General features: G+C 58.7%; 111 protein-coding genes and 3 pseudogenes. 66 read left to right on the forward strand and 48 right to left on the reverse strand.

The genetic code is table 11. From position 1 onward, the window contains the following. Positions 1-115: 115 nt before the first annotated feature. The 10 genes and pseudogenes from CKW18_RS12390 to CKW18_RS12430 form a co-directional block, all read left to right on the forward strand. Positions 116-262 (forward strand): annotated as a pseudogene (locus CKW18_RS12390) (head completion/stabilization protein); the annotation flags it as partial. Beyond that, on the forward strand, positions 262-474 hold the full coding sequence (locus CKW18_RS12395) for a tail protein X (RefSeq protein ID WP_095189065.1): 213 nt from the start codon (positions 262-264) through the stop codon (positions 472-474). The pseudogene CKW18_RS12390 and the gene CKW18_RS12395, both read left to right, overlap by 1 nt. 45 nt (positions 475-519) lie before the next feature. Then, on the forward strand, positions 520-843 hold the full coding sequence (locus CKW18_RS12400; protein ID WP_170947244.1) for a phage holin, lambda family: 324 nt from the start codon (positions 520-522) through the stop codon (positions 841-843). Positions 844-868: 25 nt separating this feature from the next. Next, entirely contained in the window at positions 869-1,228 is a 360-nt protein-coding gene (locus CKW18_RS12405) for a hypothetical protein (RefSeq protein ID WP_095189066.1), read from the forward strand. A 10-nt stretch (positions 1,229-1,238) separates the two neighbouring features. After that, complete coding sequence (locus tag CKW18_RS12410) at positions 1,239-2,084, forward strand: N-acetylmuramidase family protein (RefSeq protein WP_095189067.1); 846 nt, start codon at positions 1,239-1,241, stop codon at positions 2,082-2,084. Further along, positions 2,081-2,287 (forward strand): hypothetical protein, encoded by a 207-nt coding sequence (locus CKW18_RS12415; protein WP_095189068.1) that lies wholly within the window; start codon positions 2,081-2,083, stop codon positions 2,285-2,287. Before CKW18_RS12410 ends, CKW18_RS12415 begins: the two co-directional genes overlap by 4 nt. Next, the gene (gene lysB, locus CKW18_RS12420) at positions 2,284-2,727 is read left to right on the forward strand and encodes an Rz-like lysis system protein LysB (RefSeq protein WP_095189069.1); all 444 of its coding nucleotides are present in this window, start codon (positions 2,284-2,286) and stop codon (positions 2,725-2,727) included. The genes CKW18_RS12415 and lysB overlap by 4 nt, the downstream gene beginning before the upstream one ends. Next, positions 2,642-2,827 (forward strand): annotated as a pseudogene (lysC, locus tag CKW18_RS31035) (Rz1-like lysis system protein LysC); the annotation flags it as partial. The gene lysB and the pseudogene lysC, both read left to right, overlap by 86 nt. Continuing rightward, positions 2,824-3,300 (forward strand): phage tail protein, encoded by a 477-nt coding sequence (locus CKW18_RS12425; RefSeq protein ID WP_095189070.1) that lies wholly within the window; start codon positions 2,824-2,826, stop codon positions 3,298-3,300. The pseudogene lysC and the gene CKW18_RS12425, both read left to right, overlap by 4 nt. Further along, positions 3,297-3,767 (forward strand): phage virion morphogenesis protein, encoded by a 471-nt coding sequence (locus CKW18_RS12430; RefSeq protein WP_095189071.1) that lies wholly within the window; start codon positions 3,297-3,299, stop codon positions 3,765-3,767. Before CKW18_RS12425 ends, CKW18_RS12430 begins: the two co-directional genes overlap by 4 nt. Here CKW18_RS12430 and CKW18_RS12435 read toward each other — a convergent pair. Next, a complete protein-coding gene (locus tag CKW18_RS12435) occupies positions 3,755-4,048 on the reverse strand; it encodes a hypothetical protein (RefSeq protein WP_095189072.1) in 294 nt (97 codons plus the stop codon). The two genes, CKW18_RS12430 and CKW18_RS12435, sit on opposite strands and share 13 nt — an antisense overlap. A gap of 231 nt (positions 4,049-4,279) precedes the next feature. On the opposite strand from CKW18_RS12435, the gene CKW18_RS12440 reads away from it, so the two are divergent. The 15 genes from CKW18_RS12440 (at position 4,280) to CKW18_RS12510 (ending at position 17,402) form a co-directional block, all read left to right on the forward strand. Beyond that, on the forward strand, positions 4,280-4,852 hold the full coding sequence (locus CKW18_RS12440; RefSeq protein WP_095189169.1) for a phage baseplate assembly protein V: 573 nt from the start codon (positions 4,280-4,282) through the stop codon (positions 4,850-4,852). Further along, positions 4,849-5,193 carry a GPW/gp25 family protein gene (locus CKW18_RS12445; RefSeq protein WP_071171550.1) on the forward strand — a complete coding sequence of 115 codons (345 nt, stop codon included), beginning with the start codon at positions 4,849-4,851 and terminating at the stop codon, positions 5,191-5,193. Before CKW18_RS12440 ends, CKW18_RS12445 begins: the two co-directional genes overlap by 4 nt. Continuing rightward, entirely contained in the window at positions 5,190-6,104 is a 915-nt protein-coding gene (locus CKW18_RS12450; RefSeq protein WP_095189073.1) for a baseplate J/gp47 family protein, read from the forward strand. The genes CKW18_RS12445 and CKW18_RS12450 overlap by 4 nt, the downstream gene beginning before the upstream one ends. Further along, positions 6,101-6,724, forward strand: a complete 624-nt coding sequence (locus CKW18_RS12455) for a phage tail protein I (RefSeq protein WP_095189074.1) — start codon at positions 6,101-6,103, stop codon at positions 6,722-6,724. The genes CKW18_RS12450 and CKW18_RS12455 overlap by 4 nt, the downstream gene beginning before the upstream one ends. Then, a complete protein-coding gene (locus CKW18_RS12460) occupies positions 6,717-8,258 on the forward strand; it encodes a phage tail protein (RefSeq protein WP_095189075.1) in 1,542 nt (513 codons plus the stop codon). The genes CKW18_RS12455 and CKW18_RS12460 overlap by 8 nt, the downstream gene beginning before the upstream one ends. Positions 8,259-8,270: 12 nt before the next feature. Then, positions 8,271-8,696, forward strand: a complete 426-nt coding sequence (locus CKW18_RS12465; RefSeq protein WP_095189076.1) for a phage tail assembly chaperone — start codon at positions 8,271-8,273, stop codon at positions 8,694-8,696. 117 nt (positions 8,697-8,813) lie between these two features. Next, entirely contained in the window at positions 8,814-9,983 is a 1,170-nt protein-coding gene (locus CKW18_RS12470) for a phage tail sheath protein (protein WP_095189077.1), read from the forward strand. Positions 9,984-10,029: 46 nt separating this feature from the next. Further along, complete coding sequence (locus CKW18_RS12475) at positions 10,030-10,545, forward strand: phage major tail tube protein (RefSeq protein ID WP_095189078.1); 516 nt, start codon at positions 10,030-10,032, stop codon at positions 10,543-10,545. Between the two features lie 29 nt (positions 10,546-10,574). Then, positions 10,575-10,907, forward strand: a complete 333-nt coding sequence (locus CKW18_RS12480; protein ID WP_095189079.1) for a phage tail assembly protein — start codon at positions 10,575-10,577, stop codon at positions 10,905-10,907. An 8-nt stretch (positions 10,908-10,915) separates the two neighbouring features. Then, the gene (locus CKW18_RS12485) at positions 10,916-11,035 is read left to right on the forward strand and encodes a GpE family phage tail protein (RefSeq protein ID WP_041752072.1); all 120 of its coding nucleotides are present in this window, start codon (positions 10,916-10,918) and stop codon (positions 11,033-11,035) included. Further along, the gene (locus CKW18_RS12490; RefSeq protein WP_095189080.1) at positions 11,025-13,748 is read left to right on the forward strand and encodes a phage tail tape measure protein; all 2,724 of its coding nucleotides are present in this window, start codon (positions 11,025-11,027) and stop codon (positions 13,746-13,748) included. The genes CKW18_RS12485 and CKW18_RS12490 overlap by 11 nt, the downstream gene beginning before the upstream one ends. Before the next feature lie 6 nt (positions 13,749-13,754). Next, positions 13,755-14,195 (forward strand): phage tail protein, encoded by a 441-nt coding sequence (locus tag CKW18_RS12495; RefSeq protein ID WP_095189081.1) that lies wholly within the window; start codon positions 13,755-13,757, stop codon positions 14,193-14,195. Beyond that, positions 14,192-15,454, forward strand: a complete 1,263-nt coding sequence (locus tag CKW18_RS12500; protein WP_095189082.1) for a phage late control D family protein — start codon at positions 14,192-14,194, stop codon at positions 15,452-15,454. Before CKW18_RS12495 ends, CKW18_RS12500 begins: the two co-directional genes overlap by 4 nt. A gap of 44 nt (positions 15,455-15,498) precedes the next feature. Beyond that, complete coding sequence (locus CKW18_RS12505) at positions 15,499-16,308, forward strand: FRG domain-containing protein (protein ID WP_095189083.1); 810 nt, start codon at positions 15,499-15,501, stop codon at positions 16,306-16,308. Between the two features lie 305 nt (positions 16,309-16,613). Then, positions 16,614-17,402, forward strand: coding sequence for an FRG domain-containing protein (locus tag CKW18_RS12510; protein ID WP_095189084.1), 789 nt, complete (start codon positions 16,614-16,616; stop codon positions 17,400-17,402). 439 nt (positions 17,403-17,841) lie between these two features. On the opposite strand, the gene CKW18_RS12515 is transcribed toward CKW18_RS12510, so the two are convergent. Further along, complete coding sequence (locus tag CKW18_RS12515) at positions 17,842-18,354, reverse strand: zinc ribbon domain-containing protein (protein ID WP_095189085.1); 513 nt, start codon at positions 18,352-18,354, stop codon at positions 17,842-17,844. Between the two features lie 102 nt (positions 18,355-18,456). Beyond that, a complete protein-coding gene (locus CKW18_RS12520) occupies positions 18,457-18,789 on the reverse strand; it encodes a helix-turn-helix domain-containing protein (RefSeq protein WP_095189086.1) in 333 nt (110 codons plus the stop codon). A gap of 85 nt (positions 18,790-18,874) precedes the next feature. Here CKW18_RS12520 and CKW18_RS12525 point away from each other — a divergent pair, with 85 nt between their 5' ends. From CKW18_RS12525 to CKW18_RS12580, 12 genes and pseudogenes are all read left to right on the forward strand, one after another. Continuing rightward, entirely contained in the window at positions 18,875-19,087 is a 213-nt protein-coding gene (locus CKW18_RS12525) for a DNA-binding protein (RefSeq protein ID WP_095189087.1), read from the forward strand. Positions 19,088-19,116: 29 nt separating this feature from the next. After that, positions 19,117-19,590: a YmfL family putative regulatory protein gene (locus CKW18_RS12530; protein WP_095189088.1), complete on the forward strand. Its 474-nt coding sequence runs from the start codon at positions 19,117-19,119 to the stop codon at positions 19,588-19,590. Beyond that, positions 19,587-19,877, forward strand: a complete 291-nt coding sequence (locus CKW18_RS12535) for an ogr/Delta-like zinc finger family protein (protein WP_038979812.1) — start codon at positions 19,587-19,589, stop codon at positions 19,875-19,877. Before CKW18_RS12530 ends, CKW18_RS12535 begins: the two co-directional genes overlap by 4 nt. Then, positions 19,874-20,245: a hypothetical protein gene (locus tag CKW18_RS12540; protein ID WP_095189089.1), complete on the forward strand. Its 372-nt coding sequence runs from the start codon at positions 19,874-19,876 to the stop codon at positions 20,243-20,245. Before CKW18_RS12535 ends, CKW18_RS12540 begins: the two co-directional genes overlap by 4 nt. A gap of 75 nt (positions 20,246-20,320) precedes the next feature. After that, positions 20,321-20,554: a hypothetical protein gene (locus CKW18_RS12545; protein WP_086793340.1), complete on the forward strand. Its 234-nt coding sequence runs from the start codon at positions 20,321-20,323 to the stop codon at positions 20,552-20,554. 7 nt (positions 20,555-20,561) lie between these two features. After that, positions 20,562-23,277 (forward strand): annotated as a pseudogene (locus CKW18_RS12550) (bifunctional DNA primase/helicase). A 48-nt stretch (positions 23,278-23,325) separates the two neighbouring features. After that, positions 23,326-23,622 (forward strand): hypothetical protein, encoded by a 297-nt coding sequence (locus CKW18_RS12555; protein ID WP_095189090.1) that lies wholly within the window; start codon positions 23,326-23,328, stop codon positions 23,620-23,622. A gap of 77 nt (positions 23,623-23,699) precedes the next feature. Continuing rightward, positions 23,700-23,963: a hypothetical protein gene (locus CKW18_RS12560; protein WP_095189091.1), complete on the forward strand. Its 264-nt coding sequence runs from the start codon at positions 23,700-23,702 to the stop codon at positions 23,961-23,963. 38 nt (positions 23,964-24,001) lie between these two features. Next, positions 24,002-24,181, forward strand: coding sequence for a hypothetical protein (locus tag CKW18_RS31040; RefSeq protein ID WP_095189170.1), 180 nt, complete (start codon positions 24,002-24,004; stop codon positions 24,179-24,181). A 70-nt stretch (positions 24,182-24,251) separates the two neighbouring features. Next, entirely contained in the window at positions 24,252-25,928 is a 1,677-nt protein-coding gene (locus CKW18_RS12570) for a DNA cytosine methyltransferase (protein ID WP_095189171.1), read from the forward strand. Then, complete coding sequence (locus CKW18_RS12575; RefSeq protein ID WP_095189092.1) at positions 25,925-26,176, forward strand: hypothetical protein; 252 nt, start codon at positions 25,925-25,927, stop codon at positions 26,174-26,176. The genes CKW18_RS12570 and CKW18_RS12575 overlap by 4 nt, the downstream gene beginning before the upstream one ends. A 10-nt stretch (positions 26,177-26,186) precedes the next feature. Then, positions 26,187-26,462: a pyocin activator PrtN family protein gene (locus CKW18_RS12580; RefSeq protein ID WP_095189093.1), complete on the forward strand. Its 276-nt coding sequence runs from the start codon at positions 26,187-26,189 to the stop codon at positions 26,460-26,462. Here CKW18_RS12580 and CKW18_RS12585 read toward each other — a convergent pair. After that, the gene (locus CKW18_RS12585) at positions 26,437-27,588 is read right to left on the reverse strand and encodes a site-specific integrase (RefSeq protein WP_095189172.1); all 1,152 of its coding nucleotides are present in this window, start codon (positions 27,586-27,588) and stop codon (positions 26,437-26,439) included. The two genes, CKW18_RS12580 and CKW18_RS12585, sit on opposite strands and share 26 nt — an antisense overlap. Before the next feature lie 139 nt (positions 27,589-27,727). Between CKW18_RS12585 and dusA the strand changes: the two genes are divergently transcribed. Both dusA and CKW18_RS12595 read left to right on the forward strand, forming a co-directional pair. After that, entirely contained in the window at positions 27,728-28,702 is a 975-nt protein-coding gene (gene dusA / locus CKW18_RS12590) for a tRNA dihydrouridine(20/20a) synthase DusA (RefSeq protein ID WP_170947245.1), read from the forward strand. Positions 28,703-28,777: 75 nt separating this feature from the next. Further along, complete coding sequence (locus CKW18_RS12595; RefSeq protein ID WP_095189095.1) at positions 28,778-29,158, forward strand: DUF2388 domain-containing protein; 381 nt, start codon at positions 28,778-28,780, stop codon at positions 29,156-29,158. Here the strand turns inward: CKW18_RS12595 and CKW18_RS12600 are convergent, their stop codons facing one another. Beyond that, complete coding sequence (locus CKW18_RS12600) at positions 29,159-29,992, reverse strand: undecaprenyl-diphosphate phosphatase (protein WP_095189096.1); 834 nt, start codon at positions 29,990-29,992, stop codon at positions 29,159-29,161. Between the two features lie 506 nt (positions 29,993-30,498). On the opposite strand from CKW18_RS12600, the gene CKW18_RS12605 reads away from it, so the two are divergent. The 3 genes from CKW18_RS12605 (at position 30,499) to CKW18_RS12615 (ending at position 33,953) form a co-directional block, all read left to right on the forward strand. Further along, positions 30,499-31,239 (forward strand): winged helix-turn-helix domain-containing protein, encoded by a 741-nt coding sequence (locus tag CKW18_RS12605; RefSeq protein WP_095189097.1) that lies wholly within the window; start codon positions 30,499-30,501, stop codon positions 31,237-31,239. Between the two features lie 271 nt (positions 31,240-31,510). Continuing rightward, positions 31,511-32,170 carry a helix-turn-helix domain-containing protein gene (locus tag CKW18_RS12610; RefSeq protein ID WP_095189098.1) on the forward strand — a complete coding sequence of 220 codons (660 nt, stop codon included), beginning with the start codon at positions 31,511-31,513 and terminating at the stop codon, positions 32,168-32,170. A 388-nt stretch (positions 32,171-32,558) separates the two neighbouring features. Then, positions 32,559-33,953 (forward strand): undecaprenyl-phosphate glucose phosphotransferase, encoded by a 1,395-nt coding sequence (locus tag CKW18_RS12615; RefSeq protein WP_095189099.1) that lies wholly within the window; start codon positions 32,559-32,561, stop codon positions 33,951-33,953. Between the two features lie 479 nt (positions 33,954-34,432). Here the strand turns inward: CKW18_RS12615 and CKW18_RS12625 are convergent, their stop codons facing one another. From CKW18_RS12625 to galE, 6 genes are all read right to left on the reverse strand, one after another. Then, the gene (locus CKW18_RS12625; protein ID WP_095189101.1) at positions 34,433-36,511 is read right to left on the reverse strand and encodes a YjbH domain-containing protein; all 2,079 of its coding nucleotides are present in this window, start codon (positions 36,509-36,511) and stop codon (positions 34,433-34,435) included. Continuing rightward, positions 36,508-37,269 carry a capsule biosynthesis GfcC family protein gene (locus tag CKW18_RS12630; protein ID WP_095189102.1) on the reverse strand — a complete coding sequence of 254 codons (762 nt, stop codon included), beginning with the start codon at positions 37,267-37,269 and terminating at the stop codon, positions 36,508-36,510. The genes CKW18_RS12625 and CKW18_RS12630 overlap by 4 nt, the downstream gene beginning before the upstream one ends. After that, on the reverse strand, positions 37,266-37,931 hold the full coding sequence (locus tag CKW18_RS12635; protein WP_095189103.1) for a YjbF family lipoprotein: 666 nt from the start codon (positions 37,929-37,931) through the stop codon (positions 37,266-37,268). Before CKW18_RS12635 ends, CKW18_RS12630 begins: the two co-directional genes overlap by 4 nt. A gap of 11 nt (positions 37,932-37,942) precedes the next feature. After that, positions 37,943-39,004, reverse strand: a complete 1,062-nt coding sequence (locus tag CKW18_RS12640; RefSeq protein WP_095189104.1) for a polysaccharide biosynthesis/export family protein — start codon at positions 39,002-39,004, stop codon at positions 37,943-37,945. 142 nt (positions 39,005-39,146) lie between these two features. After that, positions 39,147-39,383 (reverse strand): hypothetical protein, encoded by a 237-nt coding sequence (locus CKW18_RS12645; protein ID WP_007910552.1) that lies wholly within the window; start codon positions 39,381-39,383, stop codon positions 39,147-39,149. A 231-nt stretch (positions 39,384-39,614) separates the two neighbouring features. Continuing rightward, positions 39,615-40,631 carry a UDP-glucose 4-epimerase GalE gene (gene galE / locus CKW18_RS12650; RefSeq protein ID WP_095189105.1) on the reverse strand — a complete coding sequence of 339 codons (1,017 nt, stop codon included), beginning with the start codon at positions 40,629-40,631 and terminating at the stop codon, positions 39,615-39,617. Positions 40,632-41,021: 390 nt separating this feature from the next. Here galE and galU point away from each other — a divergent pair, with 390 nt between their 5' ends. Both galU and CKW18_RS12660 read left to right on the forward strand, forming a co-directional pair. Beyond that, the gene (gene galU / locus CKW18_RS12655) at positions 41,022-41,855 is read left to right on the forward strand and encodes a UTP--glucose-1-phosphate uridylyltransferase GalU (RefSeq protein WP_042560129.1); all 834 of its coding nucleotides are present in this window, start codon (positions 41,022-41,024) and stop codon (positions 41,853-41,855) included. Positions 41,856-41,902: 47 nt separating this feature from the next. Next, the gene (locus CKW18_RS12660) at positions 41,903-42,316 is read left to right on the forward strand and encodes a mannose-1-phosphate guanylyltransferase (RefSeq protein WP_095189106.1); all 414 of its coding nucleotides are present in this window, start codon (positions 41,903-41,905) and stop codon (positions 42,314-42,316) included. 124 nt (positions 42,317-42,440) lie between these two features. Here the strand turns inward: CKW18_RS12660 and CKW18_RS12665 are convergent, their stop codons facing one another. From CKW18_RS12665 to CKW18_RS12700, 8 genes are all read right to left on the reverse strand, one after another. Next, positions 42,441-43,571, reverse strand: coding sequence for a GDSL-type esterase/lipase family protein (locus CKW18_RS12665; protein WP_095189107.1), 1,131 nt, complete (start codon positions 43,569-43,571; stop codon positions 42,441-42,443). Positions 43,572-43,688: 117 nt separating this feature from the next. Then, the gene (locus CKW18_RS12670) at positions 43,689-44,726 is read right to left on the reverse strand and encodes an acyltransferase family protein (protein WP_095189108.1); all 1,038 of its coding nucleotides are present in this window, start codon (positions 44,724-44,726) and stop codon (positions 43,689-43,691) included. 12 nt (positions 44,727-44,738) lie between these two features. After that, the gene (locus tag CKW18_RS12675; protein WP_095189109.1) at positions 44,739-45,842 is read right to left on the reverse strand and encodes a hypothetical protein; all 1,104 of its coding nucleotides are present in this window, start codon (positions 45,840-45,842) and stop codon (positions 44,739-44,741) included. After that, on the reverse strand, positions 45,833-47,065 hold the full coding sequence (locus tag CKW18_RS12680; protein ID WP_095189110.1) for an oligosaccharide flippase family protein: 1,233 nt from the start codon (positions 47,063-47,065) through the stop codon (positions 45,833-45,835). The genes CKW18_RS12675 and CKW18_RS12680 overlap by 10 nt, the downstream gene beginning before the upstream one ends. Then, positions 47,062-48,174 carry a polysaccharide pyruvyl transferase family protein gene (locus tag CKW18_RS12685; RefSeq protein WP_095189111.1) on the reverse strand — a complete coding sequence of 371 codons (1,113 nt, stop codon included), beginning with the start codon at positions 48,172-48,174 and terminating at the stop codon, positions 47,062-47,064. Before CKW18_RS12685 ends, CKW18_RS12680 begins: the two co-directional genes overlap by 4 nt. 14 nt (positions 48,175-48,188) lie before the next feature. Further along, positions 48,189-49,271 carry a glycosyltransferase gene (locus CKW18_RS12690; protein ID WP_095189112.1) on the reverse strand — a complete coding sequence of 361 codons (1,083 nt, stop codon included), beginning with the start codon at positions 49,269-49,271 and terminating at the stop codon, positions 48,189-48,191. Positions 49,272-49,309: 38 nt separating this feature from the next. After that, positions 49,310-51,538 (reverse strand): polysaccharide biosynthesis tyrosine autokinase, encoded by a 2,229-nt coding sequence (locus CKW18_RS12695; RefSeq protein ID WP_095189113.1) that lies wholly within the window; start codon positions 51,536-51,538, stop codon positions 49,310-49,312. 39 nt (positions 51,539-51,577) lie between these two features. Then, the gene (locus CKW18_RS12700; protein ID WP_095189114.1) at positions 51,578-52,018 is read right to left on the reverse strand and encodes a low molecular weight protein-tyrosine-phosphatase; all 441 of its coding nucleotides are present in this window, start codon (positions 52,016-52,018) and stop codon (positions 51,578-51,580) included. A 289-nt stretch (positions 52,019-52,307) separates the two neighbouring features. Between CKW18_RS12700 and CKW18_RS12705 the strand changes: the two genes are divergently transcribed. Continuing rightward, entirely contained in the window at positions 52,308-53,252 is a 945-nt protein-coding gene (locus CKW18_RS12705) for a glycosyl hydrolase family 5 (RefSeq protein WP_095189115.1), read from the forward strand. A 202-nt stretch (positions 53,253-53,454) separates the two neighbouring features. Beyond that, positions 53,455-54,381 (forward strand): transaldolase, encoded by a 927-nt coding sequence (tal, locus tag CKW18_RS12710; RefSeq protein ID WP_095189116.1) that lies wholly within the window; start codon positions 53,455-53,457, stop codon positions 54,379-54,381. 199 nt (positions 54,382-54,580) lie between these two features. On the opposite strand, the gene rssC is transcribed toward tal, so the two are convergent. Further along, positions 54,581-55,063, reverse strand: a complete 483-nt coding sequence (gene rssC / locus CKW18_RS12715; RefSeq protein ID WP_095189117.1) for an anti-sigma factor antagonist RssC — start codon at positions 55,061-55,063, stop codon at positions 54,581-54,583. Then, complete coding sequence (rssB, locus tag CKW18_RS12720; protein ID WP_095189118.1) at positions 55,063-56,244, reverse strand: two-component system response regulator RssB; 1,182 nt, start codon at positions 56,242-56,244, stop codon at positions 55,063-55,065. Before rssB ends, rssC begins: the two co-directional genes overlap by 1 nt. A 274-nt stretch (positions 56,245-56,518) precedes the next feature. Between rssB and CKW18_RS12725 the strand changes: the two genes are divergently transcribed. Further along, a complete protein-coding gene (locus tag CKW18_RS12725; protein WP_095189119.1) occupies positions 56,519-56,818 on the forward strand; it encodes a PilZ domain-containing protein in 300 nt (99 codons plus the stop codon). A 54-nt stretch (positions 56,819-56,872) separates the two neighbouring features. Here CKW18_RS12725 and CKW18_RS12730 read toward each other — a convergent pair whose 3' ends face one another. Further along, positions 56,873-57,562 (reverse strand): VacJ family lipoprotein, encoded by a 690-nt coding sequence (locus tag CKW18_RS12730; RefSeq protein WP_095189120.1) that lies wholly within the window; start codon positions 57,560-57,562, stop codon positions 56,873-56,875. A 197-nt stretch (positions 57,563-57,759) separates the two neighbouring features. On the opposite strand from CKW18_RS12730, the gene CKW18_RS12735 reads away from it, so the two are divergent. Beyond that, the gene (locus CKW18_RS12735) at positions 57,760-58,380 is read left to right on the forward strand and encodes a phosphatase (protein ID WP_095189121.1); all 621 of its coding nucleotides are present in this window, start codon (positions 57,760-57,762) and stop codon (positions 58,378-58,380) included. Between the two features lie 109 nt (positions 58,381-58,489). After that, a complete protein-coding gene (locus CKW18_RS12740) occupies positions 58,490-58,753 on the forward strand; it encodes a DUF4404 family protein (RefSeq protein WP_095189122.1) in 264 nt (87 codons plus the stop codon). Positions 58,754-58,938: 185 nt separating this feature from the next. Here CKW18_RS12740 and queF read toward each other — a convergent pair whose 3' ends face one another. Both queF and CKW18_RS12755 read right to left on the reverse strand, forming a co-directional pair. Further along, positions 58,939-59,769, reverse strand: coding sequence for an NADPH-dependent 7-cyano-7-deazaguanine reductase QueF (gene queF / locus CKW18_RS12750; RefSeq protein WP_095189124.1), 831 nt, complete (start codon positions 59,767-59,769; stop codon positions 58,939-58,941). Positions 59,770-59,830: 61 nt separating this feature from the next. After that, positions 59,831-60,364, reverse strand: a complete 534-nt coding sequence (locus tag CKW18_RS12755) for a plastocyanin/azurin family copper-binding protein (protein WP_095189125.1) — start codon at positions 60,362-60,364, stop codon at positions 59,831-59,833. Positions 60,365-60,534: 170 nt separating this feature from the next. Here CKW18_RS12755 and CKW18_RS12760 point away from each other — a divergent pair, with 170 nt between their 5' ends. Then, complete coding sequence (locus tag CKW18_RS12760) at positions 60,535-61,215, forward strand: heavy metal response regulator transcription factor (RefSeq protein WP_095189126.1); 681 nt, start codon at positions 60,535-60,537, stop codon at positions 61,213-61,215. Then, complete coding sequence (locus CKW18_RS12765) at positions 61,215-62,564, forward strand: heavy metal sensor histidine kinase (RefSeq protein ID WP_095189127.1); 1,350 nt, start codon at positions 61,215-61,217, stop codon at positions 62,562-62,564. Before CKW18_RS12760 ends, CKW18_RS12765 begins: the two co-directional genes overlap by 1 nt. A gap of 108 nt (positions 62,565-62,672) precedes the next feature. Here CKW18_RS12765 and CKW18_RS12770 read toward each other — a convergent pair whose 3' ends face one another. The 3 genes from CKW18_RS12770 to CKW18_RS12780 form a co-directional block, all read right to left on the reverse strand. Further along, positions 62,673-63,917 (reverse strand): lipoprotein-releasing ABC transporter permease subunit, encoded by a 1,245-nt coding sequence (locus CKW18_RS12770; RefSeq protein WP_095189128.1) that lies wholly within the window; start codon positions 63,915-63,917, stop codon positions 62,673-62,675. 64 nt (positions 63,918-63,981) lie between these two features. After that, a complete protein-coding gene (gene lolD, locus CKW18_RS12775) occupies positions 63,982-64,665 on the reverse strand; it encodes a lipoprotein-releasing ABC transporter ATP-binding protein LolD (protein WP_167394896.1) in 684 nt (227 codons plus the stop codon). A 7-nt stretch (positions 64,666-64,672) separates the two neighbouring features. Then, positions 64,673-65,923 carry a lipoprotein-releasing ABC transporter permease subunit gene (locus CKW18_RS12780; protein ID WP_095189130.1) on the reverse strand — a complete coding sequence of 417 codons (1,251 nt, stop codon included), beginning with the start codon at positions 65,921-65,923 and terminating at the stop codon, positions 64,673-64,675. 94 nt (positions 65,924-66,017) lie between these two features. On the opposite strand from CKW18_RS12780, the gene CKW18_RS12785 reads away from it, so the two are divergent. Both CKW18_RS12785 and CKW18_RS12790 read left to right on the forward strand, forming a co-directional pair. Then, a complete protein-coding gene (locus CKW18_RS12785) occupies positions 66,018-66,599 on the forward strand; it encodes a PilZ domain-containing protein (RefSeq protein WP_095189131.1) in 582 nt (193 codons plus the stop codon). Positions 66,600-66,613: 14 nt separating this feature from the next. Continuing rightward, entirely contained in the window at positions 66,614-67,336 is a 723-nt protein-coding gene (locus CKW18_RS12790) for a glycerophosphodiester phosphodiesterase family protein (protein WP_095189132.1), read from the forward strand. A gap of 42 nt (positions 67,337-67,378) precedes the next feature. On the opposite strand, the gene sthA is transcribed toward CKW18_RS12790, so the two are convergent. Both sthA and CKW18_RS12800 read right to left on the reverse strand, forming a co-directional pair. Further along, complete coding sequence (gene sthA, locus CKW18_RS12795) at positions 67,379-68,773, reverse strand: Si-specific NAD(P)(+) transhydrogenase (RefSeq protein WP_095189133.1); 1,395 nt, start codon at positions 68,771-68,773, stop codon at positions 67,379-67,381. A gap of 197 nt (positions 68,774-68,970) precedes the next feature. After that, entirely contained in the window at positions 68,971-70,020 is a 1,050-nt protein-coding gene (locus CKW18_RS12800; RefSeq protein WP_095189134.1) for an FAD:protein FMN transferase, read from the reverse strand. Positions 70,021-70,073: 53 nt separating this feature from the next. Here CKW18_RS12800 and CKW18_RS12805 point away from each other — a divergent pair, with 53 nt between their 5' ends. Next, positions 70,074-71,372, forward strand: coding sequence for an MFS transporter (locus CKW18_RS12805; protein ID WP_095189135.1), 1,299 nt, complete (start codon positions 70,074-70,076; stop codon positions 71,370-71,372). A gap of 162 nt (positions 71,373-71,534) precedes the next feature. Here the strand turns inward: CKW18_RS12805 and CKW18_RS12810 are convergent, their stop codons facing one another. Continuing rightward, positions 71,535-72,998, reverse strand: a complete 1,464-nt coding sequence (locus CKW18_RS12810; RefSeq protein WP_095189136.1) for a glyceraldehyde-3-phosphate dehydrogenase — start codon at positions 72,996-72,998, stop codon at positions 71,535-71,537. Positions 72,999-73,352: 354 nt separating this feature from the next. Between CKW18_RS12810 and mfd the strand changes: the two genes are divergently transcribed. The 3 genes from mfd to CKW18_RS12825 are packed head-to-tail and all read left to right on the forward strand — an operon-like array spanning position 73,353 to position 80,081. Further along, positions 73,353-76,802 carry a transcription-repair coupling factor gene (gene mfd, locus CKW18_RS12815; RefSeq protein WP_095189137.1) on the forward strand — a complete coding sequence of 1,150 codons (3,450 nt, stop codon included), beginning with the start codon at positions 73,353-73,355 and terminating at the stop codon, positions 76,800-76,802. 10 nt (positions 76,803-76,812) lie between these two features. After that, complete coding sequence (locus tag CKW18_RS12820) at positions 76,813-77,379, forward strand: CsiV family protein (protein ID WP_095189138.1); 567 nt, start codon at positions 76,813-76,815, stop codon at positions 77,377-77,379. A gap of 11 nt (positions 77,380-77,390) precedes the next feature. Further along, positions 77,391-80,081, forward strand: coding sequence for a DEAD/DEAH box helicase (locus tag CKW18_RS12825; RefSeq protein WP_095189139.1), 2,691 nt, complete (start codon positions 77,391-77,393; stop codon positions 80,079-80,081). Between the two features lie 169 nt (positions 80,082-80,250). On the opposite strand, the gene CKW18_RS12830 is transcribed toward CKW18_RS12825, so the two are convergent. From CKW18_RS12830 to CKW18_RS12845, 4 genes are all read right to left on the reverse strand, one after another. Further along, complete coding sequence (locus tag CKW18_RS12830; protein ID WP_095189140.1) at positions 80,251-83,544, reverse strand: DEAD/DEAH box helicase; 3,294 nt, start codon at positions 83,542-83,544, stop codon at positions 80,251-80,253. Between the two features lie 10 nt (positions 83,545-83,554). Continuing rightward, entirely contained in the window at positions 83,555-84,292 is a 738-nt protein-coding gene (locus CKW18_RS12835; protein ID WP_095189141.1) for an S-methyl-5'-thioinosine phosphorylase, read from the reverse strand. A gap of 12 nt (positions 84,293-84,304) precedes the next feature. Next, positions 84,305-85,303, reverse strand: coding sequence for a beta-N-acetylhexosaminidase (gene nagZ / locus CKW18_RS12840; protein ID WP_169844079.1), 999 nt, complete (start codon positions 85,301-85,303; stop codon positions 84,305-84,307). 169 nt (positions 85,304-85,472) lie between these two features. Continuing rightward, positions 85,473-86,180: a TetR/AcrR family transcriptional regulator gene (locus CKW18_RS12845; protein ID WP_095189143.1), complete on the reverse strand. Its 708-nt coding sequence runs from the start codon at positions 86,178-86,180 to the stop codon at positions 85,473-85,475. 229 nt (positions 86,181-86,409) lie between these two features. Between CKW18_RS12845 and lexA the strand changes: the two genes are divergently transcribed. Together lexA and sulA are read left to right on the forward strand one after the other, a co-directional pair. Beyond that, positions 86,410-87,018 (forward strand): transcriptional repressor LexA, encoded by a 609-nt coding sequence (gene lexA, locus CKW18_RS12850; protein WP_095189144.1) that lies wholly within the window; start codon positions 86,410-86,412, stop codon positions 87,016-87,018. 10 nt (positions 87,019-87,028) lie between these two features. Continuing rightward, positions 87,029-87,502 carry an SOS-induced cell division inhibitor SulA gene (gene sulA, locus CKW18_RS12855; protein ID WP_095189145.1) on the forward strand — a complete coding sequence of 158 codons (474 nt, stop codon included), beginning with the start codon at positions 87,029-87,031 and terminating at the stop codon, positions 87,500-87,502. Between the two features lie 94 nt (positions 87,503-87,596). On the opposite strand, the gene CKW18_RS12860 is transcribed toward sulA, so the two are convergent. From CKW18_RS12860 to CKW18_RS12895, 7 genes are all read right to left on the reverse strand, one after another. Beyond that, on the reverse strand, positions 87,597-87,830 hold the full coding sequence (locus tag CKW18_RS12860) for a hypothetical protein (RefSeq protein ID WP_095189173.1): 234 nt from the start codon (positions 87,828-87,830) through the stop codon (positions 87,597-87,599). Positions 87,831-87,936: 106 nt separating this feature from the next. Continuing rightward, positions 87,937-88,461, reverse strand: coding sequence for a DUF6586 family protein (locus tag CKW18_RS12865; RefSeq protein WP_095189146.1), 525 nt, complete (start codon positions 88,459-88,461; stop codon positions 87,937-87,939). 144 nt (positions 88,462-88,605) lie between these two features. Next, entirely contained in the window at positions 88,606-91,239 is a 2,634-nt protein-coding gene (gene topA / locus CKW18_RS12870) for a type I DNA topoisomerase (RefSeq protein WP_095189147.1), read from the reverse strand. Positions 91,240-91,353: 114 nt separating this feature from the next. Next, positions 91,354-91,590, reverse strand: coding sequence for a DUF1653 domain-containing protein (locus tag CKW18_RS12875; RefSeq protein WP_007910467.1), 237 nt, complete (start codon positions 91,588-91,590; stop codon positions 91,354-91,356). 98 nt (positions 91,591-91,688) lie between these two features. Beyond that, positions 91,689-92,864 carry an acetyl-CoA C-acyltransferase FadA gene (fadA, locus tag CKW18_RS12880; protein WP_007910465.1) on the reverse strand — a complete coding sequence of 392 codons (1,176 nt, stop codon included), beginning with the start codon at positions 92,862-92,864 and terminating at the stop codon, positions 91,689-91,691. Between the two features lie 29 nt (positions 92,865-92,893). Then, positions 92,894-95,041: a fatty acid oxidation complex subunit alpha FadB gene (gene fadB, locus CKW18_RS12885; RefSeq protein ID WP_095189148.1), complete on the reverse strand. Its 2,148-nt coding sequence runs from the start codon at positions 95,039-95,041 to the stop codon at positions 92,894-92,896. Positions 95,042-95,570: 529 nt separating this feature from the next. Beyond that, a complete protein-coding gene (locus tag CKW18_RS12895; protein WP_095189149.1) occupies positions 95,571-96,008 on the reverse strand; it encodes a hypothetical protein in 438 nt (145 codons plus the stop codon). A 103-nt stretch (positions 96,009-96,111) separates the two neighbouring features. On the opposite strand from CKW18_RS12895, the gene CKW18_RS12900 reads away from it, so the two are divergent. Further along, positions 96,112-96,549, forward strand: coding sequence for a universal stress protein (locus tag CKW18_RS12900; RefSeq protein ID WP_093433662.1), 438 nt, complete (start codon positions 96,112-96,114; stop codon positions 96,547-96,549). Positions 96,550-96,620: 71 nt separating this feature from the next. On the opposite strand, the gene CKW18_RS12905 is transcribed toward CKW18_RS12900, so the two are convergent. Continuing rightward, a complete protein-coding gene (locus tag CKW18_RS12905; protein WP_095189150.1) occupies positions 96,621-98,543 on the reverse strand; it encodes an ATP-binding cassette domain-containing protein in 1,923 nt (640 codons plus the stop codon). Between the two features lie 214 nt (positions 98,544-98,757). On the opposite strand from CKW18_RS12905, the gene CKW18_RS12910 reads away from it, so the two are divergent. Next, complete coding sequence (locus CKW18_RS12910) at positions 98,758-100,686, forward strand: transglycosylase SLT domain-containing protein (RefSeq protein WP_095189151.1); 1,929 nt, start codon at positions 98,758-98,760, stop codon at positions 100,684-100,686. 82 nt (positions 100,687-100,768) lie between these two features. Here CKW18_RS12910 and CKW18_RS12915 read toward each other — a convergent pair whose 3' ends face one another. Then, the gene (locus CKW18_RS12915; protein ID WP_095189152.1) at positions 100,769-102,574 is read right to left on the reverse strand and encodes an ABC transporter transmembrane domain-containing protein; all 1,806 of its coding nucleotides are present in this window, start codon (positions 102,572-102,574) and stop codon (positions 100,769-100,771) included. Between the two features lie 256 nt (positions 102,575-102,830). On the opposite strand from CKW18_RS12915, the gene CKW18_RS12920 reads away from it, so the two are divergent. Continuing rightward, the gene (locus CKW18_RS12920) at positions 102,831-103,010 is read left to right on the forward strand and encodes a PA1571 family protein (RefSeq protein WP_095189153.1); all 180 of its coding nucleotides are present in this window, start codon (positions 102,831-102,833) and stop codon (positions 103,008-103,010) included. A gap of 180 nt (positions 103,011-103,190) precedes the next feature. Here the strand turns inward: CKW18_RS12920 and pdxB are convergent, their stop codons facing one another. Then, entirely contained in the window at positions 103,191-104,333 is a 1,143-nt protein-coding gene (pdxB, locus tag CKW18_RS12925; protein ID WP_095189154.1) for a 4-phosphoerythronate dehydrogenase PdxB, read from the reverse strand. A 159-nt stretch (positions 104,334-104,492) separates the two neighbouring features. On the opposite strand from pdxB, the gene CKW18_RS12930 reads away from it, so the two are divergent. Beyond that, on the forward strand, positions 104,493-105,902 hold the full coding sequence (locus CKW18_RS12930; protein ID WP_095189155.1) for an MATE family efflux transporter: 1,410 nt from the start codon (positions 104,493-104,495) through the stop codon (positions 105,900-105,902). A gap of 136 nt (positions 105,903-106,038) precedes the next feature. On the opposite strand, the gene tusA is transcribed toward CKW18_RS12930, so the two are convergent. Together tusA and rlmM are read right to left on the reverse strand one after the other, a co-directional pair. Next, positions 106,039-106,290 carry a sulfurtransferase TusA gene (tusA, locus tag CKW18_RS12935; RefSeq protein WP_095189156.1) on the reverse strand — a complete coding sequence of 84 codons (252 nt, stop codon included), beginning with the start codon at positions 106,288-106,290 and terminating at the stop codon, positions 106,039-106,041. Between the two features lie 50 nt (positions 106,291-106,340). Then, positions 106,341-107,411, reverse strand: coding sequence for a 23S rRNA (cytidine(2498)-2'-O)-methyltransferase RlmM (gene rlmM, locus CKW18_RS12940; RefSeq protein WP_095189157.1), 1,071 nt, complete (start codon positions 107,409-107,411; stop codon positions 106,341-106,343). 222 nt (positions 107,412-107,633) lie between these two features. On the opposite strand from rlmM, the gene acnA reads away from it, so the two are divergent. Next, positions 107,634-110,375 (forward strand): aconitate hydratase AcnA, encoded by a 2,742-nt coding sequence (gene acnA, locus CKW18_RS12945; RefSeq protein WP_095189158.1) that lies wholly within the window; start codon positions 107,634-107,636, stop codon positions 110,373-110,375. 354 nt (positions 110,376-110,729) lie between these two features. Here the strand turns inward: acnA and CKW18_RS12955 are convergent, their stop codons facing one another. Continuing rightward, the gene (locus tag CKW18_RS12955; protein WP_256586944.1) at positions 110,730-111,539 is read right to left on the reverse strand and encodes an aminoglycoside phosphotransferase family protein; all 810 of its coding nucleotides are present in this window, start codon (positions 111,537-111,539) and stop codon (positions 110,730-110,732) included. Then, positions 111,532-112,020 carry an SRPBCC family protein gene (locus tag CKW18_RS12960; protein ID WP_095189161.1) on the reverse strand — a complete coding sequence of 163 codons (489 nt, stop codon included), beginning with the start codon at positions 112,018-112,020 and terminating at the stop codon, positions 111,532-111,534. The genes CKW18_RS12955 and CKW18_RS12960 overlap by 8 nt, the downstream gene beginning before the upstream one ends. 196 nt (positions 112,021-112,216) lie before the next feature. On the opposite strand from CKW18_RS12960, the gene CKW18_RS12965 reads away from it, so the two are divergent. Both CKW18_RS12965 and CKW18_RS12970 read left to right on the forward strand, forming a co-directional pair. Then, on the forward strand, positions 112,217-113,137 hold the full coding sequence (locus tag CKW18_RS12965; RefSeq protein ID WP_095189162.1) for an ADP-ribosylglycohydrolase family protein: 921 nt from the start codon (positions 112,217-112,219) through the stop codon (positions 113,135-113,137). A gap of 57 nt (positions 113,138-113,194) precedes the next feature. Further along, positions 113,195-113,599 carry a lysozyme inhibitor LprI family protein gene (locus tag CKW18_RS12970; protein ID WP_095189163.1) on the forward strand — a complete coding sequence of 135 codons (405 nt, stop codon included), beginning with the start codon at positions 113,195-113,197 and terminating at the stop codon, positions 113,597-113,599. Positions 113,600-113,843 lie beyond the last annotated feature (244 nt).

Below are 113,843 nucleotides of genomic sequence, written 5' to 3' on the forward strand. Positions count from 1 at the left end.
CGCCAATTTGGCCATGACACTGGCAGGTGCTTTTTTCTCGAAACGCGCTAGAACATCGGCCCACATCGTTCGGGTCCTCCTGGCTGAAGTATCAGGGGATTTTACCTAAGACCTTGAAAGGGATGGCTCTTACGACAGCACCAACAGCGGCAACCAGAATGCCGAAGAACTGACTCCGAGCATCGACGAATTGCGCCGCGACCAGCGCTGGGCCGTGCGCGACTTTCTCGGCCTCGGCCGCACCACCGTGGAGTTGATCTGATGGCCGTCCCCATTCGCGCCCAGCAGAGTGACACCGTCGATGCACTGTGTTGGCGTCATTACGGCCGCACCGCCGGTGTCACCGAAGCAGTACTCGAAGCCAACCCCGGCCTTGCCGATCACGGCCCGACCTTGCCGCAAGGCCTCCTGGTGCAAATGCCAGAAGCCCAAGCCGCCGCCCCACAACGGCAGATGGTGAACCTATGGGATTGAACCGCCCGCACCGCGCCCTTGAACCCAACCACTCTGGATCATGGAATGAAACGCATGCCTGACCGTCCCGACACCTGGGCCTGGCTCGCCGCCTGGCTCGAACAGAACTGGCCCACCCTATACGCCGGCCTGCTGGCCCTAGTCATCGCGGGCCTGCGCGTGATCTACGGTGGCGGCACTCTACGCCGCATGCTGATCGAGGCCCCGCTTTGCGGCGCGCTCGCCCTGTCCGCCAGTCACGGCCTGTCTTTGCTGGGCATTCCAGCCACTACCGCCCCGTTCTTCGGCGGCGTGATCGGACTGCTCGGTGTCGAAGGCACCCGCGCTGCAGCGAGGAAGTTTTTTACCCGCAAGGTAGAACAACTATGACCACTCTGTTTCCCAAGGAGGCAGCATGAAAAGCACCCACGAAACGCTTGTAAAGCGAGTTGAGCAACTTGAGAAATTCCGAGTAGAGATCCAGGCAATTTGTGAGAGCGGCAAACACCGAACGAAGCACACACAGTTACAGATGTGCAGCTTTCTCGACCGCCTCAGGAGCAAGTCGCTTGAAGCGGATATCTCCAAATGCCCAGACAATTCAGAAGTGCTCCAGATCGAGGCCAAAGCCCGCAGCATCTACGAAAGCTGGGCAGACAGACCGGGCTTTGTACCTTGGGAGGCCGGCGGAAACTCGACCATGCAAGAAGTTGCAAGAGCCGAGGCTCGGCGACTTTTTTCCATGGGACCCAGCAATAACCTACCCACCTGCTGAGGGCCAACGCATGACCACCATTTTACGTCATGGCGACCGCTCGCAAGCGGTGCGTATCCTGCAAAGGAACCTCAACCAACACGGCGCAAAACTGAGTGTTGATGGCGATTACGGCGACGCCACCGAAAGCGCAGTGCGCGCCTACCAGCTCAAAGCTGGTCTGGTGGCTGATGGTGTCGCCGGCAGCAAGACGCAGGCCGCTCTCGCCGGCACTGACTGCCAGCAACTGCTGAAAAACGCCGACCTGGTCAATGCCGCCGAACGCCTCGGAGTGCCGCTCGCCAGCGTCTACGCCGTCAATGAAGTCGAGTCCCAAGGCAACGGCTTCCTCGAAAACGGCAAACCGGTGATCCTGTTCGAACGGCACATCATGTATCGCCAACTGGCGAAGGTTCGCCACGAAGGCGACGATCCGGCCGTGCTAAAAAGCCACGCTGATCAGTTGGCCGCAACCAACCCGGCCATCGTCAATCCGAAATCCGGTGGCTATGCCGGCGGCAGCGCCGAACACCAGCGCCTGGCTACTGCTCGCCTGATCGACGACACCGCCGCGTTGGAATCTGCGTCCTGGGGCGCCTTCCAGATCATGGGCTTTCACTGGCAGCGCCTGGGTTACAGCAGCGTGCAGGACTTTGTCGCCACCGTGAGCGCAGGCGAATCGCAGCAGTTCGATGCATTCGTCCGTTTCATCGAGACCGACCCGGTGTTGCACAAGGCACTGAAGGGCCGCAAATGGGCCGAGTTCGCCAAGCTCTACAATGGGCCGGATTACCAGCGAAACCTGTACGACATCAAACTCCAGCGCGCCTACGAACGGCACGACGACTGCGGTTGCGGTCAGGCGGTAGCAGCATGATCGACTTCGACGCGGTGCAACGGCTGAATGTCCAGGACGGTGATCTGCTGGTAGTGCCAGAGAACAGCGATCAGCAGGACATGGTGCAGCTGCGCGACGCGCTCCGCATCCAGAACCCTCAGCGCAAAGTCATCATCATCCGCGGACCGATCCAGCACATGGACATCGGCGACATGAATCAGCTCGGCTGGTACCGGGCGTGAGCATCTTCCGGCAGGCCTTGCTCGGCATTGCGTTGCTTGCAGCGCAGGGGCTGCTGATCTGGAGCCAGGAGCTGCGCATCAGCGGCGCGAATAAGGACACCCGACTGGCCGAGCAGGACGCCAGCCGCGCCCGAGAACAAGCCGAGCGCAACCTCGCTAACGCCAACGCGTTGCGCGACTCCCTGCAACAGGAACGCAAGGCCCAGACCACTTTGCGCGCGCAACATGATCAACTGCGCCAAGGCCTGGCAAAGCGCGAACTCACCATCGAGGCTCTGAAACGTGAAAACGTCGATCTACGCAATTGGGCTGCCCAGCTTTTGCCTGATGCTGCTCGCCGGCTGCGCGAGCGCCCCGCCCTCACCGGCGCCGACGCTTATCGTCAGTGGCTGTCCGGCCGTGGTGCCGTGTACGCTGCCGGCGACCAGCCCGCGCAGTAACGGTGACCAGCTCACCGATCAGGACCGTGTCGAGGCCGCCTGGGCGGATTGTGCGAGTCAGGTCGATATGGTCTACCAACACCAACAGGCCCAGCCATGAACAAACCCGACAGCCTGAAAGCTCACCTGCTCGCCACCGTGGCCGAACTCAAACACAACCCTGACCGGCTGCTGATATTCATCGACAACGGCAAGATCCGCTGCACCGCCGCGCACACACTCTCGTTTGAGTACAGCTTCGACTTACAGGTCATCCTCACCGACTTCGCCGGCCACCCCGACAGCGTCATGTTGCCGCTGCTCGGCTGGTTGAGCGTCCATCAGTCCGAGTTGCTGGAGAACCTGAGCAAGGCCGCTGACGGCATCCAATTCGAGGCTGACATTCTCGACAACAGCAAAGTGGATATGAGCCTGACGTTACCGCTGACGGAGCGTGTGGTGGTGGGCAAGGATGACCAGGGCAAGACCACCATTCGACATCCTGGCGAGCCGCAACGGGCTGCTGACTTTCTTGATCCGAACTGGATACCTGGTGCGCAGGGTACTGGTAGTGAGTGGGTGCTGCCGAAATGACCGATCGACTGGAAGCGCTGGAAGATTGGGCGGCGGGATTGCTTGGGCAGCTTGAACCTGCGTCGCGCAATAGGTTGGCTCGAAGCGTTGGTCGAGCATTGCGGCGCAGCCAGCAACAACGAATCATTGCCCAGCAGAATCCGGACGGCAGCAAGTACGCGCCGCGAAAGCAGCGCAACGTACGTGGCAAGCAAGGGAGAGTAAAACGGAAGGTGAAGATGTTTCAGAAACTGCGCACATCCAGTCTTCTGAAGATGCAAGGTGATGGGAACGCCATTTGGATAGGCTACACCGGGCGAATCGCCCGGATTGCCAAGGTGCACCAGTACGGCTTGAAGGATCGAGCCGAACAGGGCGCACCGAATGTGAAGTACGAGCAGCGGATAGTGCTTGGTTTTACCAACGCCGAACACGATATGCTGCGCGACACCCTTCTTGAGCACCTCACTCGGGACTACCCTACGTAAGAGCTGGCCATCGCCGCAGAATATGCCGACGCCTGAGAAAGGTTGAGACGGCACCGATTCAGATCGATGTGGATGTGAAAGGCACCCTCACGTTCGTTATAGCTGCACTCGATATCACGCCCTTCGCACAGCGCGGTACAGTCGTCGATCAACTGATCAGTCTTGCGCTGACGGCCCAGATCAGACTTGTTCACGGTGTAATCGTGACGCGTAATCCCGGAGAAGGCTTTTTGGATGCTGACGTTAATCAGTTCATCCAGAATTGCTGAAAAATTAGCCATTTGCTATTCCTCTGTAAGCCTGATCACCGAATTGGGATCAGATAAGTAGACTATAAGACAATGATAAGGAATAGACAAGGAGCGATTAACTTTATCATAAAGATCCATTAACTGAATTACCAAACCTCTTCCTAACGTTGACCTACATTGAAAAAAAAGGGGACTTGTACCACTAAGAGTTACAGCTTCTGACAACGGCATCGATTGCAAAAAGGCGCCACCATCGGCGCCATGAATGACTTAGCCACCCTCGCCCGCCTGATCGAAAACCTCATCCGTCTCGGCACCATCGCTGCCGTCCAGATGAAGCCTCCGCGTGTGCAGGTCAAAACCGGAACCCTCACAACCGGCTGGCTCCCATGGATCGCCCCCCGGGCCGGTGCCGACCGCGAGTGGAATCCTCCAACCATCGACGAGCAAGTCATTTTGTTCAGTCCATCCGGCCAACTCGGCAACGGCATCGTCCTGACCGGCCTGTTCAGCGACAACACCCCGGCCAATGGCGACCGCGAAGGACTGCACCGCTGCACCTACCGCGACGGCACCGTCATCGAGTACGACAGCCTCGCGCACCACCTCAACGCCACCTTGGCCGAAGGCGGCACCACCAAACTGATCAGCACGGGCGGCATCCACATCGTCGGCCCGATCACCCACGAAGGCGACTACACCCAGACCGGCAACCAGAACGTCAGCGGCACAGTCACCGTGTCCAAAGACGTCATCGCGGCGGACATCAGTCTGGTGAAGCACCTGCACGGCGGCGTCATGCCTGGCGGCGCGAAGACGGGCAAACCAGAATGAACCGAGAAACCGGCGCAGCCCTCGGCCTGGTCGAACACATCGCCCAGTCCATCACCGACATCCTGACCACTCGCATCGGCACCCGCGTCATGCGCCGCGAATACGGTAGCCTGCTACCCGAGCTGGTGGATCAGCCGTTTAACGACTTCACCCGCTTGCAGGTCTACGCCGCCACGGTCATGGCGCTGATGCGCTGGGAAACGCGCATCAGCCTCAGCCGTATCCAGTTCATCGGCGCGAACCTTCAGGGCCAAGCGGCGCTGGAGTTCGAAGGCACCATCGTCGACAACAATCAACCGCTGAGCCTGAGCGTGCCTCTACAACTGGGGGGCAGCGTATGAACACTTTTGTGGCCATCGACCTTGGCCAACTGCCGGCGCCGCAGATCGTCGAACAGATCGATTACGAACAGATCCTCGCCGAGCGAAAGGCTTACGCCGTCAGCCTCTGGCCGATCGAGGAACAACCCGAGATCGCCGCCCGGCTCAACATGGAGTCGGAGCCGCTGACCAAATTACTCGAGGAAAACGCCTACCGCGAAACCGTTTGGCGCCAGCGGGTCAACGAGGCATCGGTTGCCAACATGCTGGCGTTGGCCAAGGGCACCGACCTCGAACAGCTCGCCGCCAACTTCAACGTAAAGCGGCTGGTCATTCAAGCCGCAAACCCGACAGCCGTGCCACCCCTCCCAAAGCTGATGGAAAGCGACGACAGCCTGCGCGAACGTGCGCAAATGGCATGGGAAGGTCTCAGCACCGCCGGCCCGCGCAACAGCTATATCTTTCACGCCCGGTCCTCTGACGGACAGGTCGCCGACGCTACAGCCGAAAGCCCGGCGCCGGCCGAAGCCGTGGTCACCGTGCAATCCGTGCTGGGCGATGGCACCGCGTCGCCGGCACTGCTCGACAAGGTCAAAATCTACCTCAGCGACGACGACCGCAGGCCCGTCGCCGATCGCCTTACCGTTCAGGGTGCGGAGATCATCTACTACCAGATCAAGGCCAGGATCTTTCCGCTGAGCAACGGACCTGAAACCGAATTGGTCCTCGCAGCAGCCGAAGCCCAGTTGCTCCAGTTCGTGCATCAACGCCGGCGCCTCGCATTGGAGGTTTCCGAGTCCATCGTGCACGCCGCGCTACACGTCGAGGGCGTGCGCAAAGTAGTGCTGGAAGACTGGGAGGACATTGTCGCCACCAAGTACCAGGCGCCGTATTGCACGAGCGTGGAACTGAAATTGGGGGTCGAGTCATGACCTACCAGCCACTGCTACCCGGCAACTCGACGCCACTGGAACGCCAAGCCGCGCAGGCCTTGGCAGAAATCCAGCGCGTGCCGATTCCGCTGCGCACGCTCTATAACCCTGACCAGTGCCCCCTGCCCTTACTGCCGTATCTGGCCTGGGCATTTTCGGTTGATCGCTGGGACAGCAAATGGACAGAAGCCGCCAAGCGTGCCGCCTGCCGTGCCGCGTACTACGTGCACTCGCACAAGGGCACCATCGGTGCTTTACGCCGGGTCGTTGAACCGCTCGGCTACCTGATTGAGGTCGCCGAATGGTGGCAGACCGTTCCGCCAGGTACACCGGGCACCTTTGCCTTGCGCATCGGCGTCCTCGACTCCGGCATCACCGAAGCGATGTATCAGGAACTGGTCTGGCTGATCGACGACGCCAAGCCGCTCACCCGCCATCTCACCGGCCTCGACATCATCCTTGAAACCCGACTCGACGCCTTCGTTGGCTTCGCCGTTTACGACGGCGACGAAATCGACGTGTATCCCTGGAACAACCCGGACATCGACGTATCCGTCCGGGGTTACAGCGGCGTGAGCCTCTACACCCTCGACGAACTGGACGTGTATCCCCATGGTTGATCAGAACTCTATTTTCGGTGGCATGCTGACGACGCTGGGCGTTGCCAAGAAAACCAACTGCGACGCCCTCGGCATTCCTTGGGAGCCGCGTTACATGCTGATCGGCGATGCCAACGGCACCGATCCGGTACCCAGCCCCGCGCAGACCAAGCTGATCAATCAGCGGTACCGCGCCCAACTCAACCAACTGCGCGTATCGCCGACCGACGACAACGTCCTTATCGCCGAGCTGGTTTTGCCACCTGATGTTGGCGGGTGGTGGATTCGCGAACTGGCGCTCGAAGACAAGGACGGCGTGTTCTCAGCCGTGGCCAACGTGGCGCCAAGCTATAAGCCCTTGCTAGCACAGGGGTCGGGCCGCAACCAGGTTGTGCGCATGCACGTCATCACCAGCGGCACGTCGAATATTCAGCTGAAAATTGATCCATCGGTGGTGCTTGCCACTCGCGAATACGTCGACACCAAGATTCTGGAAGAACTGTACAAGCTCGACAGCAAGCAGTCGGTCCGCGCTGCGACGACTGCGAATATTGCGTTGTCGGGGCTTCAGTCGATCGACGGCGTGGCAGTGGATGTCGGCGATCGCGTGCTGGTGAAAAACCAGAACGCCGCCAAGGACAACGGGATTTGGGTAGCGGCAGCGGCCGGTTGGTCGCGTGCGGCAGATGCTGACTCGAATACAGAGGTGACCTCGGCGTTGCTGGTGTCTGTTGAACAGGGCGCTACGCTGGCTGACACCCGTTGGCAGTTGATCACCGACGGGGCGATTGTCCTGGGCACCACACCGCTGACCTTCCAGAACATCACGCAAGGCTTTGCACCAATCAACGCGCCGGCGCTCATCAATCCGACGGCCAACACTGCGCCGCAGTTTGATGCCAGCCAGAAGCTCGCTACGACTGAGTTTGTACAGCGGGCACTGGGTAATTTGGCTGGTGTGGCGGACATTGGGAATGGCACCTTTGCCAATGCTGGCCACGCTGGGAAAAATTTAAACATCGGGGCAGGCAACTCCTTCCTGCCGTCAACGGTAGGCATTGCTGACGGCGCAACCCTGCATTACAAAAACACGGGGATTGGAAGCCACACGCTGTCTCGCGTAGCGGCAGACGTAATTTCCTGTGACGGAGCACCTTTGACGTCGATCGTAGTCGGCACGGGTGAAGAGCTGGAATTGGTCAAGGTCGGCTCCAACTGGATCGGATCGGGAACGGCGGCGCTTAAATTCAGCGCTGCCTTCATGGCCTCTTTAGCTAGCGGCTATCAGAAGCTTCCAAGCGGGCTAATTCTCCAATGGGGTTCGACCGGCATCACGACGACGTCAGTAGCCGCGACCTTTCCAGTGGCCTTTCCAAACCGCTGTGCGTGGATTTGCAGCCAAGACAATGGCGGCGCTCCAAGTGTTTCCATTTGGACTTTCACTGTCGCAGCAAACGGTTTCACAGCGCATAACATCGGATCTTTGAACAAGGGCTCATCTGCCGTCATCGCTGCGGTCGCGTCAGCATGCGCATGGTTTGCCGTGGGCTATTAGGGAGAAATATCTATGTTCGCTTCACCGTCTATGCGCGGCTTTTTTGATCCTTCGATTCATTCGTCCATGCCGGACGACGTGATTGAGATTACTGCTGAACGCCACGAGCACCTGTTAATGGGCGAATCGCAGGGCAAGATGATTGATTTCACTCCTGCCAGCGGTCCGGAGTTGATCGATCCGCCACCGCCGACTTACGAGACGCAGATCGCCGAAGAGCGTGGTTGGCGCGATCGGCAATTGCTCTTAACTGACCCTCTGGTGTCCCGTCATCGTGACGAAGTCGAGGAAGGCGGATTGACCTCGATCACCGCAGAGCAATATGCCGAGCTGCAACGCTACCGCCGGCTGTTGCGCGACTGGCCGCAGGGCGAGAGCTTCCCGTTGGCCGATCATCGTCCGGCCGTGCCCCTCTGGCTGAGCGAAGTGATTGGGTAATGCCCCATCGGTTATCGCCACCTGTAACACCTCTCCCTACAATCCCGCGCGCTCGCCCATCCGGCGCGCGCGCGGCAGCCTGTGCACTGTCATCCCATTTACTGCGCAGGCAAAACCATGGCCGATTATCTTCACGGCGTGCGGGTGCTCGAACTCAACGACGGCACCCGCCCCATTCGCACCATCCCCACCGCCGTCATCGGCATGGTCTGCACGGCCGACGATGCCGACGCTACCGTTTTCCCGCTCGACACGCCGGTACTGCTCACCAACGTGCAGACCGCCGTCGGCAAGGCCGGCACCACCGGCACCCTCGCTGCCAGCCTGCAAGCCATCGCTGACCAGACCAAGCCCTACACCATCGTCGTGCGCGTCAAAGCAGGCGCTACCGAGGAGGAAACGGCCAGCGCGTTGATCGGCACCACCACCGCCGACGGCAAATACACCGGCATGAAAGCCCTGCTCGCCGCCAAGGCAAAAGTCGGCATGGTGCCGCGCATCCTCGGCGTACCAGGTCTAGACAGCCAACCCGTGGCCACCGCATTGGCAAGCATCGCCCAGCAGCTGCGCGCCTTCTCCTACGTCAGTGCCTGGGACTGCAAAACCAAGGAAGAAGCCGTCGCCTATCGCGAGAACTTCGGCGCCCGCGAAGTGATGGTGATCTGGCCGGACTTCCAGAACTGGGACACCGTCACCAGCGCCACGGTGAAAGCCTCGGCCGTCGCTCGTGCACTCGGTCTGCGCGCCAAGATCGATCAGGAAGTGGGCTGGCACAAAACCCTGTCCAACGTCGCAGTGAACGGCGTCACCGGCATCAGCGCCGACGTGTTCTGGGATCTACAAAACCCGGCCACCGATGCCAACTACCTCAACGGCAACGAAGTCACCACCCTGATCAACGAAGGCGGTTTTCGCTTCTGGGGTAGCCGCACGTGCAGTGACGATCAGCTGTTCGCTTTCGAGAACTACACCCGCACCGCGCAGATCCTCGCTGACACCATGGCCGAAGCGCAGATGTGGGCCGTAGACAGGCCCATGCACCCGTCCCTGGTGCGCGACATGATCGAGAGCATCAAGGCCAAGTTCCGCGAAATGGTTGGCAGCGGCTACCTGATCGGCGGCGACTGCTGGTACCCGGAAGAGATCAACGACAAGGACACGCTCAAGGCCGGCAAGCTCTACCTCGATTACGACTACACGCCCGTGCCGCCGCTGGAAGACCTGACCCTTCGCCAGCGCATCACCGACCGCTACCTGATCCAGTTCGCCAGCAAAGTGAACGCCTGAATCGGCGCTCCCCTGCGGGGGAGTCCGTACCCCGGAGACCAACGCCATGGCCATGCCTCGCAAACTCAAAAACATGAACCTGTTTAACGACGGCAACACCTACCAGGGCGTTGCCAAAAGCGTCACCCCGCCGCCGCTCGGTCGCAAGATGGAAAGCTATCGCGGCGGCGGCATGAACGGCCCGGTCAAGGCTGACCTCGGCTTCTCCGATGATGGCATCCAGTTCGAATGGAAAACCGGCGGGCTGGATCTGATCGCGCTTCGGCAGTTCGGCAGTGTCAACGCGTCCGGCGTGCAGCTGCGCTTTGCCGGCTCTTTCCAGCAGGACGATACCGGCGAAATCAGCGCCGTGGAAATCATCGTGCGTGGACGTCACGAAACCATCGAGATGGGCGACGCGGCGCCTGGTGAAGACACCGAACACAGCATCACCACCACATGCAGCTACTACAAGCTGATCGTCGACAACGAAGACATCATCGAGATCGACTTGCTCAACTTCATCGAGAAGGTCAACGGCGTGGACATGCTGGAGAAACAGCGCTCTGCCATCGGCCTTTAACCGCCCCCTAAAATTACCCGGAGCACACTATGAACACCGAAGACACCAACACCGAAGCTCTGCCGGCAGTCGATGACAACACCGTCAACCTCGACACGCCCATCGTTCGCGGCAAGTCCTACATGACCAGCCTCACACTGCGCAAACCATCATCCGGCGAACTGCGTGGCGTTCACCTGGTGGACCTGCTGAACCTCGACGTCGCCGCCCTGCTCAAGGTGTTACCGCGCATCACTTCGCCAAGCATCACAGCCACCGAAGCCGCCGGCATGGACCCGGCCGACCTGCTCGCCTGCGGCAACAAGGTTGCGCATTTTTTGTTGCAGAGGTCGGTGAAGACGGACGCCTCCCTCGTTGCGTAGAAGACGCCATGGCCGATCTGGCCGTGGTCTTTCACTGGGCGCCAGCTGATATGGATCAGCTCGGCCTGCAAGAACTGATGGACTGGCGCGAGCGCGCCAGGGTGCGGAGTTCCACCGATGGCGAATGACTTAAAGCTTCAGGTACTGCTCAACGCGATTGACCGGGCGAGCGGCCCCCTGAAGGCCATCGACAAGGGCAGCATCGGCGCGGCGCGCGCACTCAAGGACGCGCGCGACCGCCTCAAGGAACTCAACGCGCAGCAGAAAGACGTCAGCGCCTGGCGCACCCAGCGCGCCGCCGCTGAACAGACCGAAACCGCCCTCACCTCGGCCCGCGACAGAGTGCGCGCGCTCAGTCAGCAGTTCGCCGCCACGGGCGTTCCGACCAAAGCGCTGGCCAAGGACTTCCGCACCGCCGTGCGTGAAGCCCAGCGGCTCAAGGAACAACACCAGCAACAGTCCGAACAGTTACAGACCCTGCGTTCGAAGCTGTACAGCGCAGGTATCAGCACAAAAGACCTCGGTACTCACGAACGCCAGCTGCGCGAGCAGATCGGCGCCACCAACACCACAATCAGCGAACAGGGCAAACGGCTGGTCGCGCTGAATGCCCAGCAGAAACGCATGGCCGCCGAACGCGCCAAACTGGCGAAGACCCAAGGCCTTGCCAGTGACATGGCGGTCAACGGTGCGGCCGGGTTGGGCGTTGGTTACGCGGCCAGCCGCCCGATAGCTAAAGCCGTGGGCGCATTTGCACCGAACGAAGACTCAGCCACACAGCTGAAAGTGTCGATGATGGACAACACCGGCAAGGTGGCCGAGGACTTCCAAAAGATCACCGACCTCGCCACCAAACTCGGCGACCGCTTGCCCGGCACCACGGCCGACTTTCAAGAAATGATGACCATGCTGCGGCGCCAAGGCCTCAGCGCGCAAAGCATCCTCGGCGGTACCGGCGAAGCTGCTGCGTATCTGGGCGTGCAATTGAAAATGCCGGTGGCCGAAGCCGCCGAGTTCGCGGCCAAGATGCAAGACGCCACGCGCACGTCCGAGAAGGACATGATGGCGTTGATGGACACCATTCAGCGCGGGTTCTACTCCGGTGTCGATTCAACCAACATGCTGCAGGGCTTCAGCAAGATCGCTCCGGTGATGGACACCATCAAGAAATCCGGTATTGAGGCTGCCAACGAACTGGCCCCGTTGCTGATCATGATGGATCAGGCCGGCATGGAGGGTGGTGCGGCCGGTAATGCCTTCCGCAAAATCTTTCAGGCGGGCTTGAACAAGGACAAGGTCGACGACGTCAACAAAATCCGCCAACTCAAGGGCCAGAAGATTCAATTCAGCTTCACCAACAAGGAAGGCAATTTCGCCGGGCTGGAGAACCTGTTCGCCCAGGTAGAAAAGCTCAAGGGGCTGAACGACGAAGACCGTACCGAGACCATCAAGGACTTGTTCGGTGATGACTCGGAAACCATGACCACCCTGAACACGATGATGAACAAGGGGCTGGCGGGTTACAAAGAGGTGCAGCAGAAGCTCCAGAATCAAGCCGACCTGCGCACGCGGGTCAATGAGCAACTCAGCACCTTGACCAATGTCATGGAAGCCGCCGAAGGCAGCTTCACCAACGCCATGGCCGAGTTCGGTGCCGCCGTCGCGCCGGAGCTGAAAGAGCTGATCAACACTCTCGGTGAAGTCGCCAACAACGTCGGCGCCTGGGCGCGGGAAAACCCCAAACTCGCCGGCGGCCTGGTCAAAGTCGTTGCGCTGGTTGCCGGTCTGTCGTTCGTGTTCGGTGGTTTGGCCATCGGAATGGCCAGCCTGCTCGGCCCGTTTGCCGTGATTCGTTACGGCATGGCGATGTTTGGCATGCAGGGTGGTGGCACGCTGAGAATCATGCAAAAGCTCGCCCCCACCATCACCGGTCTGGCCCGCAATGCACTCCCCATGCTGGGCCAAGGCCTTCGCACGCTGGCCAGCACACTCAGCGGCGCGCTGGTAACCGCCCTGCGAACCGTCAGCATTGCACTTTGGGGCCTCGCCACCAACCCGGTGGCGCTGGCCATCGGTGCCGTCGTTGCCGTGCTCGCCGGTGCGGCTTACCTGATCTACAGCAACTGGGACGCGGTGAAACTGTACTTCAGCAACGCGTGGACCGAGATCAACGCCGGTTTCAGTGGGGGTATCGGCGGCATCCTCAACACGCTCGCCAACTTCAGCCCCATCGGCCTGATCTACCAGGCCTTCGCTGGCGTACTGAGCTACCTCGGCGTAGATCTGCCGAGCCGCTTTACCGAGTTCGGCAACATGCTGGTCAACGGCCTGGTAAACGGACTGCTCGCGGGGTTGGGGCAGATCACGAATGCCGTCAGCTCTATCGCTGATTCGGCCATCAACATGTTCAAGGAAAAGCTCGGCATCCACAGCCCGTCCCGCGTGTTCACCGCGCTCGGCGGCTTCACCATGGCCGGGCTGACCCAAGGTCTGCAAGGTGGCCAGGATGGCCCGCTGGGCGCCATCACTGACATGGGCAAACAAGTCGTGTCGGCCGGGCAACGGACGCTCGGCGCCGTGGCTGGCCCGCTCGGCGCCATCGGGCTGCCGCAGTTGCCGACCGGCGCCGCCGCATCCTCTTCAGTGTCGATCGATAATCGCGCGCCCATCAGCCCGGCGACGGCCGCTGCCTACGACAGCCACGACACCTACGAAATCAACATCCACACCACGCCCGGCATGGATGAGCGCGCCATCGCCCGCGCCGTGCGCGCCGAGTTGGCCCGCGTCTCCAGCGAAAAGAGCGCCCGCCAGCGCAGCAAACTGTCCGACCTGGAGTAACCCGCCATGATGCTTGCCCTGGGCATGTTCGTTTTCAGCCTCTCCACCGCCGCCTACCAGGAACTGCAACGCCAAACCGAATGGCGCCACGCCAGCAGCAACCGCGTCGGCGCCGCGCCGGCCCGCCAGTTCGTCGGCCGTGGTGATGACTCCATCACCCTGCCCGGCATCATCCTGCCGGAACTCGCCGGAAGCGCCCTGAGCCTCGACGCCTTGCGCTTGATGGCCAACACCGGCAAGGCATGGCCTATGGTTGAAGGCAGCGGCCGCATCTACGGTCTATGGATCATCGAAAGCCTCAGTGAAACCAAGACGATTTTCTTCCGCGACGGCACGCCGCGCCGCATCGAATTCACCCTAACCCTCAAGCGCATCGATGACGACCGTATCGACCTGATCGGCGCCGGTACCCGCGCTGGCGTCAGCATCATGAGGGCGCTGCTGTGATCGATGCCGCTCTCTCCCGCGTCACCGGTTTTCTGGACAAGGCCATCGAGCGCTACAAGCGCGAAGCCGCCTATCCGGTGCCGGCGTTCCGTATCACCGTGGACGGCAACGACATCGCCCAACTGATCAGCCCGCGCCTGATGAGCCTCGACCTGACCGACAATCGCGGCATCGAGGCCGATCAACTGAGCATCACCCTCAGCGACCACGACGGGCTGCTCGCCATCCCGCCCAAGGGCGCGGTGGTTCGTTTGTGGCTCGGATGGAGTGATACCGGACTGGTCGACAAGGGCACCTACACCGTCGATGAAACCGAACACTCCGGCTCCCCTGACGTGCTGAGCATCCGCGCCCGCTCGGCAGATCTGCGCAAAGGCCTGAAAACCAAACGCGAGCGCAGCTGGAGCAACACCACGCTCGGTGACGTGTTGGGCGATATCGCCCTAGGCAACGGTCTGACGGCCACCATCGCCGGCGCGCTCGACGGTTTGCCTATCCTGCAACTGGACCAGGCCAACGAGTCCGACGCCAACCTGATCAGCCGCGTTGGCGAAGAGTTTGATGCCGTGGTGACCGTCAAAGCCGGTTGCCTACTGTGCCTGCCCGCCGGCGGAGGCAAGACCGCCAGCGGTGCAGAACTGCCCCACATCACCCTCACGCGCGCCGACGGCGACCAGCACCGCTACCTGCAAGCCGACCGCGACAGCTACGACGGCGTGCGCGCTTACTTCTACGATGTGAACAGCGCCAAGAAACAGGAGGCCATTGCCGGTGGCGGGGAAAACCTCAAGGATCTGCGCCACACCTACAGCGACCGGCAATCCGCCTTGCGTGCCGCACGGGCAGAGTTCAACCGGTTGCAACGTGGTAGCGCGACGCTCAGCTATACCCTGGCCATGGGCCGGCCGGATCTGATCCCGGAGCTGACCTACACGCTCGAAGGAGTTAAGCCAGAGATTGACGAGATCGTCTGGTATGGGGGGAACGTGCAGCACACGCTTAGTGCGGACAACGGGTACACCGTCAGCCTGGAGCTGGAGAGCAAGCTGCCGGAGGATACCGTTGAGGATCTGGCGGAAGAGAACAAGGGGGATTTCACAGGGATCATCGCGTACTACCGCGACAAGAAGACCGGGAAGGAGAAGACGGTGATGGCTGGGGATCAGAGCAAGCCACGGCGGTTGCGTTGGTTGTATGCCACGGAGAAAACGGCCAAAAGAGCGGTTGACCGGGAATGGAAGCGACTGGAAAAAAGTTGATTTTTGAACATAATGGCCACTTGCCAATCTTGTGAAACCATAAAATGAAGAATCTCGACTTTCAGAATTTCAGCGAATTTGAAGCGTGGGTAGAGGGAATCAAACTAGAACAATCAGAACGAAAAAAAAACCAACCTTGGAGGTTCTCCGATTTATTATTCAGAGGTCACGCCAATGAAAAATGGCCACTCTTGACGACTTTGGAAAGAGAACATCCAGACGTCAATACAATCGATGAATATCTCCGAATAGTGGCGAGAATCAAACTTCAAGTTGAGCTTCATACTGGAAGAAAGTGGGGGGAAATTCTTGACGACAGAGGGCAGATTATAGACGTAGGCGACATAAGTTACGGAGGAACAATTCCTGCACTAGAGTATTTAGTCTACCTACGCCACCATGGCTTCCCTTCCCCACTGCTCGATTGGACTCGATCCCCGTACATTGCGGCGCTGTTCGCATATTCCAGCTGCAAATCAGAAGATGGTAGAATTGCGATATTTGTCTACCAACAATATTCTGGAAAAATAAAATCACGATACTTACACGGCGGATTTCTTCACAACATAGGCCCTTACATCGACACCCATAAACGTCACTCTATTCAGCAGGCTCAGTATTCACTCTGCCTGATCAAATCCAAAAACCTGATCAACAATGATTACACTCTATACTCCCACGAAGACTATAGAACCAACAACCCAGATGACCTATATAAAATAACTTTACCAACAAGCGAAAAATATAAAATCCTTGCAAAATTAGATCAATTTAATTTAAACCTTCACTCCCTGTACGGAAGCGAAGAAGCACTGATGTCAACTCTAGCACTAAGAGAATTTCATCTTAGATAAAGAACCCGGGGAAATGTCACATTCTATTTGCGCTTTGCGCCGCGCGTGCAGAGTTTAACCGTCTGCAACGTAGTAGCCCGGCGCTCAGTTCGACCCCGGCCATGGGGCGGCCAAATTTTAACCCGGAGCTGGACCTACACGCTTAAAGGGGTGCAGCCAGTGAACCTAGAATCATTTGGTATTGCGGTGTAGCCAATAGCCATCATTCTGGTTATCTTGGGAACAAACCAAAAACAGTGGGTTTGATATACGAGATTGATCAAACCAACCGCTTAGATGACCAAAAACAGGATAGAGGTCGTAGAATGGCTAGATCGCCAAGGTGGCAACCCATAGATCACATGAATGGGGTTTATGAGTACAAATTAAGCTCCTGGAAATATTTTTCAGACTTTATCACCGGAGTACTTATAAATCACACCACCTACGTTTTCAGGGGCCATGGAAATAGCGACTGGAAACTAGAACCCACACTTGACCGGATTTTGAAAGACCCTGAATCGCCTATTAGAGAAAGTCATCTCGAAAAATTTAAATTTGAGACACGCGGCCGAAGAGGCTCAAATCCTATACGTATAGATGAAGATAATGACTGGTGGGCTCTCGGACAACACCACGGATTAGCAACCCCACTGCTCGACTGGACTGAATCTCCTTTTGTAGCGTTATTCTTCGCCGCGAATATGGCTCGATCTGAAAAAGCCGAAAGGTTCAGCGTTCACGCAATATCTCAAGAGTCAATTAGGATTATTAATGAGCGAATAAATTCTACCGTTGACGCCCCTTTAACTAACGGCCATCGCCAGACTGTTAAAATAGTTAGACCGCTCAGCGATGAAAATAAGCGACTGGTAAGTCAGCGAGGCTTATTTACAAGGGGCCCTAACAACATTGACTTAGAAACATGGGTTAAAAACAACACTCACGAGGGTTACAGATCAGTACGTCTGCTGAAAATCACCATGCCATCAAAGGGTGCTGATGATTGCATCAAATATTTAAATCGCATGAACATTAACCACTCAACACTCTTTCCTGATCTTCCAGGAGCATCTGAATTTTGCAACCTTCATCTAAAATTACAAAAGTACTGATCAAAAAACCGAGACTAGTTGGCATTGATCACTCTGCTTGACGACGGTTCGCATCATGACCTCCAAGAAGCTCCAGCGCATAGCTGGAACTTCTTTACACAAAGCCTTACTTCGATGACTGCGCGAGCGCCTCCATGATCCTCAGCATATCCTGACGCTGCTGATCATCCAACTTTGCCAATAGCTGCAAAAAGAGATGCTCCAAGGGGGTAAGGTTTTCCATCGTGCGTACTCCATTTCCTTGTGAAGGGCGCGGTGGTTTCACACCACCTTCATCGCCCGGGAGTCACCCATCCTCAGCACATTTTTCTGTGCCACCAGCCTCTTCATGAAAATTCTCGAGGCCGGTTTGAATGAGATCGCCGCACAGACGAACACCCCTGCTGAATCACACCACTTCGAAAATGTAAGTACTGTTTACCCCTCAAGGACGGCTCTTTCAGAGCTGTCCGGGCTCGGCACGAACGGCGAGCACTTGATTACCCGTAGGGTTGAAGTCGCATTCGTAGATGTGTTTTTGATAGGCGCCGAAGCCATTCTGAAATTCGATCTTGTCGCCGATGAACGTCAGAGTCCCCGTCTCCTTGTTCAGCCAGCGGAAGTGACTCATTTTTGGCTCGAAGGTGCCATCGGTCCAACGCGCGGAGTACTTCCCCAGTCGCACGATGGGGTCCTTGCAATAGACACCGGCGGCGACGGTGTATTTGTCCCCCATGCACTGAAGATCCTTACGGCACGCGGCCTCGTCGACCTTTGCAGTTTTCTCCTCGGTTTTATCTTTGCTGCCACCCGAGCACATCGAAAAGCCCACCGCGACGATGACGCCGAGAAAGACCAGGCCGCCAAGGGTTTGTGCTGTAGTGACGCCAGGGTTTGCTACACCGCAGTTTGGGCAGGTTTTCGCAGAGGTATCTACTTGATGCTTGCAAGACTTGCAGGGCTTCAACGCCATTTGTACTGCTCCTTTCAATATCCATGAAAAAGCCGGCCTTCGTGACCGGCGTGCTGCTTCCACTCAAATGAACTGTGCTTGATCGGGTGAGTTGCGCGCACTTCACACTTCGATGTTTGCGGCCTTTGCAAAGGCTGCTGCCATACGGAACAACACGTCGCGATCCGTTTCGTTGACCTGTTGATAAACCTCCAGAAACTTTGCGACGTCACCACTGATGCTGTCAGCCGGACGGGGCTTTCGCTCGCCAGTTACCACGTAAAGCAGGTCCACTCCCAAGGGCGCAGCATGGGCCAAATAGGCGGTATCTGGGTTTCGTTCGCCTTTTTCATAAGCAAGCTGGGTGTTTTTTGTCACCCCACATTTTTCTGCCATCAACGTTTGGTTAAGACCGATCCGCTGCCGTTCTTCTTTAAGGCGCTCGCCTATAGTCATAAAAATTGTACCTTTGGCGTTGACATTCCCAATTTACAGGGACAATATCATCGCATCATTACGCGAAATCACACGAATTTGAACTATGCACGCCACCTACGCACCCGAGCAAGCCTGCCAGGCCGCTAGAACGCGGCTGGAACGCAAGGGCATGTCCGTAAAGGACTTTGCTCTTCAGAACGATCTGCACCCCTCAACCGTTTATGCGGTGTTGAACGGCCAGAAGAAGTGCCTGCGGGGCGAAGCCCACCGCGCCGCAGTACTTCTCGGTATCAAAGACTGCGTGATTGAAAACTAAGCCTGTTGGCTCAGGGAGGAAACCAGAAGATGAAACGTCCAGTTCTAGCCAACAGGAAAGACGTAGTCAGTGCAGTGATCGGCGCCTATCAGGGAGGCCGCATCTACGCCGCTGCTGACTTGGGAATGCCACTCAAAAAGTTCGACAACCAGGCCTATGAAAACGCCGGCAGCCGACCGCTGAGTGATGACCACATTCATCGTCTCGAACAGGTCGCAGGAACGACGTTCCTGCCCGACTACATCGCAGCCAAATACGGCGGAATGTTCGTCCCGCTGACAGCATCGGCGGACCTAGACAACGTCGAGTTGTACAACCGCTCAGTCAAAGCCGCCGCCAAACGCGGGATGGTTGATCAGATCATTGCCAAAGCACTCGACGACGGTGTCATCGAGTCCTGCGAAGCCCAAGCAATCATCAACGCTCTGATGCACTACATGTCCGCCCGCTACGCCGAAGTGCTGGCCACCATTCAACTGCACGGTCGGGGGATCGCTGGGTGAGTACATACAAACTGGTTTGCCCGCACTGCCTCGGCCGCATGCGCATCCGCACGAGCGAAGGCACACACATTTTCCTGCGGGTGGCCTATCTGCAATGCACCAACGAGGCCTGCGGCTGGTCAGTACGTGCCGAGTTCGAAATGACTCACGAAATGAGTCCTAGCGGCATGGCCAACCCATCGGTGCGCCTACCCATTGCCGATATCGCCTTGCGCCGCGCCGCGATGAAAACCGCCAACGATCAACCCGATCTGCTCGACCAAATGGAAATGGAGTGTGCGCAATGAACCACGATCAGTTGACCCACGATTACCGCAGCAGCATGCAGCGTGCCGCGTTCGCTTACCTGCAAAGGCACGAAGCGCAGTACCTGGTGGACTCGGACCTGCTCTATGAAAACTGCGTTCGTCATTTGGCCACGTCGCTGGAAGTGCCTGTCTTCATGGCCGAGCGACTGGTGCACAACGCCTGGACAGAATTGCAGGTGATCAATCAGCGCAAGTGGATCGGTGTGGACTGGGGCAACAGCGCCGGCTGCACGGTCGTGCACTTGATCGACACCCGTGCCGATCTGCGCTACCCGGTACCGGCGAGGCTGCTGCCGCAGACCCTGCTCGCCCAGCGCGATTCCGCGCACAAGCACCACCCTCAGTAACCCCTTTTTAAATAACCCGCCCTGCCCCGCTTCCCGTGGGTTTGGGTGAGCTTTGCCTGAAATCCGAGGTGGATTATGGAAATCGACATCGCCATCACCGCAAAACTGCCCCGCGCACAGGCCGAAGCCTTGCTCCAGGCACTGCGCGCCCAGTACTCGATGCAGTTCAACGAGTACTGGTATGACGATCGCTTTCGCATGATCCCCGAGGGTTTACGGCACGGCTCGCTGCTGTCGGCCTTCCCGGTGATGGCCGCGCAAAAACGCCTGATTGGCGCCCTTAAACACAGTCTCGGCGAAGTGAAGTAAGCCCCCGATGAACATGAAACACGATTTGCGCGCCGATATTCTGCAACGCCTTGAATCCGACTACGGACTCAAACACAAAGCCGGCAAATACATGCGCCAGGGCGAATGCCCGGCGTGCAAGAAAAAGGAGCTGTACGCCTTCCACGATGACCCATGGATGATCCGTTGCGGCCGGGGCAAGTGTGGCCAGACCTGGCACGTCAAAGAAATCTACGAAGACCTGTTCGAAGACTGGAGCAAGCGCGCCCCGGCCAGCGAGCAACACCCCAGCGCCACCGCCCGAGCCTATCTGGAATTTGCCCGAGGCTTTCGGCTTGATCTGATTCAAGGCTGGTTTACGCAGGAAACGTATTTCTCTGGCGAGCTGAATGCCGGCAGCGCGACGGTGCGCTTTGCGTTGGAAAAAGGTGGTTATTGGGAACGCCTGATCGACCGGCCGCACCGATTCGGCAAGATGAAGGCGCGGTTCAAGCCCGGTGACAGCCCGCGTGGATTCTGGTGGTGCCCGCCGTGCGTCGAGCTGCTGGACGTCAAAGAGCTGTGGATCGTCGAGGGCATCTTCGATGCTATCGCTCTGGTGCATAACGGCATTGCAGCCGTGTCGGCGATGTCGTCGGCCTTCTTCCCCGAAGATTCGCTGAAAGAGCTGGCCCGGCAGCGCGGCGGTAAATTGCCCAAGCTCATTTGGGCATTGGACAACGAACCCGGCGCGCACAAATACACCAAGCGTTGGGTGCGTCAGGCTCGCGCTTTGGGCTACGAGTGTGAAGCGGCGCAGATCCCGCAGTCGGACAGCCGCAAGGTCGATTGGAACGATCTGCATCAGCGCTGGGCATTCATCGATGGCGAGAGCGAACGTACCGAGCAGATCGACAAGGACCTGGCCACCGCTCTCTATCACGGCTCCTTGCTGATCGCCGAAAGCGCGTCAGAGAAAGGCGTGCTGATGTACGAATGGCGCGAGCGCCATGAATTTCACTTCGGGTTCGAGAGCCGGCTCTACTGGTTCAAGATGGACTTGGAGAAATTCAACAAGGCCATGCAGGCGCTGGAGTCTTCCGAACGTCATGAAGACCAATTGCTGAACGACAAGCAGCGCCGCGACAAGGCCCTGCGCCAATGCGGCGGTGTCGTTGAAATCGCCAACTGCTACCCGCAGGCGCTGTACTTCCAGCGCAACGAAGTCACCGACGAATCCTGGTACTACTTCCGCGTTGATTTCCCGCACGACAGCGGCAGTGTCAAAAACACCTTCACCGGTGGCCAGGTCGCTGCCGCCAGCGAGTTCAAGAAACGCCTGCTCAGCATGGCAGCCGGCGCGGTGTTCACGGGGAGCGGTCAGCAGCTCGACAAGATCATGAAGGATCAGCTGTTCGGCCTGAAAACCGTTGAGACCATCGACTTCATCGGCTACAGCAAACTCCACAGCTGCTATGTATTCGGCGACCTTGCCGTGCGCGGCGGCATCGTCAGCGTGGTGAACAAAGAAGACTTTTTCGAGTTCGGCAAGCTGCGGCTCAAGACGCTGCAAAAGTCGATCGCCATGCACATCCAGCGCGACAGCAAGCAGTACCGCACCGACTGGTTGCCGATGCTGTGGCTGTGCTTTGGCGCCAAGGGAATTGTCGCCCTGGCGTTCTGGTTTGGCTCGCTGTTCGCCGAGCAGATCCGCGCGCAGTACAAGTCCTTTCCGTTCCTTGAGGTCACCGGTGAAGCCGGCGCCGGCAAGACCACGCTGCTGACTTTCCTGTGGAAACTGCTCGGCCGCGAGCATGAAGGTTTTGACCCGTCGAAATCGACCCGTGCCGGTCGACAGCGCGCCATGGGCCAAGTCTCCAACATGCCGGTCGTGCTGATCGAAAGGCGACCGCAACGAGCCGGATAAAGCGCACGCCAAGGGCTTCGACTGGGACGAACTGAAAGACTTCTACGGCGGCGGCACGCTCGGCACCAAGGGCATGAAAACCAGCGGCAACGAGACCTACGAACCACCGTTTCGGGGCGCGATTGCGATCAGTCAGAACGCCGATGTCAGCGCGTCCGAAGCGATCCTGACCCGGATTATCAAATCGCACTTTGCACGCCCGGAGGTCACCACCGAGAGCCGTGCAGCGGCAGACAACCTGAACCTGATCCCGGTCGAGCAACTGAGCCATTTTTTGTTGCTGGCTGTGCGCGCCGAAGCCCAGGTGATGGCCAAGTTCGCCGAACGCGTGCTGGTTCATGAACAGCAACTGCGCCGGCTCAAAGAAATCCGCGTGGAACGGATCATCAAGAACCACAGCCAGTTGATGGCCCTGGTCGATTGCCTGCGCCTGGTTTGCCCGCTCGATGACAACCACGTCGCCACGACGCACCAGGCACTGATGGTCATGGCGTTGGAGCGGCAAGCCGCGATCAGTGCTGACCACCCGCTGGTTGCCGAGTTTTGGGAAGTCTACGAATACCTCGAAAGCCTGGGCGAAGGCCCGCAGGTCAACCACAGCACCGACCCGAAACTTATCGCGATCAACCTCAACGAGTTCGCTGAAAAGGCCAGCGAGCATCGGCAGAACCTCGCTGACCTCAAGACCCTGCGCGGGCTGCTAGTCAACAGCCGCAGCCACAAATGGCTGGAATCCAACAAGGCTGTGTACAGCGCCGTGCGCGCTTCACAAGCGGCCGGCAACGCGATGTTCAACAAACCCACCACTGTGCGCTGCTGGATTTTTCAGAGCGCGTAAACCGCGACCAGCGCTGCAACGCTGGGCACATTCCAAAGGAGAAGCACCATGCAAGTAGAAGTCATCACCGGCGATGCCGGCACGGGCAAGACGACAAAACTGAGGTCGATCGAGGCGCAGCAACTGGCCGAAGGTAAACCGGCCGGGATCATGTACGCGGAAGCGTATTCGCATCGAGGCCTGCTCATAGCCTTGGAGGTCAGGTTGGAACGCGGCGAGCGGACGCTGCTTGTCGACGATTGCTCGAGCAAACAGATTGAGGAGATTTTGCAGTGGCAGCGGGAGGCCGCTGGCAGCGAGCGCTTGAAAGACTTGGCGATTCACCTGGTTCGCCGCGCGGGCTGAACGACGCTCATGCCAGAAAGAAGTGGTGCCGAGGGGCTGCAACCCCTCGGCACCGACCACCCCAAAGGAGAAGCACCATGCAAGCACAAAACCCAAGTGGCAGCGGCACAGAGGCTATCACGAACACCTTCAAGGTCGGTGACGACGTGAGTTATGTAGCCGGGCGCAGCACTGGCCACAGCGTCAGTTTCAGCGTGCGCGAAGGAACCATCGCGGAAATTTCGGCCGGTGTCGCCATCGTCAAATCCCGCAACGGGCGCCACTCAACTCAGCCTCTGAACAAGCTCACGCACCAAGGCCAGCGGAACGCCCTCACCCGTGCATTACTCGGGGAGGCTTGAGCGTGGACGCCTCAGCAACGAAACGCGCGCGCCCTCCCATGGCAAGCCACCGGCTGGACCTGCCGAGCCAATGTGACATTTGCGGGAAAGCTCGATCGACTCGTAAGCACCAGGTTTGTAGCCGGATCCGGCAGCAGCGCAAGGCTGACGAATGGGCCGAGCTGATGGCGGCGCGAGCTGAAGCGAAGAACAACAAACCTCGGCGCTACGCGCGCTGAACTGATTCACAGGACGAGCAACGGGGAGCTGCAACTCCCCATCGTCCGCACAGGAAAAAGCACCATGCAAATGCTCAAACGGACATTGAAACACTTTCATTTCTGCTGCGGCCTCGGCGGCGGCGCCAAAGGTTTCAACAAATCCAAGCCCATCGTGGGCAACATCCAAGCGCAATGGCAGTGCATTGGCGGCATCGACATTGATGCGGCTGGACTGGCCGACTTCGAGCGCTTGAGCGGGGTCAAAGGTACGCTGCTGGATCTATTTACACGCGATCAGTACATCCGCTTCCACGGAAAAGAGCCGCCACCAGGTTGGCGCGAGGCCACGGTAGAAGACGTTCGCCGTGCAGCCAATTTTCAACGCCCCGACGCGGTGTTCATTTCCAGCCCCTGCAAAGGCGCTTCAGGGCTGTTGTCCGAAAAGATGAGCCTGACCCCAAAATATCAGGCGCTGAACGAACTCACGTTGCGCTGCATCTGGCTGTTCGGTGAAGCCTGGAAAGACGATGCCGTACCGCTACTGGTCTTCGAAAACGTTCCTCGACTCGCAACCCGTGGTCGGCACTTGCTCGACCAAATTAACAAATTGCTGTCGCACTTCGGCTATGCCGTGGCAGAAACCACTCACGATTGCGGTGTGATCGGCGGGCTGGCGCAAAGCCGCAAACGCTTCTTGCTGGTGGCCCGCCACATTGAGAAGGTCCCGCCGTTTCTGTACGAACCGGAAAAGAAGACGCTCAAGTCTGTCGGATCGATTCTAGGGCGCATGCCGCTTGCCGGCGATATCGAAGCGGCCGGTCCTATGCACCGGGTGCCAGCGCTGCAATGGAAAACATGGGTGCGTCTCGCTCTGGTCACCGCCGGCAAGGACTGGCGCAGCCTGAATGACTTGGCAATCGAGGACGGCTACTTACGTGACCTGGTGATCGTTCCGGAATATCGCGCTGGCTACCTTGGCGTGCATGACTGGCACGACACTGCTGGCACAGTTGCTGGCCGTACTAGCCCAACCAACGGCGCCTTCTCGGTCGCAGATCCTCGTGGCAAAGTCAGCGCCCTCCAGTACCAGCAGTACGGCGTTCGTCACTGGGACGAAACGAGCGGCGCGGTGATTGGCGTCAAGTCACCCGGGCAAGGAACGTTCAGCGTTGCTGACCCACGAAAGCCCGAAGGCACGTTTGGCAAGTACTTGGTAACGCCATGGGATAACCCAAGCGGTACCGTCATAGCTGGAAGCACAACCGGACAAAGCGCGTTCGCAGTTCAAGACCCACGCCCCGGCATGAAACGCACAAAGGGTGACGCCTACCTCAGTGGCGGTCACTACGGCGTGGTTGGCTGGAATGACCAGTGCGGCGCCGTCTCGGCGAGCGCCAAGCAGGACAACGGGCGCTGGTCGGTGGCCGACCCACGCATGCCGGAAGCCAATGAACGATTGACTTGCGTGATTGAAAGTCTTGATGGGACTTGGCACCGCCCATTCACCACGCTGGAGCTGGCGGCACTGCAAAGCCTGGTAGATCCGGAGGAACAGTTTGAACTGGACGGTCTGAGCGATCAGGCATGGCGTGAGCGGATCGGCAACGCCGTGCCGCCTTTGGCAGCCGAAGCTATCGCTGATGTGATGGGGACCACCTTGTTGCTGGCTGCTGCCGGCGAAACCTTCATGCTCAACAGCATGCCAATCTGGGTCCGGCCGATAGCGGTGGGTCTGAGCGTTTCGCAGCAGGAGGCCGCGCTATGAAGGTTTTCCTGTTGCTGTACCTATGCGCGGATGCGTCTCGGACGGATTGCCAAGTCTTTCCAGCGCAACACTGGATTGGCGATACGGCATATGAACAGTGCCTCGACGCTGTTCCCGGACTCACCAAAGCCCTGACCGCAACAAACCGTCAACGGCACAAATTCGTCTGCGAGATCCAGACGGACGCCGCAAAGCCGGTGGAAGAAGTAGCCCGGCCGAGGTTCATTCATCAATCGTTTCGGATGTGAGGGGAGCATCATGAACACGGCTTTCATTTTGATGGCCCAGTACAACGGCCAGGCAATTATCCCGCTTGATCGCGTGTGCCGGGACTACTTCACACACCTGACGCCCGACATGTTCCAGCGCAAGGTGTTAAGCGGTCAGATCAAGATCCCGATCACCCGGTTGGAGCCGAGCCAGAAGTCCGCCAAGGGCGTTCACATCAGTGACTTGGCGGCTTACCTCGATCTCCAGCGCGCCGCCGCGGTGAAAGAAAATAACCAGCTCAACGGCTTAAAACCCGCCTATTGAGCCACTTCATTGATGCGGCGCCCAGTTGGACGGGCGCCCTCAATATCTTCTCGTGCCATTCCCACCCCACATACCGATCACCCTTACCGCGCAGGTGGGTGTAGCGTCGCAGCGAATTCCAGTCCCTGTGCCCCGACACACTCGCTACGCGTGGGATGTCCCAGTCCATTTCAAACAGGCGGCTGACACCCTCGTGGCGAAGGTCGTGAAAGTGCAGGTCAGCGATACCCAAAAACTTGCAAGCCTTCGCCCAGGAAGTGGAAATAGACTCGGGGCTGTACGGGAAAATATCGTCGCCGGCCTTTGGCATTGTCTGGAGTATCTGCCACGCCTCATCTGGCAAGTAACACCAGACGTCGTTGCCGATCTTCTGCCCGGGGTTCTTCATGTCCCTAACCAGGACACGCTGGCCAGCCTCGTCTACATCGGCCCAGCGGATGCGGGTGATTTCATCAAGGCGGCGGGTTGAGAACAGGGCGAAGCCTACGACCTTCAACATATTGGTGACGCTTCGACGCCGCGCCTGCATGTCCTCATAGTGCGTCATGAGCTTGCCCAGTTCATCCAGTGTCGGGCGCCGGTCCCGCTCGCGACTCTTGAGGTTGTAGCCGAGTTTACGTAGCACTCGCCGGGCGCCTGCCATGGCCAGCGGATCCACCTGAAAGCCCCATGCGTCCCTGGCGATGGAAAGCACGGCTCCGAGGTGCGCGAGATCGTTGCCGGCGGTTTGCGCCTGGACGCCTCCCCCTTCGCTACTCATCCGCCACAGCGCGAAGTCCACCAGGCATTGCGTATTGATGTCGGTATCGTTGAGCTTGCCGAAGTAGCTGGCACCAATGGCCGTAAGTGTGGCCTTTTTGGTTTTGCCCAGCGGCCGCGCTTTTTCGACCTCGCGAAGGTATTGATCAATCATCTCTTTGGCGGTAGCGCCCTTGCGGCTCGCCCGCTCGATCGCACCAGGCTCATCAAGTTCCGATTCACGCTTACGCGCCCACGCCTGCGCAGCCTGTTTTCGGGCGAAGGTCTGGCTCTCTTGGTAGACTTGCACCCCATCACGCTTGATGCGGATCTGAGCGGTGTAGCTCACAGACCCATCCGCCAGTTTTCTTGCCCTGATAGCTGCCATATCGAAAGTGGTACGCATCGGTTTTAAAGTGGTACATCGTACCACCGAGACCTGAAAAACGCCTGAAAACGCCCTAAAACACGCCGAAAACACGTTGAGTAAAATGTTACAGAATCAGAGCCTTAGCCCAGTAAAACCAATGCCTACGCTGTCTCGGCGCTTTAGTGTTGCACCCATGATGGATTGGACCGACCGCCATTGCCGTTTCTTCCTACGCCTCCTGTCGAAGAACGCTCTGCTCTACACCGAAATGGTCACCACCGGCGCGCTGCTAAACGGCGATCACGAACGCTTCCTCCGTCACAACGAAGCCGAGCATCCTCTCGCCTTGCAGTTGGGCGGTAGCGTTCCATTGGACTTGGCCGCCTGCGCCCGCATGGCCCAGGAGCACGGTTACGACGAGGTGAACCTCAACGTCGGCTGCCCGAGCGATCGTGTGCAGAACAACATGATCGGCGCGTGCCTGATGGGTCATCCGCAACTGGTGGCGGATTGTGTGAAGGCGATGCAAGACGCGGTGTCGATTCCGGTGACGGTGAAGCATCGGATCGGGATTAATGGGCGGGACAGTTACACCGAGCTGTGTGATTTCGTCGGGACGGTGCGGGATGCCGGGTGTACCAGTTTTACGGTGCATGCGCGGATTGCGATTCTGGAGGGGTTGTCGCCGAAGGAGAATCGCGACATTCCGCCGTTGCGTTATGACGTTGCTGCGCAGCTGAAGGCAGATTTTCCGGAGTTGGAGATTGTGCTGAACGGCGGGATCAAGACGATGGAGGCCTGCCATGAGCATTTGCAGACGTTCGACGGTGTGATGTTGGGGCGTGAGGCTTATCACAATCCGTATTTGCTGGCGGAGGTGGATCAGCAGTTGTTCGGCAGTTCAGCGCCGGTGATCAGTCGGGCTGAGGCGTTGGCACAGTTGCGGCCTTATATCGCCGAGCATTTGGCAGCGGGTGGCGCGATGCATCACATCACACGCCACGTGTTGGGTCTGGGCACCGGGTTTCCGGGGGCGCGCAAGTTTCGGCAATTGTTGTCGGTGGATATTCACAAGGCCAAGGATCCGTTGGCGTTGCTGGATCAGGCGGCGGAGTTGTTGGCGGGTCGTTGATCGGCGCGTTGCATGTGCGGGCAACGAATCAGCTTTGCCCGCGGTTTTGTTGTGCTGACAGGACGTCGTTAGGTTATGCCCGCGTTTAACCATGTTTTATTCAAGCGATTCACCCTCCTCGCTTTACTCCTTACCGTCCCTGCCACCGCCTGCGCCAGTTGCGATTTTTTGAAAGGCTGCGGTGATGGGGAAGATGGCCCTTTTGAATCAACCCAGATGTCTGGCTTTCTGGTTTTCACGACGACGATGATCACGGTCGATGGGATGTCGGACATGTCCGGACTGAAAAAACGTGTGTATTCGCTAGAGGAAATCGAAGCGGCGCGGTATTTCCTCGCCAGCGACGGCATGCTGCAGGCCGCGTACTTCACTTCGGCTTTGCAGCATTTTCGTCAGGATTTGCCCGACTCGGAATTGAATGACCTCGCCGTCGCGGCACTGATCAGCAGTCAGTAATCAGCTTGCCGCCGCTGCCGTCCAGTTGACCCAGCCAAACTGCCACGTTGCCAGAATCAGCAAGCCGAACGCGATCCGATACCAGGCGAACGCGGCGTAGCTGTGGTTGGCGATGAACTTGAGCAGGCCGCGCACGGCGATCATCGCGAAGATGAATGCAGTGACGAAGCCGAGGGCGAAGACCGGCAGGTCGCTTTGCTGGAACAGGTCGCGGTATTTGTAGCCTGAGTACACGGCGGCACCGACCATGGTCGGCATGGCCAGGAAGAACGAGAACTCGGTGGCGGCTTTGCGCGAGAGGCCGAACAGCAGGCCGCCGATGATGGTCGAGCCAGAGCGCGAGGTGCCCGGGATCATCGCCAGGCACTGTACGAAACCGACCTTCAGCGCGTGAGACCAGCGCATGTCATCGACATGGTCGACGCTCACCACGTGGCTGCGTTGTTCGGCCCACAACATGACGATGCCACCGACGACCAGAGCGACGGCAACGGTGATTGGGTTGAACAGGTATTGATGGATTGTGTCAGCAAACAGAACGCCCAACACCACGGCAGGAAGAAAGGCGATCAACAGGTTGAGGGTGAAGCGTTGTGCGTTGCGTTCGGTGGGCAGGCCTTTGACGATTTCAACGATCTTCGGCCGAAACTCCCAGACCACGGCAAGAATGGCGCCGAGCTGAATAATGATGTTGAACGCCATGGCGCGTTCACCGCCGAAGTCCAGCAAGTCGGCGACGATAATCTGGTGGCCCGTACTTGAGATGGGCAGAAACTCGGTCAGGCCTTCTACCGCACCTAAAATCAACACCTGGAAAAGGGTCCAGAAATCCATTAATCCTCCATCAGAGCACTCAGCGCGAGCGGCCCGTTAAACTGCACTCAGGAATTGAGTATCTGAAGTGAAACAATCGGTATATCGACACCTATTGCCTGACTAGGCGACGGAGAATATGTCTTATCAAAAGACACACTCAAGCCATGTTAGTAATCGTCCGCCTACGAACGACTCGGGACATATTTAGGCCTTTATATAGAAAAAAGTTGCCAAGCCGATAAAGCGTGATCAATATCACATTCTTCTAGATGGCCAGACAGTGGCCAAAGGACACAAACAAAGCTGTCGCATTGAGTTCAGAATAGTGGCACAATTTCATATTGCCACCATCTAACGACTAGTTCAGACACCCAGAAAAATCAACTAAAAGCCTGAAAAGCTTAATTATTGTTAGAAAACTCGGGAGCCACGTCTAAAAACAGCGTGAATGTTACCAATTGTCAGTCACAGATGAGAACTGGTGCTTTAACATCCCGATGTCAGCACCTAATTCGAGTCAATGCATGATGCTATCAGGGAACTTGGCGACTAGAAGTCCGCGCCCGACAAACGACGAACCCGGTGTTCTAACGCTGGGCCGCACCCGTGGTGTGGCCGACCAATTTAGAGCGCTGCTCGCCAAGCACGTGCGCAGCGATATGGCACTTGATACCGACGCCTACACTAGTTCCTGCAAGCACCATGAACACACGGGCTCGTATCGAGCCATCTTCATTGTCATCGATAGCCCGCAGGCCCTCGAAGACAATCTCGCGCTGGTGGAGAACCTGCGCACCGACAACTTGAAACCGATCATTTGCGCGGTCATCACCGGTCGCGGTGCCTTCAACAAGATCAAGTATTTTCTTGCCGGGGCGGACTTCTGTATCAAGCTCAATACTCTTTCCGACGAGGGCGCCGAGTTGCTTGGCGAGTTCTTCAACAGCGAAGAATGGCAGCGAGATATCAATCTTACGCTCGACCCTACTCGAATCTGCCTGTCGGGCACCAGCAAGAAGCTGGATATTTCTTTTGCTGAAATGAAGATCCTGGAAGCGTTTGCGCAAACCGGCAATCACATCCTCAGCCATGATGAAATCGCTAACATCATGGGGCTCAATACCAATTTCTACGACCCCCGGGCGCTGGAAAAATCAATCAGCCGCTTGCGTGGAAAAATCAAGGACATGTATGGTACAAACGCGATTCAGAGCATCCGCGGCTATGGCTATCGCCTGATGCGGGGCCTGATATCGACTGCCTGACTCATGGGCAGCCACCCTTTTGCATGCTTACGAAGGATCGTCTGATGCAACCATATAGCTCTAGTTGTACTTCACGCCTACCTATAAAAAAGCGATTGAATGAGCGCGCCAACATAACAATAAACTCAACAACATAGCAGCAGAACGAGTGGAACTTATCAAGGGCCATTTTCGGGTCCAGACCCTGCCTGTGGATTACTTCCAAGGAAGTCATTGCTCGCCTGCCGATTCACCTTTTAGCCAATTTTGGTACGCAGTTAAGGAGAGAGACATGGAAACTAGTACAACCCTCCCCAGAAAATATTTTGTTGTCGTGACTCACAGTACAACATCGCAGCGCGAACTCGAGAGCATCCTTTCCAGCGAACGGTTCAATTCGTTTGGTACGTCTCAGGCGCAAATGTTTATTGAAGGTGCCAATTCGCCCTCTTCCGCCCCCGTGTTGATGGAGTTCACTTACCCAAGCGGCACACGAAAGAACGTTACCCGCACTATCGAACATGATACTCAGCGCATATTGGCCACGCTTGAGTCCGAATGGCTTGCCGCTCAATCGGCGAATCCATTTCACGGCACTCCAGCAGTAACCACTGAAGCCGGCAACCCGTCGCCCGCTTTCGAAAGCGCTCCCGCCTACACCGAGACCTGGCATCTCGACAATGATCAAGGCGCATTGATCAAAGAAGACATAGAGATCAGTCTCACCGGACTGGAAACTGCGCTGGTCAGGAAGATGCTGCACCACGAAGAGCGCGTTGTCAGTCGCGACGAGTTAATCCTCAGCATAGGCCGAGAGCCGGAGCAATACCGTGGGCTGGAGATGTGCCTGAGTCGCCTGCAAGACAAATTCAAAAGCGCCAGCAATGGTGAGCGACTGTTCCGCGCCGTAAGAAACCGCGGATATTGCCTCATTCAAGAAATCGTGGCTTAAAGACAGCGGTATCTGCAAACACCACAAACAGAAAACAGTGCGACTACAAAAACAATAAGAGCACTCTGTCTGGTTTCACCTCCCTTGATATAGAAATTCCCTGCCCCCTTCCCTACAACAGTAACAAATCCAACATCATCTATTCACCCCCTTCTCTGCGACCTTTTCTAACACCCTTATATTTAATTATTAAAAAGTTGGCACTGTGCCATCTTGTTAGAACTCGTCAGACACCATTCCCGCCAATAAATTAGTCTATTGACTGACGACAGTTCGGCATATCGACGTTGTTACCTCAGGACACTCGTTAAAACAAAAACAATAACTCTGACTAACAACTCGGCTTTCAACTGTTGAAACCTGAATGGACGTCTTTTGGGGATATCGTATGGATCTTTCTCTCAGTATCAATCGAAGCACGGGCCTCAAGGGACTGACCTTTTGGGGCCAATGGGCGCTGGCGCAGGGTTTTATCGTTGCTTTGCTGTTTGTATTGGCGGAGCAGCACACGGGAACCGTCGCGTTCTATTACCGGATGTGCGCCACACTGGCGGTGTTGGCCTCGGTGCCGGCGTATACATTCAGTGGCGTATATCGAAAGCGAGACAACTATCTGACCGGCTTGGGGCGTCTGTTGATGGGCTGGTCGATGACCATGGCGGCGCTGGCTTTCATCGCGTTTGTCTGCAAGGCCGATGAGTTGTTTTCCCGACAGGTGATCGTGAGCTGGGCAGTCTACGGCTTCTTGGGTCAGGCACTGTTGTACGCTCCATTGCATGCGTTTTCGAAGTTCTATCAGCGCACCCGTAAAAGCGAGCACAAGACGCTGATCGTTGGCACGGGTGAGCTGGCGTTGGGCCTGGCGAAGAAGTTGAGCCAGATCGAAAACCTGCCGTTGGTAGGGTTGATCAGTAACGGCAAGGTGCCTGCACTGGATTCGGATGCACCGCGCGTGGTTGGTGCTCAGGAAGATCTGCTTAAGCTGATCGAAGCCCACGACATCCGCCGCTTGTACATCACCCTGCCGCTCTCGGAAGCGGCGAAAATCGAAGCGATGTATGTCGACCTGCTGGGTGCCAACGTTGATGTGGTCTGGGTGCCGGACTTGAACAGCCTGACGCTGCTCAATCACTCGGTGAAAGTCGTGGACGGTCTGCCGGCGATCTACCTGAACGAAAGCCCGCTGACCAGCCGCCCGACCGCGGCGCTGAGCAAAAGCCTGATGGAGAAAAGCGTCGCGCTGCTGGCGATTATTATGCTGAGCCCAGTGCTGGCGATCATTGCCCTGGCGGTGAAGATCAACTCGCCTGGCCCGGTGTTTTTCAAGCAGGATCGCCATGGCTGGAATGGTAAGGTGATCAAGGTCTGGAAATTCCGTTCGATGCGTGTGCACGATGACAAAGACGTCAAGCAGGCCAGCCGCAACGACTCGCGCATCACTGCCGTTGGACGCTTCATCCGCCGCACCTCGCTGGATGAGTTGCCGCAATTGTTCAACGTGCTGCAAGGGCACATGGCACTGGTTGGTCCACGTCCGCATGCTGTCGCGCACAACCATTTCTACTCGGGCAAAATCCTCGCTTACATGGCGCGCCACCGGATTAAACCGGGCATCACCGGGCTGGCTCAAATCAGCGGCTGCCGCGGTGAGACGGACACCATCGACAAGATGCAGAAGCGTGTCGAGATTGACCTGCAGTACATCAACAGCTGGTCGTTGTGGCTGGACTTGAAGATCCTGGTGAAGACACCGTTTACGTTGCTGTCGAAGGATATTTACTGAGGTTCAGCGTTACCCAAGGCAAGACCGCAGGGGGACGAAAGTCCCCTTTTTTGTGCCCTGGATTCAGAGCTGACCGAAGATCACTGTGGGCGTGGGCTTGCTCACGAATGCGTGGCGTCAGTCAGCGTAGATGTCTGATGTACCGACGCCTTCGCGAGCAAGCCCGCTCCCACAGGGATTTGTGGTTGGCTCGGGATTTGTGCTGTGACAAATAGCCAGTGTGGGAGCGAGCCTGCTCGCGATAGCGGTGGGTCTGGCAACATTGATGTTGGGTGTGCTGACGCCTTCGCGAGCAGGCACGCTCCCACAGGAATTTGTGGTGGGCCACGGTTTGGGGTTTGACACATATCCCTGTGGGAGCGCAGCTTGCCCGCGATGGCGTCAGGCCAGTCAGCATCGATGTTGAATGTGCCGCCGTCATCGCTGGCAAGCCAGCTCCCACAGGGATAGCGTCAGGTTGAGCGTTGATCGATCAGCCGTTACTCGGTGATCTTCTCGAAGTTGCGGTAGAACATATCGTCATCCCGGCTATCGGTCATCGAGTGCAATTGATAACCGCGATTCAACCGCGCGCCACCATCTCGCGTCAGCGGTGCCCACACCAGGTTGGCGCGGCGCATGGTCGACATGCTCATCATTTCGTCGAACGGTATCGACAGATAGAGACCCTTGTCGAAGCTACCTTCCCCATACTCGGCACTGCTGGCCGTGGTGATGGTCGCCCAGGCGCCAAAGCGCACGCCGTTGGAGAACTCGCGAGAGATGTCCAGCGTACCGCCCCAGTCTCCGGCCAGGTAACGCCCGACGCTGATCGCCGCCAACGTGTCGTAAGGCAAATCCGTATAGCCAGTGATATGCCCGGTCACTACCGAGTAATCGCGCAGACCAAAACCCTGATCGAATTCACGCTGACGCACGTAGTTCAGATCTGCGCCCACCGACCAGCGCTCGCCAGTCGGGCGGAACAGCACCTCGCCCCCTACCCCGGCGAACATCGACTCCAGATAACCGCCGTACACCATGCCATACCAGTCTTTATCCAGTTGCTCGGTGTGGCTCAACTGGAACATCGGCAAGGTCACTTCAGACTCGGTCAGGTACTGACGCAAATCCGTGCGCACACGCGGCAAGCCGCTGGGTGCGTCATAGGTGAATTTGTCGAAGTTGTTGATCAGATTCGCGCTGAGCAAACCGCTCCACCAAGTGCTGCGATTAAAGCGGTACTCGGCGTCCGCATCGGCACTGAATTGATAGAGCAAGCCATCCGGGCCGCCGACGTTCTGTTTGAAGCCCAGACCCACGCCATAACTGAAGTGCTGCGGCGCTTCGGTGTAGAGGGTTTTTTCGTTGTGCGGCATCGCCGGATTGACTTCGGTGGTGCGATGCAGCGACAGCAGCGGTTCCTCGTTGTTGATCACTTCGCGGAAGGTCTGGCGCGGCACGCTGGTTTCTTCCAGCGGCAGGTCGTAGCGCTTGTTGACCAGGGTGAACCAGTCAATGTCGTCGTTGACGCTGTTGTCGAGAACCCTACTCGCACGACCAACCGCTTTGGATGAATGGAAGTAGCGCTGCTGCTCGCCGTACACGATCAACTCGGAATCACGCTGGCTGATGCGCTCGACCTTGTACCCGGCGTTCTGCTGCAAACGCTGGGAGACGTTGGCCCAGTCGACCTGCTCCATCGACGTGGTCGGCATCTTCGCCGGCAACGGTTCGGGCGTCGGATCGTAGGTCTTGGCCGGCGCCTTGCGGCTGACGAAATTGGTGTGAAAGGTGATGCCAAACATCGCCGTATTACCACGCTCCCACGCCGCGCTGACGTCAACCGAATCCGCCACTTTGAACACCGCGCCGAAGTTGATCGGTGAGTCCTGCTTGATGATGTTGTCCTTCGGTTCGTGCTTGTAGTCGTTGCCTTCGTATTCGAGTTTCAGGCTGAGGCGATCCCAGGGCGTCTGATAACTCACGCCACCGAAAAATGACGGCTTGCCGCGAAAGTACGAACCCGAGTTGACGTCACCGGTGCCCTCGAGGGCCGGGCGGGTATCGAAGCGATCACTGACGTAACCCAACGGGTTGTCGAGGTCGCCGCGATTGCCCAGATAACCCCAGGCAATGCCGGCGCTGAAATCAAAATTGTCGAAGCGCTTGTTGGCGACAAAGAACTCACTGGAGAACAAACCCGTACCACCGATATCTCGGAAGCCCAGGGCCACATCGGGCAGCCAGTGGCTTTCCTGCCAGAGCCGGACTTTGGCGTCGACCGCCTTATCCTTATAGCTTTGGCTGCCGCTGAGGGCCTCGGAGCCGTACGGGCGGTTGGTGATCGCGGTGTAACGGAACGAACCTTCGAGCCAGTCCAGCGGCTGCAGCGACACGCTGTAGCGGCTATACGGCTCGGTGCGGTTGGCATTGACGCTCAACTCGCCGGCCGGGGCCATGCGCGCGGTCGGCGTCTGCAAAAGGCCGGTGCCACCGAAGTCATTTTGAGTAATGCGCGGCTCGGCGTGCGCCAGACCACAGGGCAATAACAACACAGCTGCAAAACGTAAATTCAACGCACCACCTCAGCCAATTGCGTGGCAATAAATTCGGCCAACTGCTGATTCAGTTCAGGGACAGGCGGATCAAGATCATCATTTTTCACCGGCACCAGAATCTTGCTGCCGGCCACGGGAAACTGCCCGCTCTCGCGATTCCAGTGGGCAATGCCGACGCGTCGCGAAACGCCGTTGGGCTGGATCAACCACAGGTAATCGGCCTCGGAATCGTCAAGCGGCGTGCAGCTTTCCAGGTATTCACGGGCCTCCAGCAACGGCTGGTACGGCAAGTGACACGGCTCGGCGACGGCGCCAAGCACTTGAACTTCATCGACGCGCTTGGGGTAGATCAGTCGATCGCCATCGTCCAGACGAATGTTGCGGGCGAAGCCGACTTCAATCGCCACCGGGTCGAGATCGGCGATCTGCCGTCCGGTTACCGGCATCTGTCGTACTTGCTCGGCTAGCCGCTGCGCCAGCGCCCCACGGCTCGGCATGTCAAAGAGCATTGCCATGCGCTGCAACACGTCCAGATCGAACAACACGCTGGCCTTGAGTCGCGTCTGCTCTTGCAGCAACGACTGCCGCAACAACACGCCCGCCAGCCAGTAACCTTCGGCATTCGGCACGGCTTCGTTGATCACGTCGAGCAAGCGCCCGCCCGCCGGCAGTTCGACCGGCCCGGGGTTGGCGACGTCGCCGCTGACCGTGACGGCGGCCTGGCTCACGCTGCTGATCAACAGCAAACCCGCCGATAGCGCTTTAAGCCGCTTCACGGCAGGTGCCTGCGATCAGGGGTCAGTTGCACAATCCTGACGCGCAATTGCGAGGTCAGTTGCTGCTCACTCTTGACGATGAAACCGTCACGCGGATCGACCCAATAACGATTGGTCGCACTCAGGCCGATGGCCGGGGCGTCAATCTGCTCATCGACACGTAGCACGGTGTATTCCTTGTCGAGAATGTCCAGGGTTTCCGTTGAGCGGCGGATGAAGCGACTGTTGACGATCACCCCGACTTCCTGGCCCCTGTAGAGATCGATCCAGCGCCGAGTCGTGAAGCCATCGGCCACTTGATGCAGGCCACGTTTGAACGGCGAGTCATCCGACAGGCGTGTGCCGTCGAGATCGCCTTCCAGGCCCAGGCCAATGCTGCGCACGGCCAGACCATTGCGCAGCAGCAACACTTGCTTGCCGGAAGCGACCCAGAACTGCAGGTCGTCGCGCTCGCGCACCAGCGCCAGCACCCCGGAGCCGGACGGCGTGGTCAGTTTGAGTTGCGGATAGTTGACTTCGGCCACCTGGGCCGCCGTCACGTCCACCTCGTCCGGGCCGATCACCGCCGATTTGAGGTTGTTCAACGAAGCGCTCATCAGCGGGTTACAGCCACACAACAACAGGGCCGCACTCAGGCAGACGCCAACTTTCAACGTGTTCACAGTCGGCGACCTTATTTGCTGTTGTTACTGTATTCGCTCCAGTTCTTCGCAGCGGAAGCCCCGGTCCCGACAATCGACGCCGACGGCACCAATTGGCTGATGAAGCGATTCCAGCGCGTCACGTTGGCCGGGCCAACATAGACCACGTCCTGCGGGCGCACTTCGAAGTGCGTGGCGAGTGCCATGGCTGTCGGCGATTCGGCGTTCAACTGGTAGATCTTCGCCGGCTCCACATCGAGGTTTTCCACGCCACGGATGACGTACACCGCGTTGCCGTTGGAGGTGGTCTGGCTCAAGCCGCCAACCGAGCCGAGGACGTCGGAGAGGTTCATGGTCGCGGTCTTGAAGCTCAATGCGCGCGGCTGGTTGACCTCGCCCATGACGTAAATGCGTTTGTTGTCGTTGTACGGCAGATATAACTGGTCGCCACCTTTGAGGTAGACGCCCTGCAACTCGGAATCCTGCTGATTGAGCGAGTCGAGATTGAGCGTATAAACGCGTCCGTTGCGCGTCAGCGTCAGGCCGGACAAGTCGGCATTGTTGGTGTCGATACCCGCCGAACCGAGGGCCTCGACCACGCTCAGTGGATTGGTCGAAATCGCTTGCGGGCCGCCCTTGGCCACTGCGCCGGTAACCACGACTTTCTGACTGGCGAAGCGCAGCACCGCGACATCCACCTGCGGTTCGGCAATGAACGCCGACAGCCGTTGTTCGATGTCGGCACGCAATTGCTGGATAGTCCGGCCGGCGGCCTGGACTTCCTTGATGAACGGGTAATACAGCGTGCCGTCGGAGCGCACCAGTCGGCCGTTGGCATCGATCTGTTGTTGCGCGCCGGACGGGGCTGTCAGCTCGGGATGATCCCAGACCGTGATGTACAAGACATCGTTGTTACCGATGCGGTACTCGGCCGGGGTCGCCAACAGCTCCGCCGGCAGCGACTCACGCTTGTGCGTGGCGCGGGTGGTGGAGATCAGCTTGGGGGTGATCGGGATCAGCTCGACCCGGCTGCTTTCACTGGCCCCTTGGCGGGTGATGTCACTGGTGCTCAGGTATTGGCCCGGGGAAAACATGCAACCTTGTAAAGCGAGACTTGCCAACATTAAAAGAGAAAAACTACGAGTCATAATGGCACTACGCTATTCAAGGGCGAATCTAAAAAGAAGTCACCCGACTTGCGTCGGGCGACCCTTACTGCACTAACAAAAACGTCTGTTAGTTGTGTGTGCCGGTAGTACCGGTGGTACCTGTGGTACCGGTGGTGCCGCCGTTGGCACTGCCACCGCTGTTGGACGCCGCTACTGCACTGGCAACCATTGCAGTACTGGCTGCAGGCGCTTGAGAAGCCGCTACATTGCCACCTACATTGGTTACCGCCGTCAGCGGCGCTTCAGCTGCGGCAGCCCAGTTGCTCAACATCGTCAACAGGGCAACTGCCATCACTTTCTTCATATCAACTCCTTTCTAACATTCGACCTGTTAAAAACCGGCCGGCGTTAGAGGTGGTAGAGTTCAAGTCCGCGAAAAATGCGAACAAGATCCGTTGTTCTTTCACAGTCTTACCCAACTGATAAAAGTCGAACGGCAGGTTTATATCTACGGACTTGCAAAAGGCATTTCCAGCGTATTTTCCCGACGATATCTAACACCTGACCGAAACTAACATTTCACATCAAAACGACATCAGCCGAGATAACCCTTGGGATGGTTGGATTGCCAGCGCCAAGTATCGGTAACCATGTCCTGCAAGTTGCGCGTGGCTTTCCAGCCCAACTCTTTCGCCGCTTTCGAAGCGTCGGCCCAACTCTCGGCGATATCCCCCGAACGACGCGGCATCATCCTATACGGCACGGGTTGCCCGCAGGCCTGCTCGAAGGCGTGCAACACTTGCAGGACGCTGTAGCCATCGCCGGTGCCGAGGTTCCAGGTGTGAATGCCAGTACGTCCAGAGATGGACTGCAATGCCTTCAAGTGCCCGTCCGCCAGGTCGACAACGTGGATGTAATCGCGCACGCCGGTGCCGTCGACCGTGGGGTAATCGTTGCCGAAGATCGACAGTTCTTGCAGGCTGCCCACCGCCACCTGGCTGATATAAGGCACCAGGTTGTTGGGGATACCGTTGGGGTCTTCACCCATGTGGCCGCTGTGATGCGCGCCAATCGGGTTGAAGTAGCGCAGCAAGGCGATGCTCCAGCGCGGCTCGGACTGGCACAGGTCGCGCAGCACGTTTTCGACGATCAGCTTGGATTGGCCGTAGGGATTGGTCGGATTGCCGGTCGGGAAATCCTCGCGGATCGGCATCTGCTCGGGCTCGCCGTAGACCGTCGCCGAGGAGCTGAACACCAGCCGGAACACCCCGGCCGCTGCCATCGCCTGACACAGCGTGATGCTACCGCTGACGTTGGTTTGGTAGTACGCCAGCGGCTTGCGCACGCTTTCGCCGACGGCTTTGAGCCCGGCAAAATGCAGCACGGCGTCAATTTTGTGCTCCTGGAAAATCCGGTCGAGCAGCGCGCGGTCGCAGACATCACCGCGAATCATCAACGCGCTCCTGCCGCAAATGGCTTCCACCGCGTGCAGTGCCGCGTCGCTGCTGTTGCAAAGATTATCCAGCACGACAACTTCATAACCTGCTTCAAGCAAAGCAAGTGTGGTGTGCGAGCCGATATAGCCGGCGCCACCGGTTACCAGAATCTTCATAGCGCGGTCCGTTATTGGATAAGTAGCCGATGTCGTGTCAAGCCTGTTGTTGTGCAGATGTGTCGCAATCCACACAAACAAGGCGACAACAACCGAAAACAAAACTAGTTCAATGACTGGCAATATTTATTTTTGCAGGTCACACTGTATTGCCCGCTACTTATTAGCACTGCAAGTGCACTCATCACTATCAACAGATACCGACTAAAAATAACTAATAGCGCACTAACCGACATCGCATAACATTGGCGTGTTTTACCACTCCGACCATTTGCCATTAACAACCTGACTCAGGTATTAAAGTAAGCCTTCAATCAACATTAAAACTTGCAGCCATCGTTAATGGCCCGCAACCGTCGCCTGTGTTCCATGACTGTCCAGGATACTTTTATGATTCGTAAATGTTTGTTCCCCGCTGCCGGCTACGGCACGCGTTTCTTGCCGGCCACCAAAGCCATGCCAAAAGAGATGCTGCCGATCGTCAACAAGCCGTTGATCGAATACGCCGTTGAAGAAGCACGGGACGCCGGTCTGCAACATATGGCCATCGTCACTGGCCGCGGCAAGCGTGCGCTGGAAGACCATTTCGACATCAGCTATGAACTGGAGCACCAGATTCGCGGCACCGAGAAAGAGAAGTTTCTCGCCGGCACCCGTGAGCTGATCGACACCTGCACCTTCTCCTACACCCGTCAGGTGGAAATGAAAGGCCTGGGCCACGCCATTCTCAGCGGTCGCCCATTGATCGGCGATGAACCGTTCGCCGTGGTGCTGGCCGATGACCTGTGCCTGAACCTGGAAGGTGACGGCGTTCTGACGCAGATGATCCAGCTCTACAAGAAATTCCGTTGCTCGATCGTCGCCATCCAGGAAGTCCCGGCCGATCAGACGCACAAGTACGGCGTGATCGCTGGCGAGCTGATTTCCGACGGCATCTACCGGGTCAACAACATGGTGGAAAAACCGGCACCGCAGGACGCGCCGTCGAACCTGGCAATCATCGGTCGCTACATTCTGACGCCGGACATCTTCGACCTGATCGCCGACACCCAACCGGGCAAAGGCGGCGAGATCCAGATCACCGACGCGCTGATGAAACAGGCGCAGAACGGTTGCGTGCTGGCCTACAAGTTCAAGGGCCTGCGCTTCGACTGCGGCGACGCCGAGGGTTATCTGCAAGCGACCAATTTCTGCTACGAAAACGTCTACCTCAAGGGCCGCTGAGACGGCTCCGACACCCGACGCCCACTCTTCACTTCAGGCAGGTGACCATGAACATTGCACAACATTCCGTAGAGATTGAACGCGAGGTGGGCAACCTCGGGGTGGTGAGTTGGTTGTCGCGCCATCAGCCGTTGCCCAGCGCCAACGAGCCCTGGCTGGGTACTATCTTGTTGGTGGAGCGCATCGGCATGTTCCCATCGTCCGGCGATATTCCCCGGACGATGGCCGATCCCTATCCCCTGCTCGCCCATCTGAAAAAGCTCTACAGCGAGCAGGCGCTGGAAATCGATGACCGCGACGGCCTGAAAGTGATTTTCAGCGACTGGCGCTTTCGCGTGCGCATTTGCTGCAACGACCCGGCGATCATCATCAACGTGGAAACCCGTTGTGATACGCGGTTGATGCCGCAGAAGATTTCCGAATTGCTCAATCAAGTCGACGCGTTTAATCAAGACGTCTGATAGCACTCTCGCTGCTGATCGTTCCCACGCTCTGCGTGGGAATGCATCTTGTGACGCTCTGCGTCACCCGGTGAAGGGACGCGGAGCGTCCCGGGCGGCATTCCCACGCGGAGCGTGGGAACAATCACTGCCGGGATGCGGAGCAGTTATCGTCAGCGCCCACTATCCAGCGGTAAAAATAATCGGCAATCACCTTTCCACCCGTAGCCGGGACTGGATGAATCTTGTCCGGACCAATCATCGCGGCCGCATAGCGTTTGACGTCGGAGCCAAAGGCGCATTGCAGATTGGCGTAGCCCAGATGCTGCTCGTGCGCCCAGGGTTGCAGAACCTGCGCATACGCCGACATCGGATAGGCACTGGACCGCGTGGTGTCCTGACGCATGATCAGGTTGATGCTCGCGGCTGGCTGGATCTCGCGGATCATCCCCACCAGACCCTGCACATTGTGCAGATACGCTTCGGGCTTCACCCCAAAGCCCTGATCGTTGCCACCGAGCATGATCAGGTAAACGTCGGCGGGAATCTTCGATACCGCGGCTTTCCACTGAGTCTGCCACTGCGGATCCTTATGATAAAAGTCAGCGGATGCCGCGCCAGACGCCGCGAGTTTGGAAACCCGAATGCCGTTCTGATCATTGCTCATCCACAGGCCGAACAGCGTCGGTGCCCCCTTCACCACTTCCAGTCTGAATGCCCAATCCGCCGCAGTCGGTGTGCCCGGCAATGGCACTTCCTGAACGCCTGAGCCTGCGAGCGTCAATGGCTTCCAGTCTTGCGATGGCGCCCAACGATAGCGCACCTCACCGGGTTCGCCATTGCCCCGATAAAGCAACTTCGCCTGGGTGACCGCCGTGTTGATGCGAGGTGTCGGGTTGGCATCGATCTGTAACCAGGCGCCGGGCTGCCCTGTCACCGTGCGGCTGTCAGGACTGGCCTGGCCGAGGCCGGATACATCCCAGCCGCCACCAAAGTACTTTTCGCTGCTGCGGGTGTATTTGAAATGCGTGCCACCCAGCGCCGCGCCATGGTTGAAGCCAACGTAACCGGGGCCGGCGAAACCGACCTCCCCGGCCACGCGCTGCACCAGTTTGTTCAGATAGAAATCCTGCCCGGCGCTGTAGCTGTCGCCGATTACCGAGACGGACAAAACCTTGTCGGCCTTGCCTTCGCGCCACTGAGCAAAGCGCTCGCGCGCATCGCCCACCTCAACCACTGACGCCGCAACGGGCTGGACGTCATCAACTGCCAACATGCATAAATTCCTTCATTCAGTGACGGCCCCTTCGCGAGCAGGCTCGCTCCCACAGTAATCGTGTGTAGACACAGATCCAGTGTGGGAGCGAGCCTGCTCGCGAAGCTTTTAGCTTTCTTAGGCCTGCACCACCGGAGTGATGGGCGCCAACGGTTTTTTGCTTGCCGCGCGCTCACCTAGGAACAGCACAGAGGTGAAATTGAACCGACTGAAAATCATCGACAACACCACCGGCCCGAGCAAGCCGCACGCCACGCCACCGAATACCAGCAGGCTTTCATCCTTCACACCCAACCGCCCCAGCACAAACCGCGACGTGGCCGCGAACAGCACATGGAACAGGAAGATCGCATAGGAATACCCGCCCAGCCAGGTCAGCCACTTCGAGCGCATGTCACTGGACAGCAACGCAATGCACGACACGCACCCCACGATCAGGCCAATCAGACTGCGGCGATCAACGATCAGCTCGCGATCAATTGCCGCCACATACAGCAGCGTCAGCGAGATCAGCACAAACACCAGCGGGCCGATCACCTTGAACCGCTGCTTCAATGCATCGACATTTTCCTGGCCAATCATCCCCGCCACAAAAAACGGCAGCAGGTAGATCGCGCCGTTGATGCCGAACGCATCAAACTTGAACGGCGGCAGCAAAAACACCGCTGCCGCAAAGGCAAACAGCAGATACAAACGCGTCGCCGAACGCAGCAGGCCGCGCCACTCCAGCAGGCCGACGAACATGAAAATGATGAACACCGCCTGCAAGAACCAGAAGTGGTTGATCGGCACCCAGAACGACAACAACGCGTCGATCACGCCGACGTCCTTGTTCACCCCCGGCCCCACCGCTTGCAATACCGAGAACGGCACGCCCACGCAAAACAGCGGCACGATCAGCCGCCGCACCTTGCCGGAAAAGAACGCGGAAAAGTCATTGCCACGGATTTTGTAGATGGAATAGATGTACCCGGAAATGAAGGTGAACAGCGGCATGCGCACGTACACCATCGAGTCGGCAATCACCCGGAACGGCGAGCCGATATCGATCTTCAAACCACCACCCAACGGGCCGATGACGTGATAGAGCACCAGCAGCAGGCACGCCAGCCCGCGCAGGGTTTCGATCTCCAGAGACTTTTTCTTGCTCGACATAAAGCACCTGCCTCAATTCAGAATTCTTGATTCAACCTGCACCGGCTTGTTGGCCCGCAGCATCAATCCCAGGCCGACGAACAGCACCGGCACCACCATGGAAAAGTGCCGGGCGAAGGAACCGAAGTCCGGCTCGAACAAGCCTTGCACCAGCAAAAACGCCAGCGGGATCGCGATCAGTTCCTTGGGTTTGGTCTGGATCGGCGCGCCCTTGTAATCGGTCGAGGTGATGACTTTGAACAGCAGCAGCGCGGTCATGATCATTAACGCCACGAAGATCACCTGACCCGGTCCGGACAGCAGGATCAGCTCCACCGGGAACGACAACCGGAAGAAAATGATCATCGAGTCCAGCGCCTGCGAGACGAAGTCACTGCCACTGAGCCAGGACACGATCAGCGATTTGGAGCCCTCCTCCCCCGCCGTGCGCAACTCGTTGTTGCTGGCGCGAATCGACGACACCGGAAAGCCCAGCGCCACCTGAATCGACATGGCCACCGCCAGATAGAACAGGAACAGCATCAGAAAGAAGGTGAACCGCGAGACGTATTTCTTCATCACACAGACGCCGACCCAAGACAGCGAAAACAGAATCCAGTACGGCCGGATCAGCACGCCGTAGATCACCGCCGAGAGAAAAAAACCGCCGCGATATTTGCGCGTCAACGAGCTGAGCAAAATGCTCAACACCGCCACCGACACAATGATTTCCTTGGTCAGGTTCTCAAGGAAAAACGAGCGAACGATGCCCCACAGACACAGGGTGCCGAAGATCGCCAGCGGCATGCGCCGAAAGACCACCACCGGAATCGCCGTAAGGAAAAAGTTGCAGAACATGCCGTAGGCCCAGGCATTGGTCAGGTTGATCCCGGTGGGCCGCAGCAGGAACGCCGAACACTCGTAGGACGAGCGATCCGGCGAGAACGGGTTCCAGAAATTGCAGTTGTCGGCGCGGGCGTAGGACGACCATAACGTCATGGCATCCGGCCCGGGAGCACGCGGGACCAACAGCGGCATGGCCACCGACAGAAACAGCCCGGTGAAGAGGATCAGGAACGAGACGTACGAATCGAGTTTCTTGCCGCGAAACTCGATGCACGGCAGCTTCAGGCCCATGACATAGCGGCCTTTTTCGTTGCGGTCACGCGGGTCAACAGGGCAATCACGCCGAGCTGCACGATGATCGCGAAGACGTTGCCCCAGGCCGCGCCATAAATCGAATAGTGCTTGATCAGCACATAGCTGACCGGCACTGAAACCAGCAAGCAGAACGCCGCACTGGCGAGTGACACCCGACTGTTTTTCGAGGCAATCAAACCGCCCCAGACGATGTCGCCAATCGCCCGCAGGGCGAAGGAAAAGATCAGCACGCCAAGCAGCGCGTTGTCCGGACGCGGCACGCTGGTGGCGACGTAATCGAGCACGATGTTGAAGAACAGATAAATCGCCACGGCGACCGCAGCGGACACCACCAGCGAACGCGCAACCCATTTGTTCACAAACAGTTGCCTGACCGTGAACGGTTGCTGCTCAGCCTGGAAACGCTTGGCCAGCAGCGGAATCCCGACCACCGCCACCACTGCGTAAGACAACGCCTGCAAGGTGTTGGCCGCCGACCACGCGTACACGTATTTACCGAGGTTGGCGTAGGGTTCGAGGTCGGCGATCAGAAAGCGCTCGGCGTACTGACTCAGGGCGATCAACCCGGTGCCGAAATAGAACGGCAAGCCGGCCTTCCACACCGTAGCCGTAGCCAGTGTGCCGCTCTCTCGCCCGTGATGAACCTTCACCACAATCAGGTAACCGGCGATGATCACCAACACGTTGGCGGCGACCCACAACCACAACACACTGGCGACGCCTGACACCCAGCCGAGCATCATCCCGCCCACGGCGAGCAGTGCCCACAGACCGGTCTTGATAAAGAACAGCAGTGCGCCCGCCGTGGCTTTCTGCGCGGAAAACACGAACGAGTTGATCTCGAACGACAGGTGCTCGGTGAGCAACACCAGGGTGACACAAGCGATCAGCGCGATGGGCGCATCAACCTGCTGGAACAGTGAGTAAATCCCCACGGTCACCAGCGACAACACCAGCCCCACGGCCAGATACAGCAGCAAAACCTTGTCGACCACCCGGCGCGAACTGCCACCGACACTGATCAAGCGATTGATTTCGGAACTGAAACCGACGCTGTAGAACTTCGATGCGATCAACGACGCCGCGACCACCACGCCGTAAAAACCCAGGGCCTCATACCCAAGGAAATGGGTGATGGCCAGCACCAGCAAAAACTTCGCGCCCAAGGCACCGCCGCGAAGCAGTAGCCGAAATATCATCGAACGATCCCTTTGATGATGTCGTCCATGGCCACGGTTTTTGCCTCGATCTCGCGGCAGGTGTCGGTCAGGCGTTTACCGAAATCGGACAGTGCATTTGGCGCATAAACCGTGTCGATGATGGTGTCGACATTGATGTCGCCACCGTTGATCACCCAGTCCTCGACGCCCATGTCTTGATAGGCGCCAAAGCCTTTGCGCTCATAACTGATGTGGTACGCCGGCACGCCCGACAGCAGCGATTCGATGGCGCCGTGCAAGCGCACGGAAATCACCAGGTCCGGTTGATATTTGGCAATCGTGGCCTTCAACGACAGCAGGTCTTCGCTGATGCCCAGTTCGCGATAGAACGCGCCGTCGTCGTTGCCGCGCACGGCGCTTTGTACCGCGCAGACCACTTTGCTTTTGTTCTTCAGGCGTTGCAGCAGCAACTTCAGGTTGGCGACATAGGCGACTTTCTTTTCCTTGCTCCACTCCGGCGGCTTGCGCAGCACCACGCACACCGTGGCGGGTGACGAGGCGCAGCGGGTGAACTTGGGTTGCAGAAGGATTTTGCTGGCCAATGACTGCACCGCCAGATCCGGCGCGCGATAGACGTTGTCACAGGCATCGAAGATCGCCGACGAACGATTGTCGCGCACGAACACCGCATCGGCGCTGGCATAGTGCTCGACGATCTTGCTGCTCTCGCCGTGGAACGGCCCGATGCTTTGCGGCAGGTACACCGAAGGCACCTTGCTGAGGATCGCGGTTTCCAGTTGCTTGGCGTGGCCGAGTTTCAACTTGATGTGTTCGAAGGCACTTTTGGAGCGCATGTAACCGCCGCCGACGCCGACGATCAGATCGGTCTTCTTCAACAGGTCAGCGAGCCCGGCATAGGACTGATTGAGAAACACCGCTTGTTTGACCCGGCCCAGCCCCTTGGCTGCCATCACCGGTGCGTTAAAACGCGGGTGCGGCAAGTAGCTGAAGGATTCGGGATCGGAAGCCACGACACTGATCGCGGTGTCTTCGCCAAAGTTGCGCTGCACCAAGGCAATGGCCAGATCGACGAGCAGGCCGTCACCGGAGTTGGACGCACTGTAGCCATGCAAAATCGTTACGTTCATAAGCTGATTTCTACTTAGTAAGAGGGAGCGCGGTACAGGTCGTAGGTCTGGCGAATCATCAACGCGGCGCTGAAACGCTCGCGGACGATGCTGCGACCTTCGTTGCCGAGGTCGAGCAACCGCGGCTTCTGGATTTTCGACAGCACGTCGGCCAGCGCCTGGTGGTCACCTGAGGGGAAGACGTAGCCGGACACTTCGTCGGTGACCAGTTCGGGCAATGACGTGCAATTGCTGGCAATCACCGGCAGCCCCATGGCCATGCCTTCCAGCGGCACCATGGCGAAACCTTCCCAACGACTCGGGACGATCAGCGCATCGGCTTTTTGATACAGCGCGTGCACTTCACTCGGCGTGACCCACGGCAAGTATTCAACCGAGTCCATCGGCGGGCACTCGACCACATCCTCGTTGACCGCACTGCCGACCACCGTCAGTTTCAGGTCGTTGCGCTGCACCTTGGCGTAGGCCTTGAGCAACACGTCGAAGCCTTTCTGATAGTCGAGCCGGCCGACAAACAGCAGATGAATCGGCTCGGGATTAGCCGGCTTCAGCGCTTCATCGCGGTGGTGAATGCCGTTGTAGATCAACTTCATGCGCTTGCGTTCGATGCCGAACCGCGCGGCTTTATCCAGCTCGTACTGGCTGACGCAAATGATCACGTCGGTGACCTTCTGCAACACCCGCTCGATCCACGCATAGACTTTCTGCTTGGTTGGCGAGCTTTCCATCAGGAACGAAAAAGCGTGCGGGCAATAGACAATTTTCGGCTTGCGCCACGGCCGCAACAGCACACACACGCAACGGCCGATGACCCCGGAGAAGGTGCTGTGCAAATGCACCACGTCGGGTTTTTCCTTGAGCATCACCTGGGTCAGGCGCCAGGCGAAACGCAGCAGCGACGGCACATTACGCCCGGTCCGGGCGAAGGTGCGGATCTGCTGCGGCGCGATGCCGTGCAGTTCTTTTTCCTGATCCTGCGGGACCAGATAGACCAGTTGATAGTTGGCAGCGTCGTCTTCAGGCGACGCTGAAATCGTGCGGATCACCGTCGCGACGCCGCCTTTTATCGTTTCAGCCACGTGCAGTATTTTTTTCACAACTCACCCACTTCAAAAGTAAGGACAACCGCTGAAACTCAGGACTTGTCGGACGCGTATTCGTAGTTGTAATAGCCGTAGCCACCGTTGCCGTAATAGCTCGCGGCACGCTTCTCGACGCCGTTGAATACCGCGCCTTTGAGCTCAATGCCGTTCTGGGCAAAGCGGCGAATGGTCAGCTCGATCTCTTTGGCCGGGTTCACCCCGAAGCGCGTGACGATCAGGCTGATGCCCGCATCACGGCCGACAATCGCCGCGTCGGTCACGGCCAGCAGCGGCGGTGTATCGATGATCACCACGTCGTACCTGTCGCTGAGTTGCGCCAGCAGTTCGCGGAAGTTGGCGTGCATCAACAGCTCGGAAGGATTGGGTGGCACCTGGCCGCGACTGATGAAGTGCAGGTCGGCACCATCGATTTTATTGATCGCCTGCTCGAGGCTGCAGCGCTTGACCAACAGGTCCGACAAACCATTGTCGATCGGTACGTTCAGGGTCTTGTGCAGATGCCCTTTGCGCATGTCGGCATCGATCAGCACCACACGTTGACCGCTCTGCGCCATGACGGCGGCGAGGTTGGAGGACACGAAAGTCTTGCCGACCTGCGGGCTCGGCCCGGAAATCATGATGCGATTGTTGGTTGAATCCAGCGCGGCGAAGTGCAGACAGGTACGCAGGCTGCGGATCGATTCGATGGACAGGTCCGTTGGATTGCGTAGCGCCAACAGGTACGCCGGTTTATCGACGCCGTCACGGGCGCGTCCCGTCCTGCCGTCCTCTTCCTGTTGCAGTGTGCTGTAAGGAATTGACGCATAGACCGGCAAGCCAAGTTGCTCGATAGCCTCTGGCCCTTCCAGGCCACGGCTCAGGGATTTGCGCAGCAGCACGAGGGCCACGCCGATGAAGGCGCCGAGGAACGTGGCAATGAGCACGATCAAAGGCTTTTTCGGTTTGACCGGGCTGGTCAGGTCGACATCCGCCGTATCGATCAGGCGCACGTTGCCGACTGCGCCGGCACGGACGATGTCCAGCTCTTGGGATTTGTTCAGCAGTTGCGTGTAGATCTGCGAGGCCACTTCGACATCGCGAGTCAGATTGAGCAGCTCCTGTTGCGTAGCCGGCAGGTCGCCGACTTTGCTTTCCAGCGATTTCTGTTGCTGGGTCAGTTCGCCAATCTGCGACATCAACGCGCGGTAGGCCGGATGCTGTTTGGTGAATTTTCGATCCATCTCCGCCTGCTGCATTCGCAACTCGGAAATCCGCGTTTCGAGCGCCACGGACTGACCGAGCACCGATTGGGTTTCCAGCGAGATATTCACGGTTTTGCCGTGGGTCTGGTAGGCGTTGAGCGCATCGCTGGCCTTGGCCAGATCGCGTTTGACCTGCGGCAGCTGACTTTGCAGGAAGGCCAGGCTCTGCGCCGCTTCGGCCGAGGTGCGACGCACGTTTTGCTCGACGTACAGCGCGGCGATCTTGTTGAGGATCTTGACCGCTTCGGCGGCGTCGGTGCTGGCCAAGGCGAGGCGAATGATCCCCGACTCCTTGCCTTGCTCGGAAATATCCAGCGCATCCTGATAACTCTGGACAGTCACGATCCGTGGGTTGCGCACGACTTCGAAACGCGTGCCGGGGTTCGCTGCCAACTGCGTGATCAGCCCTTCCACACCGTCCTGCGTGAAGGCTTCGCCCGTCACGCCTTCCACCAGCAAGTTGTCGTTGTCATCAAACAACTGGAATTGATGTTGCTCACCCGCGACCAACGTGAGCTTCTTGCCCAGCAATTCTTTAGGCAGATTGAGGCGGGCAAACTCCAGACGCTCACCGCCCCAGGCATAACTGCTCAGGCCAAAACGTGGCGCCGCTACGCTGGATTCGGTTTCGCCGCGATAGCGGCGGGCGAGAAAGCCGCCAATAACCGGGAACCTGTTGGGCGTGACGTCGATATCCAGACGCAGGTCATCGACGGTTTTGCCGATCACCGCGCGCGACTTGATGATGCCTATTTCGGTCACCGACGGCGATTGCCCACCGAGCATGCTGTTGAGGTCGGAAAACCCGAGCATGTCGTTCTTTTTCGGTTCGACCTGCACCAGCGCATTCGCCAGGTACACGGGCGTGGCCAACACTGCATAGGCAACACCGGCGGCCATGAAGGCGCCGGTGAACGCGCCGATCAACCACTTCTGGTCAATCAAGCTGCCGAATATGCCGAGCAGATCAATACTGTCTTGATCGTTATCACGGCTGGCGATTACTGACGGTAACTGCATAAGTCTGTTCTTACCATTCACTGATCTGAAGAATATTCATCAACGTGCGAGACGTTGTGCCCAGGAGCTGACAGCATCTTCAATCAATGCATGGGCATGAATAAAAGCGGCCTTGCCTTGACGATAGGGATCTTGTATTTCACGTTCGCTCTGCCACTTGCCGAGCAAAAACACTTTGCCTCTGGCGTGAGAGGCCATTTTCAATACTTGATTTACGTGTTGTTTTTCCATGACCAGAATCAGGTCTGATTCATTGACAATGTCGGCAGTCAGCTGCCGTGCCTGAAACCCTTGAGCGCTATGCCCATGATCCTCCAGCACCTGCCGCGCCGATGCTTCAACACCTTCACCAACGCGTGCAGCAAGGCCTGCGGAGGTCACCGAGATCGTTGAGGGTGCCAGCGCGTTGCGCAACAGAAGTTCTGCTGTCGGACTTCGGCATATATTGCCCACGCAGACGACAAGGATCTTTTTGAACAAAGTTTACTTTCCTGTGTAATATCAAACTGCCAACATCTAGAGCGAACTTTAATGAACGCACTAGATCTTCCCGCACTCAGAAATAGGTTGGCCCTGTTAATACAGTGTATTAAGTACCACAGGCCCAAAAACGCCCCAACCAGAATTAGCGGACTAAAAATAACTGTGATTTTCAGGTTATGGATTCCTGACAAAAAATAACATTGACGCACTTAGCGCCATTGTTAGTTTCGTAATTCATGTAACGAGATAACTATTCGCCGTTGTCATTCCCATCGGGAGAAAAGACATGAAATCAGCACATCTCAAACGGCTCGCCTCTGCGTTGCTGGCGCTCAGCGCCGTCACTCACGCTCACGCCAGTGAGCTCTTCCCCAACCTTCCCGCCAAGACCATTGGTGTTCAGGTGAAGATCCAGAACTTCACCGTCGAAGACGCGGCCCACATCAAAGCCGCCGGGTTCAGTTTTGTGCGCTTCGGCGTGTGGAGCGACAGCCTGAGTGCCAAGGCTTATCAACAGCAGGTCAGCGATGCCTTCGCGGCAGCCAGGTCCGCGGGTTTGCCGGTGCTGCTGACCGTGCGCGCCATCAAGCCCTTGCCGGCCAGCGATCTGACGACAGCGGGCGAATCGTTTGCCAACGCACTCACGGGCCTGGAGAAGTCCTACAGCGCGCAACTGGTGGCGATTGAAATCTGGAATGAGCCCGACCTGGACACCTATTGGCCAACGCGCAACTTCGACACAACATTCGTGCCGTTCATGAACGCTGTGTGCAAGTCGCTGCAGGGCACGGCGCTAACAACGCCACGGGTCGGCTACGGGTTCGCCCGGCCACCGACGGCAGGCTCTGCCTCAACCGTGGCGCTGAGCCGCATCGTCAGTGAATACCCGAAATGCCTCAACGCGATTTCCTATCATCCCTACGGCATGACCGCCACGCAGATCAGCAATGCGCAGGCCTTCATTCAGCAGAACTTCCACTTGCCGGGGGTCATCAGCGAATGGGGCATTTCGGCGCTCAGCTCAAACGGCGGCAATGACGGACAAGCCAGCAAAATCGCCTCCTTCATCGCCGATGTGAAAAGACTCAACATCCCGCTGACCTCGATCTACGAATGGAAAAACAGCGACTCGGGCAGTAACGATCGCGAGAAGAACTTCGGCCTGCTGACCTCTGGCGGTCAACCGAAACCGGCGAAACTGGCCGCCGCTACCCAATTGAATACACAGTAGGCCCTGCGCGACTGATCTGTTCGCAGGTCAGTTGCTTTGAACCTGTTGGCTGTTTTGGCATCGTATTCATCGATAGCGCGCCCTGCCTTTCAAACAATCGTTTCCCGGTTGTTGCCGCTGGGGCCATCGATACACGCACCCGCCCTTGAGTGGCTGTCAGCGCTCGGGTAATGTCGTCAAACCCACAGGACAGAGCACACACATGACTTCCAAGCTGGAACAACTCAAACAAATCACCACCGTGGTTGCCGACACTGGCGACTTCGAAGCGATTGCCCGGGTCAAGCCGGTCGACGCCACCACCAACCCTTCGCTGCTGCTCAAGGCTGCAGCCATTCCTGCTTACGCCGAACTGCTGAACGCTTGCGTCAGCGACTGCAAGGGCGATGTGGGTCTGGCCAGCGACCGTTTCGGCGTCGCGGTGGGTCAGGAAATCCTCAAAGTGATTCCGGGCCGTATCTCCACCGAAGTGGATGCACGCCTGTCGTTCGATAAAGATGCCGTACTGAAACGCGCGCACCGCCTGATCGAGCTGTACGACAAGGCCGGCATTGGCCGCGACCGCGTACTGATCAAGATCGCCTCCACCTGGGAAGGCATCCGCGCTGCCGAAGTGCTGGAGAAGGAAGGCATTCAGACCAACCTGACCCTGCTGTTCTCCTTCGCGCAAGCCGCTGCGTGCGCCGATGCGGGCGTGTTCCTGATCTCGCCATTCGTGGGCCGCATCTACGACTGGTACAAGAAGGCCAACGGTAACGACTACACCGGCGCCGATGATCCGGGCGTACAGTCGGTGACGCGTATCTACAACTACTACAAGGCCAATGACTACAAGACCGTGGTGATGGGTGCGAGCTTCCGCAACCTGAACCAGATCGAGCAACTGGCTGGCTGCGATCGTCTGACCATCAGCCCGGATCTGATCGACAAGCTGGCGGCAGATACCGGCAAGCTGGAACGCAAACTGGCGCCGGGTCATGCCGGTGAAGCGCGTTTGAGCTTGAATGAAGCGCAGTTCCGCTGGTTGTCCAACGAAGACGCGATGGCTACCGAGAAACTCGCTGAAGGCATCCGTCAGTTCGCCCGTGACCAGGAAAAGCTTGAGGCGTTGCTGCAAGCCAAGCTGTGATCTGAGTCGCTGGAATGCAAAAAGGGCGAACCCGTTTGGGTTCGCCCTTTTTTGTGGCTGCTGGGAAACTCTTGGTGATCTTGCGGCCGCTTTCGCGAGCAGGCTCGCTCCCACGGGGGGACTGGTGATCGACGCCGCATCAGTGTGGGAGCGAGCCTGCTCGCGAAGAGGCCGGCCCAGACAACATCACTTCAGAGGATCAGTGCCGTTCGAGGGCATTGACCAAGTCATGGAACGCTTCACGGTTGGAATCGTTCAACCCCATCAGGATCTTGTGCGCTTCCAGCACCTTGATCCGCACAATCTCTTCCGACTGATCCTGATCCGGCAGGTCGTCCAGACACTCCGGGCACGGCACGGGGTGGTTGACGATGTTGAACACCTGCTCAAAACCCATCGATTGCAGCAGACGGGTGATGTCTTCATGGGTGGTCACGACGGTCGGCAGCAGGCCGACCTTCTGCCGCGACAGGATCGACAGTTTGGCCAACAGGCCCAACGTGGTGCTGTCGATGCTGCGGGTTTCGGTCAAATCGATCACGATCGCGTTGAAATTCAGCGCGGTGAAGATTTTCTCAATAGTCGCATCCAACGCCGAACACAGGGTCAGGCGAACTTCACCGACGAACTTCAGGACGAAGGTGCCATCCTGCTCGGCGAACTGGATTCTACCGGTACTCATTAAAGATTCCTGCTCAACACCAACAGGGCGATATCATCCGGCATCTCCCCTAGCGTGGCCAATCCAAACACTTGCCGCAGACCATCCAGGCTGCCGCCCGCTGACTTCACCCGTTCGGGCAAGGCCGCTTCTTTTTCTTTGAGCGTAGGTTCTGGCAAAAGATCCAGAATACCATCGGACATCAGCGTCAGGCTGAACGTCGGCGGCAGCTCAAGCACGTGGTCTTCGTAGGTGGCTTCGTTGAAGAGGCCCACCGGCAGACCGCGTCCTTCGAGGTAACGAACACTGTCAGGCGTGTACAACACTGGCAACGGCAGATGGCCGCCGATGCTATAGGTCAACAAACCGGTCTCCTCGTCGATGACTCCACCGACCATTGTGACGTGTTTACCCAGCTTACAACTGATCAGCCCCCGGTTGATATGACCAAGGACTTCCGAAGGCTTGAATTCCGGCAATGTGCCGCTGCGCCTGGACTCGAACAGCAAGCGCGTGGTCATGAACTTCAACAGCACGGTGACGAACGCTGAAGAGGCACCATGCCCGGAGACATCCGCCAGATAGAACGCCACCCGGCGCTCGTCGACACGGAAGTAGTCGACAAAATCACCCGACAAGTACAAAGACGGAATGATCTGGTGGGCAAACTTGAACTCGTCGATGCTCCACGGGCTCTCCGGCAGCATGTTCATCTGCACCTGGCGACCGGCGTTCTGGTCTTCCTGGAGCAGGTTCAGGCTGGCTTCGAGTTCGCGGTTGGCCTTTTCCAGCTTCTCGCGGTAGCGCTGGTTTTCCAGCAGCAGGCGCGCACGATCCAGGGCCCGGCGCACGGAATGCTCGAGCACAGCCAGATCTTCGAGAGGCTTGATCAGGTAATCCGCCGCGCCCAGGCGCAGGGCCTCGACCGCGTCGTTCATCACGCCGGCACCCGACACCACGATCACCGGCGTTTGCGGTGATCGCTCGGTGACCTGACGGATCAGTTCGAGACCGCCCATCTGCGGCATGCGCAGATCGCAGATGACCAGGTCGGGCGTGTCTTGCTCGAATACCTGAAGACCCTGTTGGCCGTTGCTGGCCTGCAGGACGCTGAAACCACTGTCTTCCAAATAGGCCGCGAGGCTCGCGCGCACTACTTCGTCATCATCGATTATCAGCAGCGTGGCACTGGTTTTTGGCATGTGGGCAAACGGCGCCAGAATTAGGTTGGCGTAGTTGGCGGGGCATTGGCCCGGCACAGACTACTGGATTCGCTTTCTAGCCTCTCTGCTGCACCGCTTTCGAGCGTTAGCTCCGTACACGGTTGCACCAGAGGTGCCCTTCTAAGGCGCAGACGGTACTCCCATCCGCGGGGCGTTTCAAGCATGCGCCGATGGTCGCTTGACGACTTTACTTGTCAAATCACCGAGAGTTATAAGAACAGCTCAAACCGTAACCCAATGGAAGGACGAAGCCATGAGTCAAACCGGTCGGGACTACAGCGAAAAGCGCGATTTCATCCGCATGCGGGTCGATGCCGATGTCGTGTTGATCCATGAGGGTGATGAGGTATCAGCGGTGTGCATCGACCTGTCCAGCAGTGGCATGCAGGTCGAAGCGCCGCGCCAGTTTGCAATGGGTGACAGGCTGAGTGTGCGTATCGACTCCGAGCATGCGGCGCTCAGCGGGCTGGAAGCGGAAACCGAAGTGGTCTGGGTCAAAGCGCAGGATGGCGGCGGACAAAAGCTCGGCCTGACCATTCTGCAGATGAAATAAGCGCACACAAAAAAGGCGACCCGAGGGTCGCCTTCTTTATTTCATCGATCGAAATTAAAAATCGTCTTCGACCTGGCCATCCTTCACCTTGAACTCGCGGTTTTGCAGGTAGGCGTTGCGGATGAAGGTGTACTTGTCACCGCTGATCAGCTTCTCGCTCGACAGCAGACTGGCGCGGGTGTCGACGATGTTCAGACCGAAGATCGAGTTACGCACCGGCACGTCGTTGATATAGCGATACATGCCGGTGTAGCTGTCGACATACTTGGACGGTGCGTCACGCAGGGTGCTCGGGCCCATCAACGGCAGCATCACGTAGGGACCGCTGCCCACGCCCCAATAGCCGAGGGTCTGGCCAAAATCTTCATCACTGCGGTTCAGGCCCATTTTGGTGCCGACGTCGAAGAAGCCGAGCAAGCCGAACGTGGTGTTGAAGATCAGGCGCGCAGTGTCGACGCCGGCAGCCGCCGGTTTGGCCTGCAGGATGTTGTTCGCCAGGTTGGTGACATCACCGACGTTGCGGAACATGTTGTGGATGCCGTCTTCGACAAATTGCGGTGTCACGAACTCATAACCCTGTGCCAACGGCTTCAGCGCGTAGGTATCGACGAAGTCGTTGAACTGGAAGATCGGACGGTTAACGCTTTCCCAAGGGTCTTCTTCCGTCGCAGCCTGAGTGGCGAACGGAGCCAGCAACAGGCCGGCGTATACACAAAGCTGAGCGAGCGGAGGGCTCAAGCGCATAGAAAAACTCCTTGGTTTTGTACTGGCGCGGGCATCAGAGCCTCGGCGTTAAGAGCGCCAGTATAAGCGTAAAAGGCCTTTTGGGCAGTCTGGGAATGCAGCGAGTTGTAGGAAGATTCTCGCGGCGTCATTCACACAGCTGTCATCCAACTGTCACCGGCATTCCCTAACCTTGTCTTCATTTCAGGGACGTTTCCATGCCTCACGCTGAAACCTTGCCTATCGCCGCCCCCACCCTGACGGCCGTTCTGTTCGGACTCAGCGGCTGTCTGGTGGATTTCGGTGCCCGCGCCCGCCAACAGACCACCGCCCTGCCCGAGCATGCCGATGTCACACCGGGCGCAATCGACAGCCTGCATAGTTTGCAGCGCCAGCAGATTCCGTGCGCCTGGCTTGATGAGCTCCCCCTTGCCCTCGCCCAGCCACTGTCGGCGTCGTTGCCGTCCTGGATCAAACCGGCGCAACACTCGGCAACAACCAATTCGTGGCCTGCGCCCAACGCCTGCTGGCAAGCACTCATGGACTTGAACGTCGCCAGTCTCGACGGCTGCGTACTGGTCAGCGGCGAGCCACGGTTGCTGCAATCGGGATTGAATGCCGGGTTATGGACAATCGGTCTCGCCTCCTGCGGTTCACTGTGCGGCCTCGCGCCGGGCGAATGGCAGGCCTTAAGTCAGAAAGAACGTGAACAACTGCGCGGCAAGGCGACTGTGCAGCTGTTCGGACTCGGCGTGCACTCGGTGATCGATCATTTGGGCGAGCTCGACAACTGCCTGGCCGACATCAGCCTGCGCCGTCTCAAAGGCGAAAAGCCCTGATCGGGATCATGCAGGGTGGACGAGAGTGGATTAATCTAAAGGTCAGTCATAGACCTTTGGCGCGTGGCTGCGGTCAATGCCAGTGCCTCTCGATAAAAGGAAGAACACCATGCCCGCCCAAGAACTGCAGAAACAGCTCGATACCCTGCGCGAGCAGCTGGAACAGAATCCGCCGCTGACGGAAGCAGAACGTGAAGATCTGCATGCGCTGATGGTGCAGATTGAATCTGAAATCAAACTGGAGACGGCCACTCAGGACGCCAGCATCGCCGATGGCGTGAACCTGGCGGTTGATCGCTTCGAACTCGAACACCCGGCCATTGCCGGCACCCTGCGTAACATCGTCAATGCGCTGGGCAGCATGGGGATCTGATTCCCCAAACGCAAAAAGCCCTGCCAGCGATGGCAGGGCTTTTTCATTTGCGGACTTGAAACACAGCCCCCTGTGGGAGCGAGCCTGCTCGCGAAGGCGTCGTATCAGTCGACATCATCCTTGAATGACACACCGCATTCGCGAGCAGGCTCGCTCCCACATTGGATATCGCACATTCTGGATCTTTATTGGCGCACCAGACGATGGTTCGGCAGTACTACGCTTTCAGTGCTGCGATACGGGTTGATATCCAGCCCACCGCGACGTACGTAACGTGCAAATACAGTGAGTTTCTCGGGTTTCAACAAGCGCTGCAGATCAAGGAAAATCCGCTCCACACACTGCTCATGGAAGTCCGAGTGCTGACGGAAGCTGACGATATATTCCAGCAAGCTCGCGTGATCCAGCGCCGCGCCACGGTATTCCACCACCACGCTGCCCCAGTCCGGCTGACTGGTCACCGGGCAATTGGATTTGAGCAGATGACTGTGCACGCTCTCCTCCACCACCCGCGAATCATCGCAACGCAGCAGTTCCGGGCGCGGATGCTCGTAGTTGCTCACGCTGATGTCCAGATCGTCGATGCATACGCCAGGCAGCGCAACGACACCTTCGGCTTCCACGTCTTTGAGGCTGCGAACCCGCACGCCCACCGGTTTGCCGGCAGCGGCAGACAGATCCTTGACCAGCGTCGCTTCCAGGCTGGCAACGTCAGCGAACGGCGTCTGGTTCAGCGAGTTCAGGTACAGTTTGAACGACTTCGACTCGATGATGTTCGGCGAATCCGCCGGAATGCTGAACTCGCCGATGGCCACCACCGGTTTACCCGAAGGCAGCAGCCACGACAGCTCGAAGCAGTTCCAGAAATCCACGCCTTTATACGGCAGAGTGCCGGCGGTCAGGCCCAACTCGGCCCATTTCGCGGTGCGCGGAATCGGGAACAGCAGAGACGGCGTGTAAGTGGCAATGTATTCGCTGGATTTGCCCAGCGGCGAATGTTCGGCTGCGGGATGCATGGCGGAAACCTGACTGAAGAATCAGCGGATTCTACCAGCCTTTGCCCGCGCCTTTGAGTGCTTACTGACTGACAGTCAACTTGCCGACCATGCCCGCCTGATAATGGCCGGGAATATTGCAGGCAAATTCCAGGCTGGTCGCTTTGCTGAAGGTCCAGGTCAACTCAGCGGTTTTACCCGGCTCGACCAGCACACTGTTGGGGTCATCATGCTTCATGCCATGGCCCATCGCCGCGTGATCCATACCCGCCATGTCGTGGGACATTTCTTTCATGCCGGTAGGCGTGAGCATGCCACTTTGCTGCATCTGCAGCATTTCCTGCTGATGTGCGGCGTGCATCGCCGCGTCGCCGAGGTTGAATTCGTGCAGCAACTGACCTTTATTCACCAGTACAAAGCGAACGGTCTCTCCGGCCTTGACCGCGATGGCTTTCGGATCGAACGACATGTCGCCCATCACCACTTCGACACTGCGCGTGGCTTTAGCGGCAGGCGCCGGTTGGCCGAAATCGTAGGTGTGAGCCGGCGCAGCCCAGACCGGGGAACTCAGCGCCAGCAAACATCCGGCGAGGATCAAAGGATTGCGCAAAAACATAGTCGTACTCCCACAAGATAAGGTTCAGCCTGTGGGAAACTCTAGCGCGCCAGCGCTGGCATCTACCTGACAGGCAGATTACAACTTTGTCAGGTTGGCACTTGTCGCCTGCTCTCACGTTATAAAGCCTAAGTTCCTGAAAATCCGAGTTCCTACACACCGAGTCGCCCATGAAACTGCTGATCGTCGAAGACCAAGCGAAAACCGGCCAATACCTGCGCCAGGGCCTGACCGAGGCCGGGTTCAACACCGAACTGGTGGCCGACGGCAACAGCGGCCAGCACTTGGCCCTGAGCGGTGATTACGCGCTGTTGATCCTCGACGTGATGCTGCCGGGACGCAATGGCTGGCAGATCCTGCAAGCGGTGCGCAGCGCTGGCCTCGACACGCCAGTACTGTTTCTGACAGCCAAAGATGCGGTGGAGGACCGGGTTCACGGCCTCGAACTGGGTGCCGACGACTATCTGGTCAAACCCTTCGCCTTCTCCGAACTTCTGGCCCGGGTGCGCAGCCTGTTACGTCGCGGCAGCGCCACACCGCAGGAAACCAGCCTGCAACTGGCCGATTTGCGCCTGGACCTGATTCGTCGCCGGGTCGAACGTAACGGCCAGCGCATCGACCTGACCGCCAAGGAATTCGCCCTGCTGGAAATGCTCCTGCGCCGCCAGGGCGAAGTGCTGCCAAAATCGCTGATCGCCTCGCAAGTCTGGGACATGAATTTCGACAGCGACACGAATGTCATCGAAGTGGCGATCCGTCGCTTGCGCCTGAAAATCGACGACGAATTTCCCAACAAACTGATCCACACCGTGCGCGGCATGGGTTACGTGCTCGAAGAGCGCTCAGCCTGATGCGCCGGTTGTCCCTGAGTTCGCGCCTGGCCTTGTTGTTTGCCGCCTGCACTGCGGTGGTTTCGCTGTTTGCCGGCGTGCTGTTCAATCGCGCCAGCGAGGCGCACTTTGTCGAGCTCGACCAGCAATTGCTCGACGGTAAACTGATTGGCCTGCGCCGTGCCTTGCAGGATCTTCAGGCCAGTGAAAGTGAGGCGCGGCTGGCGGATGAGTTGAGCCGACAGGCTGATCTGTCGCTGCGCATCACTGGGGCTGACGGCCAGCGCTGGTACGACAGCTCGATCAAGGTGCCCGCACGCTTGCCGCACCAATCCGGCCTGTCCACCGTGAACGATAACGGCACCGATTACCGCGTACTCAACGCCCCGCTCTACCCGGACAAGTCCGACTCGCCGCAATTGACGCTGTTGCTCGACATCACCCATCACCAGCATTTCCTGCAACGCATGCAGCATTTGATCTGGCTGACCGTCGGGCTCTCGGCGCTGGCAACCGCGTTGCTGGGTGCGTGGGCGGCGCGTAGCGGTTTGCGCCCATTACGGCGCATGAGTGCAATCGCCCGTGGGATTTCCGCACATTCGCTCAATGCCCGCCTGCCGGAAGCGCAAATTCCGCCAGAACTTGCGGAAATGGCCCACAGCTTCAACGCCATGCTCGCACGCCTGGACGACTCGTTTCAGCGCCTCTCGGCGTTCTCGGCCGACATCGCCCATGAACTGCGCACGCCACTGTCGAACCTGCTGACCCACACCCAAGTCACCCTCACCCGCCCACGGCCCATCGAGGACTACCGCGAGGCACTGCACAGCAACCTCGAAGAACTGCAATGGATGGCGCAACTGGTCAACGACATGTTGTATCTGGCCAAGGCTGATCACGGTTTGCTGGTGCCCAGACGTGAACCGCTGGAACTGGCAGACGAAGCAGATGCGTTGCTGGAGTTTTTCGCGCTGTTGGCGGAGGACGCCGGGGTGACGCTGAGTCGTGAAGGTCAGGCACGAATCGAAGGTGATCGCAGCATGTTGCGCCGGGCACTTTCCAATTTGCTGGATAACGCGCTGCGGTTTACACCGGCTGAGGGCTATGTGAGCTTGCGGATCGTTGATCAACCGAGCGCTGTGCGCGTTGCAATCGAAAACAGTGGCGAGGGGATTTCTGCGGAGCTGCTGCCACGCTTGTTCGACCGCTTTTATCGGGCGGATCCGGCGCGGCAGGAAGGCAGCAGTGAGCATGCCGGGTTGGGGTTGGCGATGACTCAATCCATCGTCCGGGCCCATGGCGGGCAGATTCATTGCGAATCAGAGGCGGGATGGACGCGGTTTGTAATTGAGTTGCCCAAGGGAGATTAAGGCTAGCAGTTCCGGCCCCTTCGCGAGCAGGCTCGCTCCCACATTGGATCTGCGTCGTTCACAAATCCCCTGTGGGAGCGAGCCTGCTCGCGAAAGCGGCCTGTCTGCTTACGAATATCTCAAGGCATGAGCCGGCTCGATCTTCGCCGCCCGCCACGCCGGATACACCGTCGCCAGGAAGCTCAGAATGAACCCGGCGGAGCAGATCAACAGCACATCCCCGCCCTGCAATTCCGACGGCAGATTGCTGACGAAATACACATCCGAACTGAAGATGTGCTGCCCGGTGACCCGCTCCATCCAGCCCACCAGCTCACTGACATTCAGCGCCGCAATCACACCCAGCACGCCACCAATCAACGTGCCGACAATCCCGATCACCGTGCCCTGCACCATGAAAATCGCCATGATCTGCCGGGGCGTGGCGCCGATAGTGCGCAGGATCGCAATGTCCGCGCCCTTGTCGTTCACCACCATGATCAGCGTTGCGATGATGTTGAACGCCGCTACTGCAACGATCATCAGCAACAGCAGGCCGATCATGGTTTTTTCCATTTTCATGGCGCTGAACAGACTGCCCTGGGTGTGGGTCCAGTCGTCAGCCCTGAAATCGGCACCGAGGCCAGCGGCGATGTCCGAGGAGACTTTCGGCGCGGCGTACAGGTCTTTCACCGCCAGACGCACGCTCTGCACCTGATTGGGCTGCCAATGTTGCATGGTCGCCGCATCGGCCACGTGGATCAGGCCCATCGAACCGTCCAGCTCGGCGCCCACCTTGAACACGCCCACCACGTTAAGCCGCTGCATGCGCGGGGTGATGCCACCCGGAGCGGTGCTGACTTCCGGCACGATCAGGGTGATCTTGTCGCCGACATTCAAGCGGAAACGGCGCGCGGTGATTTCACCGATCACCACGCCGAATTCGCCCGGCTTCAGAGCATCGAGACGCCCCTGAACGATGTGCTGCGCAACAATCGACACCTTGCCTTCCTGGGCCGGATCGACGCCACTGATCTGGATCGGCTGCATCAGGCCCTTGTAGGAGAGCATGCCTTCCATTTCTGTAAACGGCACGGCGGCGGTGACTTCGGGGTTTTTCATGGCCGCGGCAGCCACGGGCTGCCAGTCATCAATCGGCTTGACGCCGACGATGGTCGCGTGCGGCACCATGCCGAGGATGCGCGAGCTCATTTCGCGCTGGAAGCCGTTCATCACCGACAACACCACGATCATCGCCAGCACGCCGAGGGCGAGGCCGATCATCGAGGTCATCGAAATGAACGAAACAAAGCGATTGCGGCGCTTGGCGCGGGTATAGCGCGTGCCGATAAAGATCGATAACGGTCTGAACATTCGCTGGGGCACCGTATAAAAATAAAAGACCCGACGCCTTTTTCAGACGCCGGGTTTCGGCCAATCAGATGGGTGTCAGGCGACCTTCCTGCAGGTGCAGGACGCGATCCATCTGGCGAGCCAGGTTCATATCGTGGGTCACCACCAGGAACGCCGTGCGCATCGAGGTGCTGAGTTCCAGCATCAAATCCTGAATGCCCTGGGCGGTGTGGGAGTCGAGGTTGCCGGTCGGCTCGTCGAGCATCACCAGACCCGGCTTGTTCACCAGGGCGCGGGCGATGGCCACACGCTGACGCTCGCCACCGGACAGTTCCGCCGGTTTGTGCTCCAGACGATGGCCCAGCCCTACCCGCTCCAGCAATGCAGTAGCACGCTGACGCGCTTCCGGGATCGGCGTCTTGCCAATTAGCAGCGGCATGCAGACGTTTTCCAGCGCGGTGAATTCCGGCAGCAGGTGGTGAAACTGGTAAACGAAACCCAGCGCACGGTTACGCAGCAGACCGCGTTTCTTCTCGCTCAGCGCCGACAACTCTTCGCCATCGAGCCAGACACTGCCCTGGGTTGGCGTATCGAGGCCGCCCAACAGGTTGAGCAAGGTACTTTTGCCCGAGCCCGAGGTGCCGACAATCGCCACACGCTCGCCCGGGTGCAACTCCAGTTGCAGATCGGCCAGCACTTGCACCGACTCCGGGCCTTCCTCGTAGGATTTGCCCAGGTTGCGGCAGCTCAAGATTGCTTTTTCACTCATGCCCGACTCACTCATAACGTAGCGCCTCCGCCGGCTGGGTGCGCGCGGCACGCCAGGCGGGATACAGGGTGGCGAGGAAACTCAAAACCAACGCAGCCGCGCAGACCATGACGACATCCTTGCTCTGCACCTGCGACGGAAGATAATCAATGAAATACACGTCAGCATTAAGGAACTTGTGACCGAGCAGACCTTCCAGCGCCGAGATCGCTGCGCTGACGTTGAGCGCTGCGAGGATCCCGAGCACAGCGCCAATGGCCGTACCGACCACGCCGATGACCGTGCCTTGCACCATGAACGTGCGCATGATCGTGCCCGGCGTGGCGCCGAGGGTACGCAGAATGGCGATATCACCCTTCTTGTCGTTCACCACCATCACCAGTGTGGAAATGATGTTGAACGCCGCCACGGCAACGATCAGCAACAACAGCAGGCCGATCATGGCTTTTTCCATGCGGATCGCCTGATACAGGTTGCCGTGGGTGCGGGTCCAGTCACGGGCGTAGTAATGGTCTTCGCCAAGTTGTTGGGCGATATTCCACGCCACGCGTGGCGCCTGGAACAGATCATCGAACTTCAGGCGGATGCCCTGCACCTGATCAGGCTTCCAGCGATGCATTTTCGCCAGATCCTGCAGGTTGGTAACGCCCAGATAGCCATCGAGCTCGCCGGCGCCGACATGGAAAATGCCGACCACGGTGAAGCGCTTCATGCGCGGGAACATCCCGGCCGGGGTCACGCTGACTTCCGGGGCGACAAAGGTGACTTTGTCACCGATGCCCACGCCCAGCTTGGTCGCAGCCTTGTCGCCAATCACGATGCCGAAGCTGCCCGGCGTGAGATCGTCGAGTTTGCCCTGCTTCATGAAGTTGTCGATGATCGACACGTTGCGCTCAAGCGCAGGGTCGATGGCGTTGAGCAACACCTTGGACACCTGACCATTGTTGGTCAGCAGACCCTGCATTTGCGTGAACGGCGCTACCGCCGTCACCTGCGGGTTCTGCTTGACCTTGGTGGCCAGGCTTTGCCAATCGTTGATCGGCTCGGTGGACTCGATGGTCGCGTGGGGCACCATGCCCAGCACGCGGGTGCGCATCTCATGATCGAAGCCATTCATCACCGAGAGCACGACGATCATCACGACCACGCCAAGGGCGAGCCCGATCATCGAAGTCAGGGAAATGAATGACACAAAATGATTGCGACGCTTTGCACGGGTATAACGCGTGCCGATAAATACGAAGAGAGGTCTGAACATGTCGGGGCTTGTTCGGAGGGAAAAGGAACGTCCTTGTGGCGGGGGTCGATAACCAGCTTTACACTCAGACCACCGCCGCTACCATGGGTTCGCCATGTCGACATTAGATGAAGAAGATCGCCGCGAATACTACCGTATCGAGGATTCGATCGCACTGGAAATTCGGCCCCTGTCTGCTCCCGAAGCCGCAGGCCAGGAAGTGTTGCAGGATGCTTCCCCGCTCTTCAACCTGCTCAGCGAACTGCACCTGAGCGAATTCGAGTCGCAGCACCTGCTGCGCCAGATCAGCGAGCGCGACCGGGCCATCGCCGCGTTCCTGAAATCCCAGAACAAACGCATCGACCTGCTCAGCCAGGTGGTCGCCCTGACCGTGCTCGGCCATATCGGCGAGCCACAACCGGTGATCATCTCCGAGGGCGGGATCGACTTTCAGTACCCGACGCCAATCGCGATCGGCGCGCACCTGTCGGTGAAACTGGTGCTGATGCCGCAGGCGCTGGGCCTGTTGCTGCGCGCCCGCGTCACCCATTGCGACCGCAAGGGCGAAGGCTATGACGTCGGCACCGAATTCAAACACCTGAGCGACGCTCAACGCCAGTTGCTCGCCCGCTATATCTTGCAGAAGCAGGCCCAGGAACGACGTCTGGCCCGCGAACAGAACGAATCAGGCATCTAAATTAAGGAAGAACCGTGACCCTCATCTACGGCCACCGCGGCGCCAAGGGCGAAGCACCGGAAAACACCCTGAGCAGTTTTCAGGAATGTCTCAAGCACGGCGTGCGCCGCTGCGAACTGGATCTGCACCTGTCCAAGGACGGCGAGTTGATGGTCATTCACGACCCGACCCTCAAGCGCACCACCGACCGCCGCGGCAAAGTCGTCGAACACACCGCTGCCGAACTGGTGACCTACGACGCACGCAAGGGTGGCCCGGGCTGGATCAAGCCGTGCCCGATTCCGACGCTGGAAGAACTGTTCGAGAAGTGCAATTTCGAGCACTGGCAGCTTGAAGTCAAAAGCGCTTCACGCACCCGCGCCGCAACCACGGTGCTGGCGATTCGTGAAATGGCGCAGCGCCACGGCCTGCTGGACAAGGTGACGATCACTTCAAGTTCGCGGGGAGTATTGAAAGCGGCGCTGGATCTGGTGCCGGACGTGTCGCGCGGGCTGGTGGCCGAATACGCCTGGCTCGACCCGTTGAAGGTCGCCCAGAGCTATGGCTGTGAGTTTCTCGCGCTGAACTGGACGCTGTGTACGCCGGAACGCCTGCAGAAGGCGCAGCGTCAGGGGCTGCATGTGTCGGTATGGACCGTCAACGAGCCTGCGCTGATGCGCAGACTCGCCGACTTCGGCGTTGACAGCCTGATTACAGACTTTCCCGGTTTGGCCACTGCCACCCTCGAGAATTGCTGAAATCGGTCTCCCCGGCCGGCTCAGGCCACCGGCCGGAGCCCGTCAAAAAAGCCGGTTGAGGCCGTCGTAAGCAGCTACCCGATAGGCTTCGGCCATGGTCGGGTAGTTGAACGTGGTGTTGACGAAGTACTTCAGGGTGTTCAGTTCGCCCGGCTGGTTCATGATCGCCTGACCGATGTGGACGATCTCCGACGCCTGATAACCGAAGCAGTGAACGCCGAGCACTTCCAGGGTTTCACGGTGGAACAGGATCTTCAGCATGCCTTGCGGCTCGCCGGCGATCTGCGCTCGCGCCATGCTCTTGAAGAACGCCTTGCCGACTTCGTACGGCACTTTGGCCTGGGTCAGCTCCTGCTCGTTCTTGCCGATCGAGCTGATCTCCGGGATGGTGTAGATGCCGGTCGGCACGTCATTGACGAAACGCCAGCTACCGTTGTCGACGATGCTGCCAGCGGCGGAACGACCCTGGTCATGCGCGGCACTGGCCAGGCTCGGCCAACCGATCACGTCGCCAGCACCGTAGATGTTCGGCACGCAGGTGCGGTAGTTCTCGTCGACTTCGATCTGGCCGCGGCTGTTGACCTTGACGCCGATGTTTTCCAGACCCAACTGGTCGGTGTTACCAGTACGACCGTTGCACCAGAGCAAGGCATCGGCCTTGATCTTCTTGCCGGACTTGAGGTGCAGGATCACGCCGTTGTCCACGCCTTCTACGCGGTCGTAGTCTTCGTTGTGGCGCACGGTGATGTTGTTATTGCTGAAGTGGTAGCTCAACGCCTGGGAGATTTCCGAGTCGAGGAAGCTCAGCAACTGACCGCGGTTATCCACCAACTCGACCAGTACACCCAGACCGCTGAAGATCGACGCATATTCGCAACCAATAACGCCAGCGCCGTAAACGATCAGTTTGCGCGGGGTGTGGCCGAGGCTGAGGATGGTGTCGCTATCGTAGATACGCGGGTGATGGAAATCGATGTCCGCCGGACGATACGGGCGCGAGCCGGTGGCGATAATGATGTGCTTGGCCACCAGTTTCTCGACCACGCCGTTGGCGCAGACCACTTCGATGGTTTGCTCGTCGGCGAAGCTGCCGGTACCGAAGAACACGTCGACGCGATTACGGGCGTAGTAGCCGGTACGCGAGGCGACTTGTTTGGAAATGACTTTCTCGGCGCTTTTCAGCACGTCCGGGAAGGAGAACCAGCGTGGTTCGCCGATCGCCCGGAACATCGGGTTGGTGTTGAACTGCATGATCTGCCGCACCGAGTGACGCAGTGCCTTGGACGGGATGGTGCCCAGGTGGGTGCAGTTGCCGCCGACCTGACGACGGCTGTCGACCATCGCGACCTTGCGCCCTGCTTTGGCGGCGTTCATTGCCGCGCCTTCTCCCGCGGGGCCGGAACCCAGCACCACCACGTCGTAGTTGTAGACAGCCATGCGTACTCCTCAGAACAGGCCGCGGTGCCAGCAGCACCGGCGGCTAAATCACGCCGAACGGCGGCGCGAAGGAACAATTGGGGGTCAATCAAGAACCCGGACACAGTCTATAGAAGCGTCAACGCCGCGCACATTAACCCTTGGTCGCGTCGTAGGCTACTTTTGCCTGCACTACAACGCCAGCTTTCGTGTTGTCCTCAATCAGGTTTTTTGCCATTTAACCGCTCGAAAGCCTGGCTGGTGCGGATGACAAAACCTGTATCGGCACGAATCACAAAGAATGCACCAATGTCGTGTTTTTCGGCGTAGTCCCAAGCCCTTTGCGGCCCGAGAATCAGCAACAGGGTCGATAGTCCATCGGCCATCAACGCTGAAGGATGGATCACTGTGACTGACGCCAGGTTGTGTAGGACAGGTGCACCGTTGCGCGCATCGAAGGTGTGGGAATAGCGCCGGCCATCCTGGAGGAAATAGTTGCGATAGTCGCCGGAGGTGGACACGCCATAGCCGTCGACGTTGATAACCCGCTCGGCAACCTGCTGATCATCGCGCGGCTCTTCCAGTGCAATGCGCCATGGCGAGCCGTCGAGCTTTTTACCCTTGGCCTTGAGTTCACCCGTGGCCTCGGCGAGGTAATCGTGGATGCCCATTGCATCCAGTTTGGCCGCGATCGTGTCCACGGCGTAACCGGCGGCGATGCTGTTGAAGTCAACTTCGACGGCAGCGTCCTTGCACAACTGATCGCCATCGATTCGCAGATGTTGATGACCGACCCGTTGCAGCACCTCGGCCAATGCAGCTGCACTGGGGAGTTTTTCTTCGCGACCCTGCGGGCCGAAGCCCCAGAGATTCATCAGCGGTTCGACAGTGAGGTCGTAGGAACCTTCGCTTTGCTCCGACAGCTGTTCACCGACCCGAATCAATTCGAGTATGGAAGCGGGCATCGTCTGACAACTATTGGCCGGCAATGCGTTGAATTGCTCGATGTCCGAATCGCTGCGGTAAGTGGACATCTGCTGATCGACTTTGGCGAGGATGCCCTCTACTTCGCGGCGGACTTGCATCGATTCCGGCAAATCAGCGCGGCGCACGTACTTGATCGAATACGTGCTGCCCATGGTCGGGCCGCCGAAACTCTCCACGGAATCGCCATTGCCGCAGCCGCACAAAAGGCCCGCCAGCATCACAAGCCCATGCCACCGTCCAGTTAACAATTCTTCATCTCCCTGCAAAACCGTGCCGGCCATTATGGGACACGAGCGAAACGCTTTCTTACAAGATTTAAAGCGAGTACCCAGAAATGTCTTCCACGACCGGCAAAGGCAAAGCGATTTTTCGCGTTGTCAGCGGCAACTTCCTCGAAATGTTCGACTTCATGGTCTACGGCTTCTACGCCACGGCCATCGCCAAGACCTTCTTCCCGGCCGACAGCGCCTTCGCCTCCCTGATGCTTTCACTGGCGACCTTCGGTGCTGGCTTCCTGATGCGTCCGCTGGGGGCGATCTTTCTCGGCGCCTATATTGACCGTCACGGCCGCCGTAAAGGGCTGATCATTACTTTGGCGATGATGGCCGCCGGCACGGTGTTGATTGCCTGCGTTCCGGGTTACGCCACCCTTGGCGTCGCGGCGCCGCTGATCGTACTGTTTGGGCGCTTGCTGCAAGGCTTCTCGGCTGGCGTGGAATTGGGCGGGGTTTCGGTTTATCTGGCGGAAATTTCCACGCCGGGCCGCAAAGGCTTTTTCGTCAGTTGGCAGTCTGCCAGCCAGCAGGCGGCGGTGGTATTCGCCGGTCTGCTCGGCGTCGGCCTCAACCATTGGCTGAGCCCGGAACAAATGGGGGAATGGGGCTGGCGCGTGCCGTTTCTGATTGGCTGCATGATCGTCCCGGTGATCTTCGTCATTCGCCGTTCGCTGGAGGAAACCCCGGAATTCCAGGCGCGCAAACATCGCCCGACCCTGCGCGAGATCGTCCGCTCGATCAGTCAGAACTTTGGCATCGTCATCGCCGGCATGGCGCTGGTGGTGATGACCACCGTGTCGTTCTACCTGATCACCGCGTATACCCCGACGTTCGGCAAGGCTGAACTGCATCTGTCGGATCTGGATGCTTTGCTGGTGACGGTGTGCATCGGCCTGTCGAACTTCTTCTGGCTGCCGGTGATGGGCTCGGTGTCTGACAGGATCGGCCGCAAACCCCTACTGCTGGCGGCGACGATTCTGGCGATTCTGACGGCTTACCCTGCCCTTTCGTGGCTGGTGGCGAATCCGAGCTTCAGCCATCTGCTGATCGTCGAGCTCTGGTTATCGTTCCTGTACGGTTCGTACAACGGCGCGATGGTGGTGGCGCTGACCGAAATCATGCCGGTGGAAGTGCGCACGACAGGGTTCTCGCTGGCTTACAGCCTGGCAACTGCAACGTTCGGCGGGTTTACCCCAGCGGCGTGTACTTATCTGATTCATGTGCTGGATAACAAGGCTGCGCCGGGCATCTGGCTCAGTGGCGCGGCGGTGCTGGGATTGATTGCGACGTTGGTACTGTTTCGTGGCAACAAGCATGAACTGCGCACTGCTCAAGCGGCTGTGCCTGGCGGTGCCTGATAGGACGTTTTCGCGAGCAGGCTCGCTCCCACAGGAGAATGCATTCCAATTGTGGGAGGGGGCTTGCTCCCGAAGAGGCCAATACAGGCAATAGAGATTGACCAGGCACACAAACAAAAACGCCCCGACCAAAGTCGGGGCGTTTTCATTGGCAGCTAAGGCTTAGCGCGGGAACGCTGGCGGGTTCACACCGGCCATGTCTTCCATCACGCGAACAACCTGGCAGCTGTAACCGAACTCGTTGTCGTACCAGACGTACAGAACAACGCGGTTGTCCTGAACGATGGTCGCTTCAGCGTCGACCACACCGGCGTGACGCGAACCCACGAAGTCAGTGGACACCACTTCCTGCGAATTGACGAAGTCGATTTGCTTGTGCAGATCGGAGTGCAGCGCCATGTAGCGCAGGTACTCGTTCATCTCTTCACGGGTAGCGGCTTTCTCAAGGTTCAGGTTGAGAATGGCCATCGACACGTTTGGCGTCGGAACACGGATCGCGTTACCGGTCAGCTTGCCGGCCAGTTCAGGCAGGGCCTTGGCAGCAGCGGTGGCAGCACCGGTCTCGGTGATGACCATGTTCAGCGCAGCGGAACGACCACGGCGATCGCCCTTGTGGAAGTTGTCGATCAGGTTCTGGTCGTTGGTGTACGAGTGAACGGTTTCGACGTGACCGTTGATGATGCCGAACTTGTCATTCACAGCCTTCAGCACCGGCACGATGGCGTTGGTGGTGCAGGAAGCGGCGGACACGATCTTGTCGTCAGCGGTGATTTCACCGTGGTTGATGCCGTGAACAATGTTCTTCAGCTTGCCTTTGCCAGGCGCGGTCAGAACAACGCGGTCGATGCCCGGGCACGCCAGGTGTTGACCCAGGCCATCAGCGTCACGCCACACACCGGTGTTGTCCACCAGCAGCGCGTCTTTGATGCCGTACTGGGTGTAATCCACCTCGGTCGGGTTCTTCGCGTAGATCACCTGGATCAGGTTACCGTTGGCGGTGATGGTGTTGTTTTCTTCGTCGATGGTGATGGTGCCGTTGAACGAACCATGTACCGAATCGCGACGCAGCAGGCTGGCGCGCTTGGTCAGGTCGTTGTCGGCGCCTTTACGCACCACGATGGCACGCAGACGCAGACCGTCGCCACCACCGGTTTTCTCGATCAGGATGCGCGCCAGCAGACGGCCGATACGACCGAAGCCGTACAGCACAACGTCGGTGCCTTTACGTGCGGAAGCGTTTTGCTGGCCAACCACGTCAGCCATTTCTTCACGAACGAACTGCTCGGCGCTGCGGCCGTTGCCCTCGTTGCGGAATTTGAACGCCAACTTGCCCAGATCTACCGAAGCCGCGCCGAGCTTGAGCTCGCTCATGGCTTTGAGCAGTGGGAATGTTTCGTGGACGGAGAGTTCGCTGTCGTCGGAAGAACGGTGGCGAGCAAAGCGGTGAGCTTTGAGAATCGCGATGACAGACTGGTTGATCAGGCTGCGGCCATAGATCGAGCTCACCACGTTGTTATTGCGGTAGAGCTGACCGATAAGCGGAATCATCGCTTCTGCGAGTGCTTCACGGTCGATCCATTCACCAAGACACTGGTCGGGCTTCTGAGTCACGGTAACCTTCCACATGTAGGGGCAGAAAAAAGGGGCTACATTATGCCGCCGACAACCTCATTCAGCAATGCGCGCCTGTCGCGAAATCGGTAACAAAATTCCGTTCAAAAAAATTACGCCCCGCGCCAGCCCAGTAAAACCGGGGCTTTCAGCGCAGTCAATTTTTCGACGACTGTTAGACGATGTCTGTAACCCTCCGTAACACCACCCCGTTTCGGCACTACATAACCACTGAAAAAGTGCTCTTTTTTATGGTTACCACTACATTTCGACGAAACAGCGAAGATAGACGCAGTCTGCAACTGACAGGCAGCATCGGACGCCGCTACAATTACCGACTTTGTCGCAACGCCTGGAGCTCAACCTTCCGTGCCTGTCCTGCGTCTACCGCTTCTCCCTGCCGAGGCAGGTAAACAGCACTGGGGCAATCTGCCCGGTGCCGCACTGAGCCTGGCGATTGCCGAGGCTGCCAGCGCTGCCAAGCGCTTCACCCTGCTACTGACCGCCGACAGCCAGAGTGCCGAACGGCTGGAACAGGAGCTGAGTTTCTTCGCCCCGGATTTGCCCGTTCTGCATTTCCCCGACTGGGAAACCCTGCCGTACGACCTGTTCTCGCCGCACCAGGACATCATTTCCCAGCGCATCGCCAGCTTATACAGGCTGCCGGAACTGGCGCATGGCGTGCTGGTGGTGCCGATCACCACGGCCCTGCATCGGCTGGCGCCGACCAAGTTCCTGCTCGGCAGCAGCCTGGTGCTGGATGTCGGGCAGAAGCTCGATGTCGAGCAGATGCGCTCGCGGCTCGAAGCCAGCGGCTATCGCTACGTCGACACGGTCTACGAGCACGGCGAATTCACCGTGCGTGGCGCGCTGATCGATCTGTTCCCGATGGGCAGCAAGCTGCCGTACCGCATCGATCTGTTCGATGACGAAATCGAAACCCTGCGCACCTTCGACCCGGAAAACCAGCGTTCCATCGACAAGGTCGATTCGGTCAAGCTGCTGCCGGCGCGTGAATTCCCGCTACAGAAAGATGCGGTGACCCGCTTCAAGGCGCGTTTCCGCGAGCGGTTCGATGTCGACTTCCGTCGCTGCCCGATCTTTCAGGATCTGAGCAGCGGGATTACCCCGGCCGGTATCGAGTACTACCTGCCGCTGTTCTTCGACGAAACCTCGACCCTGTTCGATTACCTGCCCCAAGACACGCAAGTGTTCTCGCTGCCGGGCATCGAGCAAGCGGCAGAGAATTTCTGGAACGACGTGCGCAATCGCTATGAAGAGCGCCGCGTCGATCCATCGCGTCCTTTATTGCCACCGGCTGAACTGTTCCTGCCAGTGGAAGACTGCTTCGCTCGCCTCAAGAGCTGGCCACGCGTGGTCGCCAGTCAGCAAGACGTGGAAACCGGCGTCGGCCGCGAACGCTTCCCGGCTCAGGCGCTGCCGAATCTGGCCATCGAAGCCAAAGCCACACAACCGTTGGCGGCACTGTCGACCTTCCTCGACGAATTCCCCGGACGCGTGCTGTTCACCGCCGAATCCGCCGGCCGTCGCGAAGTGCTGCTGGAGTTGCTCGAACGTCTGAAGCTGCGGCCGAAAACCGTCGACAGCTGGCCGGACTTCGTCGCGAGCAAGGATCGCCTGGCGATCACCATTGCTCCGCTCGACGAAGGCCTGATGCTGGATGACCCGGCGCTGGCACTGGTCGCGGAAAGCCCGCTGTTCGGTCAGCGCGTCATGCAACGTCGCCGCCGCGAGAAGCGCGCCGACGGCAACAATGACGCCGTCATCAAGAACCTCACCGAGCTGCGCGAAGGTGCGCCGGTGGTACACATCGACCACGGTGTCGGCCGCTATCTGGGACTGACGATTCTGGAAATCGACAATCAGGCTGCCGAGTTCCTAACCCTCGAATACGCCGAGAACGCCAAGCTTTACGTGCCGGTGGCTAACCTGCACCTCATCGCCCGTTACACCGGCAGCGACGATTCCCTGGCCCCGCTGCACCGTCTCGGCTCCGAGACGTGGCAGAAAGCCAAGCGCAAGGCCGCCGAACAGGTGCGCGACGTCGCCGCCGAACTGCTCGACATCTATGCCCGTCGCGCCGCGCGCGAAGGTTATGCGTTTGCTGATCCAAAAGCCGATTACGCGACGTTCAGCGCTGGCTTCCCGTTCGAAGAAACCCCGGACCAGCAATCGACCATCGAAGCCGTACGCGAAGACATGCTCGCGCCGAAACCGATGGATCGACTGGTCTGCGGCGACGTCGGTTTCGGCAAGACCGAAGTGGCCATGCGCGCCGCGTTCATCGCTGTGCATGGTGGTCGCCAAGTGGCGATTCTGGTGCCGACCACCCTGCTCGCCCAGCAGCACTACAACAGCTTCCGCGACCGCTTCGCCGACTGGCCGGTGACCGTGGAAGTGATGAGCCGCTTCAAATCGACCAAAGAAGTGAATGCTGCAATCGCCGATCTGGCGGAAGGCAAGATCGACATTGTCATCGGCACGCACAAGCTGCTGTCCGACGATGTGAAGATCAAAAACCTCGGGCTGGTGATCATCGACGAAGAACACCGCTTTGGTGTCCGTCAGAAAGAACAGCTCAAGGCCCTGCGCAGCGAAGTCGACATCCTCACCCTGACCGCGACGCCGATTCCGCGCACGCTGAACATGGCGGTGTCGGGCATGCGCGACCTGTCGATCATCGCCACGCCGCCGGCCCGACGTCTGTCGGTGCGCACCTTCGTCATGGAGCAAAACAAAAGCACGGTCAAAGAGGCCCTGCTGCGTGAACTGCTGCGCGGCGGTCAGGTGTATTACCTGCACAACGATGTGAAGACCATCGAGAAATGCGCCGCTGACCTGGCCGAACTGGTGCCGGAAGCACGGATCGGTATCGGTCACGGGCAGATGCGTGAGCGCGAACTCGAACAGGTGATGAGCGACTTCTATCACAAGCGCTTCAACGTGCTGATCGCTTCGACCATCATCGAGACCGGCATCGACGTGCCAAGCGCCAACACCATCATCATCGAGCGCGCCGACAAGTTCGGCCTGGCACAACTGCACCAGTTGCGCGGTCGCGTGGGACGTAGTCACCACCAGGCTTACGCGTACTTGCTGACGCCGCCGCGCCAGCAAATCACTTCGGACGCGGAAAAGCGTCTGGAGGCGATTGCCAATACCCAGGATCTCGGCGCCGGTTTCGTCCTGGCCACCAACGATCTGGAAATCCGTGGCGCGGGTGAACTGCTTGGCGATGGCCAGAGCGGCCAGATTCAAGCCGTCGGCTTCACGCTGTACATGGAAATGCTCGAACGCGCGGTGAAGTCGATCCGCAAGGGCGAACAGCCTAACCTCGATCAACCGCTCGGTGGCGGCCCAGAGGTCAACCTGCGCGTACCGGCGCTGATTCCGGAAGATTATCTGCCGGACGTTCACGCCCGCCTGATCCTTTACAAGCGCATCGCTTCGGCCACCGACGAGGAAGGCCTGAAGGATCTGCAAGTGGAGATGATCGACCGCTTCGGCCTGCTGCCGGAACCGACCAAGAATCTGGTGCGCATCACAGCCTTGAAATTGCAGGCCGAGCAATTGGGGATCAAGAAGGTCGACGGTGGCCCGCAGGGTGGCCGTATCGAGTTCGCCGCGCAGACGCCGGTCGATCCGATGACCTTGATCAAACTGATCCAGAGTCAGCCAAAACGCTACAAATTTGAAGGTGCCACGATGTTCAAGTTCCAGGTGCCAATGGAGCGCCCGGAAGAGCGCTTTAATACTGTAGAGGCGCTGTTCGAGCGCCTCATCCCGAAAACTGCTTGAAGGACGCCGCATGCGCCTGTTTCGCTCACTGACTTTGCTACTGACCTTGGTAGCACCGACGGCATTTGCCGATGACACCTATATGGTCGAAATGATTCTGGTGCGCCAGAACGCGGTTCCGGCCATTGTCAGCCGCGCCGCGCCGGAAGACTGGGCCGCCGGCGCCCAGCGCCTGGGCGATGACAGCAAACGCACCCCTGCACTCGGCGACGTTGCCGGCAAACTCACCGCCAGCGGCGACTACACGGTATTGATGCACAAAGCCTGGCAGCAGACCCTTGGCGAGGCGCCGACCAAAGTGGCCGTCAGCGACGGTCAGGAGCAATTCGGCCAATTCCCGATCGAGGGCACGCTTGAGATGAAACTCGGGCGCTTCACCGACGTAACCGCCGATTTCTGGGTCAACCAGATTGACGCCAACGGCCTGGTCACTGCCAGTGAGCGCCTGCGGCAGGACAGCCACACCAAAAACGGCCAACTCAACTATCTCGACAACGGCCACCTGGCCCTGCTGATCAAGATCACTTCCCTGACGGCGCCGGCGCCACGGGAAGCGCCTGAAGCCATCCCGGACTGATTGAAGTCCTTATGTCCGCGCCCCTGAGTAAACCGTTGGCACCCTCCTGGGTCAGCCGATTCAAGGAACAGAGCCTGGAGCGTGGCCGCCGCTACGCCCTGGAGAATCGGGTACGCATCGCCCAGGTCGGCGATGCGACCATCACCGCCAGTTGCGAAGGCTCCGGCGGTAACGTCTACCGGCAGACCATTCACCTGCGCGAGTCGGCCAAAGGCACCTTGCTGCTGGTCGATGCCGCGTGCACCTGCCCGGTTCGCACCAACTGCAAACACTGCGCCGCGGTACTGCTGCAAATCCAGGAAACCCTCGAGTATCCCGCGGCTGCCAAAGACGCCGAACTGCTGGAAAAACTTCAGGCCGTGCTGGAAAACCGCGGCCCGAAAGCGCCGCCGCAAGTGTTGGTCGACAACGTGCAGCCGGTGCCGCGCCTGTGGCTGGCCAGCGTTGAGTTCAGCGCCTTCGAGCCGCGCAACGGCAAGATGCAGCGCTACATTCAGCATCGCGCGGCATTGTCGTTCAGCTATCTGGATGAATACGTCAGCGGGCAGAAAAACAGCGACATCCTGATTCGTCAGGAAACCCAGACGCTGCGGATAAAACGTCACCCGGAAGTCGAACAGTCCTACCGCGAACAGCTAAGAATCCTCGGTTTTCGCATCGCCACTCGCCAAAGCAAAGCGCTGCCGGAAAGTGCCGGTGAACTGTATGAGATGGTCAATGACAGCGCGTGGCTGACCTTTACGCTCAACGATCTGCCGAAGCTGCGCACCCAGGGCTGGGAATTGCAGATCGACGAGGAGTTCGGCTTCGATCTGACCGCCGTCGATGACTGGTACGCCACGGTTGAGCAGGCGCCGGAGCGCGACTGGTTTGATCTGGAGCTGGGGATCATCGTCAACGGTGAACGCCTGAGCCTGCTGCCGATCCTGCTCAATCTGATGCGCTCGCACACTGAAATCCTCAACCCGGAACGCCTCGCGCGCCGGCGCGATGACGAGCTGATTCTGGTCAATATTCCGCAGCGCAACACCGAGCACGGGCCCTTGCAGGTCGCGCTGCCGCTGGGCCGATTGAAACCGGTACTGACGACCCTTGGCGCGTTCTATTTGCAGGAGCCCGGGGAAACCACCCTGCGCCTGAGCAAGGCCGACGCCACACGCCTGAATTCGCTGGAAGACATTCCGCTGCTTTGGGAGGGCGGCGAGCAGATTCGCAGCTTCGCTCAACGCCTGCGTGACATTCGCGAATTCAGCGTAGACGCGCCCGAAGGCCTGAATGCGACGCTGCGCCCCTATCAGCTCGAAGGCATGAGCTGGATGCAATCGCTGCGGCAACTGGAAGTCGGTGGGATTCTCGCGGACGACATGGGCCTGGGTAAAACCCTACAGACACTGGCGCATATTCTTAGCGAGAAGAACGCTGGACGTCTGGACCGGCCGTGCATGGTGGTGATGCCTACCAGTCTGATTCCGAACTGGCTCGATGAAGCGGCGCATTTTACGCCGCAACTGAAAGTCGTGGCGCTGTATGGCGCCAGCCGCAAGAAACACTTCGAGCATCTGGCCGACTTCGACCTGATTCTCACCACCTACGCGCTGCTGCCCAAGGATGTCGAGATCCTGGCCAAACAGCCGCTGCATGTGCTGGTGCTGGATGAAGCGCAGTACATCAAGAACCCGAACAGCAAAGCCGCTCAAGCGGCCCGCGACTTGAATGCGCGCCAACGCCTGTGCCTGAGTGGTACGCCACTGGAAAACCACCTCGGCGAACTCTGGTCGCTGTTCCACTTTCTGCTGCCGGGCTGGCTCGGCGACGTGAAAAGCTTCAACGCCGATTACCGCGTGCCGATCGAAAAGCGCGGCAGTGAAGTCAGACTCCAGCACCTCAACGGTCGGATAAAACCGTTTCTGCTGCGCCGCACCAAGGAACAGGTCGCCACTGAACTGCCGCCCAAGACTGAAATTATCCATTGGGTCGATCTCAACGAAGCACAGCGCGACGTGTACGAAACCATGCGCCTGGCCATGGACAAGAAAGTCCGCGACGAGATCACCCGCAAAGGGGTGGCGCGCAGCCAGATCATCATTCTTGAAGCGTTGCTCAAGTTACGGCAGGTCTGCTGCGATCTGCGCCTGGTCAACGACGCCCCCCTGCCCGCTCGCGGCAGCACGTCGGGCAAACTCGATAGCCTGATGGAAATGCTTGAAGAGTTGTTCGAGGAAGGTCGACGGATTCTGCTGTTCTCACAGTTCACCTCGATGCTGTCACTGATCGAAGAAGAGCTGAAAAAACGCGATATCTCTTACGCTTTGCTGACCGGGCAGACCCGCGATCGACGCACGCCGGTGAAGGAATTCCAGAGCGGCAAGCGTCAGATCTTTCTGATCAGTCTGAAGGCTGGCGGCGTAGGTCTGAACCTGACCGAAGCGGACACGGTGATTCACTACGACCCGTGGTGGAACCCGGCGACCGAGAATCAAGCGACTGACCGCGCGTATCGGATCGGCCAGGAGAAACCGGTGTTCGTTTACAAGATGATTGCCAGGGGCACGGTGGAAGAGAAGATTCAGCACCTGCAAAAGGAAAAATCCGACTTGGCGGCGGGCGTCCTCGACGGACGCAAGGCTGGCGACTGGAAATTGCAGAACGACGATATTGAAGCGTTGTTTGCGCCGTTGCCGGATAAGCTCGAGAAGCGTTGAAATATTTGTCGTGTGTTAACCAGCTTTCGCGAGCAGGCTCGCTCCCACACTGGATCTGTGGCATTCACCAATCCAGTGTTCACAGGGATCTTGTGAATCACACAAATCTAATGTGGGAGCGAGCCTGCTCGCGAATGGCTCACCTCGGTCTAACGGTTAAAACCCAGGCTCAACCCTTGGAAACGGGCAACGGCGCAAATAGCGCCTCAATGTCACTCTGCTCCAGCTTCCAGCCACCCGTCGTCCCGCCCTCAAGCACCGCACCGGCCAACGCCGCTTTCTCTTGTTGCAGCGCCTGTATTTTTTCCTCCACCGTGCCGCGAGCGATCAGCTTGTAAACGAACACCGGGTTGTTTTGCCCGATTCGATACGCACGATCAGTGGCCTGATTTTCCACCGCCGGGTTCCACCAAGGGTCGAAGTGAATCACCGTATCCGCAGCGGTCAGGTTCAAACCGGTACCCCCGGCCTTCAGACTGATCAGAAACAGCGGCACCTTGCCGCCCTGAAAATCCTTCACCGGCGTGCGTCGATCCGTGGTTTCACCGGTCAGCAGCGAATAGGCAATGTCACGCCGCTGCAATTCTTCCTCGATCAAGGCAAGCATCGAAGTGAACTGCGAAAAAAGCAGAATCCTGCGACCTTCGCCGAGCAGCTCTTCGAGCATCTCCATCAAGCTGACCAGCTTGCCACTGCCGGAGCGCAGCGCCTTCGCTGTCAGCGGCATCTTGATCAAGCGCAAGTCGCAACAGACCTGACGCAGCTTGAGCAAGGCATCGAGAATGATGATCTGACTGCGCGCCACGCCACTGCGGGCAATTTCGTCGCGGACTTTTTTGTCCATCGCCACGCGCACCGTTTCATAGACATCACGCTGGCCGTCGCTGAGATCAACCCAATGGACAATTTCGGTTTTCGGCGGCAGTTCGGTGGCCACCTGATCCTTTTTGCGGCGCAGCAAAAACGGCTTGATGCGCGCTGTCAGGTGCTGCATACGCTGAACATTGCCGTGCTTTTCGATTGGCGTGCGGTAATCGCGATTGAAGGACTTGCTGTCGCCAAGCCAACCGGGCATGAGGAAATGAAACTGCGACCAAAGCTCGCCCAAGTGGTTTTCCAATGGCGTGCCGCTCAGGCACAAGCGCTGGCGGGCCTGCAGGTCACGGGCCGCTTGCGCCGCTTTGCTGATCGGGTTTTTGATGTTCTGCGCTTCGTCGAGAATCAGTACGCTCCACAGCTGCGGCTGCAGGACCTCCAGATCTCTCGGCAGCAAGGCGTAAGTTGTCAGCACCAGATCGTATTCAGCCAGATCAGCGAAATCCTTTTGCCGCCCCGTGCCGTGCAACGCCAATACTTTCAACTGGGGGGTGAAACGCTCGGCCTCGTCGAGCCAGTTGGGAATAAGGCTGGTCGGCATCACCGCCAGAGCCGGGCAATCGAGGCGACCGGCGTGTTTTTCCGTGAGCAGATGCGCCAAGGTTTGCAGCGTTTTGCCCAGCCCCATGTCATCGCCCAGAATGCCGCCGACCTCAAGCTCGCGCAGGGTCTGCATCCAGTTCAGGCCTTCGAGCTGATAGGGGCGCAGTTGCGCGTTAAGGCCGGCCGGCGCAACGACCTGGGTGTGAATGGAATTCTGCAAGCGCTTGGCGAAGGTGCGTAGCCGCTCGCCCCCCTGCCAATCCAGCGGCACGCCATCGAGCATACTCAAGCGCGCGGCATCCGGGACACTCAAGCGCAGTGCATCGCCCTGATGACCGCCCAGGTACAACTCGCCCAGCGTGGCCATCAGCGGCTTGACCCGACTCAGCGGCAGCGCGACCCTGGCACCCGAAGGGTCGCCAAAACCGCTGGATTTCAGTTCGATCAGGAGTTTTTCGTCATCGCTGCGTTGTGCCAGATTGACCGGGTCAAGCAAGCGCGGCTGGGTGCGCAACAAGTGCAGAAGTATTGGTAGCAAACTATAGCGCTGGCCATTGACGACGATACCCAACTGCAAATCAAACCACTGATGCCCGGCCTCTTCTTCGACCTCGGCGTACCAATGCTCAACCGGTTGCACATTGAAATGAAAGCCGGGACTCATCTCCACTTCCCAGTTCGAGGCGCGCAACGTGGCAAGCCCTTCGTGCATAAACCCGAGCCAGGCGGAATCATCTGGCAACGTGAACATCTCGCCGGGACGATCCAGCGAGCTCTTGCGCGTGGCTTTCTTGAAGCCGAGCTTTTGCAGGATCTGGCGCAGTTTCTTTTCCACCGCAGGCTGGCGTTGAATGCGCTGGGTTTCGGTACCGTTGAGGATCATCACTTCCGGGTTGCGATCCACCGTCGGCTGGCCGTTGTAGGTAAACACCAGTGCGGCGCGGTGCTCAAGAATGTATTCCCAGCGCGAGCGCTCCCAACCACTGACGAGGGTCAGTTGTGGCTGCGGAAGTACGTCGTCGATGACTCGTTCGGTCAGTTGGTGGGGCGGCGGGATTCTCGTTGCCGCGCTCATGCGATGGCTGAACTGCATCGCCTGACGCGCCGGAATGTCCGGCGCCAGAGTCAAATGGCTTGCCAGTTTTTCTTCCAGATCATTGAACAGAGGGCCAATCTGCCGCTGTTCACGATCCAGGTAATAAAGCGGCTCCAGCGCCAGCACGGTTTCCTGCGCAGCCTCGGCACTGCCCCACTGCGCACGGAAACCGCCGTCGGCCTGTTCGGCCCAGGCGAACTGGCCGATGCGCTTCGCGCCCGGCACCAACGGTCGCAGATCCTCGAAATCGAGGAACAGCCGCGAGGTGCGCAGGAGCATTTCCAGCAATTCGGCACCGCTGCTGCCTTCCAGCGGATAGCCGCTGTAATAGGCGTGGTGAGAGTGCATGGCAACCAGCAGCCTGGCAACGCGCAGATCCAGCTCGGACAGGTAGCCGGGCTGACGCATGAGCATTTCCGCTAGCGAATACATCGGTTTGACTTCGCGTAACTCGCCGCTCTTGAGCTGGGAGACCCTGAAAATATCGAGCAGCCACTTGCCGCTCACTGACGTTGGCTTGAGCTTGTAAAACAGGCGCGGGCCTGCGGTTTGCGCGCCTTCTTCGGCGGGCTTGTTCGGCACGGGAATGGTCGAAAGCCAATGCTCCAGCGCCCGCCCCAAAGGGATCTGTGCGTCACTTTCAGACGCATCATCAGCACTGCCCTGCAGATGATAGAGCACCGCAGCGCAGTGCTTGCAGTCGATTACGACAGGACAGCTGCACAGGCAACGCAAGTTGACGGAACCCAGCCGATCTTCGGACAAGTAAATGCTTTGTTCATACGCCTGACTTTCAGAACCGACGCAGAACGCCTCGATCTTTTTGTCATTGATCTCGATGATCTCTACACGATCATCGGCGGCATAAGCGCGAGCCTTGGCCAGGGCCTTGCTACTGAATGCCTGAGTCCAGGCCAACGACTTGAGCCGTTCGATGAGAATGCTCATGGGCAGTCCTTCAGCCGGCCAACACCCGCGCCAATGCCGATTTCACCTTCCCCATCCCGTCATGCAACGCCTGCTCGATCTCGGCCATGGTGATCACTTCAGTGGTCTTGCCCGCCGCTGGATTCACCACCAGCGCCAGACAGGCATAATCCAGATCCAGCTCGCGGGCCAGCGCCGCTTCCGGCATGCCGGTCATGCCGACGATGTCGCAACCATCACGCTCCAGACGCACGATCTCGGCGACCGTTTCCAGACGCGGGCCTTGGGTGCAGGCGTAGACGCCCTGATCGCTGTACTCGCAACCTTGCGCAGCCACGGCAGCAATCAGTTGCTGACGCAACGGCTCGCTGTAGGGAAAGCTGAAGTCGATGTGGGTGACATGCTCCAGATCATCGGCGAAATAGGTGTGCTCACGCCCACTGGTGTAATCGACGATCTGATGCGGCACGCAGAAATGCCCGGTGCCCATCGCCGGATGAATACCACCCACAGCGTTGACCGCGATGATCGCTTCGGCACCGGCCTGCTTCAACGCCCATAGATTGGCGCGGTAATTGACCTTGTGCGGCGGGAAACGATGTGGATGGCCGTGACGGGCGAGGAACAGTACTTCCTTGCCTGCGTATTCGCCGATTTGCACCTCGGCCGATGGCGCGCCGTAAGGAGTGTCCACCGCCAGCGATTGGCGAATGCTCAGGCCTTCGAGCTGGGTCAGACCGGTGCCACCGATGATTGCGTAAACCGTCATAACGAAAAATCCTTAATCGATCAGTTGAGCGTCTTTGAGCGCGCCGATGGCGGTGAGCCAGCGCGGATCCTGACGGTAGTCGGTGCTGGCGAACGCCTGACCGCGCATACGCGCGATGCGGGCGGACGGTTTGACCTTCATGCGCTGTGCGGCACTCAGGGCCAGCTCAGCCGCAGCACGATCGTTGCACACGAGCCCCATGTCACAACCGGCAGAGAGAGCGGCCTCGATGCGGCTGGCGGCATCGCCGACCACATGGGCGCCAGCCATCGACAGGTCGTCACTAAAGATCACACCGTCGAACTGCAACTCGCCGCGCAGGATGTCCTGCAACCAGCGGCGGGAGAAACCGGCAGGCTGTGAATCGACTTGCGGATAGATGACATGAGCCGGCATGACCGCAGCCAGTTGCTTGCTGAGTCTGGCGAATGGAACCAGGTCGTTGGCGCGAATCTCATCGAGGCTGCGTTCGTCGTTGGGTATCGCGACGTGGGAATCCGCTTCTGCCCAGCCGTGGCCGGGGAAATGCTTGCCAGTGGCAGCCATGCCCGCACTGTTCATGCCGCGAATGAATGCGCCGGCGAGTAATGCCGCGCGCTCGGGATCACCTTCAAACGAGCGAGTGCCGACCACGGCGCTGCGCTGGTAATCCAGATCGAGCACCGGGGCGAAACTCAGGTCTAGACCGACCGCCAGCACTTCGGTGGCCATGATCCAGCCGCATTGCTCGGCCAGGTATTCAGCGTTCGGATTGTCAGCAATCGCGCGCATGGCCGGCAGCCGTACGAAGCCCTGACGCAGACGCTGTACGCGACCACCCTCTTGATCCACCGCCAGCAGCAGATCCGGACGAATTGCGCGGATCGCCGCGCTCAATTCACGCACCTGGCGCGGATGCTCGATATTGCGCGCGAAAATGATCAGGCCACCCACTTCGGGCTGACGCAACAATTGGCGATCTTCGGCCGTCAGCCAGGTACCGGCGACGTCCACCATCAACGAGCCTTGCAGGTCAGCAGTCATAAAGATTCCTTGAAAACGAAAACCCGTTGCACACGAAATCGCTACCGAGGGCAGTGCCCGGCAGGTCGGCGATATCGATTGAGAACGGGTTCAAAACGAGAGTCGGCATGGGCGGCTAGCTTAGCGGATACAAGCTGCCGCGCCCACCCGTGCGCGGTTAAACCTTGGCGGCGACCGGCGTTGATTTGCTGCGCGGGCGCAGTTGCGCGGTGGCCATGGCAGCATCGGTGACACCGGTCTCGGCGCGCATGCCAGCAGCGAGGAACGGCACCATCAGGCGCATGACCTGCTCAATGGAAGTATTGACGCCGAAATCAGTCTCGGCGATAGCGCGCAAAGCCTTGATTCCGGACATGCTGAATGCAGCAGCACCAAGCATGAAGTGCACGCGCCAGAACAACTCGATGGGTGGAATACGCGGCGCGGCTTCGTTGACCAGCAACATGTAGCGACGGAATACCTTGCCGTACATGTCTTCCAGATAACGGCGCAAGTGGCCTTGGCTCTGGCTGAACGCGAGGCCGAGCAAACGCATGAAAATCGACAGATCGTTGCCGCTGCGGGGCTGCACCACGAGGGCTTGCTCGACGAGGATTTCCAACAGCTCTTCGAGGGTCGGCTTGTTCTCAGGCTTGGCCTGACGGCGCTCCAGCTCTTTATCGAGGCTGAGGCAGAATGGCCCGAGGAAGCGCGAGAAAACCGCCTGTATCAGAGCCTTCTTAGAACCGAAGTGATAGTTCACTGCTGCCAGGTTGACGCCAGCCTTGCTGGTGATCAAACGCAATGAGGTTTCCGCAAAACCTTTCTCCGCGAACAGCTGCTCGGCAGCATCAAGAATGCGTTCAACGGTTTCCGACTGGGCCATGGCTACTCCGCCTGACAAACACTTGTTTGAAACATACGTTTCAGCCTGTGCCTTGTCAAGCCTGCCAGTTCGTTTTGGGAATGGTCGGTCAGCTATTTAACCACACAAGGCGGCCGCATTAATAAACACCCCTGCCGACCGTCCGGCGGGCTGCAAAAAAACGGGCATTGCCAAGACCGCTTCACTGTATATAATCCCAGTCACTGTATAAAAAGACAGAGCGATCAATATGCTAAAGCTGACGCCACGCCAAGCCGAGATTCTGGCCTTTATCAAACGTTGCCTCGAAGACAACGGCTACCCGCCAACCCGTGCGGAAATCGCTCAGGAACTGGGTTTCAAATCGCCCAATGCGGCGGAAGAACATCTCAAGGCACTGGCCCGCAAAGGCGCCATCGAGATGACCCCTGGCGCTTCCCGAGGCATTCGCATCCCCGGATTCGAGGCCAAGGCCGACGACTCCACCTTACCGATTATTGGCCGGGTTGCTGCCGGTGCACCGATCCTGGCCCAGCAGCACATCGAAGAATCCTGCAACATCAATCCGACTTTCTTCCACCCGCGCGCCGACTATCTGCTGCGCGTGCACGGCATGAGCATGAAGGACATCGGCATTTTCGACGGCGACCTTCTGGCAGTCCACACCACTCGCGAAGCGCGTAATGGCCAGGTTGTCGTCGCCCGCATCGGCGAGGAAGTGACCGTCAAACGCTTCAAGCGTGAAGGCAGCAAGGTCTGGCTGATTGCCGAAAATCCTGAGTTCGCCCCTATCGAAGTCGACCTGAAAGATCAGGAACTGGTTATCGAAGGCTTGAGTGTCGGCGTCATCCGCCGCTAAAGGAGGCTTTATGCAGTTCCCACACACACCTCAGCAAACACAACTGCCTTTATTCGAAGCGTTTCTGGCGCAACCGATGGCGCCGACCCTGAAAGACGTGGTCGAACGCCCGTGGAATGCCGAGCCCGAAGTATTCAGTGAGCTGTCACTGCGTGGTGCGGCAGGGAACTGCCTGAACCTGCTGGCCCCGATTCTGCGCGAATTGAGCGATGATCAGGACGCACGCTGGCTGACGCTGATCGCCCCACCGGCCAGCCTGACCCAAACATGGCTGCGAGATGCAGGCCTGAATCGCGAGCGCATTCTGTTGCTGCAACCGAGGGGCACTCAAAGCGCTCAACAACTGGCATGCGAAGCGTTGCGTCTGGGTCGCAGCCACACCGTCGTCACCTGGCTTAATCCGCTGAACACAAGTTCACGGCAGCAGTTGATCAGCGCTGCACGCACGGGTGACGCTCAGAGCCTGAACATTCGATTGGGTTGATGTTCTTGTAACACGCGCGGCGTGAAGCGCCAGGCTTCTCCAAGGACAGAGAAGCCGATCTGAAGCGGTATTGGCTGACGCCGACAAGCGGGGATCAATGAAGAACCTGCGGCCCCTCGTCCTTGTCAAACTCGCCTTCAACCATACGACCGGCCATCTGAACACCGACGCTCAACATCGCTTTGGCGATTTCTACATGCTGGCCTTGCAGGAACGCCTTGGCATCCTCGGAGAAATCCAGCGTCACCAGAGAACCCTCGTCCTCAGCCCTGCGCAGCTCGATACGGCCGTCTGGTAACTCGACAATTTCTAGAAAGGACGTTGGCATATAGGTCTGTTCTCCACGAAAGGCAGGCATTATATAGACATCATTCAGGCTTCGCTTGGGATCTTGACCAGCAGCATGTTTCAGATTGCCACCGTGTCAATCACCATCAGCACTCATTCAAGCCTTCGCGAAAACGCAGCGCCAGACCTTTGAGGTTCTGCCGCCAACTCTCCAACTCCTCTCGACTCAACTCCTCTGACGCCTCTTCCTCGTCAAGATTCACCGCCAGAATCAACGGCTGGGTTACATCTCCTTTGGGCTTGTGCGGGACGCGCGGTGGTTGAAACAGCGCCGAATGCGCCGCTAGCAGTTTCGCCAGCCACGTTTCAGAGTTACCCGCCAGCTCGATCATTTCGGCCAACTCGGGAATGGCGATCGACTCCAGCACTTCGCGCGTCAGCAACATCTCTGCCCTAGGCGCATTGGCCTGCGGCAAACGGTAGAACCCGGCTATCTCATGACACAGCCCCAACAGAGCACCATAGAGATGAAACAAAGCCGATTCACGCCCAGCCTGAATCAGCGCCAGAGAATTCATCGCCCGCCCTTCTTCAGCTCGAGCCAGGGCTTCCAGCGACAGGCCGGCGAAATAGATCTTCTGATTGGTACGGGTATAGAGTTCGTGGGCCATGACGGCAGTCTCCACAACGAAATAAATGCTTCAAACAGACCAGACAGTGTCGTGGATCAGCCGATCCCACCGCAAGCACAAAACAAAAAGGCCGCATGAAAACTCAAGAGTTCTCATGCGGCCTTTTCAGTACCGGACTAACGCTTACTCGGCTTTGGCCTTCGCAGAGCGCTTGTCCTCAACCGTCCACTTACCACCGTCGTAGTAAGCCTTCCAGCCGGTTGGTTTGCCGTCGACTTCGGTCTGCACATATTGCTCCTTGGTCTTGCGGCTGTAGCGGATCACCGCTGGCAGACCGTCAGGATCCTTCTGTGGCGCTTCGCACAGGAAGTGGTACTTCGGATCGATTTCGTCCTTGTGCGGCAGAATCTCGATCACCAGCGGAGCACGGGTCTCGCGGTTTTTCGGGAACTGACTGGCCGCCAGGAACAGACCGGACGCACCGTCGCGCAGGATATAGGTGTCGTTGACCTTTTCGCATTTCAGCTCAGGCATCTTCACCGGATCCATCTTCGGCGGCGCCGCATCACCGCTCTTGAGCAATTTGCGGGTGTTTTTGCACGTCGGGTTGGTGCAGCCGAAAAATTTGCCGAAACGGCCGGTCTTGAGCTGCATCTCGCTGCCGCACTTGTCGCATTCCAGGCTCGGACCTTCGTAGCCCTTGATGCGATAGCTGCCCTCTTCGATTTCGTAGCCGGCGCAATCCGGGTTGTTACCGCAGATGTGCAGCTTGCGCTTCTCGTCGAGCAGGTAGGCGTCCATCGCCGTGCTGCAGATCGGGCAGCGATGCTTGCCACGCAGTACCAGCGATTCAGACTCGCCTTCATCGTCCGCAGCAATCTCGTCGCCCGGCACCAGGTTGACGGTGGCCTTGCAGCGCTCTTTCGGCGGCAGGCTGTAACCCGAGCAGCCGAGGAATACACCGGTCGATGCGGTACGGATCTGCATCGGACGACCGCAGGTGGTGCACGGAATATCGGTCATGACCGGCTGGTTGGCACGCATGCCGCTTTCCGGGTTTTCGGCTACTTCGAGTTTCTTTTTGAAGTCGCCGTAGAACTCGTCCAGCACATTTTTCCAGTCGCGCTCGCCTTGAGCCACGTCATCGAGGTTCTCTTCCATGCCGGCGGTGAAGCCGTAGTCCATGAGGTTCGAGAAGCTCTCCGACAGACGCTCGGTGACAATGTCGCCCATCTTTTCCGAATAGAAACGACGGTTGTGCAGGGTCACGTAGCCGCGATCCTGAATGGTCGAAATAATCGCCGCGTAAGTGGAAGGACGACCGATGCCGCGCTTTTCCATTTCCTTCACCAGACTGGCTTCGGAGTAACGCGCCGGCGGTTTGGTGAAGTGCTGGGTCGGATCAAGCTTGATCAGCTTCATGACATCGCCCTGCGCCATATCAGGCAGAACGTCGTCATCGCCAGGTTTGGCAATCTGCGGCATCACGCGGGTGTAACCGTCAAACTTCAGGATACGACCCTTGGCGCGCAGCTCGAAATCACCCGCGCCGACACTGACAGTCGTCGACAGGTATTGCGCCGGCAGCATCTGGCAAGCAAGGAATTGGCGCCAGATCAGTTCGTAGAGACGCTCTGCATCGCGCTCCATGCCGGCAAGCTTGCTCGGAATGGTATTGGCGTCAGACGGACGAATCGCTTCGTGAGCCTCTTGTGCGCCTTCCTTGCTGCTGTAGACGTTTGGCGTTTCCGGCAGGTATTTCTTGCCGAACTCGTCTTCGATATAAGCGCGTGCCATCGTCACGGCATCTGCCGAGAGGTTGGTGGAGTCGGTACGCATATAAGTGATGTAGCCAGCCTCGTACAGACGCTGGGCCATCATCATGGTTTTCTTCACGCCGAAGCCCAGGCGGTTGCTCGCAGCCTGTTGCAGGGTAGACGTGATGAACGGCGCCGACGGCTTGCTGCTGGTCGGCTTGTCTTCGCGCTTGACGATGCTGTAGCTGGAAGACTTGAGCTTCTCCAGTGCGGCCATGGCCTGCGCTTCGTTCAGCGGCTTGAAGGCTTCGCCTTTCTCGCGAGCGACTTCGAAGCGCACGGTCGAGCCCTTGGTGGTGCCGAGATCGGCATGCACTTCCCAGTACTCTTCCGGATTGAACGCACGGATTTCACGCTCACGCTCGACCACCAGTTTCACGGCAACCGATTGCACACGACCGGCGGACAGGCCACGGGCGATCTTGGCCCACAGCAACGGCGAGACCATGTAGCCCACAACGCGGTCGAGGAAGCGACGCGCCTGCTGAGCATTGACACGATCGATGTCCAGCTCGCCCGGCTTGGAGAAGGCCTCCTGAATGGCCTTCTTGGTGATTTCGTTGAACACCACGCGCTTGTAGCGGCTGTCATCACCACCGATGGCTTCGCGCAGGTGCCATGCAATGGCTTCCCCCTCGCGATCCAAGTCGGTTGCGAGATAGATGGTGTCAGCATCCTTGGCGAGCCGGCGCAGCTCCTCGATCACCTTCTCTTTACCCGGAAGGATCTCGTACTTGGCCTTCCAGCCATGATCGGGATCGACACCCATACGCGAGACCAGCTGCTTGCGCGCTTTCTCTTTCGGCGTAAGCACCGGACCTTCGCCTGCGGCAGCCTTGCCGCGCTTGGCGGCTGGCTCTTTGCTGGCGCTAGCCGAACCGCTGGTGGGCAGGTCTCGGATATGGCCGATACTCGACTTCACCACGTATTGGTTACCCAGATACTTGTTGATGGTCTTGGCCTTAGCCGGGGATTCCACAATGACCAGCGATTTGCCCATGGATCAGAAAATTCCTGAATTCTAGAAGTGAAAGGCGGTTGGCGCCTGACGCGGCACCGCTATATATAGTTGATACAAGGTGAGGTCAAGCACAGGGTTCTGTGCGCACTCGCCTTATGCCTTGGAAAAAAGGCTCGGTTCGGCTTGCACCAAAGCAAAGCGTGGCACTTGCTCGCCGTCAACCTCGACCGACTCGAGAAACATGCTCAAGGGACGCACCCAAAAGCCGTAATCGCCATACAGGGCTTGGTAAAAGACCACTTCTTCTTCGGTCTCGGAATGCCGCGCAACACTGAATACACGGTACTGCGGACCTTTGTAATGTTGGTAGAGCCCAGGTTGTATCGGCACGCTTCGGCCCTCACTCAAATTTTTTCAAAATAAAAACAAAATAAATCCGCAAAAACAAAAACCGGGGCACTTGGCCCCGGCTTCCATCGACGAGACGCTTAAACGCGTTCGAAGACGGTGGAGATGCCTTGGCCGAGACCAATGCACATAGTGGCCACACCGAAGGTGCCGCTATTCTGCTTCATCACGTTCAGCAAGGTGCCGGAGATACGGGCACCGGAGCAACCGAACGGGTGACCCAGGGCGATCGCGCCGCCGTGCAGGTTAACCTTCTCGTTCATCTTGTCGAGCACTTTCAGATCTTTCAGCACTGGCAGAGCCTGTGCGGCGAAAGCTTCGTTGAGTTCGAAGAAGTCGATATCGTTGATGCCAAGGCCCGCACGCTTCAGGGCTTTTTGTGTTGCCGGAACTGGACCATAGCCCATGATTGCCGGATCCACACCCGCCACTGCCATCGAACGGATCACCGCCATTGGCTGGATACCCAGGTCCTGCGCACGCTGCGCCGACATCACGATCATGCACGAAGCACCATCGGTAATCTGCGACGAAGTACCGGCAGTCACGGTGCCGCCCTTTGGATTGAAGGCAGGCTTGAGGGCCGCCAGGCTTTCCAGGGTGGTTTCCGGACGAATGGTTTCGTCGTAGTCGAACAGTTTCAGGAAACCGTTCTCGTCGTAGCCTTGCATCGGGATGATTTCGTCTTTGAACTTGCCTTCCACAGTCGCCTTGTGAGCCAACTGGTGGGAACGCACGCCAAAGGCGTCCTGCTGTTCGCGGGTGATGCCGTGCATTTTGCCCAGCATTTCAGCGGTCAGGCCCATCATGCCCGAGGCTTTCGCCGCGTACAGAGACATGTGCGGGTTCGGATCGACACCGTGCATCATGCTCACGTGCCCCATATGCTCGACGCCGCCAACCACGAAGACGTCACCGTTACCGGTCATGATCGCTTGCGCAGCAGTGTGCAGAGCGCTCATCGAGGAGCCGCACAGACGGCTCACGGTCTGGCCGGCCGAGGTGTGCGGGATCTGGGTCATCAGCGACGCCATGCGCGCAATGTTCCAGCCTTGCTCCAGGGTCTGGTTCACACAGCCCCAGATCACGTCCTCGACTTCAGCAGGATCGACCTTGGCATTGCGTTCCAGCAGTTTGCTGATCAGGTGCGCCGACATGTCTTCGGCGCGGGTGTTGCGGTGCATGCCGCCCTTGGAGCGGCCCATCGGAGTACGACCGAAGTCGACAATCACGACGTCTCTAGGATTCAAGCTCATAAGTTCACTCTCACTCTAGTTGGGGGCGCTTAACCGAAGAAGCTCTGGCCGTTTTTGGCCATTTCGCGCAGCTTCGCGGTCGGGTGGTACAGCGCGCCCAAATCAGCGTACTGGTCAGCCAGGGCAACGAACTCGGCAACACCGATCGAATCGATGTAGCGCAGCGCACCGCCACGGAATGGAGGGAAACCGATACCGTAGACCAGACCCATGTCGGCTTCGGCGGCGGTTTCAACGATGCCGTCTTCCAGGCAGCGCACGGTTTCCAGGCACAGCGGGATCATCATCCAGTTGATGATGTCTTCGTCAGTGACTTCACGTTGCTCGTAGACGATCGGCTTGAGCACTTCCAGAACCGATGGATCGGCAACTTTCTTTTGCTTGCCTTTCTTGTCGGCCTCGTAGGCGTAGAAACCCTTGCCATTTTTCTGACCCAGGCGTTTGGCTTCGTACAGCACGTCGATGGCCGAACGGCGGTCATCCTTCATGCGATCCGGGAAGCCTTCAGCCATCACGTCACGACCGTGGTGACCGGTGTCGATGCCGACCACGTCCATCAGGTAGGCAGGGCCCATCGGCCAGCCGAATTTTTCCATGACCTTGTCGATACGGACGAAGTCCACACCGGCGCTGACCAGTTTGGCGAAACCACCGAAGTACGGGAACAGTACGCGGTTGACCAGGAAGCCCGGGCAGTCGTTGACGACGATCGGGTTCTTGCCCATTTTCTTGGCGTAGGCAACGGTGGTGGCAACAGCCAGCTCGCTGGACTTTTCGCCACGAATTACTTCCACCAGCGGCATCATGTGCACCGGGTTGAAGAAGTGCATGCCGACGAAGTTTTCCGGACGCTTGAGGGCCTTGGCCAGCAGGCTGATGGAAATGGTCGAGGTGTTGGATGCGAGGATGGTGTCCTCTTTGACCTGAGCTTCGACTTCAGCCAGCACAGCTTGCTTGACCTTCGGGTTCTCGACGACAGCTTCGACCACCAGATCGACGTGACCGAAGTCGCCGTAGGACAGGGTCGGACGAATGGCGTTGAGCACTTCAGCCATTTTCGCAGCGGTCATGCGACCTTTATCAACGCGGCCAACCAGCAGTTTGGCGGCTTCGGCCAGACCCTGTTCGATACCGTGCTCGTTGATATCCTTCATCAGGATCGGCGTGCCTTTGGAAGCCGACTGATAAGCGATACCGCCACCCATGATGCCGGCGCCCAACACGGCGGCCTGCTTCACGTCCTTGGCGATTTCGTCGTAGGCCTTGGCCTTTTTCTTCAGTTCCTGATCATTCAGGAACAGACCGATCAAGCTCTGCGCAGCAGAAGTCTTGGCCAGTTTCACGAAGCCTGCGGCCTCGATTTCCAGTGCTTTGTCACGACCGAAGTTCGCGGCTTTCTGGATGGTCTTGATCGCTTCAACCGGCGCCGGGTAGTTCGGGCCAGCCTGGCCGGCCACGAAACCTTTGGCGGTTTCGAAAGCCATCATTTGCTCAATGGCGTTCAGCTTGAGTTTTTCCAGCTTCGGCTGACGCTTGGCCTTGTAGTCGAACTCGCCGGAGATAGCGCGCTTGATCAGTTCAAGGGCAGCTTCCTGCAACTTCTCGGGAGCAACCACGGCGTCGACTGCACTGACTTTCAGGGCGTCTTCAGGACGGTTTTCCTTGCCAGCGGCAATCCACTCGATCGCGTTGTCGACACCGATCAGGCGCGGCAGACGCACGGTGCCGCCGAAGCCTGGATAGATGCCAAGTTTGACTTCCGGCAGACCGATCTTGGCCTTGGTGGACATGACGCGATAGTCAGCTGCCAGGCACATTTCGAGACCGCCGCCGAGGGCGATGCCATTGATGGCCGCTACGGTCGGAACGTTGAGGTCTTCGAAATCGCTGAAGATCTTGTTGGCTTCGAGATTGCCAGCAACCAGCTCGGCATCCGGCAGCTTGAAGTTGTCGACAAATTCGGTGATGTCGGCGCCGACGATGAACACGTCCTTGCCACTGCTGACGATCACGCCTTTGATCGAAGCATCTGCCTTGATGGTGTCTACGGCCTGACGCAGCTCGTTCAGGGTAAGACGGTTGAACTTGTTGACGGACTCACCCTTGAGGTCGAATTTCAATTCGACGATGCCACTTTCAAGAGCTTTAACCGTGATGGCTTTACCTTCGTAAATCATCAACTGATCTCCACGATATGGAAGCTGAACAGTACACGTCGGACGCAGGCGAATGACTCGGCAGGACGCTTTTTCGTCGATGCTGTCGCCAATCCACCCGGCACACCCGCCAACGCGATAGTCGGGATTCTGTAGGAGCAGTCTGTAAGACAAACGCTCAATTCATACGCCCGTTTGATTTGGGTACGTCACCTTCACGGAATTTCCGACAATTGTCAATCGCCCAAAATATGGGTTGAAATGCGACTTTGCGGTCATTTCCGTACCACGAAGACCCGCAACATGCGTCTGCATGTGAGGCCATTCATAGAATCAATAGTTAGAAAAGTCGCCCCAATTCGCAACGAGCCCTGTTTAACAGGCTACGCTGGCTGGGACTACAGAGAAAGTGTGATTGCCGCTTCACGGCGACCACCATCAAATGAGTTTCCGGCCTGCCTGGCCAACCCCAGCCCGATGAATCATGTCGGGCTTTTTATTGCTCGTCTGCCGGACGTTTCGCACCGTTGCAGTGCGAAAAATCCGCGAGTCACGCCAGCGCTTTCAGTGTGGCGTCAATATCCTGCAAAACCGAGGCTTCGCCCTTCTCGCCCCAATACAAGGCGATCATCTGCTTGTCTGCTTCGACCTTGAAGACATTGTCCGGCAATCTTTCGAAATAATTGAGCAGCGCCCGATCCTCGCAGACCTCCTGCCATTGATTGACCCACACTTCTGGCGATTTCTGCCAGTACGCCCAGCACGCCGGTTGCTTGCCAAGGCGCGGCCGATGGTACTGCGCGCACGGGTTCGGTGGTTCCTGCGACAGCCAGTGCGGCCATTCCTGGGGCGCCAGCTGCATGGCCAGCCCGATGCGTCGCGCCTCCATGCGCAGGGCGATGCGGCCGCTCTGCGCGCGCGATGGGCGCAGCCACGCCAGCGGACTCAAAACCACCAGCAGGATTGACACCACTATCCAGACCGTCATATCTGTACTCCCGAATCTTCATGAGCCCATTGCGTCACTTTGGAACCAATGCGCTTGAAACCAGCCATACTTAACAATATTGAACCCTTACAAGGAGCGCCTCATGCCCTACCACCACATCCTGGTCGCCGTAGACCTGACTGAAGAGTGCGACCCTGTCATCCACCGTGCCCGAGAGCTGTCGGTGAGCAATGGCGCCAAGCTGTCGCTGGTGCACATTGTCGAACCGATGGCCATGGCGTTCGGCGGCGACGTGCCGATGGACCTGTCACAACTGCAACAGCAGCAGTTCGATCAGGCCAAGGAACGCCTTGAGCGCCTGAAACTCAAGTATTCCGAACTCGAAGGCGCCAACTGCCACTTGACCTACGGCCAGCCGCGCCAGGAAATCCACCATTTCGCCAAGGAACAGCAATGCGATCTGATCGTGGTTGGCAGCCACGGCCGGCATGGCCTGGCGCTATTGCTTGGCTCGACCGCCAACGATGTGCTGCACGGTGCGCCTTGTGATGTGCTGGCGGTGCACCTGGTCAAACGCTGATCCCTTCGCCGACTCCTGCAAAAAGCCCGGCCTCACGCGAATGAGGCCGGGCTTTTTTATTGCCGGATCAATCAGGCATCCAGCTCCGCCCAACGCTCCACCAGAACATCCAGCTCAGCCTGCAACTGCTCAAGCGAGGCAATCACCTTGGCGGTCTCGGCCGCAGGACGCTGATAGAAACCGGCGTCGGCCATTTCAGCCTCAACAGCAGCAATCTGCTGCTCCTTGGCATCGATGTCACCCGGCAGCGCTTCCAGCTCGCGTTGCAGCTTGTAGCTCAGCTTTTTCTTGGCCGCCGGTGCAGCGGCACCCGGTGCTGCCACGGTCGCCGGTTCAGCAGTCACCACCGCCGAATTCAGGTCAGCCTTGCCCGACTTGCTTTCGGTCACGCCCAACAGACGCGGCGAACCGCCCTGACGAATCCAGTCCTGATAACCGCCGACGTATTCACGCACCTTGCCTTCACCTTCGAAGACCAGTGTGCTGGTAACGACGTTGTCGAGGAATGCCCGGTCGTGGCTGACCATCAGCACGGTGCCGTTGAAGGTCAGCAGCACTTCCTCGAGCAGCTCGAGGGTTTCCACGTCGAGATCGTTGGTCGGTTCGTCGAGCACCAGCAGGTTTGCCGGTTTGCTGAACAGTTTCGCCAGCAGCAAGCGCGCACGCTCACCACCCGACAACGCCTTGACCGGCGTGCGGGCACGCTGCGGGCTGAACAGGAAATCGCCGAGGTAGCTCAGCACGTGGCGGCTCTGGCCGTCGATATCGATGAAGTCGCGACCTTCGGCGACGTTGTCGATAACGGTTTTCTCCAGATCCAGTTGATGGCGCAACTGGTCGAAGTAGGCCACGTCGATGCGCGTGCCCTCTTCGACTTTGCCGCTGGTCGGTTGCAGGCCGTTGAGCATCAGTTTGAGCAAGGTGGTCTTGCCGGTACCGTTGGCGCCAAGCAAACCGATACGGTCGCCGCGCTGCAGGACCATCGAGAAGTCCTTGATCAGGAACGGGCCGTCCGGGTGATGGAAGCTGACATTTTCCAGCACCATCACTTGCTTGCCGGACTTGTCGGCAGTTTCCAGCTGGATATTGGCCTTGCCGGTGCGCTCGCGACGTTCGCTGCGCTCTACGCGCAAAGCTTTCAATGCACGTACGCGACCTTCGTTACGGGTGCGGCGCGCCTTGATGCCCTGACGGATCCACACTTCTTCCTGAGCCAGACGCTTGTCGAACAACGCGTTAGCGGTTTCTTCAGCGGCCAGCGCGGCTTCTTTGTGCACCAGGAAGCTGGCGTAGTCGCCGTTCCAGTCGATCAGGCCGCCGCGATCCAGTTCCAGAATGCGGGTAGCGAGGTTCTGCAGGAAGGAACGGTCGTGCGTGATGAACAGCACGGCGCCCTGGAAATCCTTCAGCGCTTCTTCGAGCCAGGCAATCGCACCGATGTCCAGGTGGTTGGTCGGTTCGTCGAGCAGCAGCAGATCCGGCTCGGACACCAGCGCCTGTGCCAGAAGCACGCGACGACGCCAGCCGCCGGACAACTCGGCGAGGGTCTTGTCGGCCGGCAGTTGCAGGCGACTCAGGGTGCTGTCGACCAGGGTCTGCAAGCGCCAGCCGTCACGGGCTTCGAGGTCCTGTTGAACGTGCATCAGCTTGTTCAGATCGGCGTCGGTGACGATGTTCTGGCTCAGGTGATGGTATTCGGCGAGCAAGGCGCCAACGCCGTCGAGGCCTTCAGCTACCACGTCGAACACGGTCCGCTCGTCGGCCACTGGCAATTCCTGCGGCAATTCGCCGATTTTCAGACCGGGGGCACGCCACACCGAGCCGTCATCGGGCTTCTGGTCGCCCTTGACCAGTTTCATCATGCTGGACTTGCCAGTGCCGTTGCGGCCGATGATGCACACCCGCTCACCACGGGCGATCTGCCAGGACACCTTGTCCAACAACGGCATCGCGCCGAATGCAAGGGACACATCGCTGAATTTGAGCAGGGTCATGAGCTTCTCCAAAAACCGGGCGCGCATTCTACCTGACTTAGGGCTTCAGCAGGCCGGCAATTTGTCTGTCGAAGCACTCTGCACAACATTTGTTGCGAACTTGTGCTGCGAGGCCGGCAAAGCTTTCGCCGCTTGCTGGCAAAAGGCTAAGCTACAGACAATTCAGTGCTGATTCAGGTCGGCACTTGTCATGATTTCTCTGCCCGGATGTCTCATGCGCAGTCGCCTTCTCAGTGTTTTGTCCTGTTTGCTACTTACCGCCACTGCCGTTCAATCCGCCCAGGCGGTGGATCTGTCGACCCAACGCCAGTATTACGATGAAGCCAAGCGCGCGCTGGCCAAGGGCGACACCGGCCCGTATTTCCGTTACAGCCAGGCGTTGGCCGATTATCCGCTCGAACCGTATCTGGCCTACGACGAACTGACCGCGCGCCTGAAAACCGCGAGCAACGCGGAAATCGAGAAATTCCTCGCCGAACACGGGGACCTGCCCCAAGCCAACTGGATGAAGCTGCGCTGGTTGCGCTGGCTCGCCGATCGCGGGGACTGGGCAACCTTCGTCAAATATTACGACCCGAAACTCAACTTCACTGAGCTGGACTGCCTTAATGCGCAGTACCAGATCAGCAGCGGTCACAAGGCTGAAGGCTATGCCAATGCCGACAAACTCTGGCTGACCGGCAAGTCGCAACCCGCGGCGTGTGACGCCCTGTTCGGCATCTGGGCGGCCGACGGCCAGCTCACCGAAAAGAAACGCTGGGAGCGCACCAAACTCGCCGCTCAGGCACGTAACTATCCGCTCGCCAACAGCCTGACCAACGGCCTCACCACCCTCGCGCCACGTGGTCGGTTGTTGGTGGATGTGGCGCAGAAACCGGAATTGCTCAATCAGCCGTCGCGCTTCACCCCGGCCGATGAGCCAATGTCCGATGTGGTCAGCCTCGGCCTGCGCCGCCTCGCCCGTCAGGACCCGGACAAGGCCATGGCGCTGCTCGACGGCTATGCCAGCAGCATGCACTTCTCCCGTGACGAGAAAGTCGCGATCGCCCGGGAAATCGGCCTGACCCTGGCCCGGCGTTTCGACAGCCGCGCGCTGGACGTAATGACCAAATACGACCCGGAGCTGCGGGACAACACTGTTTCCGAGTGGCGCCTGCGCCTGCTGCTGCGTCTGGCGCGCTGGGACGACGCTTATCAACTGACCAAACGTCTTCCACAAGATCTGGCCACCACCAATCGCTGGCGTTACTGGCAGGCCCGTAGCCTGGAGTTGGCAGAGCCGCAGAATCCGCAAGCGCAGACGCTGTACAAGAACCTCGCCCGCGAGCGTGATTTCTACGGATTCCTCGCTGCCGACCGTTCCCAATCGCCGTATTCACTGAACAATAAGCCTTTGGTGCTCAGTCAGGCACTGGTCAATAAGGTGCGCAACACGCCGGGCGTGCGCCGTGCGCTGGAGTTCCACGCTCGCGGGCAGATCGTCGACGGGCGTCGCGAGTGGTATCACGTCAGCCGCCACTTCAACCGCGACGAAATGGTCGCCCAGGCGAAACTTGCCTATGACCTGAAGTGGTATTTCCCGGCGATCCGCACCATCAGTCAGGCGCAGTACTGGGACGATCTGGACATCCGCTTCCCGATGGCTCACCGCGAAACCCTCGTGCGCGAAGCCAAGGTTCGCGGCCTGCATTCGAGTTGGGTGTTCGCCATCACCCGTCAGGAAAGCGCCTTCATGGACGATGCCCGCTCCGGCGTCGGCGCCAGCGGCCTGATGCAATTGATGCCTGGCACTGCCAAAGAAACCGCACGCAAGTTCAGCATCCCGCTGGCCTCGCCGCAGCAAGTGCTGGATCCGGACAAGAACATCCAGCTCGGTGCCGCTTACCTGAGCCAGGTGCACAGCCAGTTCAACGGCAACCGCGTCCTCGCCTCCGCCGCCTACAACGCCGGCCCCGGCCGCGTGCGTCAATGGCTGCGCGGCGCTGATCACTTGAGTTTCGACGTGTGGGTGGAAAGCATTCCCTTCGACGAAACCCGTCAGTACGTGCAGAACGTGCTGTCTTATTCGGTGATCTACGGCCAGAAGCTCAACTCGCCGCAGCCGCTGGTGGATTGGCACGAGCGCTACTTCGACGATCAATAATCACACGGCTGATGCCGAGTAACGAAAAATGCCCGTATCGTGAGACACGGGCATTTTTTATGTGCACGACCTGATCGGTTGCTTAGTGAATGACAGGGTCGGTGACAGCATTCGTTGAAGCGCTTTTTCCATCGTTGAACTGCAAAGACGCCAGCCGCGCATACAGCGGATTGCTGACGATGAGTTCCTGATGGGTGCCAATGGCCACAAGTTTGCCCTGGTCCATCACCGCAATCCGGTCAGCGTTTTTCACCGTGGCCAGTCGATGCGCGATCACCAGCGTGGTGCGGTTCTCCATCAGACTTGGCAGAGCTTCCTGGATCAGATGCTCGCTTTGCGCATCAAGGGCGCTGGTGGCTTCATCCAGCAGCAGGATTGGCGCGTCGACCAGCAACGCACGGGCGATCGCCAGACGCTGACGCTGGCCGCCGGAAAGGCCGAGACCACCATCGCCGAGATGGGTCTGGTAACCGTTGGGCATTTTCTCGATGAAGTCGTGGGCATGGGCAATTCTTGCCGCTTGCTTGACCTGGTCCAGCGTCGCCCCCGGGTTGCCGTAGCGAATGTTCTCTTCAACGCTGCCAAAAAACAGTGCTGGCGACTGTGACACCAGGGCGAAGTGGCGGCGCAGATCCAACGGATCGAGACGGGTCAGCGGCACGCCATCGATGAGGATCCGTCCTTCCAGCGGGTCATAAAAGCGCAGCAGCAAGTCATACACCGTGGACTTGCCAGCTCCGGACGGCCCCACCAGCGCCAGCGTCTCTCCGGCGCGGACAGTCAGATTCAAGCCGTTAACGGCGTAGCTTTCAGGACGCGAGGGGTAGGAAAAACGCACATCCTGCAATTGCAGCTCACCGCGCACCCGCGCCGGCAAGGTCACAAGGCCCGTGGTCGGCGACTGGATGATGTTCTCCGAACGCAGCAATTCAGCGATGCGCTCGGCAGCGCCCGCAGCGCGTTGCAATTCGCCGATCACTTCGCTCAAAGTACCGATCGCACTGCCAACGATCAGGCTGTAAAAGACAAACGCCGCCAGTTCGCCGCCGGTGATCCGCCCGGCGATCACGTCCATGCCACCGACCCATAGCATCACTGCCACCGCGCCTAGCACCAGCACGATCACCATGGTAATCATCCATGAGCGCTGGAAAATGCGTTTGCGCGCGGTGTCGAAAGCGTCCTCCACCGTCGCCGAAAAGCGCTGTTCGTCCTGCACCTGATGGTTGTAGGCCTGCACGGTTTTGATCTGGCCGAGAGTTTCGGAAACGTAGCTGCCGATATCGGCAACCCGGTCCTGACTCAACCGCGAAAGATTGCGTACACGCCGACCGAAAATCAGAATCGGCGCCACCACGAACGGCAAGGCAATCACCACGATGCTGGTGAGTTTTGCGTTGGTCACGAACAGCAGGATGACGCCACCGATGACCATGAGCAGATTACGCAGGAACATCGACAGCGACGAACCGATCACCGATTGCAGCAGCGTGGTGTCGGCGGTCAACCGCGACTGGATCTCTGAACTGCGGTTGTTCTCGTAGAAGCCTGGGTGCAGATAAACCAGATGGTTGAACACCACGCGGCGAATATCGGCCACGACGCGTTCGCCAATCCAGGACACCCAGTAAAACCGCGCGAACGTACCGACAGCCAGCCCAAGCACCATCAACATGAAAATGCCGATGCTCTGATTAAGCTGGTGGGGCGACTGGGTCATGAAGCCCCGATCGACCAGCAGTTTGATCCCCTGCCCCATCGACAAGGTGACGGCGGCGGTGACGATCAGCGCCAGCAGCGCACCGATGACTTGCCAGCGGTAAGGGGCCAGAAATCGACTGGTCAGACGCAACGCGCGACGGTGCCTTGAAGAAAGCTTCGGGGTCATTCAGGTACGCATCCATGGTGATGAAAGGGCTAGCGTAAACCTTCTTTGGGGTGGAACTCTGTAAATCACAATGAGTCAGGTTAAATATGCCCCCAAAGACTAGGCCATAGTTGCTATTGGTCTAAAGTCCCGGTTGAGACGGGCGGTCATTTCTGTTTGAGTGGAGATGCCGCCGCCGACAGACCGCAGGGAGTTGTCACAGCCCGGTCACGTGGGGGTTTTAACCTAGGCGCACAACCTGATGAGGAGACAGGCCATGTCCTTGCAACACAGCAGCGAAGACAAGATTGAAGTGATCCGCACCAAGCCCGGCCAGACTCTGGGTTGCTCGATTATCGATAAGGACGGGCGTGAAGTACCGATCACTGAAGACATGATCCAGGACGCTTGCCGTGAACTGGAGAAGCGATTGGTCAAGCCTGCCGAACAAGAGTGATATAGCCACCGTCTTCCTGGCCCGGCCCCTTTGGCCGGGTTTTTTCTGGCTGCGGTTTGCCACTGCTGCGGGACTGTTGTAGCAGCTGTCGAGTGAAACGAGGCTGCGATCTTTTGACTTTGTTTTTTAAGAGCAAGATCAAAAGATCGCAGCCTTCGGCAGCTCCTAAAAGGGATCAGGTCAGATAGTGACTGCGCCCAGCGCCGCCACAATCTGCCGCAACCCCGGTGAATCCCCGTCGATCCGCACCTTCAGCCCTTCAATCTCGCGCCGGATCGGGTACTGCTTGCGCAACACATCAAATGCCGCACGCTGCTCACCGACATTACCTACAAGGCTGCGGCGAAAATCGGCATCATCCCGGCGCGGGTCGTACACGCCACGGCACAACATTGCCAACGCCCAGGCCGGATCGCTGTCGGCATGCAGGGTCACTTGCGACAACCATGGCGCCGGCAACAGATCACTGAGCTGGAGGCTGGCGGGCTGCCCGATGAATTCGCAGTACGCCTGATAAATCTGCGCGGTTCCACGCTGCTTGCCATCGAGGCTGTAGCCGGCAATGTGTGGCGTTGCCAGTACACAGAGATCGGCCAGCGCTACATCGACCTCGGGTTCGGCTTCCCAGACATCAAGCACCGCTTGCAGGTCTTCACGCGCTAGCAGCACTTTGCGCAGTGCGGCGTTATCCACCACCGGGCCACGCGCCGCGTTGATCAGCCATGCACCGGGTTTGAGTTGCTGTAACCGTTGTTGATCGAACAAGTGCCAGGTCGCACCGTCACCGCTGCGGGTCAACGGCGTGTGCAGGCTGATCACATCGCACTGCTCGATGATCTGCTCCAGGCTGACGTACTCGCCACCTTCGGCCGCCTGACGCGGCGGATCGCAGACCTTCACGTTCCAGCCCAGGCCCTTCAGGACGTTGACCAGTCGACCGCCCACCTCACCGGCGCCCACCACCCCGAACGTGCGTTGAGTCAGATCAACCCCTTCGATTTCGGCGAGGGTCAGCAGACTGCCGAGCACGTAATCGACCACGCCCCGGGCGTTGCAGCCTGGTGCACTGGACCAGGTAATCCCGGCCTCGGCGAAATACTCAAGATCCAGATGATCAGTGCCGATGGTGCAGGTGCCGACAAAGCGCACCTTGCTGCCTTCCAGCAACGCACGGCTGACAGTGGTCACTGAACGCACCAGCAACACGTCAGCCTGTTCGACCGTCGCACGGTCGATGGAGCGGCCCGGTATCCGGCGGATCTCACCGAAACCGGCAAAGAAGTCTTCGAGCAGCGGGATATTTTCGTCGGCAACAATCAGCATGGCGGGCTCCTGGGGCGGATCGGCAGTTTAGGTGCAGATGCACGGTTGGGCCAGCAAGCTTTGTGATTACAAATCCGCAACAGAGGATTTTTCCTGACCAAAGCGTCAGCGGCGTAGAATGCGGCGCCCTGCGCATCAACATCTGTGGACGCTTTTTCTGTGAATTCTGTAACTGACCAACCTGTCGCCGTCTCCCTGACCCGCCCCGCGCGGATCCGACTGGAGTTCAAAAACCTGCTCGCCCTGGCGTTGCCGATCATCATCGCGCAACTGGCAACCACGGCCATGGGCTTCGTTGATGCGGTGATGGCCGGTCGCGTCGGGCCGAAGGATCTGGCGGCAGTCGCACTGGGCAACTCGATCTGGGTGCCGGTGTTCCTGCTGATGACCGGCACCTTGCTGGCCACCACGCCGAAAGTCGCCCAGCGTTTCGGCGCTGGCACGCACAGCGAGATCGGCCCGCTGGTGCGTCAGGCGTTGTGGCTGGCGCTGGTGGTTGGCTTGATTGCCACCGCGATGCTGGTCGCCGCCGAACCGGTGCTGCACCTGATGAAGGTCGATCCGGAACTGATCGGCCCGTGCATGCAATACCTGCACGGCATCGCCAGCGGTCTGCCGGCGGTGGCGTTCTATCACGTGCTGCGCTGCACCAGTGACGGCATCGGTCGCACCCGCCCGGCCATGGTGCTGGGCCTGTGCGGGCTGGCGCTGAACATTCCGCTGAACTACATCTTCATCTATGGCCACTTTGGTGTGCCGGCCATGGGCGGCGTCGGCTGCGGTTGGGCCACGGCGATCGTGATGTGGGTGATGGCGCTGGGTCTGGCCGGTTATGAGCGCTGGGCCCCAGCCTATCGTTCGAGCGAACTGTTCAGCCGTTTCGACTGGCCGCAATGGGCGGTGATCAAACGTCTGCTGGCCATCGGTCTACCGATCGGCATCGCCGTTTTTGCCGAGTCGAGCATCTTCGCCGTAATCGCTCTACTGATCGGTAGCCTCGGTGCCACCGTGGTTGCCGGGCACCAGATCGCGCTGAACGTCAGCTCACTCGTGTTCATGATCCCCTACTCGTTAGGCATGGCCGTCACCGTGCGTGTCGGTCAGGCACTGGGCCGTGAAGAACCGCGCGAAGCACGTTTTGCCGCTGGCGTCGGCATGGGCGCGGCGCTGGCTTATGCCTGCTTGTCTGCAAGCATGATGTTGCTGCTGCGTGAGCCGATTGCGGCGATCTACACGGCTGATCCGACGGTGATTCACATCGCGGCGATGCTGATCGTGTATTCGGCGCTGTTCCAGTTTTCCGACGCGATTCAGGTCACCGCTGCCGGCGCCCTGCGCGGTTATCAGGACACTCGCGTGACGATGATCCTGACTTTGTTCGCGTATTGGGGCATCGGTCTGCCGGTGGGTTACGCCCTTGGTCTGACCGACTGGCTCGGTGAGCCTCGTGGCCCGAGCGGCTTGTGGCAGGGTTTGATCGTCGGCTTGAGTTGTGCGGCGCTGATGCTGTCGATCCGCCTGACCCGCAGCGCACGCAAACGCATTCGGATCAGTCGTACGCTGGGTTAAGCCCCATACGCAAGACAAACATGTGGGAGCGAGCCTGCTCGCGAAAGCGCTGTCTCAGTCAACATCAGCAGTGACTGGTACATCGTCTTCGCGAGCAGGCTCGCTCCCACAATTGGTTTTGCGTTTGGCCTGGAATTCAGGCTTGTTTCTTGCGAATCCAGTACAGATAAGTACCGGCCTCTTCGTGCTGCCCCACCAGTTCGTGGTCGAGAAACACACAGAACTTGGGAATATCGCGACGGGTCGAGGGATCGGTAGCGATCACCTTGAGCAGGCCACCGGGTGCCAGATCACGGATGTGCTGGTGCAGCATCATCACCGGTTCCGGGCAATTGAGGCCGGTGGCGTCGAGGGTGCCGTCGACCGGCGTGTCGATCATTTCACTCATGATTCACTCCTGAAACTTGCCGGCATTGTCGCGTATTGCCGGGTGTTCGGTCATCTTTTGGGCTTTTTCACATCGTGCCGGCGCAGATGGCAGGTCACTTCTTCGCGATCGTGATAGAGCTGCTTGCAGCCGATATCGACCTTGATCCCGCGCGCCTTGAACCCGTCAGCAATGCGTTCGAGCAAACGCTTCACTTCGGCATAGCGCTGCTTCATCGGCAGCTTGAGGTTGACCACCGCTTCGCGGCAATGGCCTTCGCCAATCCACTCTTCGAGCATCGCCGCGTTACGCGCCGGTTTCTCAACGATGTCGCAAACCATCCAGTCCACCGGTTGCTTGGGCTTGAAGGTGAAACCGTCGGCCATCAAGTGCTGCACCAACCCGGTGTCCATCAGGCTTTCGGCCATTGGGCCGTTATCAATGGCCGTTACCAGCATTCCGCGGTTGACCAGTTGCCAGGTCCAGCCCCCTGGCGCGGCGCCGAGGTCAACGCCGGTCATGTCGCTGTGCAAACGATCTTCCCACTGATCACGCGGGATAAAGTGGTGCCAGGCCTCTTCCAGTTTCAGCGTCGAACGGCTCGGCGCCTCACGCGGAAACTTCAAACGCGGAATGCCCATCGGCCACATCGCCGAGTTACCGGCGTCGGCCATGCCGAGAAACACTTCGCGGCCACTTTTGAAGGTCAGCAACAGACGCGGCTTGCTGGCGTCATCCACCAGTTTGCCGGCGCCAGTCAGAGCCTTGCGCAGTGGGCCTTCGAATTTCTTGCAGAAGTTCGACAGTTCCTTGCCGTCGTTGGTGTCGACGACTTCCAGCCACAGGCTGCCGCACACCGGGAAATCGGCCATGTGCGCGAGGATCACGCTGATGCGGTCGGTTTCCGGCAGATCGATGAAGACGCCACGCGCCCATTGGCGCGGGAAGATCAACTCGGCGAAACGCTGACCGCGCATCAGGCGCTCGGCGCCGTCTTCTTCGGTACAGACGAATTCGGCGCAGGCGGTGGCCGCTTTGGCTTTGGCGTAACCGGCCACGTCAAGTTGGGCGGCGAGGTCGGAAATTTCCGAACAGACTTCGCCTTCGAAGCCTGGCCGGCAATGCATGAATAGGGTGTTCATTCTGACTCCTGGGCAGAGGGCGGACATTCGGCCCCTGCGCGATGCTCAGGTTTTGCTTTGCAGCAAAGCCTGTCACGAAAACCGGCGCATGATAGCCGATGTCGGAACCTTGGTTCTCTTCATAGAGTCCAGTTATTAGCCAGCTAATGAAAACAGGGCTACGTTGATAGCTCTGCCCGTCCCCTCAATCCGTAGCCGTGCGGATTCAAAGGAGTGATCGTAATGCCGTCCCTCGATAGTCTGAAGACCCTTAAAACCTTACAAATCGACGACAAGACCTACCACTATTTCAGCCTGCCCGATGCTGCCAAGAGCCTTGGCAATATCGACCAGTTGCCGATGTCGCTGAAAGTCCTGCTGGAAAACCTGCTGCGCTGGGAGGACGAAAAAACCGTTACCGGCGCCGATCTCCGGGCAATCGCCGCATGGCTCAAGGAGCGTCGCTCCGACCGCGAGATCCAGTACCGCCCGGCCCGTGTGCTGATGCAGGACTTTACCGGCGTACCGGCGGTGGTCGACCTCGCCGCGATGCGCGCCGCCATGGCCAAGGCCGGCGGCGATCCGCAGCGAATCAATCCGTTGTCGCCGGTGGACTTGGTGATCGACCACTCAGTGATGGTCGACAAATTCGCCACCGCCAGCGCGTTCGAACAGAACGTCGACATCGAGATGCAGCGCAACGGCGAACGTTACGCGTTCCTGCGCTGGGGCCAGAGTGCTTTCGACAACTTCAGCGTGGTGCCGCCGGGCACAGGGATTTGCCATCAGGTCAACCTCGAATACCTCGGCCGCACCGTGTGGACCAAGGATGAAGATGGCCGCACCTATGCCTTCCCCGATACCCTGGTCGGCACCGACTCCCACACCACCATGATCAACGGCCTCGGCGTACTCGGCTGGGGCGTCGGCGGCATCGAAGCGGAGGCGGCGATGCTCGGGCAACCGGTGTCGATGCTGATCCCTGAAGTGATCGGCTTCAAACTCACCGGCAAGCTCAAGGAAGGCATCACCGCCACCGACCTGGTGCTGACCGTGACACAGATGCTGCGCAAGAAAGGTGTGGTCGGCAAATTTGTCGAGTTCTATGGCGATGGCCTCGCCGAACTGCCACTCGCCGACCGCGCGACCATCGCCAACATGGCCCCGGAATACGGCGCGACGTGCGGTTTCTTCCCGGTCGATGACGTCACGCTGGATTACCTGCGCCTGTCCGGGCGACCACCGGAAGTGGTGAAACTGGTCGAGGCCTACACCAAGGCTCAGGGCTTGTGGCGCCTGCCCGGCCAGGAGCCAGTGTTCACTGACAGCCTTTCGCTCGACATGGGCAGCGTCGAAGCCAGTCTGGCCGGGCCGAAACGCCCGCAGGATCGCGTTTCACTGCCCAATGTCGCCCAAGCCTTCAGCGACTTCCTCGACCTGCAATTCAAACCCACCAGCAAAGAAGAAGGCCGTCTGGAAAGTGAAGGTGGCGGCGGCGTCGCCGTGGGCAATGCCGATCTGGTCGGCGAGACCGAGTACGAATACGAAGGCCACACCTATCGCCTGAAAAACGGCGCCGTGGTCATCGCCGCGATCACCTCTTGCACCAACACATCCAACCCGAGCGTGATGATGGCCGCCGGGCTGTTGGCGAAAAAAGCCGTGGAGAAAGGCCTGACCCGTAAACCGTGGGTGAAGAGCTCGCTGGCGCCAGGCTCGAAAGTGGTCACCGACTACTACAAGGCTGCCGGGCTCACGCAGTATCTCGATCAGCTCGGCTTTTCGCTGGTCGGCTATGGCTGCACCACGTGTATCGGCAACTCCGGGCCGTTGCCGGAGCCGATCGAGAAAGCCATTCAAAACGCTGATCTTGCCGTCGCCTCAGTACTCTCCGGCAACCGCAACTTTGAAGGCCGCGTGCATCCTTTGGTGAAAACCAACTGGCTGGCCTCGCCACCGTTGGTGGTGGCTTATGCCTTGGCCGGGACTGTGCGTACCGATATCAGCAGCGAACCGCTGGGTAATGATCAACAGGGCAATCCGGTGTACTTGCGCGATATCTGGCCAAGCAGCAAGGAAATCGCCGACGCGGTGAACCAGGTCAGCACGGCGATGTTCCACAAGGAATACGCCGAAGTGTTTGCCGGTGACGAACAGTGGCAAGCCATCGAGGTGCCGCAAGCGGCGACGTATGTGTGGCAGGACGACTCGACTTACATCCAGCATCCGCCGTTTTTCGACGACATTTCCGGCCCGCTGCCAGAGATCAAGGATGTGAAGGGTGCACGGGGGCTGGCTCTGCTCGGCGACTCGGTGACCACCGATCACATCTCCCCTGCCGGTAACATCAAGGCTGACAGCCCGGCCGGACGCTATCTGCGGGAAAAAGGCGTGGAGCCGCGCGACTTCAACTCTTATGGCTCACGTCGCGGCAACCACGAAGTGATGATGCGCGGCACCTTCGCCAACATTCGCATCCGCAACGAAATGCTCGGCGGTGAAGAAGGTGGTAACACGATCTACATCCCCACCGGCGAGAAACTGCCGATCTATGACGCGGCCATGCGCTATCAGGCATCGGGGACACCACTGGTGGTGATCGCGGGGCAAGAATATGGCACCGGCTCCAGTCGCGACTGGGCTGCCAAAGGCACCAACCTGCTGGGCGTCAAAGCGGTGATCGCCGAGAGCTTCGAGCGCATCCACCGTTCCAACCTGGTGGGCATGGGTGTGCTGCCCCTGCAGTTCAAGCTGGACCAGAACCGCAAAAGCCTGCACCTGACCGGCAAGGAAACATTCGATATTCAAGGCTTGACCGGCGTCGAACTGGCACCGCGGATGAACCTGACCTTGGTGATTACCCGTGAGGACGGGCATCAGGAGAAAATCGAGGTGCTGTGCCGGATCGATACCTTGAATGAGGTGGAGTACTTCAAGTCGGGGGGGATTCTGCACTATGTCCTGCGACAGTTGATTGCCTCATAAAGACGCAAAAACAACTGTAGGAGCTGCCGCAGGCTGCGATCTTTTGATCTTGATCTTAAAAACCAACATCAAAAAATCGCAGCCTGCGGCAGCTCCTAGATTGATTGAGAGCGGCACCAAAGTTTTCTACAGGCGAAAAAAAACCCGCCGAAGCGGGTTTTCCCAAGACCATTATCGACTCCCTGTCGGCAGCGATCCTTGCTAATGGTCGATCATCCGTGATCCTGAAACACTCCCTGTGCTTCAGTTGATGGGTGTAGATTACGTGGTGGATCCAATCGGCAATAGTCGACATAGCTACCATCGCGTGTAAGACATTCGCCATAGCAGCCCTTCCGAAAACCCTTAGACGTGTCAGGCGTCAAGCATGGAAGTGGCGATCTGCGCGACTTTCAGCTGTCCTGAGGCCTGATCCTGCAGGTCATCCTCCAGAAACCAGGCAGCGGACAATCCGGCAAACGCCAGCACCCACTGCAGGAGCCTGTGGCGATCAAGCTGCGCGGCTTCGACGATCACCTCGACCTGTCGACGGAAACGTTCAGGATTACTGGCCGTCGGTAATGCCGGGTTACAGAGCAGGTTGGCGTAGTCAAAGCCCCGCTCGCCCCTCACCCGCTTCGGGTCGATCGCCAACCAATCGCGCGCACCGAAATCAAGAACATTGTCGTGATGCATGTCACCGTGCAGCAACACCACCTCCTGCGGGGCGGCGAGCAAGGCTTCGGCAGTCTGCAGGCTCAGGGCATAAGACCCACCGTGTACTGCGGCAGCGCAGCGCAGTGAAGCAAACCATGGCCCCAGCTCCACCAGCGGTGGAGGCGGCTTGTCGCGCACTGCATGCAACCGCGCCAGTACCGTGCACAAGATACGGCTGGCTTCGTCGTCCTGACCGTTGAGCGCCATCTGCATCAATGAACGCCGGCCCATGGCCCGCTCCATCAGCAAGCCGTCTTCGTGAAGGGCCAACACCTGTGCCGCGCCGTTGCCTTCCCACCAAGCCATCAGTTGATTGCCATGTTTTTCATCGATATCCAGGGCAATCTTGAGCATGGCCGGCGTATCGCCCAGGCGTACCGGCAACAGACGGCTGCCAGGGGTGATAAGCGGCGCACCGTCCGCCACCAAGGCCCAGCGCTGCAACCACGGTTCGAAAACGTCAGCCACCATCGCGCTCGCGTGCCTTGGCGCTTTCGACGAGAAACTGTTCGAGCCGGCTCAACTGCTCTTCCCAGCCACGGCTGTCCATGTAGTAAGCCTCTTTCTGGCGAATATCGGGAATGTGCGCAAAGCCGGACTCGGACACTTTGAGCAGGGTGCCGCTCTCAAAGTCCTCCAGTTCGAACCTGACCAGCGTGGTCGGCTCTTGGGAATAGTCGATTTTCGGATTGACCGCATACGGATGCCAACGGAATGAAAACAACTGTTGCGGCTCGACCCGTTCGATCAGCACATTCCACAACACATGTTCAAAACCCGGATACGTGACCTGCCCTTGCGTCCATTCACCGGCAATAAACCGCCTGCCCTCCAGCGCCACCCCAAACCACTGGCCAAACGCCTCGGCATCGACCAATGCACGCCAGACATGTGAACGGGGCGCCTTGAGCGTGATTTTGCGTTCGAAACTATTGGGTACTGGTTTCATACGTCACCTCCTGTTCTGAACACTAGGCTTGTATGACCACATGTCCAATCCGAAGTTGTATCAAAGCCGTGCTGGTGGTCATGGAACAGGAAACATCTGGCTGCATGTTGAAGTCGCTGTTCGAGCGATTTCGGGCGCAACCCGGCGGATGAAACTGTTACCTTTTCCAGTGCGTTGACTAAACCAAGGACGAATCATGCAGCCATCTCTCTCCGAACGTTATCGCGGCGCCCTGCTCGGCCTGGCCTGCGGCGACGCGGTCGGCACCACAGTCGAATTCCAGCTGCGCGGCTCGTTTGAGCCGATGACCGACATGATGGGTGGCGGCCCCTTCCAGTTGAAACCAGGGCAATGGACGGATGACACCTCCATGGCGTTGTGTCTGGCAGAAAGTCTGCTGAGCAAAAACGGCTTTGATGCGGCTGACCAGATGGGCCGCTACCTTAACTGGTGGAAATGGGGCTACTTGAGTTCGACCGGTGAGTGTTTCGATATCGGCATGACCGTCAGTCAGGCACTTTCACGCTACCAGCAAACCGGTGAGCCCTTTGCCGGTTCAACCGATCCGTATACCGCCGGCAACGGTTCGCTGATGCGCCTGGCACCGGTGGTGCTGTTTTTCTTTCCCGACGCCCGACAGACTCAACGGTTTTGCGCCGAAAGCTCACGAACCACCCACGCCGCCCCTGAAGCCATCGAATGCTGCCAGCTGCTTGCTGAATTGATCAGCACAGCTCTGCTTGGCGCCTCTAAAACAGAAATGCGCAAGCTGCCACACTTGACCTTCACCCAATCGAACGTCGCGGCGATTGCCAGGGGTGACTACCTTGCAAAGCCGGCCAGCGAAATCCGTGGCAGCGGCTACTGCGTGCAATCGCTGGAAGCAGCGCTGTGGTGCTTTCATCACACCGACAATTTTGCTGCGGCCATCCTGCAAGCCGCCAACCTGGGCGATGACGCTGACACCACCGCCGCGATTGTTGGCCAATTGGCCGGTGCTTACTATGGTGTGCGAGCCATTCCTGGGCACTGGCTGGAATTGTTGCATGAAGGTGAAGAGATTGCGGCGACCGCAGATCGTTTGCTGCAAGCTTCCCGGCAACGAGTGCCTGAATAGAAGTTGCGCAGCCGCTACACTGCTGCGTACTTTCATCCGATACAGTGAGAACCTCCAATGTCCCCACGCCTGCTCCTGGCCTTGACGCCACTGCTGCTTAGCCCTCTCGCCAATGCCACTGTCGACTGCGCCAACGCCAGCGATCAGGCGACGATGAACCAATGCGCCGGGCAGGATTTCAAGGCGGCGGACAAGGAGCTGAATACGGTGTATCAGCAGATCACCGGGCGCTTGAAGGACAACCCCGATGGCAAAAAGCTGTTGATCAGTGCGCAGCGGGCGTGGATCGGCTTTCGTGATGCCGAGTGCAAGTTTTCCGCGTCCGGGGTAACAGGTGGCAGTGTTTATCCGTTGATTTACAGCAACTGCATGACGGCCGTGACCAAGGTGCGGGTCGAGGCGCTCAAGCAGTATTTGAAGTGTGAAGAAGGTGACATGAGCTGCCCGGTGCCTGGGGCCTGATTTTTCGGTCATTACAGGGGGCCGTCGCTAGCAGGCTGGCGAGGGCCCCTCAGACCAGACATCGCAAAGTAGCGCACGAAGATCTGCGCTGTAGTAATCGCTATCTCCCCACCAGACATTTTGATACTCCCGCCTGCCACATCGTTTCGGCATCAAAAATCGCCACATTGTTGAATGTAGCGTGACAACGATTAAACCATCACAAATTAATTGAAATATATTATTGCTATTCGATAATTAAACA

Origin of the sequence: Pseudomonas sp. Irchel 3E19 (assembly GCF_900187585.1) — a bacterium.
Lineage (GTDB): Bacteria > Pseudomonadota > Gammaproteobacteria > Pseudomonadales > Pseudomonadaceae > Aquipseudomonas > Aquipseudomonas baetica.

Bases quoted from the DNA above. Each gene is read 5' to 3' on its own strand.
- CKW18_RS12645 (WP_007910552.1), bottom strand. From the start codon at position 39,383: ATGAAGAAAGTGATGGCAGTTGCCCTGTTGACGATGTTGAGCAACTGG.
- CKW18_RS12540 (WP_095189089.1), top strand. From the start codon at position 19,874: ATGAACCACGATCAGTTGACCCACGATTACCGCAGCAGCATGCAGCGT.
- galE (WP_095189105.1), bottom strand. From the start codon at position 40,631: ATGAAGATTCTGGTAACCGGTGGCGCCGGCTATATCGGCTCGCACACC.
- queF (WP_095189124.1), bottom strand. From the start codon at position 59,769: ATGCATCCCGCAGCCGAACATTCGCCGCTGGGCAAATCCAGCGAATAC.
- CKW18_RS12570 (WP_095189171.1), top strand. From the start codon at position 24,252: ATGCTCAAACGGACATTGAAACACTTTCATTTCTGCTGCGGCCTCGGC.
- CKW18_RS12660 (WP_095189106.1), top strand. From the start codon at position 41,903: ATGAACATTGCACAACATTCCGTAGAGATTGAACGCGAGGTGGGCAAC.
- CKW18_RS12640 (WP_095189104.1), bottom strand. From the start codon at position 39,004: ATGTTTTCCCCGGGCCAATACCTGAGCACCAGTGACATCACCCGCCAA.
- CKW18_RS12915 (WP_095189152.1), bottom strand. From the start codon at position 102,574: ATGACCCCGAAGCTTTCTTCAAGGCACCGTCGCGCGTTGCGTCTGACC.
- CKW18_RS12830 (WP_095189140.1), bottom strand. From the start codon at position 83,544: ATGAGCATTCTCATCGAACGGCTCAAGTCGTTGGCCTGGACTCAGGCA.
- fadB (WP_095189148.1), bottom strand. From the start codon at position 95,041: ATGATTTACGAAGGTAAAGCCATCACGGTTAAAGCTCTTGAAAGTGGC.
- CKW18_RS12800 (WP_095189134.1), bottom strand. From the start codon at position 70,020: ATGGCCGGCACGGTTTTGCAGGGAGATGAAGAATTGTTAACTGGACGG.
- CKW18_RS12910 (WP_095189151.1), top strand. From the start codon at position 98,758: ATGCGCAGTCGCCTTCTCAGTGTTTTGTCCTGTTTGCTACTTACCGCC.
- CKW18_RS12395 (WP_095189065.1), top strand. From the start codon at position 262: ATGGCCGTCCCCATTCGCGCCCAGCAGAGTGACACCGTCGATGCACTG.
- CKW18_RS12895 (WP_095189149.1), bottom strand. From the start codon at position 96,008: ATGACGGTCTGGATAGTGGTGTCAATCCTGCTGGTGGTTTTGAGTCCG.
- CKW18_RS12665 (WP_095189107.1), bottom strand. From the start codon at position 43,571: ATGTTGGCAGTTGATGACGTCCAGCCCGTTGCGGCGTCAGTGGTTGAG.
- rlmM (WP_095189157.1), bottom strand. From the start codon at position 107,411: ATGAACACCCTATTCATGCATTGCCGGCCAGGCTTCGAAGGCGAAGTC.
- CKW18_RS12605 (WP_095189097.1), top strand. From the start codon at position 30,499: ATGATGCTATCAGGGAACTTGGCGACTAGAAGTCCGCGCCCGACAAAC.
- CKW18_RS12970 (WP_095189163.1), top strand. From the start codon at position 113,195: ATGTCCCCACGCCTGCTCCTGGCCTTGACGCCACTGCTGCTTAGCCCT.
- CKW18_RS12485 (WP_041752072.1), top strand. From the start codon at position 10,916: ATGGCCGATCTGGCCGTGGTCTTTCACTGGGCGCCAGCTGATATGGAT.
- CKW18_RS12545 (WP_086793340.1), top strand. From the start codon at position 20,321: ATGGAAATCGACATCGCCATCACCGCAAAACTGCCCCGCGCACAGGCC.
- CKW18_RS12530 (WP_095189088.1), top strand. From the start codon at position 19,117: ATGAAACGTCCAGTTCTAGCCAACAGGAAAGACGTAGTCAGTGCAGTG.
- CKW18_RS12760 (WP_095189126.1), top strand. From the start codon at position 60,535: ATGAAACTGCTGATCGTCGAAGACCAAGCGAAAACCGGCCAATACCTG.
- CKW18_RS12445 (WP_071171550.1), top strand. From the start codon at position 4,849: ATGAACCGAGAAACCGGCGCAGCCCTCGGCCTGGTCGAACACATCGCC.
- CKW18_RS12920 (WP_095189153.1), top strand. From the start codon at position 102,831: ATGTCCTTGCAACACAGCAGCGAAGACAAGATTGAAGTGATCCGCACC.
- CKW18_RS12615 (WP_095189099.1), top strand. From the start codon at position 32,559: ATGGATCTTTCTCTCAGTATCAATCGAAGCACGGGCCTCAAGGGACTG.
- CKW18_RS12755 (WP_095189125.1), bottom strand. From the start codon at position 60,364: ATGTTTTTGCGCAATCCTTTGATCCTCGCCGGATGTTTGCTGGCGCTG.
- CKW18_RS12780 (WP_095189130.1), bottom strand. From the start codon at position 65,923: ATGTTCAGACCTCTCTTCGTATTTATCGGCACGCGTTATACCCGTGCA.
- CKW18_RS12450 (WP_095189073.1), top strand. From the start codon at position 5,190: ATGAACACTTTTGTGGCCATCGACCTTGGCCAACTGCCGGCGCCGCAG.
- CKW18_RS12670 (WP_095189108.1), bottom strand. From the start codon at position 44,726: ATGTCGAGCAAGAAAAAGTCTCTGGAGATCGAAACCCTGCGCGGGCTG.
- CKW18_RS12460 (WP_095189075.1), top strand. From the start codon at position 6,717: ATGGTTGATCAGAACTCTATTTTCGGTGGCATGCTGACGACGCTGGGC.
- CKW18_RS12400 (WP_170947244.1), top strand. From the start codon at position 520: ATGAAACGCATGCCTGACCGTCCCGACACCTGGGCCTGGCTCGCCGCC.
- CKW18_RS12475 (WP_095189078.1), top strand. From the start codon at position 10,030: ATGGCCATGCCTCGCAAACTCAAAAACATGAACCTGTTTAACGACGGC.
- CKW18_RS12960 (WP_095189161.1), bottom strand. From the start codon at position 112,020: ATGAAACCAGTACCCAATAGTTTCGAACGCAAAATCACGCTCAAGGCG.
- CKW18_RS12825 (WP_095189139.1), top strand. From the start codon at position 77,391: ATGTCCGCGCCCCTGAGTAAACCGTTGGCACCCTCCTGGGTCAGCCGA.
- CKW18_RS12560 (WP_095189091.1), top strand. From the start codon at position 23,700: ATGCAAGCACAAAACCCAAGTGGCAGCGGCACAGAGGCTATCACGAAC.
- CKW18_RS12600 (WP_095189096.1), bottom strand. From the start codon at position 29,992: ATGGATTTCTGGACCCTTTTCCAGGTGTTGATTTTAGGTGCGGTAGAA.
- CKW18_RS12770 (WP_095189128.1), bottom strand. From the start codon at position 63,917: ATGTTCAGACCGTTATCGATCTTTATCGGCACGCGCTATACCCGCGCC.
- CKW18_RS12675 (WP_095189109.1), bottom strand. From the start codon at position 45,842: ATGGGCCTGAAGCTGCCGTGCATCGAGTTTCGCGGCAAGAAACTCGAT.
- CKW18_RS12805 (WP_095189135.1), top strand. From the start codon at position 70,074: ATGTCTTCCACGACCGGCAAAGGCAAAGCGATTTTTCGCGTTGTCAGC.
- CKW18_RS12820 (WP_095189138.1), top strand. From the start codon at position 76,813: ATGCGCCTGTTTCGCTCACTGACTTTGCTACTGACCTTGGTAGCACCG.
- CKW18_RS12575 (WP_095189092.1), top strand. From the start codon at position 25,925: ATGAAGGTTTTCCTGTTGCTGTACCTATGCGCGGATGCGTCTCGGACG.
- CKW18_RS12425 (WP_095189070.1), top strand. From the start codon at position 2,824: ATGAACAAACCCGACAGCCTGAAAGCTCACCTGCTCGCCACCGTGGCC.
- CKW18_RS12520 (WP_095189086.1), bottom strand. From the start codon at position 18,789: ATGACTATAGGCGAGCGCCTTAAAGAAGAACGGCAGCGGATCGGTCTT.
- CKW18_RS12465 (WP_095189076.1), top strand. From the start codon at position 8,271: ATGTTCGCTTCACCGTCTATGCGCGGCTTTTTTGATCCTTCGATTCAT.
- rssC (WP_095189117.1), bottom strand. From the start codon at position 55,063: ATGAGTACCGGTAGAATCCAGTTCGCCGAGCAGGATGGCACCTTCGTC.
- tal (WP_095189116.1), top strand. From the start codon at position 53,455: ATGACTTCCAAGCTGGAACAACTCAAACAAATCACCACCGTGGTTGCC.
- CKW18_RS12810 (WP_095189136.1), bottom strand. From the start codon at position 72,998: ATGTGGAAGGTTACCGTGACTCAGAAGCCCGACCAGTGTCTTGGTGAA.
- CKW18_RS12860 (WP_095189173.1), bottom strand. From the start codon at position 87,830: ATGCCAACGTCCTTTCTAGAAATTGTCGAGTTACCAGACGGCCGTATC.
- CKW18_RS12510 (WP_095189084.1), top strand. From the start codon at position 16,614: ATGGCTAGATCGCCAAGGTGGCAACCCATAGATCACATGAATGGGGTT.
- CKW18_RS12490 (WP_095189080.1), top strand. From the start codon at position 11,025: ATGGCGAATGACTTAAAGCTTCAGGTACTGCTCAACGCGATTGACCGG.
- CKW18_RS12435 (WP_095189072.1), bottom strand. From the start codon at position 4,048: ATGGCTAATTTTTCAGCAATTCTGGATGAACTGATTAACGTCAGCATC.
- topA (WP_095189147.1), bottom strand. From the start codon at position 91,239: ATGGGCAAATCGCTGGTCATTGTGGAATCCCCGGCTAAGGCCAAGACC.
- dusA (WP_170947245.1), top strand. From the start codon at position 27,728: ATGCCTACGCTGTCTCGGCGCTTTAGTGTTGCACCCATGATGGATTGG.
- CKW18_RS12440 (WP_095189169.1), top strand. From the start codon at position 4,280: ATGAATGACTTAGCCACCCTCGCCCGCCTGATCGAAAACCTCATCCGT.
- CKW18_RS12965 (WP_095189162.1), top strand. From the start codon at position 112,217: ATGCAGCCATCTCTCTCCGAACGTTATCGCGGCGCCCTGCTCGGCCTG.
- CKW18_RS12705 (WP_095189115.1), top strand. From the start codon at position 52,308: ATGAAATCAGCACATCTCAAACGGCTCGCCTCTGCGTTGCTGGCGCTC.
- CKW18_RS12585 (WP_095189172.1), bottom strand. From the start codon at position 27,588: ATGGCAGCTATCAGGGCAAGAAAACTGGCGGATGGGTCTGTGAGCTAC.
- CKW18_RS12785 (WP_095189131.1), top strand. From the start codon at position 66,018: ATGTCGACATTAGATGAAGAAGATCGCCGCGAATACTACCGTATCGAG.
- CKW18_RS12480 (WP_095189079.1), top strand. From the start codon at position 10,575: ATGAACACCGAAGACACCAACACCGAAGCTCTGCCGGCAGTCGATGAC.
- CKW18_RS12430 (WP_095189071.1), top strand. From the start codon at position 3,297: ATGACCGATCGACTGGAAGCGCTGGAAGATTGGGCGGCGGGATTGCTT.
- sthA (WP_095189133.1), bottom strand. From the start codon at position 68,773: ATGGCTGTCTACAACTACGACGTGGTGGTGCTGGGTTCCGGCCCCGCG.
- lolD (WP_167394896.1), bottom strand. From the start codon at position 64,665: ATGAGTGAAAAAGCAATCTTGAGCTGCCGCAACCTGGGCAAATCCTAC.
- CKW18_RS12495 (WP_095189081.1), top strand. From the start codon at position 13,755: ATGATGCTTGCCCTGGGCATGTTCGTTTTCAGCCTCTCCACCGCCGCC.
- CKW18_RS12525 (WP_095189087.1), top strand. From the start codon at position 18,875: ATGCACGCCACCTACGCACCCGAGCAAGCCTGCCAGGCCGCTAGAACG.
- galU (WP_042560129.1), top strand. From the start codon at position 41,022: ATGATTCGTAAATGTTTGTTCCCCGCTGCCGGCTACGGCACGCGTTTC.
- CKW18_RS12595 (WP_095189095.1), top strand. From the start codon at position 28,778: ATGCCCGCGTTTAACCATGTTTTATTCAAGCGATTCACCCTCCTCGCT.
- CKW18_RS12865 (WP_095189146.1), bottom strand. From the start codon at position 88,461: ATGGCCCACGAACTCTATACCCGTACCAATCAGAAGATCTATTTCGCC.
- CKW18_RS12410 (WP_095189067.1), top strand. From the start codon at position 1,239: ATGACCACCATTTTACGTCATGGCGACCGCTCGCAAGCGGTGCGTATC.
- CKW18_RS12580 (WP_095189093.1), top strand. From the start codon at position 26,187: ATGAACACGGCTTTCATTTTGATGGCCCAGTACAACGGCCAGGCAATT.
- CKW18_RS12735 (WP_095189121.1), top strand. From the start codon at position 57,760: ATGCCTCACGCTGAAACCTTGCCTATCGCCGCCCCCACCCTGACGGCC.
- CKW18_RS12610 (WP_095189098.1), top strand. From the start codon at position 31,511: ATGGAAACTAGTACAACCCTCCCCAGAAAATATTTTGTTGTCGTGACT.
- CKW18_RS31040 (WP_095189170.1), top strand. From the start codon at position 24,002: ATGGCAAGCCACCGGCTGGACCTGCCGAGCCAATGTGACATTTGCGGG.
- CKW18_RS12905 (WP_095189150.1), bottom strand. From the start codon at position 98,543: ATGACCCTGCTCAAATTCAGCGATGTGTCCCTTGCATTCGGCGCGATG.
- CKW18_RS12765 (WP_095189127.1), top strand. From the start codon at position 61,215: ATGCGCCGGTTGTCCCTGAGTTCGCGCCTGGCCTTGTTGTTTGCCGCC.
- CKW18_RS12685 (WP_095189111.1), bottom strand. From the start codon at position 48,174: ATGAACGTAACGATTTTGCATGGCTACAGTGCGTCCAACTCCGGTGAC.
- CKW18_RS12415 (WP_095189068.1), top strand. From the start codon at position 2,081: ATGATCGACTTCGACGCGGTGCAACGGCTGAATGTCCAGGACGGTGAT.
- pdxB (WP_095189154.1), bottom strand. From the start codon at position 104,333: ATGCTGATTGTTGCCGACGAAAATATCCCGCTGCTCGAAGACTTCTTT.
- CKW18_RS12835 (WP_095189141.1), bottom strand. From the start codon at position 84,292: ATGACGGTTTACGCAATCATCGGTGGCACCGGTCTGACCCAGCTCGAA.
- tusA (WP_095189156.1), bottom strand. From the start codon at position 106,290: ATGAGTGAAATGATCGACACGCCGGTCGACGGCACCCTCGACGCCACC.
- rssB (WP_095189118.1), bottom strand. From the start codon at position 56,244: ATGCCAAAAACCAGTGCCACGCTGCTGATAATCGATGATGACGAAGTA.
- fadA (WP_007910465.1), bottom strand. From the start codon at position 92,864: ATGAGCTTGAATCCTAGAGACGTCGTGATTGTCGACTTCGGTCGTACT.
- CKW18_RS12725 (WP_095189119.1), top strand. From the start codon at position 56,519: ATGAGTCAAACCGGTCGGGACTACAGCGAAAAGCGCGATTTCATCCGC.
- lexA (WP_095189144.1), top strand. From the start codon at position 86,410: ATGCTAAAGCTGACGCCACGCCAAGCCGAGATTCTGGCCTTTATCAAA.
- CKW18_RS12505 (WP_095189083.1), top strand. From the start codon at position 15,499: ATGAAGAATCTCGACTTTCAGAATTTCAGCGAATTTGAAGCGTGGGTA.
- sulA (WP_095189145.1), top strand. From the start codon at position 87,029: ATGCAGTTCCCACACACACCTCAGCAAACACAACTGCCTTTATTCGAA.
- CKW18_RS12740 (WP_095189122.1), top strand. From the start codon at position 58,490: ATGCCCGCCCAAGAACTGCAGAAACAGCTCGATACCCTGCGCGAGCAG.
- CKW18_RS12515 (WP_095189085.1), bottom strand. From the start codon at position 18,354: ATGGCGTTGAAGCCCTGCAAGTCTTGCAAGCATCAAGTAGATACCTCT.
- CKW18_RS12695 (WP_095189113.1), bottom strand. From the start codon at position 51,538: ATGCAGTTACCGTCAGTAATCGCCAGCCGTGATAACGATCAAGACAGT.
- CKW18_RS12845 (WP_095189143.1), bottom strand. From the start codon at position 86,180: ATGGCCCAGTCGGAAACCGTTGAACGCATTCTTGATGCTGCCGAGCAG.
- CKW18_RS12680 (WP_095189110.1), bottom strand. From the start codon at position 47,065: ATGATATTTCGGCTACTGCTTCGCGGCGGTGCCTTGGGCGCGAAGTTT.
- CKW18_RS12455 (WP_095189074.1), top strand. From the start codon at position 6,101: ATGACCTACCAGCCACTGCTACCCGGCAACTCGACGCCACTGGAACGC.
- CKW18_RS12555 (WP_095189090.1), top strand. From the start codon at position 23,326: ATGCAAGTAGAAGTCATCACCGGCGATGCCGGCACGGGCAAGACGACA.
- acnA (WP_095189158.1), top strand. From the start codon at position 107,634: ATGCCGTCCCTCGATAGTCTGAAGACCCTTAAAACCTTACAAATCGAC.
- CKW18_RS12470 (WP_095189077.1), top strand. From the start codon at position 8,814: ATGGCCGATTATCTTCACGGCGTGCGGGTGCTCGAACTCAACGACGGC.
- CKW18_RS12405 (WP_095189066.1), top strand. From the start codon at position 869: ATGAAAAGCACCCACGAAACGCTTGTAAAGCGAGTTGAGCAACTTGAG.
- CKW18_RS12730 (WP_095189120.1), bottom strand. From the start codon at position 57,562: ATGCGCTTGAGCCCTCCGCTCGCTCAGCTTTGTGTATACGCCGGCCTG.
- CKW18_RS12900 (WP_093433662.1), top strand. From the start codon at position 96,112: ATGCCCTACCACCACATCCTGGTCGCCGTAGACCTGACTGAAGAGTGC.